General features: G+C 65.6%; 72 protein-coding genes, 3 tRNA genes and 1 pseudogene. 39 read left to right on the top strand and 37 right to left on the bottom strand.

The window, feature by feature from the left end:
* Positions 1-501 precede the first annotated feature (501 nt).
* A tRNA-Leu gene (locus G6035_RS11040) sits at positions 502-584 on the bottom strand.
* Positions 585-994: 410 nt separating this feature from the next.
* On the opposite strand from G6035_RS11040, the gene G6035_RS11035 reads away from it, so the two are divergent.
* Genes G6035_RS11035 through pknB form a run of 7 tightly spaced genes read left to right on the top strand, consistent with a single transcriptional unit; the run spans position 995 to position 10,587 of the window.
* Positions 995-1,813, top strand: coding sequence for a DUF3662 and FHA domain-containing protein (locus G6035_RS11035; protein ID WP_176617138.1), 819 nt, complete (start codon positions 995-997; stop codon positions 1,811-1,813).
* Between the two features lie 50 nt (positions 1,814-1,863).
* Positions 1,864-2,295, top strand: coding sequence for an FHA domain-containing protein (locus G6035_RS11030; RefSeq protein WP_176617145.1), 432 nt, complete (start codon positions 1,864-1,866; stop codon positions 2,293-2,295).
* 2 nt (positions 2,296-2,297) lie between these two features.
* A complete protein-coding gene (locus G6035_RS11025; RefSeq protein WP_176617137.1) occupies positions 2,298-3,980 on the top strand; it encodes a PP2C family serine/threonine-protein phosphatase in 1,683 nt (560 codons plus the stop codon).
* Positions 3,977-5,347, top strand: coding sequence for an FtsW/RodA/SpoVE family cell cycle protein (locus G6035_RS11020; protein ID WP_176617136.1), 1,371 nt, complete (start codon positions 3,977-3,979; stop codon positions 5,345-5,347). Before G6035_RS11025 ends, G6035_RS11020 begins: the two co-directional genes overlap by 4 nt.
* On the top strand, positions 5,344-6,801 hold the full coding sequence (locus tag G6035_RS11015) for a penicillin-binding protein 2 (RefSeq protein ID WP_176617135.1): 1,458 nt from the start codon (positions 5,344-5,346) through the stop codon (positions 6,799-6,801). The genes G6035_RS11020 and G6035_RS11015 overlap by 4 nt, the downstream gene beginning before the upstream one ends.
* Positions 6,798-8,603, top strand: coding sequence for a protein kinase (locus G6035_RS11010; RefSeq protein WP_176617134.1), 1,806 nt, complete (start codon positions 6,798-6,800; stop codon positions 8,601-8,603). The genes G6035_RS11015 and G6035_RS11010 overlap by 4 nt, the downstream gene beginning before the upstream one ends.
* 55 nt (positions 8,604-8,658) lie before the next feature.
* Positions 8,659-10,587 (top strand): Stk1 family PASTA domain-containing Ser/Thr kinase, encoded by a 1,929-nt coding sequence (gene pknB, locus G6035_RS11005; protein ID WP_176617133.1) that lies wholly within the window; start codon positions 8,659-8,661, stop codon positions 10,585-10,587.
* A gap of 40 nt (positions 10,588-10,627) precedes the next feature.
* On the opposite strand, the gene G6035_RS11000 is transcribed toward pknB, so the two are convergent.
* Genes G6035_RS11000 through G6035_RS10990 form a run of 3 tightly spaced genes read right to left on the bottom strand, consistent with a single transcriptional unit; the run spans position 10,628 to position 12,221 of the window.
* A complete protein-coding gene (locus G6035_RS11000; protein WP_176617132.1) occupies positions 10,628-11,266 on the bottom strand; it encodes an aminodeoxychorismate/anthranilate synthase component II in 639 nt (212 codons plus the stop codon).
* A complete protein-coding gene (locus tag G6035_RS10995; RefSeq protein ID WP_176617131.1) occupies positions 11,263-11,433 on the bottom strand; it encodes a hypothetical protein in 171 nt (56 codons plus the stop codon). Before G6035_RS10995 ends, G6035_RS11000 begins: the two co-directional genes overlap by 4 nt.
* 2 nt (positions 11,434-11,435) lie before the next feature.
* Positions 11,436-12,221, bottom strand: coding sequence for a class E sortase (locus G6035_RS10990; RefSeq protein WP_176617130.1), 786 nt, complete (start codon positions 12,219-12,221; stop codon positions 11,436-11,438).
* Between the two features lie 186 nt (positions 12,222-12,407).
* Between G6035_RS10990 and G6035_RS10985 the strand changes: the two genes are divergently transcribed.
* A complete protein-coding gene (locus G6035_RS10985; protein ID WP_176617129.1) occupies positions 12,408-12,662 on the top strand; it encodes a cell division protein CrgA in 255 nt (84 codons plus the stop codon).
* A gap of 3 nt (positions 12,663-12,665) precedes the next feature.
* On the opposite strand, the gene G6035_RS10980 is transcribed toward G6035_RS10985, so the two are convergent.
* On the bottom strand, positions 12,666-12,986 hold the full coding sequence (locus tag G6035_RS10980; protein ID WP_176617128.1) for a hypothetical protein: 321 nt from the start codon (positions 12,984-12,986) through the stop codon (positions 12,666-12,668).
* A gap of 423 nt (positions 12,987-13,409) precedes the next feature.
* Entirely contained in the window at positions 13,410-16,019 is a 2,610-nt protein-coding gene (locus tag G6035_RS10975; RefSeq protein ID WP_176617127.1) for a helix-turn-helix transcriptional regulator, read from the bottom strand.
* Between the two features lie 592 nt (positions 16,020-16,611).
* On the opposite strand from G6035_RS10975, the gene G6035_RS10970 reads away from it, so the two are divergent.
* Entirely contained in the window at positions 16,612-17,166 is a 555-nt protein-coding gene (locus tag G6035_RS10970) for a flavin reductase family protein (RefSeq protein WP_176617126.1), read from the top strand.
* 34 nt (positions 17,167-17,200) lie between these two features.
* On the opposite strand, the gene G6035_RS10965 is transcribed toward G6035_RS10970, so the two are convergent.
* Both G6035_RS10965 and G6035_RS10960 read right to left on the bottom strand, forming a co-directional pair.
* Complete coding sequence (locus tag G6035_RS10965) at positions 17,201-18,055, bottom strand: rhomboid family intramembrane serine protease (protein ID WP_176617125.1); 855 nt, start codon at positions 18,053-18,055, stop codon at positions 17,201-17,203.
* 111 nt (positions 18,056-18,166) lie between these two features.
* Positions 18,167-18,709: a peptidylprolyl isomerase gene (locus G6035_RS10960; RefSeq protein ID WP_176617124.1), complete on the bottom strand. Its 543-nt coding sequence runs from the start codon at positions 18,707-18,709 to the stop codon at positions 18,167-18,169.
* A 111-nt stretch (positions 18,710-18,820) separates the two neighbouring features.
* Here G6035_RS10960 and G6035_RS10955 point away from each other — a divergent pair, with 111 nt between their 5' ends.
* Positions 18,821-19,777, top strand: a complete 957-nt coding sequence (locus G6035_RS10955; RefSeq protein ID WP_176617123.1) for a hypothetical protein — start codon at positions 18,821-18,823, stop codon at positions 19,775-19,777.
* A gap of 72 nt (positions 19,778-19,849) precedes the next feature.
* Here G6035_RS10955 and G6035_RS10950 read toward each other — a convergent pair whose 3' ends face one another.
* The 12 genes from G6035_RS10950 to dnaA all read right to left on the bottom strand — a co-directional run bounded on the left by G6035_RS10950 (position 19,850) and on the right by dnaA (position 32,846).
* On the bottom strand, positions 19,850-20,734 hold the full coding sequence (locus tag G6035_RS10950) for a DMT family transporter (protein WP_176617122.1): 885 nt from the start codon (positions 20,732-20,734) through the stop codon (positions 19,850-19,852).
* 101 nt (positions 20,735-20,835) lie between these two features.
* Positions 20,836-20,911: transfer RNA gene (locus G6035_RS10945), tRNA-Ala, on the bottom strand.
* A gap of 25 nt (positions 20,912-20,936) precedes the next feature.
* The gene (locus G6035_RS19755; RefSeq protein ID WP_256882964.1) at positions 20,937-21,056 is read right to left on the bottom strand and encodes a DLW-39 family protein; all 120 of its coding nucleotides are present in this window, start codon (positions 21,054-21,056) and stop codon (positions 20,937-20,939) included.
* Between the two features lie 37 nt (positions 21,057-21,093).
* Positions 21,094-21,167: transfer RNA gene (locus G6035_RS10940), tRNA-Ile, on the bottom strand.
* A gap of 123 nt (positions 21,168-21,290) precedes the next feature.
* Positions 21,291-21,848, bottom strand: coding sequence for a DUF3566 domain-containing protein (locus G6035_RS10935; RefSeq protein ID WP_176617121.1), 558 nt, complete (start codon positions 21,846-21,848; stop codon positions 21,291-21,293).
* Positions 21,845-24,523 (bottom strand): DNA gyrase subunit A, encoded by a 2,679-nt coding sequence (gyrA, locus tag G6035_RS10930; RefSeq protein WP_176617120.1) that lies wholly within the window; start codon positions 24,521-24,523, stop codon positions 21,845-21,847. The genes G6035_RS10935 and gyrA overlap by 4 nt, the downstream gene beginning before the upstream one ends.
* A gap of 76 nt (positions 24,524-24,599) precedes the next feature.
* Positions 24,600-26,633 (bottom strand): DNA topoisomerase (ATP-hydrolyzing) subunit B, encoded by a 2,034-nt coding sequence (gene gyrB / locus G6035_RS10925; RefSeq protein ID WP_256883055.1) that lies wholly within the window; start codon positions 26,631-26,633, stop codon positions 24,600-24,602.
* A gap of 407 nt (positions 26,634-27,040) precedes the next feature.
* A complete protein-coding gene (locus tag G6035_RS10920; protein ID WP_176617119.1) occupies positions 27,041-27,634 on the bottom strand; it encodes a DUF721 domain-containing protein in 594 nt (197 codons plus the stop codon).
* Positions 27,624-28,835: a DNA replication/repair protein RecF gene (recF, locus tag G6035_RS10915; RefSeq protein WP_176617118.1), complete on the bottom strand. Its 1,212-nt coding sequence runs from the start codon at positions 28,833-28,835 to the stop codon at positions 27,624-27,626. Before recF ends, G6035_RS10920 begins: the two co-directional genes overlap by 11 nt.
* Before the next feature lie 18 nt (positions 28,836-28,853).
* Complete coding sequence (gene gnd, locus G6035_RS10910; protein ID WP_176617143.1) at positions 28,854-29,741, bottom strand: phosphogluconate dehydrogenase (NAD(+)-dependent, decarboxylating); 888 nt, start codon at positions 29,739-29,741, stop codon at positions 28,854-28,856.
* Between the two features lie 64 nt (positions 29,742-29,805).
* Positions 29,806-30,930 (bottom strand): DNA polymerase III subunit beta, encoded by a 1,125-nt coding sequence (gene dnaN, locus G6035_RS10905; protein WP_176617117.1) that lies wholly within the window; start codon positions 30,928-30,930, stop codon positions 29,806-29,808.
* 437 nt (positions 30,931-31,367) lie between these two features.
* Positions 31,368-32,846, bottom strand: a complete 1,479-nt coding sequence (gene dnaA / locus G6035_RS10900; protein ID WP_176617116.1) for a chromosomal replication initiator protein DnaA — start codon at positions 32,844-32,846, stop codon at positions 31,368-31,370.
* 567 nt (positions 32,847-33,413) lie between these two features.
* Between dnaA and rpmH the strand changes: the two genes are divergently transcribed.
* The 9 genes from rpmH to G6035_RS10855 all read left to right on the top strand — a co-directional run bounded on the left by rpmH (position 33,414) and on the right by G6035_RS10855 (position 42,095).
* A complete protein-coding gene (gene rpmH / locus G6035_RS10895) occupies positions 33,414-33,551 on the top strand; it encodes a 50S ribosomal protein L34 (RefSeq protein WP_113716382.1) in 138 nt (45 codons plus the stop codon).
* 77 nt (positions 33,552-33,628) lie between these two features.
* Entirely contained in the window at positions 33,629-34,015 is a 387-nt protein-coding gene (gene rnpA, locus G6035_RS10890; protein WP_218063123.1) for a ribonuclease P protein component, read from the top strand.
* 14 nt (positions 34,016-34,029) lie between these two features.
* Positions 34,030-34,434 (top strand): membrane protein insertion efficiency factor YidD, encoded by a 405-nt coding sequence (gene yidD / locus G6035_RS10885; RefSeq protein WP_371130973.1) that lies wholly within the window; start codon positions 34,030-34,032, stop codon positions 34,432-34,434.
* A 9-nt stretch (positions 34,435-34,443) separates the two neighbouring features.
* On the top strand, positions 34,444-35,406 hold the full coding sequence (yidC, locus tag G6035_RS10880) for a membrane protein insertase YidC (protein WP_176617113.1): 963 nt from the start codon (positions 34,444-34,446) through the stop codon (positions 35,404-35,406).
* On the top strand, positions 35,406-35,936 hold the full coding sequence (locus G6035_RS10875) for a R3H domain-containing nucleic acid-binding protein (RefSeq protein ID WP_176617112.1): 531 nt from the start codon (positions 35,406-35,408) through the stop codon (positions 35,934-35,936). Before yidC ends, G6035_RS10875 begins: the two co-directional genes overlap by 1 nt.
* Positions 35,937-36,019: 83 nt before the next feature.
* Positions 36,020-36,658 (top strand): 16S rRNA (guanine(527)-N(7))-methyltransferase RsmG, encoded by a 639-nt coding sequence (gene rsmG, locus G6035_RS10870; RefSeq protein ID WP_176617111.1) that lies wholly within the window; start codon positions 36,020-36,022, stop codon positions 36,656-36,658.
* A gap of 74 nt (positions 36,659-36,732) precedes the next feature.
* A complete protein-coding gene (locus G6035_RS10865; protein ID WP_371130972.1) occupies positions 36,733-37,806 on the top strand; it encodes a ParA family protein in 1,074 nt (357 codons plus the stop codon).
* A 102-nt stretch (positions 37,807-37,908) separates the two neighbouring features.
* Positions 37,909-38,922, top strand: coding sequence for a ParB/RepB/Spo0J family partition protein (locus G6035_RS10860; RefSeq protein WP_176617110.1), 1,014 nt, complete (start codon positions 37,909-37,911; stop codon positions 38,920-38,922).
* Positions 38,923-41,789: 2,867 nt separating this feature from the next.
* A complete protein-coding gene (locus tag G6035_RS10855) occupies positions 41,790-42,095 on the top strand; it encodes a hypothetical protein (RefSeq protein WP_176617109.1) in 306 nt (101 codons plus the stop codon).
* Positions 42,096-45,324: 3,229 nt separating this feature from the next.
* Here the strand turns inward: G6035_RS10855 and trxA are convergent.
* The 5 genes from trxA to G6035_RS10830 form a co-directional block, all read right to left on the bottom strand.
* Complete coding sequence (trxA, locus tag G6035_RS10850; protein WP_176617108.1) at positions 45,325-45,651, bottom strand: thioredoxin; 327 nt, start codon at positions 45,649-45,651, stop codon at positions 45,325-45,327.
* A 16-nt stretch (positions 45,652-45,667) separates the two neighbouring features.
* A complete protein-coding gene (gene trxB, locus G6035_RS10845; protein ID WP_176617107.1) occupies positions 45,668-46,624 on the bottom strand; it encodes a thioredoxin-disulfide reductase in 957 nt (318 codons plus the stop codon).
* A 119-nt stretch (positions 46,625-46,743) separates the two neighbouring features.
* Positions 46,744-48,258 (bottom strand): ABC transporter substrate-binding protein, encoded by a 1,515-nt coding sequence (locus G6035_RS10840; protein WP_176617106.1) that lies wholly within the window; start codon positions 48,256-48,258, stop codon positions 46,744-46,746.
* 71 nt (positions 48,259-48,329) lie between these two features.
* Positions 48,330-50,129, bottom strand: a complete 1,800-nt coding sequence (murJ, locus tag G6035_RS10835; RefSeq protein WP_176617105.1) for a murein biosynthesis integral membrane protein MurJ — start codon at positions 50,127-50,129, stop codon at positions 48,330-48,332.
* A gap of 69 nt (positions 50,130-50,198) precedes the next feature.
* Complete coding sequence (locus G6035_RS10830; protein WP_176617104.1) at positions 50,199-50,738, bottom strand: NUDIX hydrolase; 540 nt, start codon at positions 50,736-50,738, stop codon at positions 50,199-50,201.
* A 144-nt stretch (positions 50,739-50,882) separates the two neighbouring features.
* On the opposite strand from G6035_RS10830, the gene G6035_RS10825 reads away from it, so the two are divergent.
* Genes G6035_RS10825 through G6035_RS10815 form a run of 3 tightly spaced genes read left to right on the top strand, consistent with a single transcriptional unit; the run spans position 50,883 to position 53,598 of the window.
* Entirely contained in the window at positions 50,883-52,382 is a 1,500-nt protein-coding gene (locus G6035_RS10825) for a CCA tRNA nucleotidyltransferase (protein WP_176617103.1), read from the top strand.
* A 38-nt stretch (positions 52,383-52,420) separates the two neighbouring features.
* Positions 52,421-53,020: a histidine phosphatase family protein gene (locus G6035_RS10820; protein ID WP_371130974.1), complete on the top strand. Its 600-nt coding sequence runs from the start codon at positions 52,421-52,423 to the stop codon at positions 53,018-53,020.
* Positions 53,008-53,598, top strand: coding sequence for a PH domain-containing protein (locus G6035_RS10815; RefSeq protein WP_176617101.1), 591 nt, complete (start codon positions 53,008-53,010; stop codon positions 53,596-53,598). Before G6035_RS10820 ends, G6035_RS10815 begins: the two co-directional genes overlap by 13 nt.
* A gap of 9 nt (positions 53,599-53,607) precedes the next feature.
* On the opposite strand, the gene G6035_RS10810 is transcribed toward G6035_RS10815, so the two are convergent.
* The 4 genes from G6035_RS10810 to G6035_RS10795 all read right to left on the bottom strand — a co-directional run bounded on the left by G6035_RS10810 (position 53,608) and on the right by G6035_RS10795 (position 59,401).
* The gene (locus G6035_RS10810) at positions 53,608-55,332 is read right to left on the bottom strand and encodes an ABC transporter family substrate-binding protein (protein WP_176617100.1); all 1,725 of its coding nucleotides are present in this window, start codon (positions 55,330-55,332) and stop codon (positions 53,608-53,610) included.
* A gap of 73 nt (positions 55,333-55,405) precedes the next feature.
* Positions 55,406-57,538: an ABC transporter ATP-binding protein gene (locus G6035_RS10805; protein WP_176617099.1), complete on the bottom strand. Its 2,133-nt coding sequence runs from the start codon at positions 57,536-57,538 to the stop codon at positions 55,406-55,408.
* Positions 57,489-58,409 (bottom strand): ABC transporter permease, encoded by a 921-nt coding sequence (locus tag G6035_RS10800; RefSeq protein ID WP_176617098.1) that lies wholly within the window; start codon positions 58,407-58,409, stop codon positions 57,489-57,491. Before G6035_RS10800 ends, G6035_RS10805 begins: the two co-directional genes overlap by 50 nt.
* Positions 58,410-58,417: 8 nt before the next feature.
* Complete coding sequence (locus G6035_RS10795; protein ID WP_176617097.1) at positions 58,418-59,401, bottom strand: ABC transporter permease; 984 nt, start codon at positions 59,399-59,401, stop codon at positions 58,418-58,420.
* A gap of 937 nt (positions 59,402-60,338) precedes the next feature.
* Between G6035_RS10795 and G6035_RS20135 the strand changes: the two genes are divergently transcribed.
* From G6035_RS20135 to G6035_RS10785, 3 genes are all read left to right on the top strand, one after another.
* The gene (locus tag G6035_RS20135) at positions 60,339-60,470 is read left to right on the top strand and encodes a hypothetical protein (protein WP_256127904.1); all 132 of its coding nucleotides are present in this window, start codon (positions 60,339-60,341) and stop codon (positions 60,468-60,470) included.
* Between the two features lie 67 nt (positions 60,471-60,537).
* Complete coding sequence (locus G6035_RS10790; protein ID WP_176617096.1) at positions 60,538-61,965, top strand: glycosyltransferase 87 family protein; 1,428 nt, start codon at positions 60,538-60,540, stop codon at positions 61,963-61,965.
* On the top strand, positions 61,958-63,409 hold the full coding sequence (locus G6035_RS10785; protein WP_371130971.1) for a phytoene desaturase family protein: 1,452 nt from the start codon (positions 61,958-61,960) through the stop codon (positions 63,407-63,409). Before G6035_RS10790 ends, G6035_RS10785 begins: the two co-directional genes overlap by 8 nt.
* Before the next feature lie 9 nt (positions 63,410-63,418).
* On the opposite strand, the gene G6035_RS10780 is transcribed toward G6035_RS10785, so the two are convergent.
* Complete coding sequence (locus tag G6035_RS10780; RefSeq protein ID WP_176617095.1) at positions 63,419-64,033, bottom strand: NAD(P)-dependent oxidoreductase; 615 nt, start codon at positions 64,031-64,033, stop codon at positions 63,419-63,421.
* Positions 64,034-64,132: 99 nt separating this feature from the next.
* On the opposite strand from G6035_RS10780, the gene G6035_RS10775 reads away from it, so the two are divergent.
* Both G6035_RS10775 and G6035_RS10770 read left to right on the top strand, forming a co-directional pair.
* Entirely contained in the window at positions 64,133-64,558 is a 426-nt protein-coding gene (locus tag G6035_RS10775; RefSeq protein WP_256882982.1) for a helix-turn-helix domain-containing protein, read from the top strand.
* A 4-nt stretch (positions 64,559-64,562) separates the two neighbouring features.
* On the top strand, positions 64,563-65,606 hold the full coding sequence (locus G6035_RS10770; RefSeq protein WP_256127903.1) for a LacI family DNA-binding transcriptional regulator: 1,044 nt from the start codon (positions 64,563-64,565) through the stop codon (positions 65,604-65,606).
* Between the two features lie 65 nt (positions 65,607-65,671).
* On the opposite strand, the gene mmsB is transcribed toward G6035_RS10770, so the two are convergent.
* From mmsB to chvE, 3 genes are read right to left on the bottom strand one after another with little or no spacing between them, the layout of a single operon-like run.
* The gene (gene mmsB / locus G6035_RS10765; RefSeq protein WP_176617094.1) at positions 65,672-66,859 is read right to left on the bottom strand and encodes a multiple monosaccharide ABC transporter permease; all 1,188 of its coding nucleotides are present in this window, start codon (positions 66,857-66,859) and stop codon (positions 65,672-65,674) included.
* Positions 66,856-68,376: a multiple monosaccharide ABC transporter ATP-binding protein gene (gene mmsA, locus G6035_RS10760; RefSeq protein ID WP_218063120.1), complete on the bottom strand. Its 1,521-nt coding sequence runs from the start codon at positions 68,374-68,376 to the stop codon at positions 66,856-66,858. The genes mmsB and mmsA overlap by 4 nt, the downstream gene beginning before the upstream one ends.
* Positions 68,377-68,406: 30 nt before the next feature.
* Positions 68,407-69,528: a multiple monosaccharide ABC transporter substrate-binding protein gene (gene chvE, locus G6035_RS10755; RefSeq protein WP_176617092.1), complete on the bottom strand. Its 1,122-nt coding sequence runs from the start codon at positions 69,526-69,528 to the stop codon at positions 68,407-68,409.
* Positions 69,529-69,797: 269 nt separating this feature from the next.
* On the opposite strand from chvE, the gene araB reads away from it, so the two are divergent.
* The 9 genes from araB (at position 69,798) to G6035_RS10710 (ending at position 80,804) form a co-directional block, all read left to right on the top strand.
* Entirely contained in the window at positions 69,798-71,519 is a 1,722-nt protein-coding gene (gene araB, locus G6035_RS10750; protein ID WP_176617091.1) for a ribulokinase, read from the top strand.
* On the top strand, positions 71,516-72,196 hold the full coding sequence (locus G6035_RS10745; RefSeq protein WP_176617090.1) for an L-ribulose-5-phosphate 4-epimerase: 681 nt from the start codon (positions 71,516-71,518) through the stop codon (positions 72,194-72,196). The genes araB and G6035_RS10745 overlap by 4 nt, the downstream gene beginning before the upstream one ends.
* A 22-nt stretch (positions 72,197-72,218) precedes the next feature.
* A complete protein-coding gene (gene araA / locus G6035_RS10740) occupies positions 72,219-73,742 on the top strand; it encodes an L-arabinose isomerase (protein ID WP_176617089.1) in 1,524 nt (507 codons plus the stop codon).
* Positions 73,739-74,641, top strand: coding sequence for an aldose 1-epimerase family protein (locus G6035_RS10735; RefSeq protein WP_256882988.1), 903 nt, complete (start codon positions 73,739-73,741; stop codon positions 74,639-74,641). Before araA ends, G6035_RS10735 begins: the two co-directional genes overlap by 4 nt.
* Before the next feature lie 75 nt (positions 74,642-74,716).
* Complete coding sequence (locus tag G6035_RS10730) at positions 74,717-75,736, top strand: LacI family DNA-binding transcriptional regulator (protein ID WP_176617087.1); 1,020 nt, start codon at positions 74,717-74,719, stop codon at positions 75,734-75,736.
* A gap of 239 nt (positions 75,737-75,975) precedes the next feature.
* The gene (locus G6035_RS10725; RefSeq protein ID WP_176617086.1) at positions 75,976-77,313 is read left to right on the top strand and encodes an extracellular solute-binding protein; all 1,338 of its coding nucleotides are present in this window, start codon (positions 75,976-75,978) and stop codon (positions 77,311-77,313) included.
* A gap of 65 nt (positions 77,314-77,378) precedes the next feature.
* Positions 77,379-78,311 carry a carbohydrate ABC transporter permease gene (locus tag G6035_RS10720; protein WP_176617085.1) on the top strand — a complete coding sequence of 311 codons (933 nt, stop codon included), beginning with the start codon at positions 77,379-77,381 and terminating at the stop codon, positions 78,309-78,311.
* Positions 78,312-78,314: 3 nt separating this feature from the next.
* Positions 78,315-79,214 (top strand): carbohydrate ABC transporter permease, encoded by a 900-nt coding sequence (locus G6035_RS10715; protein ID WP_176617084.1) that lies wholly within the window; start codon positions 78,315-78,317, stop codon positions 79,212-79,214.
* Between the two features lie 51 nt (positions 79,215-79,265).
* On the top strand, positions 79,266-80,804 hold the full coding sequence (locus tag G6035_RS10710; RefSeq protein ID WP_176617083.1) for an alpha-N-arabinofuranosidase: 1,539 nt from the start codon (positions 79,266-79,268) through the stop codon (positions 80,802-80,804).
* A gap of 22 nt (positions 80,805-80,826) precedes the next feature.
* Here the strand turns inward: G6035_RS10710 and G6035_RS10705 are convergent, their stop codons facing one another.
* From G6035_RS10705 to G6035_RS10695, 3 genes are all read right to left on the bottom strand, one after another.
* A complete protein-coding gene (locus G6035_RS10705) occupies positions 80,827-81,210 on the bottom strand; it encodes an META domain-containing protein (protein WP_176617082.1) in 384 nt (127 codons plus the stop codon).
* 103 nt (positions 81,211-81,313) lie between these two features.
* A complete protein-coding gene (locus G6035_RS10700; RefSeq protein WP_176617081.1) occupies positions 81,314-82,033 on the bottom strand; it encodes an ABC transporter ATP-binding protein in 720 nt (239 codons plus the stop codon).
* 97 nt (positions 82,034-82,130) lie between these two features.
* Positions 82,131-83,246 carry an ABC transporter permease gene (locus G6035_RS10695; RefSeq protein ID WP_176617080.1) on the bottom strand — a complete coding sequence of 372 codons (1,116 nt, stop codon included), beginning with the start codon at positions 83,244-83,246 and terminating at the stop codon, positions 82,131-82,133.
* 184 nt (positions 83,247-83,430) lie between these two features.
* Here G6035_RS10695 and G6035_RS10690 point away from each other — a divergent pair, with 184 nt between their 5' ends.
* The 3 genes and pseudogenes from G6035_RS10690 to G6035_RS20615 all read left to right on the top strand — a co-directional run.
* Positions 83,431-84,726 (top strand): sensor histidine kinase, encoded by a 1,296-nt coding sequence (locus G6035_RS10690; protein WP_176617079.1) that lies wholly within the window; start codon positions 83,431-83,433, stop codon positions 84,724-84,726.
* On the top strand, positions 84,723-85,373 hold the full coding sequence (locus G6035_RS10685) for a response regulator transcription factor (RefSeq protein WP_176617078.1): 651 nt from the start codon (positions 84,723-84,725) through the stop codon (positions 85,371-85,373). Before G6035_RS10690 ends, G6035_RS10685 begins: the two co-directional genes overlap by 4 nt.
* Positions 85,374-85,563: 190 nt before the next feature.
* Positions 85,564-86,223: pseudogene (locus tag G6035_RS20615) on the top strand (C40 family peptidase); the annotation flags it as partial.
* A gap of 65 nt (positions 86,224-86,288) precedes the next feature.
* Here the strand turns inward: G6035_RS20615 and G6035_RS20610 are convergent.
* Positions 86,289-86,873 (bottom strand): hypothetical protein, encoded by a 585-nt coding sequence (locus G6035_RS20610; protein ID WP_176617077.1) that lies wholly within the window; start codon positions 86,871-86,873, stop codon positions 86,289-86,291.
* Between the last annotated feature and the right edge of the window lie 243 nt (positions 86,874-87,116).

Here is an 87,116-nt window from a genome sequence, read left to right as displayed (position 1 = left end):
GGTCCTGCCGGCCCCCACACACAAAAGGGTGGAAAACCACCCGCAGACATGCAAAACACACCGGTAAAACCGGCCACATGAACACGGGATTTCGTTCCCCCGATCACCGGGGCAACTCGAAAAACAATACACGCTGTTTCAGCCCTGCGCAAATCCGGTGGAGCCCTGAGCGCTCACCGGCCGGACCGACCACGTGCCCACCGCCTTTGCCTTGGCCGTTGGCACGGGGCGCCGCAGCTTTCAGGCCCCGGTCCCCCCTATACAAGTGTCCCTATATAAGGGGATGGATATAAGGGTCTGGCAGCCACATCCATGGAGAAGGCCCCATTCACACAGTGAGTGCCAGGGTGGACTGTCCGCCATGCGTTGGGGTGCACACGCGGTCCAGGCGGTCGGACCGGACCGGCCCGGGCAAGGCTAGGGGACAGGTCGGACGGGCCGGTTAAACGAAGAAGTCCCCGGCTGGGATCTTTCGATCCTGCCGGGGACTTTCCCTTGACGTGCGCGAGGGGGGATTTGAACCCCCACGCCCTTTCGGACACTGGCACCTGAAGCCAGCGCGTCTGCCGTTCCGCCACTCGCGCGTCTCTTGCCTTCCCACCGTTTCCCTTTCGGGTTTCAGTGGAACAGCGAGATCAAGCATATAGGACACTTTGCCAAATTCCTAAACGGGCCACACCATGGGCCCGTTTCAGCTCCTGTCCCTCCCCGTCAGTCCAGTCATTTTTCCCTAAAACACGAGGATTTCGCCATCAAGTTCCTGGATCGCGAAGGCTCCCCCCGGGGTATGAATTCCACCCCAAAGGTGGCCGCCAATAGGGTTTTTCCTAGCCGCGCCCAGTAGTATCGACGTTGTGGATCGTTGCCCGAGACGCGGGCTAGCGCGCCTTGGGGCGTACTTCACGCCGTAATTGCGGCACGCCGGGACGGCCACGGACCGAATAAGACCCGGTGGCCGCCAAACGCCACATTCACAAGGAGAGGGGGAGACAGTATGGGATTGTTTGACAATGTTGAAAAGGGCATTGAGAAGGCAGTTCGAGGCGCCTTCTCCCGCGGTTCGAAGTCGCTGCAGCCCGTGGAGGTGGCCAGTGCACTTCGCCGTGAACTTGACGACAAGGCCATGACGCTTGATGCGGGCCGTACCTTGGCCCCTAACGTCTTCAACATCCAGCTGGGCGATTCCGACTTTGAACGTGCACGGTCGTGGGGTGTGTCCCTCGCCGAAGAACTCTGCGATGTAATCATCAACCATTCCCGCAGCCAGGACTATGTATTGCAGGGCCCGGTACGTGTGACCTTTAACCATGCGGCTCAGTTGCGGCCCGGACACTTCGAGGTGGCCTCCGCCACCGAAAGGGACGACCACCAGTCACGTTCTTCCGTGCAGCGCCCGGTCGTTCCTTCGGCTCCCGCACATGCACCCGCCCAGCCCCGCCAGGCGCCCACACCCATGTACAAGCGCCAGGGAGCTGCCGTGGCGAACCCGCCGCAGGATGCTGCGCCCTCGGGCCAGCCGGTCCTGGACATCGACGGCCAGCGGTACTCGCTCAACGCCAGCTCCATCACCCTGGGACGGTCCTCGGAGGCCGACATTCTCATTGACGACACCGGGGTCTCCCGCAAGCACCTGGAGATCCGCACCCGGGGCGGCGTCAGCACCGCCGTCGACCTGGGGTCAACCAACGGCAGCTTCGTCAATGGCCACCGGGTCCACGGCAGCGCCGACCTGACCGACGGGACAGTCATCACCATGGGCCGGACCCAGATCACCTTCCGCATCCTCCCGGCGCGGAGCGGGGGCCGCCCGTGAATGACTTGAGCCTGACAGTCACCGTTTTGCGCTTCGGTTTCCTGATCCTGATGTGGATCATGGTTTTCAGTGTTGTCGCCGCCATGCGGCGCGACCTGGTGATCGGGCGCAAGGCCAAGGTCGGCGCCCCCACGGCACGCCAGGCACGCAAGCATCCGGAACTGGTTGACGAGGCCGCCCCTGCCAAGGCGCAGGCGCGCGAGCTGGTGGTGACCGAGGGGCCGCTGACCGGCACCACACTGCAGCTTTCCGGCACGCCGATCCTGCTGGGCCGCGCCCAGGAGGCAACGCTGGTCCTGGAGGATGACTATGCCTCGGGCCGCCATGCCCGGCTTTTCCCGCAGGGCACGCGCTGGTTCATCGAAGACCTGGGCTCCACCAATGGCACCTACCTCGGCGGCACGCAGTTGACCCGGGCACTGCCCGTGGAACCCGGCGTTCCGGTTCGCATCGGCAAAACGGTCATCGAATTGAGGCCGTAGGCATGGCCGAACACCCCCTGATCCTGCGCTATGCGGCACGGTCGCACATGGGGCTGGTCCGGGCAAAGAACGACGATTCCGCCTATGCCGGCAAACACCTGGCCGTGGTGGCCGACGGCATGGGCGGGCACGCCGGCGGTGACGTTGCCAGCGCCTCGACCGTCCTGGACCTGATCCACCTGGACCGCGACGGCTACGAAGGGGACGACGCCGGAACCCACCTGGCCGATGAGATCCAGACCGCCAACTCCCTGCTGTCGGAACTGGTCCACGTCAATCCAAAACTGGCCGGCATGGGCACCACCGTCACCGCCCTGCTGCTCTCCGGGCAGCGCCTGGCCTATGCGCACATCGGCGATTCGCGCGCGTACCGGTTCAAGAACGGCGTTTTTGAACAAATGAGCACGGACCACACGTTTGTGCAGCGCATGATCGACGAGGGCCGCATGACCGAAGCCGAAGCCGAGGTCCACCCCCACAAGAACGTGCTGATGCGCGTGCTGGGGGACGTCGATGCCTCCCCCGAACTGGATTTGAAGTTCTACGACGTCGAACCCGGGGAACGTTGGCTGCTCTGTTCCGATGGGCTGAACTTTGTCCGCCACGAAATGGTGGAGGAGGTGGTCCGGCACACCAGCAGCCTCGCCCACTGCGCGGAAACCCTCATCGACCTGACCCTGGCCGCCGGATCCCCGGACAACGTCACGGTTGTGGTCTTTGACGTGGCCGAGGCGACCCCGGAAGACACGGCCACCGCCGCGCTGGACACCGTTGCCGGGGCCTGGGACGACGACGGCGAAACAGACGCGGCGCCCGATGACGCCGCGCCGGCCAACGGCTCCGGTGACGACGCTGTCGACGGTGACGGTTCAGGGACAGTGGCAGGGGAGCCCTCCGGCCAGGAGGATGACGGGGAACCCACGGCCGGGCTCGATGCCCACATACGCGCCGCCGTCGTACGCCGTGAACTCGAACAACGCCCGCACGAATTGGTCGGTGCGGCGCTGACAGCGAATGCCGAGGGGAAGATTCCCCTCCTGGCCCACCATCCTGCCGTCCAGCGGGCCGCGACCGTCCTCACCCACAAGCCGGTCGACGCCGCGCTTCAGGAGGATGACACCGAGCAGTCCCTGCCCCGCGTCCGCTACCGCCGGTGGTTGTTTTCCCTGCTGGGCGTCGTGGCAACCATTGTGGTCGTGGCCGGCGCCTGGACCGCCGTTGCCTGGACGCAGACCCAGTATTTTGTTGGCTCCTCCCACGGAAACGTGGCCATTTTCCAGGGCGTATCCCAAAACCTTGGCCCCTTTGCCCTGTCGCATTTGGAACGCGAGACGAGCGTTTCGGTCCAATCGCTGCCCGAGTATTCGCAGCAGCTGGTGGCCCAGACCGTCCCCGCGGCCTCACTCAGCGCCGCCGAACAAATCATCGTCGACCTGAGGCTGGGCACGGGCACGGGCACCCCGCCGTGCGCCCGGGCTACAGCCACGCCGTCGCCCGGCGCGACGGCGGGCGCCACGGCACCGCACGCTTCGGCGAAGCCCACCGCGAAGGCAACGGCCAAGGCAACGGCCCGCCCCACCGCCACGCACGCTCCGGCGAAGGCCACCGCCCGTGGCACCGCCAAGCCGTCCGGAACAGCGTCGCCGTCGGCCACCCCAACCTGCACCCCCGGAGGCGGACAATGAGCCAATTGATGACGGTGTCCAAGCCACGCCGCAACATAGAGCTGCTTTTGCTGCTCCTGGCCCTCGCCATGGGCATCATGGCCAACGCCCTGGTGAACCTGAACCTGGGCCGGACCTTTGACAGGGACTTCTATATCCAGGCGGCGGTGCTGGCCGGGCTTTCGCTGGCGGTGCACATCTCCCTGCGCTTCCGGGCAAAATATGCCGACCCGGTTATATTGCCCGTTGTGGTGGCACTCAACGGCCTGGGTCTGGCCATGATCCACCGGCTTGACATTGTCTCCGGGGACAACGCCGGAGAACGCCAATGGCTTTGGACGGGCCTCGCCGTGGCGGCGGCCATCGCCGTGCTCTGGACCCTCAAGGACCACCGCATCCTGCGCCGCTACACCTATATTTCGCTGGTCCTCTCGGTGGTCCTGCTCCTGCTGCCCCTCGTGCCGGGCATTTCCGCCGGCGACGTCAACGGCGCCACCGTGTGGATCAAGCTGGGCCCGTTCACCTTCCAGCCCGGGGAAATTGCGAAGATCACCCTGGCCATATTCTTCGCCGGGTATCTTTCCTCCAACCGCGACCTGATCCTGCTGGCAGGGAAGAAGATCGGCCGCCTGCAGCTGCCGCGGCTCCGCGACCTGGGCCCCATGCTCGTGGCCTGGATTGCCAGTGTGGGCGTCCTGGTCTTCCAACACGACCTGGGCACCTCGGTGCTGTTCTTCGGTCTTTTCATGGTCTTGATCTACGTGGCCACCAGCCGTATTGGCTGGGTAGTGATCGGCATTGTCCTCATGGCCGTCGGTGGATTTGCCGCATACAAGATCTTCAGCCATGTCACCCGGCGGATCGACACGTGGATCAATGCCCTCGATCCCCAATACATCGGTGCCAGCGGCGGCAGCTTCCAGGTGGTTGAAGGCCTGTTCGGCATGGCCAACGGGGGGCTGCTGGGCACGGGCCTGGGCGAAGGCTCCCCGGACACCGTGCCGCTGGCCAACAGCGACATGATCATAGCCAGCATCGGTGAGGAACTGGGCCTGGTGGGCCTGTTCGCCGTTGTCTGCCTGTATGCACTGATCATTGCCCGCGGCTTCCGTGCCGCCTTGGGCACGCGGGATTCCTTCGGCAAGCTTCTTGCCGTGGGCCTGGCGTTTTCCTTCGCGTTGCAGTGCTTCGTGATCATCGGCGGCGTGACCCGGCTCATCCCGCTGACCGGGCTGACCACCCCGTTCCTGGCGGCCGGGGGGTCCTCCCTGCTCGCCAACTGGATCATCGTTGCCTTGATCCTGCGGATCTCCGACGCCGCCCGCCGGCCGGCCGAATCATCCGCCACCCCCGATGACCAGCGCCGGAAGGAGGTGCCTGCATCATGAACCAGGCCATTCGCAACTCCTGGATTGTCGCCATTGCACTGTTCATCCTTCTCTTTGGCTCCATCTCCTATGTCCAGTTCTTTGACGCCGATTCGCTCAATGCCAACCCCAGCAACAACCGCCAGCTGCTCAAGACCTTTTGCAGCGACCGGGGGCCGATCCTGGTGGGCGGGCACCCGATTGCCGAGTCCGTCGCCACCGATTCTGACTGCAAGTACCAGCGCCAATACAACGATCCCCAGCTCTATGCCGGCCTGACGGGCTTCTACAGCAAATATGCCGGCCAGTACGGGCTGGAATCGGCCATGCGCGACGAACTCGCCGGCACCACGAATGCAGCGCTGTTCGACCGCATTTCGCAGGCTTTCACCGGTGCCCGCCCGCAGGGCCAGTCGGTGGCGCTGACCATTGACCCGGCCATCCAAAAAATGGCGTATGACATGATCCCCAACGGCATTGCCGGGTCCATCGTGGTCATGAACCCCAAGACCGGGGCCATTGTCGCCATGGTCTCCAAACCGTCCTATGACACCAATGTCATGGCCAGCCACGACCAAAAGTCGGTGGATGCGGCCTATGCGAAACTGGTCAACGTGCCGGGAATCGACTTGTTCGGTTCCGCGGCCTACAAGCAGACGTACGCACCCGGTTCAGTGTTCAAGCTCGTGGATACGGCCGCCGCACTGTCTTCCGGAAAATACAACAAGGACACCGTGCTGCCCAACCCGGCCGCCATGAAGTTCCCCGGCATCTCCTATACGCTGCCCAATTACCTCTATGGCCAGTGCGACACCCGGGACAAGGCGAGTTTTGCCTTTGCCCTCGAAAACTCGTGCAATACGCCGTTCGCCAGCATTGCCCTGGATCTGGGGCAGGACGCCATCACGGCACAGGCGGACAAGTTCGGCTTCAATGACAATTCCCTGACGTTCCCCGACGCCGTCACGGCCAGCCGGTTCCCCGGTTCAACGGCCGCCCTGGACAAGCCCGCGCTGGCCCGCAGCGCCATCGGCCAGCAGGACGTGACGGCCACGCCGCTGCAGATCGCCATGATGACGGCGGCCATCGCCAACGGCGGCACGCAGATGAAGCCCAACCTGGTCCAGGCAGTCCGGACGCCGGACCTGCGGACGGTGGAAAGCCTCAAGCCGGAGGTCCTGCGCCAGTCCACCACCCCCGAAATCGCGTCGCAGATCACCCAATGGATGGTTGACGTGGTGGACCAGGGGATCGCAGGGGCGGCCGCCGTTCCGGGCGTGGAGGTCGCCGGCAAAACCGGCACCGCGGAGGTCGGAAACACTGGATTGAACAACGCCTGGTTTACCGGTTTCGCGCCGGCGAATGATCCGCAATATGTCGTGACCATTATGATGCCCAATGTTGACGTCGCCACCGGCGCAGCACTAACAAGTCCCAACGCAAGCAAACTCTTCAAGGCGGTGTTGAAAAAGTGAGGCCTACTTCAGGAATCACCTTAGGCGGCAGATTCCAACTCACCTCACGCATTGCCATCGGCGGCATGGGCGAAGTTTGGAAGGCCCAGGACCTGGTCCTGGGCCGGCTCGTAGCCATCAAAATCCTCAAGGATGAATACACCGGCGACCCCGGCTTCCGTGCCCGTTTCCGGGCCGAGGCCAAGCACACGGCGCTGCTGAACCATGTGGGGATTGCGAACGTCTTTGACTACGGTGAAGAGGACGGCTCCGCCTACCTGGTCATGGAACTGGTGCCGGGGGAGCCGCTGTCCGCCCTGATTGAGCGCGAACACGTGCTGTCCGCGGACTGGACGCTGTCCATGATCGCCCAGACGGCGCGCGCGCTTTCCGTGGCACACGCCCAGGGCCTGGTCCACCGCGACGTCAAGCCGGGCAACCTGCTCATCACGCCCGAGGGACGGGTAAAGATCACCGACTTCGGCATTGCCCGCCTGGCCGACCAGGTGCCCCTGACCCAGACCGGCCAGGTCATGGGCACCGCCCAGTACCTGGCCCCCGAACAGGCCACCGGCCAGGTGGCCACCGGCTCCAGCGACATCTACTCGCTGGGCGTCATCGGCTACGAGTGCATCACCGGGCACCGCCCGTTTTCCGGGGAGTCGCAGATTGCCATCGCCCTGGCCCAGGTCAACGACGCTCCGCCGCCGCTGCCGGACACGCTGCCCACCCCGGTGCGCGCTCTGCTGATGTCCATGCTGGCCAAGGATCCAGCGAACCGGCCCGCGAATGCCCTGAAGCTGGCCGAAGCTGCCGAAGCCATCCGGGCCGGCAACATCCAGGCTGCCCACGCGGCCGTTCCCGGCATGCTGTTGTTTGAGTCGGCCACGGGACCCATCACGGCGCCGGTGGACATCAACGCCACGGCACCCACCTCCGTGGTGGGCAACGTTTCGGCGCCAAGCACGACGGCGCTGCCAACCGTGGCGGCGACCACCGTCCCCGCCGGTCCGCCGACCCGGGCGGAGGCCTTGGGGGCCCAGCGCGCCTGGGACGCCGAGCCGGAAGACAGTTCACTGATGGGCGACTTCGACTCCGAGGAGGCACCTGCGGAACCCGCCCGGCGCGGCCGGAGCCCCTGGACCTGGCCCGCCGTTGCGTTGATCGCCCTGCTGCTGTTTGCTGTGGCGGCCCTGCTGTTGCAAAGCCTGGGGGTGTTCGACGGAAAGCCCGCCGCCACGCAGTCCGGCTTGCCGACGGTGACGTCGGCGCCCGTGCAGACAACGCCGTCGGAAACGCCTTCCCCGACGCCCACACCCGAGCCCACCACCCAGGCACCCCAAACCGTGGACATTCAGCCGGACGCGTTCCTGGGCAAGCCGTTTGCCGAGGTGAGGGATGTCCTGATCAACGACGGCCTGCAAGTCACGCGCGTTGACGCCTACGACCCGGCGACCGCCGCGGGCATGGTGAGCGACATCAGCCCCAGTGGATCCGCCGTGCCGGCAGGGAGCACAGTCACTGTCACGGTTTCCAAGGGACCGAACCCGGCGGACTTTGCCACCGTGCCGTCCTTCCAGGGCCAGAGCGGGGACGCGTATGACAAGGCGCTGACGGACGCCGGGTTCAAGCCCGCGCGGGCCTCGGAGGAATCCGCCACCGTGCCCGCGGGCAACGTGGTGCGGGTTGTCCCCACGGCCGGCTCAACGGAGCCCAAGGGCACCATCGTGACCTACTACGTCTCTACGGGCCCCGGTACAACGGCTCCGGCCAATCCGCCGGCCGCCGACGCCACCGTGCCCGCACCCACGCCGACACCGTAGCCCCCGCCCAGCCCTGACCGCCAGCACGCCGACCCACTGAAAGGACACTGACACCATGAATGTTCCCCGCGTCGTCAGTGGGCGGTACGAGATTGGCGAGCTCCTGGGCAGGGGCGGCATGGCCGACGTCTACATGGCCCGCGACATCCGCCTGGGACGCACGGTGGCCATCAAGCTGCTGCGCGGGGACGTGGCCCGTGATGCGCAGCTCAAGGCCCGCTTCCGGCGCGAGGCGCAGGCGGTGGCGGGGCTGAACCACCCCTCGATCGTTGCCGTCTATGACACCGGGGAGCACTCCAGCGCCGATGCCCTGGGCGACGCCGCCAAACTGCCCTACATTGTCATGGAATACGTCAGCCGCAAGACGCTGCGGGACCTGGTGCGGGCGGACGACATCACCGTCGACCAGGCCATCGACTTCACGCTGGGAGTGCTGTCCGCGCTGGAATACAGCCACCGGGCCGGCATTGTGCACCGTGACATCAAGCCCGCCAACGTCATGGTCGTGGAGGATTCCGAGGGGCGTCCCGGCGGCGTGAAGGTCATGGACTTTGGCATTGCCCGGACCATCTCCGACTCGGCCGCCACCATGACCCAGACGCAGACCGTCATGGGCACCGCCCAGTACCTGTCCCCCGAACAGGCCCGCGGCGAGTCCGTGGACGCCCGCAGCGACCTGTATTCGGCGGCGTGCCTTTTTTACGAGATGCTCGCCGGCCGGCCTCCTTTTCAGGGGGATTCGCCCGTGTCCGTGGCCTACCAGCACGTCCGTGAGGTCCCGTCCGCGCCGAGCACCTTCAACCCGGAGGTGTCCCCGGCCCTGGACAGCGTGCTGCTGAAGGCGCTGCAAAAGGACCGTGAGGACCGCTTCCAGGACGCCGCGTCGTTCCGGCGCGCCCTGCGAGCGGCCCGCACCGGTGTGGTGCTGGCTGCCCCGGCGGCGCCCGCCGCCACCGACCCGCTGGCCACCGTCCCCGAACCCGAACCCGTCGCCGTGCCGGTGGCGGCGGTCGCCGTCGCGGCTCCGCTGGAAATGCCCATGGGGTTGGACGACGACGGCGGACCGGCCACGCGTGCCATGGCGAAGGTGCTCGCCGGGGGTCCCTTGACAACGGACGGTGGCAGCGAAATGCCCACCGAACCCGAGCGCGCCGTCAGGCACCGCCGTAGGGCCTGGGTGGTGACCTTGTTTGTGTTCCTGGTGATCATCCTGGGCGGGGGCGCGTTCCTGGGCTACAACCTGATGCACGCCAAGCCGCCGGCCGTCGCGCAGGTGACCATCCCGGACGTGACCAAGATGAACCAGATCGACGCCACCACCAAGCTGCTGGAAGTCGGGCTGGACCCGCAGCCGGCCACCGAATTTTCAAAGACCGTGGAGGCCGGCGACGTGATTGGCACGGACCCACCCGCCGGCGGCCTGCTGGACCCGCACTCCGCCATCGTGCTGCTGGTTTCCAAAGGTCCGTCGGAAGTGAAGATCCCGACGGACCTGGCGGGACGGACCGAGTCCGAGGTGCGCGACGAATTGTCCGCACTGGGCCTCCAATTCGGCCCCAACGAATTTGTGGACGATCCCCAAATCCAGGCGAACCTGGTGGTGACCACCGACCCCAAACCGGGCGAAGTTGTCCCCGTGGGACAAAGGATCACGCTGAAGATTTCCAGCGGTGACGTCTCCATGCCGTCCCTGTTCGGCCTCACACAGGATCCCGCCAAGGTCAGGCAGGCCGTCAAGGACGCCCTCGCCAAGGTTTCGCCGCTGCTCCAAGTCGAGTTTCAGGAGCAGGTCAACACGGCCGTCGCCCCGGGGATGGTCACGGGCCAGTCGGAAAACGCCGGCACCGAGATTCCGCAGCGGAGCCTCATCGTGGTGACCCTCTCAAAGGCGCCGCCGAAGCCCGCCGCAACACCAACGCCCACGCCCACGGCGCCGCAGCCCACCGCGACCCCGGCCCCCACGACTACGCCACAGCCCAATTAAGATCCGGGGACCCGCCGCGTGGCCGGCAGGCGGCAGTGCGTCAGTTGTTGATCAGGGGGCTCAGGGTGGCGGCCAGCGCCGCGGCACCGTTCAGGCCCACGGATTCGAGCCAGTTTCCCACCATCTGGTAGCCGCCCTCGGTGAGGACGGATTCCGGGTGGAACTGGACGCCGCACAGGGGCGCCGTGGTATGCGCCAGGCCCATGACCACGCCGTCTTCCGTTTCGGCCGTGACTTCCAGGACGTCCGGGATGCTGTCCCGGACGGCAGCCAGGGAGTGGTAGCGGGTGGCCGTGACCGGGCTGGGGAGGCCGGCGAACACATTCCTGCCCTGGTGGAATACGGCGCTGGTCTTGCCGTGCATGAGCTGTTCGGCGTGCGTGACCGCCCCGCCGTAGGCCTCGGCAAGGGCCTGGTGGCCCAGGCAGACACCGAACATCGGCTTGGCGTTTTCACCGCACCAGCGGATCAACCCGATGCAGATGCCGGCCTCGGCCGGCGTGCCGGGGCCGGGGGAGACCAGCACGCCGTCGCGCACGGAGGCGAGCTCCACCGCCTCGGCCAGCGTGACGTCGTCGTTCCTCACCACCGTGGTTTCGGCACCCAGCTGCTGCAGGTAACCGACGAGCGTGTATACGAAGCTGTCGTAGTTGTCGATCACCAAAATGCGCGTGGTCATGGCCGGGAGGTACCACCAATCGTTGAATCGTTGAGCGGGTTGAACTGGTTCAGCCACGGGAAGACAAACTGCATCAGAAGCAGCACGGCCGCGGCGATGAGCACTGCCGATGTGAGAATGCGGAGCCAGAGGGGCCCGGGCAGGTGGCGGAAGATCCATCCGTACATGGTTACTGCCCCCTGGCCTTGTTCGCGGCAACCACGGCGGCGATGGCTTCCGGCGGGCCCGCACTGGCCGGCTGCCAGGATTCCATGACCGCGTAGGCAATGATGCGCTCGGCGGAGCCGAATCGGGGGTTGCAACTGGTCATGGTCATGAAACGCTCGGTGGGCTTGGCACCGGGCCGGGTGGGCACGGGTGCAAGGACGTCGATACGGTCGGGCAACACAATTTCATTATTGCGGAACACATAGGTGTAGTACCCGTCCTTGGTCTGCACATAGATTTTGTCGCCGGGAACCAGGGTGTGAATGGCGTCGAGTACGGCGCCGTGCGTCTGCCGGTGGCCGGCGACGGAAAAATTGCCGACGGCGCCGGGCATCGCCGAGTCCACATAGCGGCCCAGGCCCAGGGTGTTCAGTTGTTCAGGGGCGGTGCCGTCCACCAGCGGCCGGCTGTAGTCACTGCCGAATCGGGGGATGTAGACCACCCCAAAGACGGTCCCGGGGACGTTGACGTCCGCCATCACCACGGGTTTCCCGTAGTCCTTGGGTGCAGTGCCCGGCGCAGGCGCGGGTGCGGGCGCCACAGGACCCTGCATATCGTGGACAAACCTGGTGACAGCCTGCTGCTGGGTGTTGTCCGCCTGGAGGTTGGTCCACCACAGTTCCCACACCACGAAGAGCAACAGGACCACCCCGACGGTAACGAGCAGCTCGCCCACCACCAGGACCACTGTCCGCCCAACACCGCGGCGGGGACGGACGTGCCCTGTCGATCGAACCACGGGCGGCATTCTCCTTGGAAGGTGGTGGCCGGCCCCTTCGCAATCGGGGGCGCGGCAATAGCGGCTAGAATTACGTCAAGAATAGCGGCAGTTCAGCGCCTTGGAACAATCCATCCATCCACACCGCGCGCAATGGACGGCCGACCAGCCACGCAGCAAGGCAGCTGCCAGTTCACCAAGCCGAGGAGTGCCACCGTGCCCGAGTCCAAACCGCGCCGCCGCCCCACCAAGGGTCCTGCCCAAACGCCGTCGTCGAAGGCGCAGCAGCCGAACGCGGCATGGTTCCTGCCGGTCATGGTCACCTTGATGCTGGTGGGCCTGTTCTGGATCATCGTCTACTACATTTCAGACGGCAAATACCCCATCCCGGACATCAACAACTGGAACATCGGCATTGGGTTTGCCATTGCCCTGGCCGGCTTCATGATGACCACCCGGTGGCGCAGCTAGGGTCTATTCCGCAACGTCGCCGGCGTCGCCGTAGTCCCCGGTGACATATTCACCCTTCGCATCCGCGGCGCCATGCCCCGGCACACCCCCGGCGGTGCCGTAGTCGGCTTCCACAAACCGTCCTGACGCGTCGTCCGGTCCGGCGTCCTCAATGCCGGAGCGCCCGTAGTCCCCCTCGACGTAGCGGCCCTGGCCGTCGGCGGCGTGGTGGCCTGGCTCCCGGCCGGCCTTGCCGTAGGCACCTTCCACGTAGCGCCCGCGGTCCTCCGTCGGATCGGTGCCGTTATTTTGCTGTCCCTGGCTGCCTGCGTTTTCCCCGAACATTGCTCAACCCAACTTCCCACAGTGTGCTCTCGGCTGCCGCACCGGCGGCCTGGATCCTTCCCTGTGCACTTTCAGTCTAGGCTTGACGCCCCGCGGGGAACAGGGCCGTTGCGGGCAGGGACCTGGAACGGCAAGGGCCCCCGCGGGGGAGGCGGGGGCCCTTGCTTCCTTCAACGCGGCAACCGCTGGGGGCATGGCTGCCACATTGTCTCCACCGCACCGGGGCGTTGGAGCATTCCTTTCCCGCCGGGTGCCCGGTGCAAGGCCGGGCAGCTGGCAGGCAGCACGTCCTGCATCCGCCGGACCATGGGGGACATGTGCCGGATGGGGCGTGCTTCTTCAGGGTAATGGGGACCACACCGGTGATTCTCGAGTGGTGACCACTCTATTTTTGCCGGGTTTCGCCTGTTATCCCCCGCGTCCCTAGCGCCTGGCGTCCTGCCTGGTGCCCCGGCCTTCCCGGACCAGCTCCGCCAGCTGTTCCCGGGACTGCAGGTCCAGCTTGATGAACGTGCGGTACAGGTGTCCCTCGACGGTGCGCAGCGAGACGCCCAGGTGCTCGGCTATGAAATTGTTGGATTTGCCCTCGGCCACGAGTTGGGCGATCTCATGTTCCCGCCGGGTCATTTGGGGCAGGCCGTTGCTTTTGAAGACCGGGGTCACAAGTCCGGGCAGGTTGTCCCGCAGCGACGCAGCACGGGTGCCGGTCTTCCGCCCGCGTTGGACCTTGCCTTCCTCGTCAAAGCCACGCTGGGCCCGGGTTGCCAGTTCTGCGGCCACCAGCTCAAAGCCGTGCCCCAAGGCGGTGGTGCTGGCCTGGTCCAGAAGGGCCGGGTCCCCGGACAGCAGGGCCTGCGCCCACTCCCGGAAGAAGTCCCGGCAGCCGGATTCCATGGCTTCGGCCACTTCCACCATCCTGTGCGGCGCCGAAGTTTCCCCGATCCGGACCAGCAGGGTCAGCACGGTCATTTCCGTTCCCGCGTAACCCTGCTCCTGGCACTCTTTCCGCAGCTCCATCAACCGGCGGGTTCCCTCCTCCGCATTGCCCGCCAGGGCTTGCGCCGCGGCCGCGTAGGCGGCGCCCTCCACGTGGTAGAACCTGCTCCCCCTCCGGTCCAACGACTCGAGTTGTTTCAGCCGGTCCCTGGCGCCGGCTGCGTCGCCCCGCAAGGCCAGGCAGTAGGAAAGCAGCCCGAGTGCGGTGTGCAGGACCAACCACGGGTCATAGTCGTCCAGGGCGGCCACTGCGGGGCGCAGGGCCGCCAGGGCCTCATCCACGCGGCCAACCCTGCAGTGCGCCATGGCCGCGCCCAGGTCCCGCAGCCCGCCGGCGAAGAGCATGAGGTCCGGATTGGTAAAAACAGACGGTTCCAGTGCCTGCCGCACCACGTTCCAATTGCCGTCGTAGATGTACGTCGCCACCGCGCGGGCATAGGCCAGGAGGGCAATGTCGGGCCGCGGGAAGCCGTCGGGGCTTTCCAGCTCCTCGATGACTTCGCCGGCGAGGCTGGTGGCCGAGGTCAGCCGCCCGGTGGTGGTGAGGACTTCACACAGCATGGACTTCAGCAGCGTCTGGTCAATCCTGTTGCTGCACAGGGGGTGGGACAGCAGGGCACGGATGCGCCGGGACGCCTCGTCCGCACGGCCCAGGGTCAGTTCCTTCATGGCCTCCAGGATCAGGACGTCAATGGTGGCGCGGGTGGCTGATCCCGACAGGAGCACCGGCCCATATTTTTGTTCGTAGGCGGCGACCCCGGCATCAAACCGGGATTCATAGTCGTCATCGGCAAAGTAGGCGAGATGGACGGCCCGGAGGGCGGCAGCGCCGACGTCGGGCGTCAGGGACAGCTCCAGGCTCTTGGCGGCCAGCGTACGGGCCTGGTCAGGCCAGTTACGGTTCAAGTGGGCAATGGACCGCTGGGCCAGCAGGGCGGCAGTGTGCTTGGCAGAGACGTGCAGGCTGCTGAAGTGCATGGCGTCGTTGATGCGCAACAGGTGGTTGGACATGACGGCGGCCGAGACAATCTGCGCATCGTCAACCGGCAGCCCGCAGTCAAGGGACCACCGGGTGAAATTGATGACCATGTCCGGTCCGGAGTCCGGTCCCGGGACAATGACCTTGGACACCTCCTCCAGGATCCGCCGGCTGCGGCCCACCGGAATCATGTGCCGGATGGGGCTGGCCGTGGCGGGGCGGGACAGCCCCATGGTCAGGGTGCCTCCGGGGGAGATCTCCACCATGCCGCGCTGCTGGATGTCATCGATGGTTTCCGTCTCCGCCAGGTCCAGCAGGACGTCCAGCGGCAGCGGGCCGGCCAGCGCCAGGATTTCGACCAGGCGCCGCGACGCGGCGTCCAGCTGGTCGAGGTCCATCTGCAGGAAATCGCTTGATTCGGCGCCAAGCCTGTCGGCAGGATGGTCCAGGACCCAGATCCCGTCCACCTGCTGCAGGGAGCCTTCTTCCAGGGCGCCCGCCACCAGGCCCTTGAGCACCAGCGGGTTCCCTGCCGAGCGGCTGGAGAGGTAGTCCGCAGCAGCGCTGGACACGACGCCGCCCAGCACGTCAGCGATAAAGTTTTGTACGTCCGCCGATTTCAGCGGGGCCAGTTCAAAGCGGGCCAGGTGGCCGTCCCGCCACAGTTCACGAAGGTGGGTGTGGTGGCCGCCGGTATGGTCCACAAGAATAAGCTTCACGTCTGTGGACATGACCACCTGCGTGATGACCGCAGCGCTTTGCGCGTCGAGGTATTCACCGTTGTCCACCAGGAGGAACACCTTGTTCCCGGTGGCAAGGTCCGCCTGGACCTGGTCCGTCAGGCCCTGCAGCACCGGGTAAAAGTCGCTGCTGCGAACCAGGTTCTGGCCGACACGAGCATTGACGGCACCGAAGGGAACGGTTGAAAGGGCGTGGCTGGGAGACAGCCTGATGGTGGTGCACCCGGCACCCAGGGCATCCATGACACGTCCGAGCATCCAGGTCTTTCCCGCACCGTGCGGCCCGACGATCAGGACGCCCCTGGACGAATTATCCATAAGTTGCACAACAATGTCATCGACGTCAGCACGGCGCGCCATGCTCCCCCTCCCCGTGCCGCTTCCGCGTCAAACCACGGAAACGGCAAGACCCATATGCCGCCGGCTCAATCCCCGGCCGCATGCCCCGCCCCCATTCTAGGTACGCCCCAGCTGTTAGTCGATAGCCCGGCCACGCCCCGTGGAACCTCCCGTCGGGGGCCGGGATGCGTTCCTCACAAGTTTTCCCCAAAGTTCTCCACAATGTGGGTATCTTTCCACAGGGCGTAGAAAACTTATCCACTGGCCTTGACAACTTCATCGAACTGTCCACAGCCCGTCTTCTAAAACAGTGTTATCTCCAGTTGTTCACAAAGTTATCCACAGACGTGGATAACTTTGCCCGGACTTCCGCTTGAATCCCACAAAATTCCCGCAGGAAAGTAATCCACAGCTGTGGAATTACATGTGTGTAACTTGTACCCAGTGTGAACAACACTGTGGAAAAGAGTCTGTTCGACGAATTTTCAACTACTAGAACTACAGCTCTGTAAGTTATGCCCATGTGTGGACAGAACTGTGGACAAGTAGGGAGGCGTGGGACGATGGCAGCATGGAAATCACCGGCCCGCTCGAATCCCAACAGTTTTCCCCACAGGAACCGAGCCAGGACGACATCGACGAATACCGCCGTCTCAGTGCCGAGCAGGCAGCGGGCGTGGCGGTGGTGAGCACTGTATGGAAGGGCCGCGACTATGCCGCAACCGTAAGCGCCTACCTGTCAGTGTCCTACGACCCACCGACAATGTTGGTCAGCCTCTACGAGGGCTCAAGGATTGCGCAGGCCGTGGCAGCGTCGGGCCAATGGGCGCTGACGATTCTCACCACGGACCAGCGCCGGCAGGCCAATTGGCTGGCCAGTCCGGGAACGCCCGTTGAAGGCCTGCTGGCACAGGTGCCCTTCCGGCGCGGCCCGGCCACGGGCTGTGCCGTCCTGGACGGCGGACTGGCGTATTTTGAGGCCGCCACCACGGCCGTGCATGAGGCGGCAACGCACCTGTTGGTGGTGGGGGAGGTGGTGTCCATGGGCAGCGACGCCCAATGGCATCCGGGCATCTCGCCCCTGCTTCACTATGCCGGCGACTACCGAAGCCTCAAGGCACAGTAGGCGGGCCAAGGGCCCTGCCGGCGTGGCCGGAGGGCTAGGAAATGATAAAGGAGGGGAACGTCGACACCTTGTACACGGTCAGCACCGCCATGAGCAGCACAACGGCGGCCATGCCGCCCCATTGGATGAGCGAACGGTTCCTGGCCGGTGCGTAGGAAACGACGGCGGCGCACAGGGCCCCGGCGATGAGGCCGCCCAGATGGGCCTGCCAGGCGATGCCGGGGATGAAAAACCCCAGGGCCGCGTTGATGACAAGCAGGACAACGATGGACCGCAGGTCCCCGCCCCGCTTCCGCTGCACCACAAACAAGGCACCAAACAGGCCAAAAATGGCACCGGAGGCACCCACCACGGTGGTGTCCACGGGAGTCATCAACAACACGCCGACGGAACCTGCCAGCGCGCTGATGACGTAGATGGCCAGGAAACGTGCCCGCCCAAACGCCGGCTCCAGCGCCTGGCCCAAAATCCACAGCGCATACATGTTGAAGGCGATGTGCATGATGTTGGTGGAGTGCAGGAACGCCGACGTGAGCATGCGCCAGGGCTCGCTCTCCGTCAGGAACGGTGCGTAGGCGAAGGTCTGGAACACGAAGCTGTTGGGCAGGACCAGGTCCAGCACATAGGCCACAACGCAGATGGCCATCATGGTCAGCGTCACCACGGGGCGTCCGGTCCGCACGGCCCCGCCAAAGATCGTCCGGCGGACCGGCATGGCCTTGGCCGTTTCCCGTACGCAGTCCACGCACTGGATGCCGACGGCGGCACTGCGCTGGCAGTCGGGGCAGGTGGGCCGCCCGCACCGTTGGCAGCTCACATAGGAGACCCGCTCGGGGTGCCGGGGGCACACTGGTGCACCGGCAGGGGCGCCCGGGTGCTGCTGGCTCATGGCTGGATCCTTATACGCGGGAAGAAAAATCTGTGGCCGCCGGCGCAGCGGCCGGGAGGGGCCCAACGGGTCCTCCCAGCCCAACCGCCGGCGGCCGGATGATGCGGGTGCCTAGACGTTTTCCACCGTGATGGAGTTGATGACAACGTCTTCGCGCGGCTTGTCGCCGGGGCCCGTTGCCACGCCTTCGATGGCGTCGACCACTGCCTTGGACTCGGCGTCGACCACTTCACCGAAGATGGTGTGCTTGCCCTGGAGCCAGCCGGTGGGAATGGTGGTGATGAAGAATTGTGAACCGTTGGTTCCGCGCCCGCCCTGGATGCCCGCGTTGGCCATGGCCAGCTTGTAGGGCTCGTTGAAGTTCAGCTCGGGGTGGATTTCGTCGTCGAACTGGTAGCCGGGTCCGCCCACGCCACGGCCCAGGGGATCGCCGCCCTGGATCATGAAGTCCTTGATGATGCGGTGGAAGATGGTCCCGTTGTACAAGGGGGCGTTCGACTTTTCGTTGGTGGCGGGGTGCGTCCACTCGATTTCCCCCGTGGCCAGGCCAACGAAGTTCTTGACAGTCTTGGGGGCGTGGTTTCCGAAGAGGTTCACCACGATGTCGCCCAGGCTGGTGCTGATAGTTGCTTTTGCGGTTGGGGTAGCAGTCATGGCGTCATTCTGCCATGCGAAACTGTCAATTATCCCCATGCACCGGTGCATTCCGCGCCGGGCGAACTGTCCGGGGATAGCACGCGGGGTCTCTCCGACGTAGGCTAACAAATGAAGACGGACGACACCTGGAGGAAAAACGTGAAGACAGTGGACCGCTTGACCCAGGGCCTGGAAGGCTCGCTGAACGCCGGAGTGGACAGTGCCCGTGACTGGGCCGGCCCGCGGGTGGAAAGTGCCAAGGAGTGGACCGCCCCCCGTGTTGAGGCCGCGTGGGGATGGGCGGCACCCCGCATCGAAAAAGGCTTTGAGAACGCCTCTCCGAAGGTGCAGGGCGGCATCCGCAAGGCAGCCCGTTACACGGCCGACGGCGTGGCCACCGTGACGCCCAGGATCCAGGAAGGCCTGGAGAAGCTGGCCCCGAAGATCTCGGACGTCGTTGACGAAGCCGCCCCGCGCATGCACGAAGCCCTTGACAACGCCGCCCCCGCCATCTCTGCAGCCCGGGACAAGGTGGTGGGCGAATTCATTCCGAAGTTCTCCGAGAAACTCGGGGAAGCGGCGGAGTCCCTGTCCGCGGCGCTGGAAAATGCCAGGACCCCGGAGCAGGTCGGCGTCGTGGTGGCGAAGCTGGGCGGCAGCAAGAAAGCCATCAAGAACGCTGAAAAGGCCGCGGCAAAGGCCGCCAAGGTTGCCGCGGCGGAACTGAAGAAGAACCGGAAAAAGGGCGGCAAGGGCTGGATTGTGCTCGGCATCGTCGCTGCGGCCACCGCTGCCGGCGTAGCCGCATGGAAAGCGTCCAAGCCGGTGCCGGACCCGTGGAAGACCCCCGTCACCGTGGCGCCCACGGCCCCGGTGGCGCCCGCCGTCGTGCCTGCACAGGAGGCCGAAGTGCCGGCTCCCGTGCCCGCGGACGACGCCGTTGCCAAGGACGCGTCGACGCCCGCCACTGCCGAAGGGGCACAGGCCGGGGAGGCGCAGGGCGACTCGGCCCCCGCAACCGGCAAGCACCAGGCCGCGGACGAGGCCAAGGACACCACTCCCAAGCCCAAGGCACCCAACAAGTAACGCACCGCGTCCGGCCGTCCCCTGGCCGGGGCCCGGACAAAGGGGTCCGCTGCCGTTTCGGCGCGGGCCCCTTTACTTGTTGGCGCCCTTGGTGGTTCTAAACCCGCCCCGGCCCTGCTGCAGGACCACCACGGCCAGACCGGCAATGATCAGCGCCAGCCCGGCATAGGTCCCGCCCGGAAGCGTTTCACCCAGGAACCAGCCCGCCAACAGTGCGGCACCGGGAATCTCCAAGAGGATCATCATCGAAACCACCAAGGGCGAAATGGTGGCCAGCAGGTGGTTGAAAATCGTGTGGCCGATGATCTGGGCCGCAACGGTCACCCCGAGGATCCCCCACCAGGCTTCCGGCGGCAGGCTCACCAGGGGCTGCCCGGCCACCAGGCACAGGGCAAGCAGCAAGAGCGACGCGATGGAATAGCACAGCCCCGCATACAGGGTGGTCGACATGCTTTTCCGCGCCTTCGAGCCGGCAAGGGTGTAGATGGCGGCCAATGCTCCCCCTGCCAGGGCCAGAAGGTCACCGGCCAGTGCCGTTCCGGACACCCCGATGTCAAAGCCGGTAATCGCCACCACCCCGAGCAGGGAGATGCCCAGGCCAAGGATGATGCCCCGTGCCGGGCGGCGCCCCCGAACCCATTGAAACAGGGCAATCCACGCCGCCTGCAGGCACACGAGCGCCGTGGCCCCGGCAACGCTGGTGAGCTTGACCGAGGTGACGAAGCAGGCGAAGTGCAGGGCCAGGGCAATGGCCGCGGTGCCGGTCCATTTCAATTCCTGGCCCGTGAGGTTCCGCACGGCACTGCGGTTGCGCAGGAGAACCGGGGCGGCCATGGTGGCTGCACCCAGGGCATTGCGCCAAAAGGCGATGGTGAGGGCCGGCGCGTCCGTGGCGGCCATGATGGGACCTGACGCTGAAACGCCGAGGATGCCGAGAACGGCCAGGAGCAAAATCACTTCTCAACAGTAGGGCACGCACGGGGGCCGGGGCACGCACCAGGCCACGCCGGGGACAGGGACAAAAACACCCCGGCCGCCAGGGCCGGGGTGTTTTTTCATGGTGGAGGCACGGGGACTCGAACCCCGAACCCCCTGCTTGCAAAGCAGGTGCGCTACCAATTGCGCCATGCCCCCATGGGGTGGTCCAACACTTTGAAGCTTAGTTGACGGTGTCCGTCGCCTTGCTCCAGGTTGCCTTGGCAACCTTGGTTTCATGCCATTTCTTGTTCAGGAGGGCGGCAGCGCCGAGAGCTGCGGCAATGACCAACAACTTCTTCACAACACACCTGCCTTTTGCAAGAACCGGAATGGTTCCGTGGGCGCACCAGGACTTGAACCTGGGACCTCTTCGTTATCAGCGAAGCGCTCTAACCGCCTGAGCTATGCGCCCTCATCGGCCCTCACCGGGCCGAGACAAAACTTTACCCCACACCTTCCCAAAGTCCCAAATCGGCGGGTCCGGCCTGCTGCCAGGCCCGCCAATTCAAGGAATTCCAGGGGTTTTAGACGCTTCCTAGTCGTCCGTCAGCGTGACGCCGATGCCGCCAACCAGGGTTGCCGAGATGTTGTAGAGCACGGCCGAAAGCATGGACAGTGCTGTCAAAAGCACCACATTGACGACGGCGATGATGGTCGCGTAGGAGGCGACCTGCCCCAGTGACGCAAACTTCATCAAGTCGAAGGCGGAACCGCCCTCAGAGCCCTGGATGTCCGTCATGAGGGAATTGACCTTGTCGAACAGGCCAATCACGTCCAGGACGGACCAAAGCACGATGGACGCAACCACGGTGATGATGCCCAGCGCCACCGACAGCAGGAATGCCATCTTCAGCACGGACCACGGCTCGACCTTGCTGACCAGCAGGCGTGCGCGGCGGGCCTTGGCCTTGGGTGCGGGCTTGACGAGTGGCGGCCGTGCCGGTGCCGGCCGCTTGGCAACGGGCGGCGCGGCCTTGGTTGCCGTTGACGCAGACTTGGTGGCCCCGACACTTCCGGGACGCTGCGTTGGGCGGGCCGGTGCACTTACCCTGGGGGCGGTACCTGGCCGCTGATTCGGGTTATTCGTGCTCAATCGGTACCTCCATTTGATGCGTCATGGTCGCTTAACGGTACTTCATCAGTCTGGACGTTTGCTTCAAAAGCTCCGCCGGCAGCCGCATCCACGGCCTTTTCGACGTCCGCGCCGCCTTCTTCGACATCATCCTCAAGATCGTCTTCGTGGTCCAGTCCGCGTTCGCTGTTGCGCGCCACCTCGATGATCCGGTCGTTCTTGTCCGGCTTGGCAAAAATGACGCCCATGGTGTCGCGGCCCTTGGCCGGCACCTCGGAGACATTGGAGCGCACCACCTTGCCGCCGCCCATGACCACCAGGACTTCATCATCTTCCTGGACAATCAGGGCCCCCACGAGGTCGCCGCGGTCCTCAACCAGCTTGGCGACCTTGATGCCGAGCCCGCCACGGCCCTGAAGGCGGTATTCATCCACGGCGGTGCGCTTGGCGTAGCCGCCCTCGGTGACGATGAACACGAATGAATCGTCCGTGACCACATTGGCGGCCAGCAGTTCGTCCCGGTCGCGGAACTTCATGCCGGTGACACCGGAGGTGGCCCGGCCCATGGGGCGCAGGGCCTCGTCGGTGGCCGTGAAACGGATGGACTGGCCCTTTCGGGACACCAGGAGCAGGTCATCGGTGTCGGAGACCAGCTGGGCGGAGACCAGTTCGTCGTCGTCGCGCAGGTTGATGGCGATGACGCCGGCGGAACGGTTCGTGTCGTAGTCTTCCAGCCGCGTCTTCTTGACCAGGCCGTTGCGGGTTGCCAGCACAAGGTACGGCGACTGCTGGTAGTCCTTGAGTTCCATGACCTGGGCGATCTTCTCGTCCGGCTGGAACGCCAGCAGGTTCGCCACATGCTGGCCCTTGGCGTCGCGTCCGGCCTCGGCCAGCTCGTATGCCTTCGCGCGGTAGACGCGGCCCAGGTTGGTGAAGAACAGCAGCCAGTGGTGGGTGGTGGTCACAAAGAAGTGCTCGACGACGTCGTCGCCGCGGAGCTGTGCACCCTTGATTCCCTTGCCGCCGCGGTGCTGTGTGCGGTAGTTGTCGCTGCGGGTGCGCTTGACGTAGCCGCCGCGCGTGATGGTGACCACCATTTCCTCTTCGGGAATGAGGTCCTCCATGCTCATGTTGGGGTCATAGCCCATCATGATCTCGGTGCGGCGGTCGTCGCCGTACCGGGCGGTGATGTCGGCGAGTTCATCGCTGACGATGCCGCGCTGAACCTCGGGGTCGGCCAGGATCCGGTTGAATTCGGTGATCATGGTTTCTAGCACGTCGGCTCGGTCCTGGATCTTTTGGTGCTCCAGGGCTGCCAGCTTGCGCAGCTGCATGTCCAGAATGGCCTTGGCCTGGATCTCGTCGATCTCCAGTAGTGCCATCAGGCCGTCGCGGGCTTCCTCCGAGGTGGAGGAACGGCGGATCAAGGCGATGACCTCGTCGAGGGCGTTGAGTGCCTTGAGCAGCGCACGTTGGATGTGGGCCTCTTCTTCGGCCTTGCGCAGGCGGAAGCGGGTGCGGCGGACAATGACGTCCATCTGGTGGGTGACCCAGTGGCGGATGAACGCGTCCAGGGGAAGGGTGCGCGGCACCCCGTCGACAATGGCCAGCATGTTGGCGCCGAAATTTTCCTGCAGTTGCGTGTGCTTGTAGAGGTTGTTCAGCACCACCTTGGCGACGGCGTCGCGCTTGAGGACAATGACCAGGCGCTGGCCCGTGCGTCCGGACGTTTCGTCGCGAAGGTCGGCGATGCCGGAGATCTTCCCGTCCTTGACGAGTTCGGCGATCTTGATGGCCAGGTTGTCCGGGTTGGCCTGGTACGGCAGTTCGGTGACGACCAGGCAGGTGCGTCCCTGGATTTCCTCGACGTTGACCACGGCACGCATCGTGATGGACCCGCGTCCGGTCCGGTAGGCATCCTCGATGCCCTTGCGTCCCAGGATCTGGGCACCGGTGGGAAAGTCGGGGCCCTTGATGCGGGCGATCAGCGCTTCCAGAAGTTCCTCGCGGCCCACCGTGGGGTTGGCCAGGTACCACTGGACGCCGTCCGCGACTTCGCGCAGGTTGTGCGGCGGGATGTTGGTTGCCATGCCCACGGCGATGCCGGAGGAGCCGTTGACCAGCAGGTTCGGGAACCGGGACGGCAGGATGGTCGGTTCCTGGTTCTTGCCGTCGTAGTTGTCCATGAAATCAACGGTTTCCTCGTCGATGTCACGGACCATCTCCATGGCCAGCGGGGCCATCTTGGTTTCCGTGTAACGGGGCGCGGCCGCGCCGTCGTTGCCCGGCGAGCCGAAGTTTCCCTGGCCCAGTGCCAGCGGGTAGCGCATGGTCCAGTCCTGGATCAGTCGCACCAGGGCGTCGTAGATGGCCGAGTCGCCGTGCGGGTGGTACTGGCCCATGACCTCGCCCACCACGCGGGCGCACTTGTTGAAGGAGCGCTCGGGACGGTAGCCGCCGTCGAACATGGCATAGAGCACGCGGCGGTGGACGGGCTTGAGCCCGTCGCGGACGTCGGGGAGCGCCCGGCCCACGATGACCGCCATGGCGTAGTCCAGGTAGGACCGCTTCATCTCTTCCTGCAGGTCGATCTGCTCGACCTTGTCGTGGCTGTCCAGGACTTCGCCCGTCAGGACGGCCTCGGAGGAGTTGTCGTTGTTCCCTGCACCCGGATTTTCGGGGGTTTCGTCACTCATAGTCTGTTATATTCCATTCGCAATATATGTCTGATTCGTAATATTCAAGTGCGGGAACATGTTGGTTCCCGAAGGCTCAAATATCGAGGAACCGGACGTCCTTGGCGTTTTGCTGAATAAAGTTTCGCCGCGACTCAACGTCTTCGCCCATAAGGATGGAGAAGATCTGGTCCGCCTCGGCCGCGTCGTCCATGGTGACCTGAAGCAGGGTGCGGTGGGCCGGGTCCATGGTGGTGTCCCACAGCTCCGTGTAGTCCATCTCGCCCAGGCCCTTGTAACGCTGGATGCCGTTGTCCTTGGGAATGCGGCGCCCGGCAGCGGCACCGGCAGCCAGTGCCGCGTCCCGCTCCTTGTCGCTGTAGACATAGTCGTGGGGGGCGTTGGACCACTTGATGCGGTACAGGGGCGGCTGCGCCAGGTACACATAGCCGCTCTCGATCAGGGGCCGCATGTAGCGGAACAGCAGGGTCAGCAGCAGCGTGGTGATGTGCTGGCCGTCCACGTCGGCATCGGCCATGAGCACAATCTTGTGGTACCGGGCCTTGTCGATGTCAAAGTCCTCACCGATCCCGGCGCCAAACGCCGTGATCATGGCCTGGACCTCGGCATTGCCCAACGCGCGGTCAAGGCGTGCCCGCTCCACGTTCAGGATCTTGCCGCGGAGGGGAAGGATGGCCTGCGTTGTTGGGTTCCGTCCGCGTACGGCCGAGCCGCCGGCGGAGTCACCCTCGACGATGTAGATCTCGGACAGGGCGGGGTCCTTCGACTGGCAGTCCTTGAGCTTGCCGGGCATTCCGCCGGATTCCAGCAGCCCTTTGCGGCGGGTGTTTTCGCGCGCCTTGCGGGCCGCCATGCGGGCCTGCGAAGCCTGGATGGCCTTGCGGATGATGTCACGGGCAGGGCCGGGGTTGCGTTCGAGCCAGTCGCCCAGGCCGTCGGTGACCACGCGCTGGACGAATCCCTTGACCTCGGAGTTGCCGAGCTTGGTCTTGGTCTGCCCTTCAAACTGCGGCTCCGAAAGCTTGACGGAGATGACCGCAGTCAGGCCCTCACGGATGTCGTCGCCGGTCAGGTTGTCATCCTTTTCCTTGATGATGCTTTTTTCCCGCGCGTAGCGGTTCATCAGGGACGTCATGGCGGCGCGGAAACCTTCTTCATGGGTTCCGCCCTCGTGGGTGTTGATGGTGTTGGCGTAGGTATGGACGCTTTCGGAGAAGGAGGTGGTCCACTGCAGAGCCAGTTCCACCGCCATGTGCCGGGCGATGTCCTCGGTTTCAAAGGCGATGACGTCCTCATGCACGGGTTCGTACTTTTTGGAGGAGTTGAGGTACTTCACGTAGTCCAGCAGACCGTCAACGTATCGGTACACCACCTCGCGCTTGCCGGTGGCAACGTCCTTCCCTTCGGGAATCGCGTCCAGGTCCGGGTCCTCGTCGACAACATCCGCCACCCGCTCATCGGTGAGCGTGATCTTCAAGCCCTTGTTGAGGAAGGCCATCTGCTGGAAGCGGGCACGCAGGGTTTCAAAGTCAAACTCGACGGATTCGAAGATTTCCGGATCCGGGTAGAACGTCTGGGTGGTGCCGGTCTCGGTGGTGGCCTCGCCCATCACCAAAGTGCCCTGCGGCTTGCCGCCGTCGGCAAAGCTCATGCGCCACACATGTCCCTGGCGGCGGATTTCCGTCTCCACCCGGCGGGAGAGCGCGTTGACCACGGAGATGCCCACACCGTGCAGGCCGCCGGAAACGGCATAGCCGCCGCCGCCAAACTTGCCCCCGGCGTGCAGGATCGTCATGACCACCTCAACAGTGGGCTTGTGTTCGGTCGGGTGCATGTCCACCGGAATGCCGCGGCCGTTGTCCACCACCCGGACGCCGCCGTCGGCGGTCAACGTGATTTCAATGTGGTCGCAGTAGCCGGCCAGGGCCTCGTCCACCGAGTTGTCCACCACCTCGTACACCAGGTGGTGGAGGCCGCGCAGCCCCGTGGACCCGATGTACATGCCAGGACGCTTCCGGACTGCTTCAAGGCCTTCGAGCACCGTGATGTCGCTGGCATCGTAATGGGGCTTGTTGTTGTCCGGGGATGCCTGGACTTCGACGGGTGCCACGGTTGCGGGCGCCTCCACGGCAACAGTCTCCACGGTGCCCGGGTTCTCCGGATTGTTCTCAGTCACAGGCGCGTTCGACCCCTTTAGATAGTTCGCTGGATTGCCGCCGAGGGATGTGGCACGGAAGACGGATGGCCCGTGCACCCTATTGCCCTCGGAAAGCTGGTCTTTACCGCTCCAACGGGTGCCACAAAACGTACCGTGGCGCCGCGGAGAGGCGGTCCTTGTTCCAATTCTACCTTGTGGGAGCGCCCAACCCGGCACAAACCTACCCTGGGACGCACGAAATACGCCCTGGAATCGAATGATTCCTCCGTGGATGAGGGGATATACGCCCGAAGGGGTTTCAATCGCCCTGCAGGGCCACTGGCAATTCCGGGACAATCCCGGAACCGGAGTGCCTGCGGCTATCCGTACGTGTCCCGCGGGCCCCGGCCCTTGACGTTGCGGTACCCCTTGCGCCAGCTGGGCGCCGCCGGGCCCAGGACAAGCAGCTTCGTAACGACGCCGGTGCCGAGTTCGGCATCAAACTTGGCCAGGAGTGAGGAGGAAAGCAGCCGCAGCTGCGTCGCCCAGCTGGTCGAGTCGCAGCGCACGTGCAGTGTCGTGACCTCAAAGCTTTCCGGCTGGCAGTGCGCGGCAATGTCAGGCCCGACCAGCGTGTCCCACTGCGCCATGACGGATCCCACCGCCAGCGGCGAGCTCCACCCGCGGTCTGAGACCAGCCGCCTGACCACCCGCCCCAGTCCCTGCGGGTCGCGGCCGCCGTCGAGCGAGTCCAGGAACGGTGCACGCTTGGACCGGGGCACGGATTTGGCTCCCAGGCGGCTGCGCGGGATCCTCAGTTCGCCGCGGCCCTTGGCGATGGCGCGCATCCTGTTCAGGGCCGCCTGCGCAGCATCCACCTCGGTGACATGGTCATTGGCCTGCTCCTCCAAGCGGCTTTTGCGTCCCGTTGCGTCGTCGCTGCCGCGGCTTTTTCCGGAACCCTCATTCACCATGGGGCACGGCGTCCCGGTTCGGGATGACTCCGCCGGGGATGACCTGGACCTGGGCCCCGGCCAGCTCCGCCGGAATGTCACCGGCGACGGCAGCGGTGACCAACACCTGTTCCGCACCGCCCACCATGGATGCCAGCTTGCGCCGGCGTTGGGCGTCAAGTTCGGCAAAGACGTCGTCAAGGATCAGGATGGGCTGGTTTCCGGGGATGGGCGAGTCTGCGTCCAGGACGTAAAAGGAGGCCAGCCGCAGGGAAAGCGCCACGGACCACGATTCCCCGTGCGACGCATAGCCGCGGGCCGGTGCCTGCCCCAGCAGCAATTCCAGCTCATCGCGGTGCGGACCCACGAGGGACATTCCCCGTTCCAGTTCCCGGGTGCGCGAGGCCGCCAGGGCCTGGATGTACCGGGCCGTGAGTTCCTCCACCGTACACAGGGAAAGGTCCTCCTCCCCGCCGGCATCGTACGGCGCTTCATCGTCGCCGGACGGATCCAGGCTGCTGCGGTAAACGGCGCGCAGCAGCTTCGAGCCGTCGGTCAGCCGGGCGTAGGACTCGGCCAGGTGCGGGCGCAGCAGGTCGACCAGTTCAAGCCGTGCCGCGAGCAGCTTCGCGGCAGCGGAGGCCAGGTGCGCATCCCACACGTCGAGGGTGGCCAGGTGTCCTTCGGTGACGCCGCTGCGGGAAAAATGCGCCGCCCGGGCGGACTTCAGGAGTGCATTGCGCTGCTTGAGGACCTTGTCGTAGTCCTGCCGGGTGGCGGCGTGCCGTGGCCTGAGGACCACCAGGAGTTCATCCAAAAAACGACGCCGGTTGGCCGGGTCCCCCTTGACCAGGGCCAGGTCCTCGGGGGCGAAAAGGACACTGCGGCAAATGCCTAACACGTCCCGGGCCCTGATGGGGTTGGCCCGGTTGATGCGTGCGCGGTTGGCCCGGGCGGCATTGATTTCCACCTCGATAACGACCTTTTGGGCACCCCGGACCAGCTGGGCGCGGACCAATGCCTGCTCGGCGCCGAAGCGCAGGAGCGGTCCGTCCGAGCTGACCCGGTGCGATGACAGGGTCGAGAGGTAGCCGATGGCCTCCACGAGATTGGTTTTGCCCAATCCGTTGGAACCGACCAGGACCGTCACCCCGGGCGCAAGCGCGAGGTCCACCTGGGCATAGCTGCGGAAATCGGTCAGTGAAAGTTGTTCAAGAAACACGCGTGCGGCTTGGGTGGTTCAGGAACCCGCCGGCTTGGTGGCGTGGCCGCCAAACTGGTGTCGCAGGGCCGAGACCATCTTCATGGCAGGGGAATTGTCTTCGCGGGAGGAGAACCGTGCAAACAGTGCGGCGGTGATGGCAGGCGCGGGCACTGCGTTGGCGATGGCTTCCTCCACAGTCCACCGGCCTTCGCCGGAATCCTCAACGTAGTCACCGATTGATTCCAGGCCGGGATCCTCATCCAGCGCCTTGACCATCAGGTCCAGCAGCCACGACCGGACCACTGTGCCTTTTTGCCAAGCGCGGAACGTGCCGGGAAGGTCGGTGATGATTTCCTTCTTGGCCAGCAGCTCATACCCTTCGGCATAGGCCTGCATGAGGCCGTATTCAATGCCGTTGTGCACCATTTTCGCGTAGTGTCCCGCACCCACGGCGCCCACGTGGACAAAGCTGTCCGCCCGGTCGCCTTCCGGCCGGAGGGCATCGAGCAGGGGCATCGCCCATTCCACGTGTTCAGCGGAACCGCCGGCCATCAGGCCGTAGCCATTTTTCAGTCCCCAGACGCCGCCGGACACGCCCACGTCCATGAAGCCGATGTTTTTTTCGTCCAGTTGGGTGTGGTGGCGTTGGTCCTCGGTGAACCGGGAGTTGCCGCCGTCGACGATCAGGTCGCCGGCCTCCATGTGCGAGGCGAGCTCGCGAATGACCGAATCCGTGATGTCGCCGGAGGGGACCATGACCCAGATCAGTCGCGGTGCCGGTACGGCCGCCACCAGGGCGGCCAGGTCCGCCACGTCCGTGACGTCGGCGTTGCGGTCGTATCCGGTGACCTCGATCCCCGCCCCACGCAGGCGTTCCCGCATGTTGAAGCCCATTTTTCCAAGTCCGACAAGTCCGACGTGCACGGCATTTCTCATTTCTGCTTGGGTGGCGTCCCGGTGTGGGTGGCGCGGGCGGGAGGGGAACTGGTTACTGGTTGGGCAGCCTCACGGGCATGACCAGGTACCGGTAGTCGTCGCGGTTTTCGCCGTCGATGTCGTCCTGGGCGGTGAGCATGGCAGGTTTGGGTGCCGAGGTGAAGGAAAAACGCACGTACTTGCTGTCAAAGGCGTTCAGGCCTTCGCTGAGGTAATGCGGGTTGAAGGCGACCGTGATTTCGTCCCCGACCAGGGAGGCTTCCAGGTTTTCGGAAGCCTGGGCATCCTCGCCTGTGCCTGCATCGAGTGTCAGTTGGCCGTCGGTGAAGATCAGCCGGACAGGCGTGTTGCGTTCAGCGACGAGGGAAACACGGCGGACTGCCTCAGCCAGCGCCGTGGTTTCCACGGTGGCGTGGATGGGCGTGTTTTCCGGGAAGAGGGAACGGATCTTGGGGTAGTCGCCGTCAACCAGCAGGGAGGTGGTGCGGCGTCCGCCGCTCTCAAAGCCGATCAATTCGCTGTTGTCTGACAAGGCGATGTTGAGCGTGCCCGAACCACCGAGGGTTTTGGCGACCTCGTTGAGTGTCTTTGCCTTCACCAGCGCACCGGTGGAGATTCCCGGGTTTGTCGGGCTCCAGTGGACTTCGCGCAGGGCGAGCCTGTAGCGGTCGGTGGCGAGCAAGGTGATCAGATCACCTTCAATTTCCATCTTCACGCCGGTGAGGATGGGGAGGGTGTCGTCCTTGCTGGAGGCAATGATCACCTGGGAAACGGCCTGGGCGAAGGCTTCTCCGTCCACGGTTCCGCTTAATTCCGGCAGGGCCGGCAGTTCCGGGTAGTCGTTGACCGGCATGGTGGCCAGGTGGAAACGGCTGCTGCGGCAGGTCAGGGTGACCTTGGAACCGTCGGTTTCGACATCGACAGGAGCGGACGGGAGGCTGCGGCAAATGTCGGCGAGGAGCCGGCCTGACACCAGGATCGTGCCTTCTTCGGCGATGTCGGCGGCGATTTCCAGGCGGGCTGAAATTTCGTAGTCGAAACTGGCCAGGCTCAAGGTGCCGGCTTCGGCCTTGAGGAGGAGCCCCGAGAGCACCGGAACCGGAGGCCTTGGCGACAGGGAACGTGCGGCCCAGCTGACTGCTTCGGTCAGAACATCGCGTTCGACTCGGAACTTCACGGAAGGGTGCCGCCTTTCATGGTGCGAAAAGTGTTGGGTGCCGGGTTGGCCGCTGTGGAATTACATGCTTGCAGACAGCTTAGCGCTTCGGACAGGCGATTCCGGCATTGCCCTGGCCCCGGTGCATCCCGGGTTGGGCAGAATCGGAAAATGTTGTTTGAAACGAAGAATTCTTGGGATTCGTAGTGTTAATAAGTCCTGTGGATACTGTGGATAACCCTGTCTTGCTGCGCGATTGCGGCGATCTGCCCTGTGCACAATGTGTGAGGATTTTCCGCTTTCGCTTGTGGGCGTCGGTGGAGAACTTTCCGCGCCAAATATGGGATCCACAGGGGACCCTGTAGTTATCCGCAAGGGACGGGCGGTTGTGCACTTAACTATCCACAGACTTATGTACAGCTGTTAATTACTGAAAATTTTCTCCCGCTGCGCGGGTTTCAGCCTTCGCGCTGTTGCTGCTTGATCTTGTTGGTCAGCTCGGTCACCTGGTTGTAGATGGCCCGCCGCTCTGCCATGAGTTCGCGAATTTTCCGGTCGGCGTGGATCACCGTGGTATGGTCGCGGCCGCCGAACTCCTGGCCAATCTTCGGCAGGGACATGTCCGTCAATTCCCGGCACAGGTACATGGCAATCTGCCGGGCGGTGACCAGGGTGCGGGTGCGGGACTTGCTGCACAGTTCTTCCATGGAAATGTTGAAGTAGGCGGCTGTCTGCCCCAGGATGGCCGTCGAGGTGATCTCCTGCGCGCCGTCGTCAGTGATCAGGTCCTTCAGGACCATCTCGGCCAGGCCCACGTCCACCGGCTGGCGGTTCAGGCTGGCGAAGGCAGTGACCCGAATCAATGCCCCCTCCAACTCGCGGATGTTGGTGGAGATCTTCGACGCGATGTACTCGAGGGCGTCGTCGGGGGCGGACAGGCCTTCTCCGATGGCCTTTTTTCGCAGGATCGCAATGCGGGTCTCCAGTTCCGGCGGCTGGACGTCGGTGAGCAGGCCCCACTCAAACCGTGAACGCATGCGCTCTTCAAACCCCTGCAACCGCTTGGGCGGAAGGTCAGAGGTGATGACCACCTGCTTGTTGTGGTTGTGCAGGGCGTTGAAGGTGTGGAAGAACTCTTCCTGCGTGGCGTCCTTGTTGGCAAGGAACTGGATGTCATCGATCAGCAGGATGTCCACGTTGCGGTACAGCTGCTTGAAGCTGGCACCCTCGTCGTCGCGGATGGAGTTGATGAAGTCGTTGGTGAATTCCTCGGAATTGACGTACCGGACACGGATGCCCGTGTAAAGGCGGCGGGCGTAGTGGCCAATGGCGTGGAGGAGGTGGGTCTTGCCCAGTCCCGAATCACCATAGATGAACAGCGGGTTGTAGGCCTTGGCCGGCGCTTCGGCCACCGCCACGGCCGCGGCGTGGGCGAAGCGGTTGGATGAGCCAATCACGAAGGAGTCAAAGATGTACTTGGGATTGAGGCGGCCAAATTCCTGTGAGGTGCTGGGGAGCATTGGGGAGGGCTTGGAAGCGTTTTCCCCGGGTTCATTACGTTCAATCCGGTTGCTGCGCTCAACATGTTCGTTGCGTTCGGGGCGGACGGGGGCAGGTGCTGCGGGGGTTTCCTCCACCTTGTCCAGCGGCACCAGGTCGGCATTGACACTGAAAGCGCAGCTGATCTCCTCCGGGAATACCTGCCGCAGTGCATCAACCAACGCCTTGCTCAGCTGGTTTTGGAGCACTTCGCGGGTCAACTCGTTGGGGACCGCCACCAGCAGCGTGTTTCCGATGAGACCCTGGGGCTGGGTGTGGACCACAAAGCCCCTCTGCCGGGGAGACACCCGTTCATCCTGTTCCAGGATTCGGATGACGCGCCGCCAGGAACTGCCGACGTCGTTGATCTCCTCAGTGTTGGTTCCCTCAGTGCTCATTGGTTGCCTTAGTGCTCATTGCTGGTTCCACCTCACTGCCGGCAGGATGCCCCGCCGGATTGTTATCTGTTCACACCCGCGTCTGAGTGACTTCGCTTACATTGCCGGGCCATGGCCGCCCGGTGCGGGGGAACGCCGTGCCCCGTCATCCACAGAGTTATTCACAGCCGTGGATAACTTGCCACGGGCCTAGCCTAAGGGATGAAAAGCCTTGAAGATAGCTGGGGGAACCGCCTGTGGATAAATATCACACGGCGGGGGCTGCGGGGCAGCGGTGTGCACAGTTTTTCCACGGGTTATCCACGGCTGGGTGCACAGGACCCCGCAGCCCGTGGGCAATGTCGGGCCATCACCGTGGAAAACGCGGCGGACTGCAGGCCGGCGCAGTTTGACTAGCGGGACGGCAATGACCTAACGTTGTGAAGTCCCATGTGTCTGCTTTGCGCATCTGCGCAGCTCCTTGAAGAAGGGGGTCAAGCGGGCATCCATATACTTAGCGTCGGCCTGTTCTTCCCCTTACTTAGCTTCGGGCAAGGCGCATCTTTAGATTGTCTTGGAGTAACTACCGTGAGCAAGCGGACTTTTCAGCCGAACAACCGCCGTCGTGCCAAGAAGCACGGCTTCCGCCTTCGCATGCGTACCCGTGCCGGCCGTGCCATCCTGGCTGCGCGCCGTGGCAAGGGCCGCGCCGAGCTGTCGGCATAAACCAATAACTGCTTGACGATCCGTCGAGCCTTAACGAAGCAGCGGTTGATCGCAGGGTGCTGGCCACCAGAAACAGAATGCGGACTTCCGCTGCCTTCTCACATACTGTACGTTCCGGCGTCCGCAACGGACGCCGGAACGTAGTGTTGTATGTGGTGTCCACCGCGTCCGGTGAGCCCAGCCAGGTTGGGTTCATCGTTTCGAAGGCCGTTGGGAACGCTGTGACCCGGAACCTCGTTAAGAGGAGACTAAGGGAAATAGCCGCTGAGACTGTTCGCCGCCATCCATGTGGGCTCAACGTTGTGGTGAGGGCCTTGCCGCCCGCCGCAGCTGCCACGTGGGGCGAACTCGTCAACGACTACCACAAGGCATTTTCCAAGGTGGCGCCCCGGCTTGCCGGGCAGCCAATGGAACAGCCGGCGGCCGGACAACGATGCCGCAGTGGACAAGGCCTGAAGGATTGAAGGAGAAGATGTCCGTGACCCAAGCCAGTCTTGACCGTCGCACATTGGACCTGCCCGCCGTCGTCGGACGGTTTCTTTGGCATCTTCCCCGCAACATCCTGATTGTTGTGCTGAAAACCTACCGGCGTTTCATCTCACCCGCTTATGGGCAGGTGTGCCGGTTTTTTCCATCCTGTTCGGCTTACGCCCTCGAGGCAGTGACCGTCCATGGCGCAGTCAAGGGCAGTTGGTATGCAGCCCGGCGCGTAGCCCGGTGCCATCCCTGGAACGCCGGCGGCCTTGATCCGGTCCCTTCCCCGGTCCATGTCCATTGGGATGAGCCGTCTTCGGTCCCCCTCATTGTCCAACTGAACCATCCGGATTATTTCCTGGCGGCTCAAGCGGAGACACAAAGCCGCACGTCGGCTTCAGGAGAATAGAAAAGAAATATGGATTTCCTCCAGACGATTCTGACGCCCTTTGAGTGGCTAGTGTCCATGATCATGGTGCTCTTCCATGATGGGCTGACGTTCCTCGGGCTGCCTGCCGCGTCCGGTATCACCTGGACCCTTTCCATCATCGGCCTGGTGCTGGTGATCCGTGCCGCGCTGATTCCTGTCTTCGTCAAGCAGATCAAGGCGCAGCGCGGAATGCAGGCGTTGCAGCCGGACATGAAAAAGCTGCAGGCCAAGTACAAGGGCAAGACGGACCAGCTCTCCCGCCAGGCCATGGCGCAGGAGCAGATGGCGCTGTACAAGGAGCACGGCACCAACCCGTTCTCTGCCTGCCTGCCCATGCTGATCCAGATGCCGTTCTTCTTCTCGCTGTTCCGCGTCCTCTCCGGAGTGTCCAAGGCCAACGCCAACGGCACCGGCATTGGGGCCATGAGCCCGCACCAGGTTGCCCAGTTCGACCACGCCACCATCTTTGGCGCCCCGCTCTCGGCGGCATTCCTGCCCCAGCTCCAGGGTGGCGACCTGAGGGTCTCCGTGGTGGTGCTGTCGCTGATCATGATCATTGCCATGATTGCCTCGCAGTTCATCACGCAGAAGCAGATCATGACCAAGAACATGTCTGAAGAAGCCATGCAGGGCCCGTTCATGAAGCAGCAGAAGATGATGCTGTACGTGCTGCCCCTGGTCTTTGGCATCGGCGGCGTGAACTTCCCCATCGGTGTCCTGATCTACTGGACGACCACGAACATTTGGACCATGGGCCAGCAGTTCTTCGTGATCCGCCGGATGCCCACGCCGGGATCGCCCGCCTACAAGGAGTACCAGAAGCGCAGGGAGGCCAAGGGCCTGCCGCTGCTGGGCGCCTCCAAGAAGGCCGTGGTTCCCGAAGTTGAAGAACTCCCCGATCCCAAGGGACAGCGCAACCAGCCACAACGGAAGAACAGGAAGAAGAAATAATGCCTGCTGAAACTGAGATTGCCGCCGAAGAAGTTCCCGTCCAGGACGGCACCGCCGGAGCAACCCGCCTCGAAGAAGAGGGCGACATTGCCGCGGACTATCTGGAGGAACTGCTGGACATCGCCGACATAGACGGTGACATTGACATTGAGGTCCGCAACGGACGCACCTACATTTCCATCATCTCCGATGAGGAATCCGATGCCCTGAACAGCCTCGTGGGCCGCGACGGGGAGGTGCTGGATGCGCTCCAGGAACTCACCCGGCTGAGTGTCCTTTCTGCTACGGACAGCCGTTCGCGCCTGATCCTGGACATCGCCGGGTACCGTGAACAGCGCAACGCCGAGCTGTTGGACATTGCCAAGGACGCGGCGGAAAAGATCAAGGATGGCAGCCCTTCCGTTGCCCTCGCACCCATGGGCGCCTACGAACGGAAGATTGTCCACGACGCCGTCGCCGGGCTGGGCCTAGAGTCCGAGTCGGAGGGCGAAGGCGCTGACCGCCACATCGTCGTCACGACCGCGCAGTAATTCACACGTCATCGAAACCAATATGGTCCCGTTCACCTGCCCCAGGGCAAGTGGACGGGACCGCTTGCGAGGGGACACCCGTTGTGGAAGATCTGACTGCTGAAGAAGCCGTTGCCGCCGAACAGATTTTTGGTCGCCGGCTTGGGCTGGCGAAGCGCTATGTGGAGCACCTGGCCACTTCCGGCATTGAACGCGGACTGATCGGCCCGAGGGAGGTTCCCCGGCTGTGGAGCCGGCATGTGCTCAACTGTGCCGTCGTGGCCGAGTTGATTGACGACGGCGCCAAGGTCGCCGATGTGGGGAGCGGCGCCGGCCTGCCGGGCCTTTGCCTGGCCATCGCCCGTCCTGACCTGTACCTGACGCTGATCGAGCCCCTGGAGCGCCGGGTGGTGTGGCTGGAGGAAGTTGTCACCGACCTCGGGCTGGACAACGTGGAGATCATTCGTGCCAGGGCTGAGCAGGCCGTGGACAAGGTGGAGTGCGAGGTGGTCACGGCCCGGGCGGTTTCGGCCCTGAACACCCTGGCGCCGCTGACCATTCCGCTGCTTGGCGGGCAGGGTGAACTGTTGGCCATCAAGGGGCGCAGCGCGGGGGAAGAGATCGCCAAGGCCGCCAAGGTGATCAAGAAGCTGGGCGGAGTGCAGACCGACGTGCTGGTTGCCGGCGCGGCGATACTTGCCGAACCAACAACGGTGGTCCGCGTGAAGGTGGAGCGACGCTGATCCGCCGTGGTCACTGGCGGAACCGATAGTCTAGTGAGTGGCAAGCCCAGCCAGAGGAAAGTGAGAGTGTCAGCGTGACGAGCAGCGAAGCAGCTTCGCAACGGATACCACCCTTTATGTCATTGGGGTCGGCGCGATCTGATGCGTCCGCCGGCATTGGTGCACGGAACGGCACGGCAACGAAAAATCAACTTAAATCAGTTGATAAGACCAATGATCTTCATGTTTCACGTGAAACGGCCGGCAAGGCATCGTCATCCCTCGACAACGACTTTGATGACAGCAGCCCCATTGCGAGCCAGCTGGCCAGTGAGACCAAGCGGCGTGAACGGCTGTTCGGACGAAAACTGCCGCGGCCGGCCAGGACGCGCATCATGACGGTCGCCAACCAAAAGGGCGGGGTTGGCAAGACCACTACAACCGTCAACATTGCTGCGGCCCTTGCTTCGGCAGGATTGCACGTCCTCGTGATTGACATTGATCCCCAAGGAAACGCGTCCACGGCATTGGGCGTGCCACACCACGCGGACATTGACAGCATTTATGATGTGTTGATCAATGATTTCAGCATGGCGGATGTGGTTGCGTCATGCCCTGACATCGACAATTTGTACTGTGCACCGGCCACGATTCATCTGGCCGGGGCCGAAATTGAGCTTGTTTCGCTGGTGGCGCGCGAACAGCGTTTGCGGAGGGCCATTGACGAATACGTCAAGCACCGCGAACAGGCCGGCGAGCCGCGACTGGACTTCATCTTCATTGATTGTCCGCCGAGCCTGGGCCTGCTGACAGTCAATGCCTTCTGCGCCGCCAATGAAGTCATGATCCCCATTCAGTGCGAATATTATGCACTGGAGGGTTTGAGTCAGTTGTTGAAGAACATCGAAATGATCCAAAAGCACCTCAATTCGGATCTGGTGGTTTCAACAATTCTGTTGACCATGTACGATGGCCGCACGAATTTGGCTGCCCACGTGGCAGCTGACGTGCGTCAGCACTTCCCGAACCAGGTCCTGCAGGCACTGATCCCCCGTTCCGTGCGAATTTCTGAGGCGCCGAGCTACCAGCAGACAGTCATGACCTACGATCCGTCGTCAACCGGCGCGTTGTCCTACCTTGAAGCCGCAGCCGAGATTGCCGAACGCTAGACTTCTCCTAGAAGGACACCGAAACGGGGCGTTCTTCCCAAGTAATTATGCAATTCAAGTGGTCCGCAGCATCCAGGGGCTCATTATATGGAGGAAAATTCGATGACCGACAAGCGTAGGGGCCTTGGTCGCGGCTTAGGGGCCTTGATTCCCAACTCGAACCCGGACGATCCTGGTTCCTCCCCCCTGCCGAGCCGTCCAGTCGACCTGTTTTTTCCGGAACCCAAGGGGCGCAGAACGCCGGCGTCACGTTCCGTCAAGGCGACGCCTGAGACAGCCGTGAAGGCGGAATTGGTCGAGGTTCCGGGTGCACGGTTCATGGAACTTGCCGTGGGGGACATCCATCCCAACCGAAAGCAGCCCCGGACGGTCTTCGATGAAGACGACATGGCCGAGTTGGTCCATTCCGTCAAGGAAATTGGCATCCTGCAGCCCATCGTGGTTCGCAAGTCGCCTGAAAAGGGCGACCAGTCCTATGAATTGGTCATGGGTGAGCGCCGGTGGCGCGCTTCGCAGACTGCCGGCCTCGAAACCATTCCGGTTATCGTCAGGGAAACGACTGACGACAACCTTTTGCGGGATGCACTCCTCGAGAACCTGCACCGGAGCCAGCTCAATCCCCTGGAAGAGGCAGCCGCATACCAACAGCTTCTGGAAGACTTCGGCACGACGCATGAGCAGCTGGCTGACAGGATCGGCCGCTCCCGGCCCCAGGTATCCAATACACTGCGCCTGTTGAAACTTCCACCGATTGTGCAACGTCGTGTGGCTGCAGGAGTCCTTTCGGCCGGACACGCCCGGGCCCTGCTCTCCTTGCCAAGTAGCGAGGCAATGGAGTCGCTGGCGCAAAAGATCGTTGCCGAAGGAATGTCCGTACGCGCCACTGAAGAAGCCGTTCAGCTGTTTCAGGCGCCCGTCCAGGACAATAAGGCACGCTTGACGAAGCCTAGCCCGCGTCACGAACGTCTCGATTTCCTGGCGAGTTCCCTGTCCGACCGCCTGGATACGAACGTAAAAATTTCCCTTGGCGCTCGGAAGGGTAAAGTCAGCATTGAATTTGCCTCCGTGGAGGATCTGAACAGGATCATGGATGTCCTGACGCCTGGATCGAATTAGGGCCGGAACCGTAGGGGAGCGGTGGTGTTTCACGTGAAACATCACCGCTTCGTTGGTTCCATTGGTTCTCCTGGATTGATCCTTAGAAATTTTTGCCATTACCCGTATTTGTGGAAGTGGGCAGAAGTGGCGGCCTTGTGGCCCGGTCGTTCGTGTTTCACGTGAAACACCGGCGCTGCGCCGGGTTCCGCGGCGTCCACGCCATAGCTGACAGGACGCCTTGGACAAGATGCAGATGACCTTATTGGTGTCGTGAACGTGTTTGTATCACCGAACGGGATCTTGAATAGATGGACCGTGACGGTGTACCAAGGTTGGCCATGGCGTGGCATGGGGTGTCCATCTTGTAGCTCCGGCCTGTTGCGAGTGGCACGGGGCGCCTGGGGCTCCGTCTTCTTCAAGTCGTTGTACACCACGATGGAGTTGTCGTTGGGCCAACGAGCGAGGTCTTCGGCGACCGGCAGCTTGAAGCCGTATCTAGCTGACAGCGGGCCGCCGTGACTTGCTACGTCCAACGGACAGGGAAGACGTCCCTCGGTGTACCGGCGATCCGCGGAGTCCTAGTGGGTGGCCTGCACACCAACGGGACCGGGACCAGGCTGCCGGCGCCCCACTTTGCAGGATGCCGCAGCCGGCCTTCCCGCAAGGCCGACGCCGGCGGTGGCTTTCATCCTGCACCGTCTCCTGCGCCCGGATACTCGGACTCACGGTCCCGGCCCCGACACAGTACGGTCCCCTGGCATGCAGCAAAATCCTCCATATGAACCGCCCAAATGCCGGAGGCATCTTGATTCGGGGTTTACTTCATGCCGATTCCGCCGCCTGCTGGAGGCGCTGTATGGGTCAGGGAGGCCCTGTCGGGGGTTGTGCCCGCCTCGGGGTCCAGGATGGGTGTGGCGGGGCCCTGGAGGGCGTCACAAGCCCGCTGGTGGATGGTGTCCTTGGAGCCGCAGGGGGAGGCATGTACAACGGACGGGGACAAGGGCTTCTTAATGCCTCGTACGATCATGTACGGGCGCTTGCCAGGTAGTGGAGGACGGCATGTAGGCATACGGACAGTGGCAGCAGGGCATTGGGATGACCTTGGACAGAATGGGGCGGCCTAACGGTTGCCTCCAAAGCATTCGTCTAGCGGCGTCCGCGGCCGACGGAAAAATTAAGCTACTGGAGTTCCCGTCCATGGACGATCCAGCAAACCGAAGCCATACCGGACCGGCAAAGCCAACTCGAATGGTTGCAATCAGGAGACCGCGGACTGACTTAGGGAAGGACATGGCCATGAGCCAATCACCAGCTCGAGTCCAATGACAGCCGGGGACCGCGATCAGCCCGATCGTACGGAAGGGTTGGAGATTGTCCACTGCCAATTGGCGTTGTCCGAGGCGTGTGGGAATGAGTAGCGCCTGACAAGGAACGCCGTTCAGCTGGCCAGGGTTGCGTACAGGGCGGGCGGGAACCTGGCCGGTATGTCGCGTTTAGCTACTCGGTGTGCGCCGTGGGCATGCTCTTTTGGCTGCTGTTCCGGCGTTGTCCTCGGTGCCGGGAATGTGCCGCCGTGCCAATGCCGTCACCGGATTCTCCGGACATCATTCACCTAACCCGGATGAGAACCCAGGGGCAGCCGTACGTCTGTCGATGCACGCCGCACCATGGGCGTCCCTCGGGGGTTAGCTGCCGGCTGTATAGCGGCGGGCGCTGGGCGTTCAGCCGCGATGCGTGCGGGGCCTGGATGTGGACTGCTGGTTGTGTCGACCGTTTGGGAAAGGTGGGTCGTGGACGGCGAGGTCGGATTATCGGATTGCGCGCCTAGGGACAGGGTGGTTGCGGCGTAGTGCACAGCGTGTGAATCCATTGCTTGCGTTTCACGTGAAACGGGGGCGGAACCTTGGAAAAGGAACTCAGGCTGCGGATGAGCTACTGCCTAGCACAAGGACTGCACGGTCCACCTTCTTCGGGTGGACGATGCGATATCCCGGCTGTGGACGATGGGCACAATGCTGCAGCTGACCAACGTCTCGGGCGAGGTCATCTCGACGCCAACCGGCCATAGGGCCGGCCCCGCCAAGTAATAGTGGTAGGGCGGATCGGATTCACTGAAGGTGATCCATGGAGGGGCCTAAGTTATTTACCGCTATCGCTATTCCCCCGGAAGGTGTCCAAGCGGGGGTTGGCGATGCCGCTCGGTGGATTGTCCGCTAGGACAGTTGGGAAATTGCTGATTTGGACGCACGGTGTCAGGCGCATCGCCTGGAATGGTGGGGCTGGTGGCTAGCAGTGGTTTTACGCAGGGGCGGGAGGGTGTGCAGCGTGGATGTTTGGATGACTAGACACCGGCCGGAGTGGTTGATCCCGGGCAGGGTTTTTCCTTTCTGGACGGAAACAGTGGGCGGTTGTTTCCGGATTCGGTGATGGAGAACTGGTTCCCGTCATGGTGGCGTCGTCCTTCGGCTCCGGCACCTGTCGTTGGTTCGGTGTTGGCGCTGTAGGTTTTGCAGGGCTGCCGGACCGGGGAACCGCCGAAGCGCTTCCCTACGATCTGCGCTGGACGGCCGCGTGCGGGTAGGGGCCGACACGGTGTTCCACCCTGGCACACTGAGGCACTGGCGCACGCGGCCGTCCGCTTCGAAGGACCCGCATCAGATCATGGACGCGATCGCCGAAGTCATTGCCTGGAGCGTACTGTTGAAGGGCAGGCGCCGGCGCGCGGTGGACTCAACCGTCATGAATCATGCGTGCTCGCCCGGCAGGACACGATCACCCAACTGTCCGCCCGGATCCGAAGTTCCGGCCGCGATGTCCCCGGCAGGCGGGACTTCAATGCCGCCAAGGCGCGGAGGTAGGGCTGCACCCGCACCGGCGCTCCCTATATGGCCTGGTGGGATCGCCAGGACACCAAAGACTGGCTGGTCTCGGCGTTGGTCACCGAAGCCCTGGCCCCGCTGGCCGCTGTCGTACCGGAAGCACTGCGGGGAAAGCAGCTGGTGACGACGCCCTGCTGGCCCTGGTTGCCGGGCAGGCCGAGGATTCGAAGGGACCGACGGGTGCTGGCGGACGCCCGCAAGGTCGGCGCGGATCGGATGATCGCCACTGTGGACCCCGATACGCAGCACGCGCATAAGACCCGGTCCCGGCAGCAGGACGGATACAAGCCCCACCTCGCGAACGAGCCCTAGAACGGACTGTCGCTTGCAGCAGCGTGGGCGTCATGGCCGATTCGTCGTACTGTGCCGGGGAAATGCTCGCCGTCCTCGCCCGCACAATGTCAGCCGGGCCATCACGGCCAAACGGCCGGTCGCCTTCGGTGTCGACTGCACGGGCTGTCCTTCCAGGGCCTGCTACACGACCTGGCCACGCGGACGCAAGCTGGTCCTCCCCGAAGACGAAGCACTCCAGCGCGACCACCGCCGACGTGCCGGTGACCCGGCCATCAAGAACGATTAGCGTACACGCCGGCCCATGGTCGAACCGCCCGTCGACTGGCTCACCCCTGGCAACCGCCGTGTTCAACACCGCGGCATATCAGCCCCAACAACGGCCGGTTCCAACTACGGAGACCCGACCCGAATCTGCGACGCCTGCCCACACTCGGGCTGACTCCGATGAAGGACCATGGGCGATCGGATGAACCCTCCATCCGGGCCCGGCCCTCCCGACACCTGACCACGCCCCACAGCCGTGGGCACAATGAACCAAATGACAGGAACAGCCCTGTACCGATACCGTCAGCCGGCCCAAACACTCTGCCTGACTGGCAGCGAGGGAGTTCCTGCCACGCCACAACCACGTTGTTCAGCAGTCTCCCAGAGCTGGCGCGGCGAAGACGTTTGATGAGCGGCTGATCCGGAACGGGCCTGCACGATGCCATCGGCGGCACGGCAGACGGCGGTACGGCGGCACGGGGGACCGGGTCGGCAGGACGTGGGGCTGCCCCAGCGGGCCGAGATGGTGCCGGTCCGCATCGTGGGGGATGACGGGGCCGGCATGCGCTGAGGGGAGGCCACAGGGGTCGTCGGCGCTTTTGTGAGGGTGGTGGGCACCGGTTCAAGCGCCTGCGGTCCCTGCACCTGTGCGTCCAAGGCCAAGGCGGAGCGGACGAACGGATGGATTCTTCTGGCGCGGGCTCATGATCGGGAGGGACGTTGTCGGCCAGGCGACTCGAACGACCTGTCCGGTGGGTGGGTTGCGCTGGGTCGACTCCCGATACACACGTGTCCGCCACTGCTCCGCAGCTGGGCCGGTATTCGTGGACTGGGCGGTGCTACGCCTGAAGTGGGCGGTGGTCCCGGGCCGGGCCGCGATAGGTCCGCTGCGGCTGGCCGCCCGGACCCCGTAAAGCGCCAGGGGGGCGTGCCGGCCGAGGTGCGGCTTCGTATGCGCCCATTTCAATAAGTCCTGGCACGGTTACCCCCGCGTTCTACTGGCAGCTGCGGGTTGCCGCTGACCCAGCTCGGGACTACCGCACCGCCGAGGACAGTAAAACACCACGGTGCGCTGTTGAAAGGCAACGCGCCCTTTCGGTTTACCATCGAGCGTCGGGGTCACGCCCAGCACCGGTACCAACGGGCCAGCCGAGGCAACACTGTAATGGCCACCGCCGCCAAGCTGGCCAGGACAGTGAGTACCTGGCTTGTATGCTTTGGACACGTGGATCGGGGACGGCTACTGCACGGCGACTGCCATCCGGCTGGCACCACTGCACACCTGCACCGCCGTGTGCAGCAATGAGTAATACCGCGCGGCCACACCCACCCCTGGGAAGCCGCCGGGCGGGTGGGCCTCCGGTGCTGTCTTGCAGACAAAGGGTGTGTGGCACTCCGGCCGCAAAAAGCCTGTCGCGGTAGAACTTCAACCACTAAAATTGACGACGAAACTGCCGCTGACTGCCCCCTGATCCGCCACCAGGGCATGGGACGTTCCTGGAAGAGGCTCAGAACGTGGCCTTGACCGGCCGCTTGCATGGGCCCAGTTCGTTCCGCCGCTGGGATGACCCAGGCCTCCCAGGCCGGGCACCGGCGGGTTCCTTTTTGGCTTCGCCACCAGCTGGGCAGCGCGCCTGGCCCGCGCCCTCAACCGGGGTGAACTCGCGGCGGAGCCGGCAAAACAACGCAGCCAGGGTCCCTGATGGAATAGGCACTGGGCCTGGTCCGGTTTCGCAAGGAATCAGTGGACCTCATCTTTGCGCCTGTCTTCTCCCACTGGTGGCCGGCGAAACTGGTCTCGGACAGCAACCACGTGTTCAGCGGCTGCAAGGCCGGCTCGAGGCACGAACACGACAGCAGCCAAGCGCCCTGAAGACGTGTGCACATCGCAAGGTGGCCCTCTTTTGAGCTGGCGGGGAGAGCCGTGGTGGTCAGGCGCCACAACTATTGGTTTCACGTGAAACGGCCGCCCCGGCCACCGATGGAGTTCACGCGGCCGAAAGACTATGGAGACGGGGGCACCCCGCCATATCCGGCCAGCCCGGACGATGACGAAGTGCCTTGGCGACGTCAAGTCAGCGCACCGTTTACTCACACCAGAGCGGCTTCGACGTACTGACACCGGCGTGGAGGCCGCGAATTTCCCATGACCAACGTCTACGGACGGACCCTGCAGAGCTGGGCCGCACCAGGTGGCACCCTCCCACAACTTGGGACTTGGCCGAAATTCAAGGGCCAGCCGGCAATGGTCGGAACCGGCCGCGAAACCTCATGTCCAAGGTGCGGCGTGTGGCCGTGACGCCCATTCGCCTCAACTGTTCCTGTGCCGAGTGGGACCGCTCGGTCTGACCGGCCATCGAAGGCCTGGTGCTCGGCACCGAGTGGAGCTGTCCATAGTCGAATACCTCGGGCGGGTATGGCGGGCAAAAGCAGACGACGTCGTGGGCTTCTGGGACGCCGTGGATTGGTGCCCCGAATTAGTTCCGGCGTAACTTCAAGCAGCAGGGCCGGCATTTCAGTGCGAGATTGTCAGCGTCTTCAGCGCCATTTGGCAGCTGTTGCGTTTTTGGCTTAATACTTGGGGACAAGCCCACGGCGTTGAATATCCCGAGTTGAGTACCCGAAAGGCGAAGTGCCATGATGCCGTTGACCGTGAAAGGGATCCGGTCTTAATCCGCGGCGGCCCGGCATGGCGACGAAATGCTGACACGTGGGCGAAATGGCGGCTGTGAGGATTTTACAGCCGGTGCCGCGGCTGTCATGCGTGACCAGGCCGCTGGTCCGGCCACCGGATCCGGTGAATCCCTCGGGCGGACGTTTCACGTGAAACCCCGGCCCAGCAGCCCTGTCTTCACCTCTTGGGACACTTCCAAGGCGAAACCGTTGCACGATTTTTGACGCTAACGATTGATCTGGCAGAAGCCGTTAAATGGCTGTGGACCGGACAAGAGTCCGGTCCACAACCGCCCAGCGTAGTTGCGAGTTACTGCAGGTAGTCGCTGAATTCCTTTTCGAAGTACTGGCGGGGCCGGGCGCCGATGACGGTGCTCTTCACCTCGCCGCCCTGGAAGAGATACACGGCAGGGATGGAGGTGATGCCATACTTGGCGGAGATCGCCGGGTTGGCGTCCACATCCACCTTGATGACCTCAACCTTGTCCGCGTAATCGACTGACATCTCGTCAAGGATGGGTCCGAGTTTCCGGCAGGGTCCGCACCACTCGGCCCAGAAATCGACGATTACGGGCTTTTCCGACTTGAGGACATCCGCATCAAAACTTGCGTCCGTCGTGCTCTTTGCATTGCTCATGACGATCTACTTTCTCTTAGGAATCCTGCTCGGCAAGGTAATGTTCCACGTCCAGGGCGGCCACACAGCCGGAACCTGAGGCGGTGATTGCCTGGCGGTAGGTGGGGTCCACGACGTCGCCGGCGGCGAACACCCCGGGGATGGAGGTTTTTGACGAACGGCCAGCCACGGCGATGGTGCCGGCAGGAGTCAGTTCCAGGACATCCTTCACGAGGTCCACACGCGGATCGTTGCCTATGGCAACGAAAACGCCGGTGACGGCCAGGTTGCTCTCCTCGCCCGTGACCAGGTTGCGCAAGGTGGCACCCGTCACCTTGTCACCACCCTCAATGCTGGCGACCTCAGAGTTCCAGACGAACTTGATCTTGGGGTGGTTCAGGGCACGGTCCTGCATGATCTTGGAAGCGCGCAGCGTGTCGCGGCGGTGCACCACCGTCACGGAATCGGCGAACTTTGTCAGGAAGATGGCTTCCTCCATGGCGGAGTCGCCGCCGCCGATGACCGCAATGTCCTGGCCCTTGAAGAAGAATCCGTCGCAGGTGGCGCAGGAACTGACGCCGTGGCCCACCAGGCGCTTCTCGCCCTCCACGCCCAGCTCGCGGTAGGCGGAGCCGGTGGAGAGGATCACGGTGCGTGCCTTGAACTCCTGGCCGTCGGCCAGGACCACGGACTTGACCGCGCCCTCCAGTGAAACGGAGGCAACGTCGTCGTACATGACCTCGGTGCCGAAGCGCTCGGCCTGCTTGCCGAAGTTCTCCATCAGGTCCGGGCCCATGATGCCGTCGGGGAAACCGGGGAAGTTTTCCACGTCGGTGGTGTTCATCAGTTCACCGCCGGCGGTGACCGAACCGGCGATCATCAGCGGCTTGAGGTCGGCGCGGGCCGTGTAGATGGCAGCCGTGTAGCCGGCCGGGCCGGAGCCGACGATGATGACGTCGCGGACATCGCTGGCGGGGGTAGCTTGCGTGGTCACGGGTACGTGTTCCTCTTCCTGAATGGGCCAGCCACTGGAGGCTGTTGGTGGTTCGTCTTGCACAACTTGAACGGGCACTGGAATATTCCGTCCGGGCCGCCGTTGCGGGCCCGTGCGGGTTACTTGACGCTGATCTCGGCGATCTTCAGCCCGTACGGGTACACCTTGAACGGCTGCAGCCGGGGCAGCTGCGTGAAGTCGATGATGACGTATTTGGCCTTCACGCCGGCGGCTGCCTTGAGGGTGAAATCAGGGGCGCTGAAGGAGCCGCTGCCAATTTTGGTGGCACCGGCCAGGGATGGCTGACTGTTCGTCAAGACGTTGAACTGGCCGCCGGAACCACCAATCTGGTTGATGGTCACCTCGCTGATGGTCGATTCCTGCTTCAGCTCAATGGCGAGGTCAATGGTGTCAGCGGCGCCGGCAAAGGTGTCGTTGGAGAACTCAACTGTGGGCCAATAGGTGCCCCTGTTGCCGTCGATGGCGTCCGGCAGGCGCGGGATGAACATGTCGTTGTAGTGCGTCTGTCCCGGCAGGTAGGCCGTGATGTCCGTCAGGCCCGTGACGGCCGGGGGCACGGCGGCGGGTGCCGGTGCCTTGGACGTGGCAGGTTTCTGTGCAGCGGTGGTGCCCTGGCCGGCGGTGGTCTTGCCACCTTCCGCCACGGGAGCCCCGTTGAACAGGCTGCCGATGTGGGAAATGGCGAAGATCAGGCCCACCACAATCAGCACCGAAACGATGATGCCCGTCAGCCAGCGGCCGCCTGAACGCGGCGCATTGGCGTCGTCTTCCTCGTCTTCGTCGTCTTCCTCGTCCGTCTCGTAGCCCTGCGACTCGTAGCTGTCGCTGGCTGCAAGGGCGGCCGCCGGGAACGTGCCGGCCTTCTTGGGCAGGCTGGCGTTCCCGGTGGCGTCGGCGTTCTCCACGTCGTAGTCGTCATCGTTCCACAGGGTGACCTTGGGCGTAGCCGTGGTGGCGGCCGGCGCCGGCGGGGCCGGCGGGGCCGCGGCCGGATGGGCGGCGGTGGGCTGCTCCGACGTTGCCGGTTCAGGGGCTGGCCGGGCCGGGGGCGCGTTCCGCACGGCCGGCGGCGTATTCCGCACCGCGGGGGACGGGTGGGCGGGTGTGACGGGCGTGTTGTCCTCATAGACGTACGCGCCGGCCGCGGGTGCGGTGTCCCGGGCGGAGCCGAAGATTTCGGTGCCCAGGGTGTCGGTGAAGAAGGGCTCCCGGTAGACGCCGTCGTTGTCCCCGCCGGTGGACGGTTCGGTGGGAACCACCAGGTCAAGGAGGTCGGCCGGGGCGGTCCTGGCGGCGATGAGGTAGGTGGAGTTGTCCTGGCTGCCGAGGTCGAGGATTGACACCTTGGACACGCGTTCCCCCGTGGCCACCTCGCGCGCGCTCTGCGTCAGGTTTTGTGAATTGGACTCGGCGGAAACCAGGATGCTCACCGGCCGGTTCAAAACCTGGTCCAGACCGTCCAGGATGACGTCTTCCTCGGCCGAGGCCAGGATGCGGCCGGTGATCTTGTAGCGGCCACCAAGGATGGAGCCCACATCAATGGGTTGTGGCACCGAGTACTCCTCGTAAGTCTTCAGGGCGTCCCGGACAATCTGCCCGGGCCGTAATTGCACTGATTCTATCGGACGGGACTGGGATTTTACGCGTATCGGGCGGCTTTGCAAGCACCCGGTGTCCGCACGGCCTACCCCTGCGGGGAAATCCGGGAACGCACCTTGGCAAGAATCGGGCCCACCACGTCGTCGATTTCATGCACGCGCAGCACCTTGAGCATGAGGAAGTAGACCACCGCCATGACGGGCCCAACCACTGCCAGTGTCACGAACGACGCGGTGATGGAGGTCCACATGAAGCCGTCCGGGGACGAGCTGCCAAACACCCGCAGGGCCAGCTCGCCGGCCACCCCGGCCACGAGGGCAGCGGCCAGGAAGCGCATGTACGCCTGCAAGATCCGGCCTCCGCCGTAGTTGCCCAGCCGCCGCTTGAGGTAATGGTGGCTCAGGAAAGGGCCAATGAAGTTGTTCAGGGTGTAGCTGACGGCCAGGCCGTAAATGATCAGCCGCGGCGGCAGGGCCGCGGCGCCGAGGACCATTGCCACGCTGGTGGCCACCACGATGCACTGGATGATGAACGGGGTCCGGGCATCCTCGAGCGCGTACAGCACGCGGTTGAGGATGAAGTAGACGCTGAAGAACGGCGCGCCGATGGCCAGGATGGCCAGGGTGATCGCTATCTGGCGTCCGGAAATTTGGCTGTTGCCGCCAAAGAGCATGCCCAGCGGCCCGGACAGCACGATCAGGGCGATGCTGGCAAAGACGGTGGCCACCCCGGTGGTCCGCAGCGCCGCGGAAAGCGAGCTGCGGAGTCCGGAGAAGTCGTGGGCGGCCGCGGCCCGGGCCATCGCGGTGAACATGACCGTGGCAATGGACAGGGCAATGATGGAGTGCGGCATGATATACAGCTCGGTGGCCCGGTTGAACTCGTAAATGCCGGGGATGCCGCCCGCGCCGGAAGCGGCGCCGTCGGGCTTGCTGCCGGCGGATATGGTGGCCACACGCAGGACCACCAGATAGCTCAGCTGGCCAATGACCATGGTCCCCATGGTCCAGCCCGCAATCTTGGCCGTCAGTCCAAGCCCGGTGCCGCGCAGGCCGAACCTGGGCCGCAGCTCCAGGCCGAGCCGCTTGACCGGGATGAGCAGCACTGCTGACTGGACCACGATCCCCAACGTCGCGGTGCCCGCCAGCAGCAGCGTCTCGGTGGTGGTCCAGTTGTCCACGGTGTGCTGGTGGGTCCGGGAACTGCCGGCCACCAGGATGAACGCCAGCAGTCCCGCAATGGCCACCACGTTGTTCACCACGGGTGCCCAGGCATAGACCCTGAAGGCGTTGTGGGCGTTGAGGATCTGGCCCAGCAGCGAGTACAGCCCGTAGAAGAAGATCTGCGGCAGCAGGAACAGCCCGAAGGTGATGGCAAGCCGCAGCTGCCCGCCGGAGAATGAGGTGAACGCCTCCATGATCGGGGCCACCAGGGCCGTGACAATCACGGTCAGCGCCAGCAGGCCGGTGACCCCCAGTGTCAGCAGCCGCGAAATGAATTCGCTGCCCCGGTCCGGCTGCCTGCTTGCCTTGGCGATCTGCGGAATCAACACGGCGTTGAACACACCGCCGGCCACCAGCAGGAAGATGATGTTGGGCAGGTAGTTGGATCCTTCAAAGACGTCGGCCACGGTGGTGTCGGCGATCGCGATGCCCAGCACCACGCCCTTGACCAGGCCCAGGATGCGGGAAATGAGCGTGCCCACGGCCATCGAGGCGCTGGACCGTGCCGTTGTCGAACGCTGCGGCGCCCCGCCTGCCGGCGGTCGGCCGGACGGGACCCCGGTAATCCGCCGGACCGTTGCCTGGGCGGTGCCGCGGACGGGAGCGTTCGACGGCGGAAATGCGGGTTTGGCGGGGATTCTCACCCGTGGTTCGTTAGACATCGTTCCCCATCATCTCACCCGAGCCCGCATGGACCCTGGCAGGGCCGGCGGCGGCACCGCCGGAGCGGGCTAAAAGTGTGCGGGCAGCAGCTCACGGGCCAGGTCCGTGATCCGGCGCTCGTTGGGAAAGGACAGCTTGCGGCCCAGCTCGGCAACGGGCACCCAGGCGACGTCCACGGCCTCGTGGTCTGGATCGTTTTCAATGGTCAGCGAGCCGCCCGTGGCACGCAGCAGGAAGTGGTGGACGGTCTTGTGGACGCGGTGGCCGCTGACAGTGAACCAGTAGTCAATGCTGCCCAGCGGGGCCAGGACGTCCCCGGCGATCCCGGTTTCCTCCTCGATTTCACGCACCGCCGCCTCGGCATAGTTTTCCCTGCCCTCCGGGTGGCCCTTCGGCAGGCACCACTCAAGACGGCCGCCACGGTTGATGCGGGCAATGATCGCCACGCGCAGGCCGCCGTCATGGCTGTCCACCACCACGCCGCCGGCGGAAATCTCCTCCACCGTCGGCAGCTGGCTGGCCGGTGCCGGTGCCGCGGGCGTTGCCGACGGACCCAGTGCCGATGGCAGTGGGCTCCTCTTTGGCGCGCGCGGTACGGGGTGGACCATGGAGTCCACTCTAGCTATCTTTGTGTGGCGATGATGACAGGCAAGGAGCCCGCATTTGGCGATGGTGCGCCGGCGCCGGCGCCCGTGACGTCCCTGGTGGGCCCGCCGCGGGAGAAGCAAAAAGTCTGGCATCCTTAAGTAACTATGCAGATGGCGCCAAATACCTCTAATTTAGACCCGGTGGTCCTTGAACTGGGACACCTCTTTGCCGACGCCGGTTATGAGCTTTCGCTGGTGGGCGGCCCCGTCCGCGACCTGTTCCTTGGCAGGGCTTCGCCCGACCTGGACTTCACCACCAACGCCACGCCGGAGGAAATTCTGGCGGTGGCGCAAAAGTGGGCTGATTCGCACTGGGAAATGGGCCGGGAATTCGGCACCATCGGCTTCCGCAAGCGCAAGCGCGGCGGCGGGGTGCTGCTCATCGAGGTGACCACTTACCGGGCCGAGGCCTACGACCCGGAGTCGCGCAAGCCCGCCGTCGCCTTTGGCACGTCCCTGCTGGAGGACCTGTCCCGCCGTGATTTCACCACCAACGCGATGGCCCTGCGCCTGCCGTCCCTGGAGCTCGTGGACCCGCACGGCGGCGCCGCCGACCTGGCCGCCGGGATCCTGCGCACGCCCGGCACTCCCGAACAGTCGTTTTCCGACGACCCGCTGCGCATGATGCGCGCCGCGCGCTTCGCCTCCCAGCTGGGCCTGTCCATCCATCCCGAAGTGCACCGGGCCATGACGGAGATGGCGGGGCGCATCGGCATCATTTCCGCTGAACGCGTCCGTGACGAGCTGGTGAAGCTGGTGTGCGGGGCCCACCCGCGGGCCGGCGTGGACATCCTGGTGGAGACGGGCCTGGCCGCATTGGTGCTGCCCGAGGTGCCTGCCCTGCAGCTGGAAACCGACGAGCACCACCGGCACAAGGACGTCTACCAGCACTCGCTGCAGGTGCTGGAGCAGGCCGCGGCGCTGGAGACCGGCCCCGACGGCCCCGTGCCCGGCCCGGACTTTGTGCTGCGCTTTGCCGCGCTGATGCACGACGTCGGCAAACCCAAGACCCGCCGTTTTGAGCCCGGCGGTGCCGTCAGCTTCCGCCACCACGACCTCGCCGGTGCCAAGCTGACAGCCAAACGCATGCGGGCCCTGCGCTTTGACAACGACTCCATCAAGGCTGTCTCGCGGCTCGTGGAGCTGCACATGCGCTTCTACGGCTACGGTGACGCCGGCTGGACCGATTCCGCCGTGCGCCGCTACGTGACCGACGCCGGGCCCCTCCTGGAACGCCTGCACCGGCTGACGCGCTCCGACGTCACCACCCGCAACCAGCGCAAGGCGGACCGGCTGTCCTTCGCCTACGACGACCTGGAGCAGCGCATCGCCGTCCTGGCCGAAAAGGAGGAACTGGACGCGATCCGCCCGGACCTCGACGGCGGCGCCATCATGGCACTGCTGGGCCTCAAGCCCGGCCCCGTGGTGGGACGGGCCTACAAATTCCTGCTGGACCAACGCATGGAGCACGGCCCGCGGACCGCACAGGAGTCCGAGGCCGCCCTGCGCGACTGGTGGGCCGCCCAGCCCGAATCCCAGGCACTGGAACCCGAAACACAGGGGAACCGGAGCCACGAGCCCGAACAGAACAGGACCCACCCATGAACAACGCCACCGCAGTTGAGCCGGCCGGCTCCACCCCGCTGACCCACATCCCGGTCCCCGGCGGCCCCAAGCTGTGGCTCCTGCGGCACGGGGAAACCGAATGGTCCCGCAGCGGGCAATACACAGGGCTGACCGACCTTCCGCTCACGCCCGACGGCGAGGACCAGGCCCGTTCCGCGCGGCCCGCCCTGGCCGCAACCGAATTTGACCTGGTGCTGACCTCGCCGCTGCAACGGGCGCGTCGCACCGCCGAGCTGGCCGGCTTCCCGGACGCCGAGGTGGAACCGAACGCCGTCGAATGGGACTACGGCGATTACGAAGGCATCAACAGCGCCGTGGTCCGCGCCGAAAACCCGGGCTACCTGATCTGGGACAGCGGCGTGCCCAACGGTGAAACCCTGGCGCAGGTTGCCGCCCGCGCCGACGCCATCGTCGACCGGGTCCGGGCCCCGCTGCCCGACGGCACCCTGGCCGCCAACGTGCTGCTCGTGGCACACGGCCATTTCCTGCGCGTCCTGTCCGCCCGCTGGCTCGGCCTGGCCCCGGGCGAGGGCCGCCACTTTGTGCTGGGCACCGCCAAGGTCTGCACGCTGGGCTGGGACAAGCGGACCCCCGCCGTGGAGCAGTGGGGGCTGTAGCGCGGCCCGTCGCCCTGTATTCGACGGGCACCCGGGTGCTGGCAGCCGCCGCATGGGCCTTTTGTGCCTTCTTTGCGCTGAACCTGGTGCTGACCGGCACGGGGGCGTCCATCTGGCACTTCCTGCCGGCCCTGGTGCTGGTTGCCTGGGCCGTCCACGTGCTGCTGTGGCGGCCCCGGCTGCTGGTGCACCCGGACGGGCTCACCGTGGTCAACGTCCTGCGCAGCCACCGGGTCCCCTTTAGCGCCCTCAAGGCCGTCCGCGTGGGCCAAGGCGTAGTCCTGGACACCACGGCCGGCCGGATTGCCAGTTGGGGCGCGCCGGGTGCGGGCCGGCTGGGACCGCGCCTGGGCGGGCGCCCCGGCAGCAGCGCGCGCGTCCACATGCCCGCGCGCACGCAGGCAGCCGTCGACGCCGCCTGGACCGCCTGGGAACACTCTGCCGACGACCGGAAGCACGACGCCGGCGCCCCGTCCGCGGCGAACGCCACCGGGTTGGTGGCGGCACGCTGGGACGTGGGGGCCGGCGTCGTGGGCCTGGTTCTGTTGGCAGTATTTGTGGTGGCCGTGGCCACCTGAGCGGTGTTGCTAGGCCTTCCAGCCCACCTTGGTCCAGTCGATCGATTGGAACTGTGCGGCACCGTAGTTGACCAGCCCGTTCGTGACGGCGTAGGTGTTCGGCGTCGGGGTCAGCGGGATGACGGGTGTGTAGGCAAAAATGGCCTTGTCGATCTCGTTGGCCAGCTCGATCCGCTTGGCCGGGTCAAGCTCCGCGTTGGCCTTCTGCCACATCGCGCCGAGCTTTTCGTCGGTGATGCCCGTGAAGTTCTGGCCCGAATCCACGGGGTAGAAGATCGATTCCGTCGAGGAGATCGGGAAGGGCGTGCCGGACCAGGCGAATCCGGTCATCTCAAAGTTGGACTTGAGCACGTAGTCGGAGAAGAACTTCGCCGAGGGGACGGTGTTGTTCTTCAGCGTGATGCCCACGACCCTGAGGTTGGCCTGCAGCTGCTTGAAGATCTGTTCGGAGACGGGGTTGTTGGCATCGAGGGTGTACGTCAGTTCCAGTTTCCTGCCGTCCTTCGCCTGGACGCCGTCGGAACCCTTCACATAGCCGGCCTCCTTGAGCAGCTCCTCGGACTTGGCGGTGTCAAAGCCGATGGCCGCGGTGGCATCGTCTTCGTAGCCCTTCTGGCCCGGCATGTAGATGTAGCTGTTCTGGCTCGTCACCGGCGCACCGATGGGGCTCAGGCGGCTGGCGGAGATCGTCTTCCGGTCAATGGCACGGGCCACGGCCTGGCGGACCTTGACGTCGGCCAGGGGGCCGGTGGAGCCGTTCATCGTGACGTGGTTCCAGGTCAGGCCGCCCGTCTGCTGGATGGCGCCGTCGGTGCGCTTCTTGGCGGTGTCGTAGTTGTTCTTGTTCGTGCCGATGCTGAAGGCGTCCAGTTCCTTGTTGGCGTAGGCCTGGGCCAGCCCGTCGCGGGTGACGACCTTCATGATGATCTTGTCCAGCTTGGGCTTTTCCCCCCACCACTTCGGGTTGGGCGTCAAGGTGACAACCTGGCCGTTGGTGTCAACGTTGGAGACCTTGAACGGGCCGTCGGAGGGCAGCGGCTTGGTCTTGTAGCCGGCATTGAAGGCCTTGGGGTCCGAGGCAATGGCGGCGGGCAGGATGCTGGCGGTGGCCATCCCGGCCGTGCTGCCGCCGAGAATGGAGGGCCAGTCGGCGTTCTTGTTCTTGAAGGTGATCTTGAAGTTTTGGTCGGTGTCTTCCCGGGTGACCGATGCAATGTCCTTGTAGACGTTGTCGGAGACTGTCTGGTACGCCTTGTTGGCGCCGCTGGAAGCCTTCACCGTGGCGGCGAAGTCCTTGTATGTGATGGGGGTGCCGTCCTCCCAAACGGCCTTCGGGTTCAGCTTCACCTCCACCACCTGCGGGTCCTGGCTAAGCAGTTTCACCTCCGTGGCGTAGTCGGGATTGACCTCCCACCCGCCGTCGGCCGTGACGCGCACCGGTCCGCCCGTGGTGGGATCCATGATTTGGCCGGTGGAGACGTTGTTGCCATCCGCCTGGAGTGTGTTCCAGTTGTCGGGCAGCTGGTCGATGGCCAGCGTCAGGGTGCCGCCGTCCTTGACCGCCGCGTAGTCCGCCTTGGTCCAGTCGACGGTGGGCAGCATTGCGGTTTCGGCCGCGCCCTTGCTGTTGTTGATGGGGGGTTTCGCCCCGCCCCCGCCGCCTGCGCTGCAGCCGGTGACGGCCAGGGCCAGGCTCAGGACGCCGGCTCCCACCATCTTTTTGATGTGTTTCATTTCTTTCCTCCATAAGGTGGCCGGGGGCGGCGGTTGGTTTATCGCCGGACCGTGATGGCCGTGGTGCGTGATGTCAGGACATGAGGTCGATGCGTTCTGCGTGGTGGCAGGCAACGGAGCTGCCCTCTACCTGGCGCCGCGGGGGATCCAGCGTGCGGCACGTCTCCTGCGCCGGGGGGTCCATGACCTGGTACAACGGGCAGCGGGTGCGGAAGTTGCAGCCGCTGATGTCCGCGGTGGGGCTGGGGAGGTCGCCTTCGAGGATGATGCGGCGGCGGCTGCGCTCCAGTGCGGGGTCGGGCACGGGAACGGCGGAGAGCAGCGCCCGAGTATATGGGTGCTGGGGATGTTCAAAGAGGTCTTCCGACGCCCCGCTTTCCACGATGCGGCCCAGGTACATGACCGCCACGGTGTCGGCGATTTGGCGGACCACGGCCAGGTCGTGGGCCACAAAGAGATAGGACAGGCCCAGCTTTTCCTGCAGGTCCTCCAGCAGGTTGATGACGCCGGCCTGGATCGAGACATCCAGGGCCGAGACGGGCTCGTCCAGGACCATGATCTTCGGATCCGTCACGAGGGCCCGGGCTATGCCGATGCGCTGGCGCTGGCCGCCGGAGAACTCGTGCGGATAGCGGGATGCCATGGAGGGCTCCAGCCCCACCAGGTCCAGGACTTCCCGGACCCTCTTCAGCCGTTCCCTGGCCGGGACCCCGTGGACCGTGAGCGGCTCGGCCACGATGTCCTGGATGGGAAGGCGCGGGTCCAGGGACGCCATGGGGTCCTGGAAGACCACCTGGATGTCACTGCGCAGCGCCCGGCGCTCCCTCCCACCCATGGTGGCGACGTCCCGGCCGTTGACGGTGATCCGGCCGGCCTGCGGCTTGGCCAGTTCCAGGATTTCCATGATGGTGGTGGACTTGCCACAGCCGGATTCGCCGACCAGGCCCAGGGTCTGGCCGGAACGGAGGTCGAAGCTGACACCGTCCACGGCCCGCACGGTGCCGATGACCTGCTTGAAAACCGAACCCCTGGTCAACGGGAAGTGACGGACCAGCCCGTCCACGCCCAGCACTCTTTCCGGGGTGACGGCGGCGCGTACCGCCGGCGCGACGGCCTCCGGAACCGGATACAGCCCGTCGCGCTTGAGTGTGCCGGAGGCAATTTCACCCACGCGCAGGCAGGCCGAGGCGTTGAGCGGATTGCCGCTGACGGCGGCCAGCGGCGGTTCCGTGGTGCGGCAGGCGTCGATCGCCGCGGGGCAGCGGGGGGCGAACGGACAGCCCGGGGCAAGGTTGGCCAGCTGCGGCGGGCGGCCCTCCAGCGGCACCAGCCGCGTGTGGCCGGCCGTGGCAAGGTTCGGCATGGAGCGCAACAGCCCGATTGTGTAGGGCATGGACGGCCGGTGGAACACCTGGTCCACGGTTCCTGTCTCCACGATCCGCCCGGCATACATGACGGCAATCCGGTCCGCGTTGCCGGCCACGACGCCCAGGTCGTGGGTGATCAGGACCACGGCGGCGCCGGTGAGGTCCTTTGCCTTTTGGAGCACCTCCAGGATCTGTGCCTGGATGGTGACGTCCAGCGCCGTCGTCGGTTCGTCGGCGATGATCAGGCGCGGGTTGTTGGCGATGGCGATAGCGATCATGGCACGCTGGCGCATGCCGCCGGAAAACTCGTGCGGGAATGCCTGGGCGCGGCGCTCCGGGTTCGGGATGCCCACCACTTTCAGCAGTTCCACGGCGCGGGCCTTCGCCGCCTGCCCGGACAGCTTCCTGTCGTGGAGCTGCAGGGCCTCGGCGATCTGTGCGCCGATCGTGTAGACGGGGGTCAGTGCGGACAGCGGGTCCTGGAAGATGATGGAGATGCCTTCGCCGCGCAATCTGGACAGTTCCCTGTCGCTGCGGCCGAGCAGGGACCGGCCCTCAAACAGGATGTCGCCGCTGACCTGGGCGGAGGACGGCAGCAGGCCCATCACCGCCAGCGACGAGACGGACTTGCCCGAACCGGATTCACCTACGATGCCCAGAAACTCGCCCTTGTCCACGTGGTAGTTGACGCCGCGGACAGCGGTGACGGCGCCGCCGGGCTGCGGGAAGGTGACGCTGAGATCGCGCACCTCCAGCAGGTGGCCGGCCGTGCCAGGGAAGGGGGTGCGCTCAGCCACGGTTGACTCCGGAGGTTGGGTCCACGGCGTCGCGCAAGGCATCGCCCACCAGGCTGGCGGAAAGCACCGTGAAGACGAGGATGGCCGCAGGGAAGACGAACAGCCAGGGGCGGGTGGCCGCGGCGCCCTGCCCCGCGGCCAGCAGGGTGCCCAGGGAGACGTCGGGAGCCTGGATGCCGAAGCCGAAGAAGCTCAGGGTTGTTTCACTCAGGATGGCACCGCCCACGCCCAGGGTGGCGTCGATGATCAGCAGCGAGGAAACGTTGGGCAGCACGTGGCGGCGGATGATGGTCCAGGTGTCCACGCCCATGAAGCGGGCCGCCTTGATGAAGTCGCGTTCGCGCAGGGACAGCGTCTGGGCACGGATCACCCGCGCCATGATCATCCAGCCGAAGCCGGCCAGCAGGAAGATCAGCGCCACCCAGGACAGGGACTTGAAGATGGGGCTGAGCAGGATGAACAGGAACAGGCTGGGCAGCACCAGCAGCAGGTCGATGAACCAGACGATGGCCCGGTCCCACCAGCCGCCAAGATATCCGGCCACGGCGCCGACAATGCCGGCAACCAGGGCGGCCAGCGGGCCCACCAGCAGGCCGATCACAAGGGACTTGCGCAGGCCCGTGATGGTTTGGGCGTAGATGTCCTCGCCGATGTCGCTGGTGCCAAACCAGTGCAGCGCGGTTGGGGGGGACCCCATGTTGTAGATGTCAAGGTCGGTGGCGTTCCACGCGTTGGGCACGAGGCCGAAAATCGCCCACAGGATGATGGCGCCCAGGCCTACGATCCCCACCCAGAAACGGGGCGTGCTGCGCAGGCGGGACAGGACCAGGCGGAAACGCGAGACCGGCTTCTTCGAGCGGACGACGACGGACGACTCGGCGGCGGGGTTGGCAACGGGAACTTCTTCAAGCATGGACATGTTTATACCCGCACCCTCGGGTCAAGGGCGGCGTACACCACATCGGAGAGGGTTCCGGCGATCAGCACCAGGATGGCATTGAACAAGATGGCGCCGGTAAAGGCGTTGATGTCACTTTCGCTGATTGCCTGGACCAGCATCTCGCCCATGCCGTGCCAGCTGAACACGAGTTCGGTCACGGCCGCTCCGGCCAGGACGGTGGCAAAGGAGTAGGCAAAGTAGGTGGACATGGGAATCAGGGCCACGCGCACGCCGTGCCGGATCAGTGCGGAACCGCGGGTGCGGCCCTTGGAGCGGGCCGTACGGATGTAGTCAGCGGACAGGACGTCCAGCATGGCGCTGCGCTGGTACCGCGAGTAGCCGGCCGCGCCCATGAGGGCCAGGGAGATGGTGGGCAGCAGCAGGTGCGCCGCCCGGTCCCAGACGTGGGCCCACCAGCCGCCGTCCAGCCCGGGTGTATATTCGCCGGTGAAACTGACCAGCTGCATGCCGGTGGCGGTGTTGAGCATCGTGGCCAGGATCATCAGCAGGATGCCCAGCACGAACGACGGCGTCGCCAGGATGGTGAACGACACGTAGGAGATGGCCTGGTCGCTGAACTTGTACTGGCGCACTGCGCCCCACACACCGACCACGACACCCACGAGCGCCGCGATGATGGTGCCCAGGATCAGCAGCCGCAGGCTGGTGCCGGCGCGTGCGGCCATTTCACTGACCACCGAGGTGTTGTGGACGGTGTCACCGAGGGAACCGTGTGTGACCAGGTTGACCAGCCAGGTCCACAACCGCTCAATGACGGGCGTGTGGGGGTTGACGCCCAGGCCGTCAAGGATCGAGTTGATGGTTGCATCCGACGGGCGGGGGTTGCGCCCCAGGTAGCGTCCCGCCGGGTTGAGGATGATGCTTGCCAGGACGTAGGCGCTCATGGTGGCGATTGCGGAAAGAATCGCATAGTTGATGAAGCGCTTGACAATGAAGCCGGTCATGCGGCGGCTTCACTACGTGTGGCCAGGGCCGTCGCGCCAAGACGACGGGCCATCTGCGGCGTGGGTGGATGCAGTCGCAAAGAATCATCCTTAGTACTTGTCGGCTGCATTGGCCAGGGTTGGCGGCCGGAGTGCCCCGAATGGATTGCAGTTCCAGTGAGGACAACTCCAGGACGTTTCCCTGACGCCTTCACGCTGCCAATGTACCGTGGATCACAGGCGGGTGCTTGGCCGGCAGGCGGCACCGGCCCCCAACGCGTACCGGCCGGTAACATCCAAGGGATGCCGGACGGGGCAAAATCCGCCGAACCACGGGCCTCGCCGCCGGCCCGCGCGGCTGGAACGTAACAAAAATGTTATGGAACACATCGCGCGTGTCGCGGGCCGCCGGGGACCCCCGCGGCGCCTGTGGCGCCGCATAAACGGTCTTCCCCTGCAGTTGTTGCGGGCCGGATATGCAGCCGCCAATAAATTTATTCAAATAATACTTGCGGCGGACTGGTCAATTCCCCGCAGCATGAGGTAAGTTATAAACTAGTTCCGATGAGTTCCCTCGGAATGTCCGCGTGCACGAGGAAAGGAGTCCATCATGTTTACAACGATCAAGTCTGAAATTTTAGGCGGTCATCTGGCCTCCACCGGGCACGCCGGCAAGGCGTCGTAACCTTTCACGAGGTTTCGCACGCATCCGGGTCGGCCTGCGGGGGCCACCCGAGACCGGTCACCCCACCCGGGAAAGCGGCCCATGGCCGCGTGTTTTCCTGGCTCGGGCCGTGGCCACCGCCGGACATTGTCCGGTATTGACGCACAAAACCATTCGCGCCTTTTTGTGCTCTCATATTGCCGTTTTTCGCGAAGGAAAATAATGGCTTTATTTGTCGCGCCACAAATAGTTTTATCCGTTCTACGACCGTATTTGGGAAGGAGGTGACCAAAGGTGAATCCAAGGCCGCAGTTCTCAGCCCTCAAACGGGTCTTTTTTACGCCCGTGGACCAGCAGAAGTTCAACGCCATGCGGGACCGGCAGCAACGTGAAATCCTGCGCATGGACCTCTTCAACATCCGGTAGCCCGGCCAGCCGGCGCGGGCTGTTTCATTGTCACCGCTCGGCTCCCGCCAGCCGGTAGGCTCATGCCATGGCGGATTCCCAGGCGCCGGGGCGCCAGCGCCGGCACGGCACAGTTGTTCCCTCCCGCAGCGACCCGCTCCTGCGCTCCATGACCGAAGTGGTCGGCGGGCCGCTGGGCCGGCGCACCGCGCCGGGGCGCACCAACCCGGGATTCTTTACGGTCGAACGCGTCCTGGTCCTGATGGCCGCCGTTTCAGCCCTGCTTGCGGTCGTGTCCAAGGGGCACTGCCGCCAGGCCGGCTGGACCACGCCGGACCAATATTCCACCGTGTGCTGGTCCGAGTTCCCGAATTCCCTGGGGTCCCACGGCCTGGCGCACCTCTTTCCCTTTTTCACGCCCGGCACCACCTTCGACCAGCCGCCGCTGACGGCCTTCATCGCCGGCGCCACCGCCTGGCTGACCGGCGGCGTGGCCGGGGCGGCCCGGCCACTTGCCTTCTTTGACATCAACGCTGCGCTCATTGCCGCCGTCTGGATTTTTACGGTGGTGGTGGCCGCCCGCACGGCCGGGCGGCGCCCCTGGGACGCCGCGGTCATCGCTGCCAGCCCGCTGCTGTGGCTGGCGGCGTACGTGAGCTGGGACTTTTGGGCTGCCGCCCTCGTGGGACTGGGCCTCTACCTGTTTGCACGGCGGCGGTCCGTCTGGGCCGGCTTTGTCGTGGGCCTGGCCGCCATGGCAGCGCCCTACGCCATCCTGGTCCTGCTCGCCCTGGTGGTGCTGGGGGTGCGCAACCGCCAGGCCACCGCGCTGCTGGAGACCCTCGCCGCGGGCGCCGTGGGCTGGCTGCTGGTCCTGGCCCCCGTCATGGTGTCCGACCCGTCCGGGTGGGGCGCCTACACGGCCTCGGCGCTGACCGGCCCCGCCTCGCCGTCGTCACTTTATGGCGGCTGGAACCTGATCGCCGCCCGCATGGGGCTGCCGCCCCTGGGGGACGACGCCGTCAACGTGCTGGCGGCCGTCCTCGTGGCGCTGCTGGTCCTGGCGGTCGCGGCGGTGGGACTCTACGCCCCGCGGCGCCCCAGGGTGTCCCAGCTGGCCGCCGCCGCCGTTGCGGGGTTCCTGGTGGTGGACAAGTTCACCGAGCCGTGGCACGCGGTGTGGCTGCTGCCGCTGCTGGCGCTCGCGCTGCCCCGCTGGCGGCCGGTGCTTCTGTGGCAGGCCGCAGCCGTCTGCCACTTCATTGCCCTGCTGCTCTTCCAAGGCAAGGTCCTGGGCGGGATCAGCGACCAGCATGCCATCGACATGCCGTACTTTGTGCTTGCCGCGGCGCTGGCCGGGGCGGCGAACTGCGTGGTGGCGGGGCTGCTGGTCCGGGACATGTGGCACCCGCGGCATGATGTGGTCCGCCGCGGCGGCGTCGACGACCCGCAAGGCGGGATCCTCCTGGACGCGGCCCTCCCCGACCCGCCGCCGAAGGAGCCTGCCCGTGGTTGACGTAGCTGTGGTGGGTTCGGGCCCCAACGGCCTGGCCGCCGCCGTCACGATGGCGCGCGCGGGGCTCTCCGTGACGGTCTTCGAGGCCGCCCACACCTGGGGCGGGGGGGCGCGCACGGCCGAACTGACGCTGCCCGGCTTCAGCCATGACGTCTGCTCCGCAGTCCACCCCATGGCACTGGCCTCCCCGTTCTTCCGGGCCTTTGGGCTGGAGCGCCGCATAGAACTGCTGGTGCCGGAGATCTCCTACGGCCACCCGCTCGACGGCGGACGCGCGGGGCTGGCCTACCGGGACCTGGAGCGCACCGTGGCCTCCCTGGGTGCGGACGGACCTGCCTGGCGCCGGCTCATGGAACCCCTGGTGCAAAGGCTCGACGGCGTCATTGACGTCAGCCTGCACGGGCTGGTCAGGGTTCCCCGGGACCCTCCGGCCGCCATGCGCCTGGCACTCGCCACCCTGGAACAGGGGACGCGGGCCTGGCGGATGCGGTTTCGTGAAGAGGTGGCACCGGCCCTGCTGACAGGGGCTGCCGCCCACGCGATCGGCCGGCTTCCCAGCCTGGCCGGTGCCGGTGCCGGGCTGGTGCTTGCCGCGCTGGGGCACGCCGGCGGCTGGCCCGTGCCCCGGGGCGGTTCGCAGGCCATTGCCGACGCACTCGTTGCCGATCTCAGGGCGCACGGCGGGCACGTGGCGGTGGACAGGCCGGTGGCGGACCTTGCGGCCCTTCGCGCCGAAACAGGGGCCAGGGCGGTCATCTGCAACCTCACGCCCCGGTCCCTGGCATCGTTGGCGGCCGATGAATTGCCCATCCGATATATACGTAAACTGGAATCCTTCCGCTACGGGCCAGGCGTGTGCAAGGTGGACTTTGCCTTGTCCGGACCCGTCCCGTGGAGCAATGCCGCCTTGGCCGGTGCACCGACGGTCCACCTGGGCGGCACGCGCGCGGAGATGGCCCGGGCGGAAAACCAGGTCCTCGCCGGCGGCCATCCGGACCGCCCCTACGTGCTGGTGGCCCAGCCCGGAACGGTGGACCCCACCAGGGCGCCGGCGGGAGCGCGCACGCTGTGGGCCTACACGCACGTGCCCGCCGGTTCCACGCTGGGGCGTGCCGAGGCCGTCACGGCCCAGCTGGAGCGGTTTGCCCCCGGCTTCCGCGACCTGGTGCTGGCTGTCCACACAACCACGGCCGCGGACCTTGAGGCATACAACCCCAATTGCATTGGCGGGGACATCAGCTCCGGTGCCGTCACGATGGCCCAGCTGCTGCGCAGGCCGGTTGTGGCGCCCGAGCCCTGGAGGACCCCGGCACCGGGTGTGTATCTGGCGTCCGCGTCCACGGCCCCCGGGCCCGCCGTGCATGGCATGGCGGGCTGGCTGGCCGCGCGCTCAGCACTCCGGCACAGTTTTTCGCTGCCCGCCCCGGACTTGTCGCCGCGGTGAGCCGCCGGGTCAGTTGGCGGCGGTGAAACGCTGGCGGACGTGTTTGGGCGTCTCAAGCTCGTCCAGCATGGCAAGGGCGAAGTCCTGCGTGGAGATGGTCCCGCCCGCCGGCGAGTCGGCGCCCACGACATAGCTGCCGGTCCGCTCGCCCGGTGCGATCTCCGGTGCCGGGGCCATGACGGTCCAGTTGACGTCTTCCGGCAGGGCCTTGATTGCCTCCAGTGCCGTGGCGGCCGTCAGGGCCTCGGCCCGGTAGGCCTCGGGGAAATCAGGCAGGTCCAGCAGGCGCTTGCCGTCCATCAGCAGGGTCCCGGCCCCGCCCACCACCATGGTGCGCGTGCTGCCCACATTGGCCATGGCCGTGGCCGTTGCGTCGAGCCACAGCTGGTGGTCGGCGCCCGTGCGGCTCGGGCCGGTGGCGAGGACCACGGCGTCGTTCGTCTTCGCGACGGCGGCGACAGCCCCGGCGTCGGCCTGGTCTGCGGCGAGGGGGGTGGCGGAGGGGACCCCGGGCACGGGGCCGCCCGAGCGGGAGATGGCCGTGACTTCGTGGCCGCGCCGCACTGCCTCCGCGGCGATCTGCGAGCCAACCATTCCGGTGGCGCCAAATATTGCAATCTTCATGGAGTGCTCCTTCGGGAAACGCTGTTGGTGTCCGGCGTGGACTGATGAAACAATAGTATTCAAAAGAAACTGCTGTCTTCAACGAAACTGGGTTACCCCGTGGATACCAAACAGGACGCCTTCGTCGGCAATGTCTTGGACCCGGCCTGTCCGTCGCGCATGGTTTTTGCACGGATTGGCGACAAATGGGCCTCGCTGGTCATCCAGGTGCTCGCCGACGGCCCGTTGCGGTTCTCGGAACTGCGCCAGCGCGTGCAGGTGGTGACGCCGAAGGTGCTCACGCAGGTGCTCCGTTCGCTGGAACGGGACGGACTGCTCACGCGCACCGTCTTCGCCCAGGTGCCGCCGCGCGTGGACTATGAACTGACGGCGCTGGGCCGAACCCTGCTCGGCCCGCTCGCCGTCCTGCGGGAGTGGGCCGAGCACAATGTGTCCGCCATGCTGGCGGCCAGGGACGACTATGACGAGCGGGAAGACGCCGCTGCCCTCGTGCAGCCCGGCCGCCCGGCCGGACGGGTAGGCTAAAAACATGCAGCCCACGTCCAGCGGCCGGCGGCGCGCGCCCGTCATGGAGGACGTGGCCGAGCGTGCCGGCGTCTCCCACCAGACTGTCTCCCGCGTTCTCAACCAAAGCCCGAATGTCAGCGAAAAAACCCGTGAGAAGGTCAACCGGGCCATCGCAGAACTTGGCTACCGACGGAACACGGCGGCACGGTCGCTGGTGACCCGCCGGTCCCAGACCATTGGCCTGCTGGCCAGCGAAATGAGCGAATACGGCCCCTCCAACACCCTTCTGGCCGTCCAGCAGGCGGCGCGGGATGCCGGCTATTATGTCAGCATCGCCGGCATCCGTGAAGTCACCCCGGCCACCATTGCGGATGCCCTGGCCCGCTTCCTTGACCAGGGCGTGGACGGGCTCGTGGTTCAGGTCCCGCACGCCGGCATCCTCGAAACGCTCCACGAACTGGATCTCGGCGTCCCGGTGGTGGCCATCGGCGCGGCCGGCATGAACGGCTGCAGCGGCGCCATGGTGGACCAGGAGGCGGGCGCCCGAAGCGCTGTGCAGCACCTCGTGGACCTCGGGCACAGCAGGATCGCTCATCTGGCGGGGCCGGACGGCTGGATCGACTCCATCGCCCGCGTGGCGGGCTGGCACGGTGTGCTCAGCGCCGCCGGACTGCCCGACGGGCCCCTCATGGCCGGCGACTGGACGGCCGCATCCGGGTACAGCGCCGGCCTCGAACTGGCCAAGGACCGCACCGTCACGGCCGTGTTTGCGGGGAACGACCAAATGGCCCTGGGCCTGCTGAGGGCCCTGGCTGAAGCCGGGGTCCGCGTTCCGGGGGACGTGTCCGTGGTGGGTTTCGACGACCTGCCCGAGGGCGCCTACCTGGTTCCGCCCCTGACCACGGTCCGCCAGGGGTTCGAAGAACTTGGCAGGCGCTGCATCGACGCCTTGCTGGCGCGAATTGTCGACGGTGAAGGCGCCCGCACCGAGGTGGTGGCGCCCGTCCTTGTGGTGCGCGACTCCACTGCCCCCCGCGCTTATGGCGGGGCCGCCCACCCTGGGTGAGGGCCCGGCGTCGACCTTAAACGCCAATGCGGCCCCGCCTCAAGGGCGGGGCCGCATCCGTGTGCCTACTTGGTGGCGGCCTTGGCCCGCCGCTTGTTGAATACGTCAAAGGCCACTGCAGCCAGCAGCACCAGGCCCTTGATCAGCTGCTGGTATTCGGTCCCGACGCCCAGGATGGACATGCCATTGTTCAGGATGCCGATGATCAGGCCGCCGATGATGGCGCCGACCACGGTGCCGATGCCGCCGGTGACTGCCGCGCCGCCGATGAAGACGGCCGCGATGGCGTCCAGTTCAAAGCCGTCGCCCGCCTTGGGGTTGGCCAGGTTCAGCTGGGCCGTGAACACCAGCCCGGCCAGGGCGGAGAGCACGCCCATGTTGATGAACAAGGTGAAGGAAACGCGCCTGGTGTTCACGCCGGAGAGCTCGGCGGCGTGGGCGTTGCCGCCGATCGCATAGATATGCCGGCCCCAGACAGAGTTGGCCATGACGGCGGAATAGCCCACCATCAGCACACCCATGACAATGAGGACAATGGGCGTGCCGCGGTAGCTGGCCAGCAAGTAGGTGATGAGCAGGACCAGGGCCGAGGTGAAGACCAGCTTGAGCAGGAACCATGGGAACGGCTCGTCCTCCAGGAAGTGCTTCCTGCGGCTGGCACGGCCCCTGATGTCCGCGTAGACCATGGCGGCCGTCGCCAGGACGCCGATGATGACTGTCAGGGGCTCCAGGAGTGACGCGCCGCCGCCCAGGTCGGGAAGAAAGCCGCTGCCCAGCGCACGGAATTCGTCCGGGAAAGGCGAAATTTGCTGGTTCTGCAGGGCTATCTGGGTCAGGCCGCGGAACGTGAGCATGCCGGCCAGGGTGACAATGAAGGACGGGATGCCGAAGTAGGCAATCCAAAAGCCCTGCCACATGCCCACCACGGCGCCAAGGATCAGGCAGGCGATGATGGCCAGCCACCAGGGCATGTGCCATTGGGTGATCATCACCCCGGCCATGGCACCGACAAACGCGACGACGGATCCGACGGAAAGGTCGATGTGCCCGGCAATGATGACCATGACCATGCCGACGGCCAGGATCAGGATGTAGCTGTTTTGCACGATCAGGTTTGAGACGTTGATGGGCGCGAGCGTGATGCCGTTGGTGGTGATCTGGAAGAAGATGATGATCACAATCAGGGCGATGAAGAGCCCGATCTGGCGGAGCTGGCCCGTCAGGTACTGCAGGGCGGAGCTAAGTGCAGTCATTCTGCGTCCTGGTCCTTTGCTTGGGTCATGAACTGCATGAGATGCTCGGCGGTGGCGGACTCTCGCGGGACGTCGGCCGTGATGCGGCCCTCCGCCAGCGTGTAGATCCGGTCGCAGATGCCCAGCAGTTCGGGCAGTTCTGAGGAAATGACGACGATGCCTTTGCCTTCGTCGGCGAGCTTGTTGATGATGGTGTAAATCTCGTACTTGGCGCCGACGTCGATGCCGCGCGTGGGCTCATCGAGGATCAGGACGTCCGGGTCGGCGAACATCCACTTCGAAAGCACCACCTTTTGCTGGTTTCCGCCGGAAAGCTTGCCCGTGACGGCAGCCACGTTGGGGGCCTTGATGTTCATGCTCTTGCGGAAACCGTCCGCCACCAGGCGCTCCCGGTTGCCGTCCACCCAGCCCCAGCGCGAGAGTTTTTGCAGGGCGGCGCCGGAAACGTTGCGCATGATGTTGTCCAGCAGGTTCAGCCCGTAGCGCTTGCGGTCCTCCGTGGCGTAGGCGATGCCGTGCCTGATGGCGGCGGCCACGGAGTTGGTCTGGATTTCAACGCCCTCCTTGTAGACGCGGCCGCTGATCTTGGCGCCGTAGCTGTGCCCGAAGATGCTCATGGCCAGCTCCGTCCGGCCGGCGCCCATCAAGCCGGCGATGCCCACGATTTCCCCGGCATGGACGGCGAGGCTGACGCCCTTGACCACCTGCCGCGACTGGTCCACGGGGTGGTGAACGGTCCAGTCCTCAACCCGCAGCAGTTCGGCGCCGATCCTGGGCGTGTGCTCCGGATACCGGTTGTCCAGGTCGCGGCCCACCATGCCCTTGATGATGCGCTCCTCGGAAATGTCGTCGGCGTGCATGTCCAGGGTCTCGATGGTCCGGCCGTCCCGGATGATGGTCACCTTGTCCGCCACGGCCTTGATCTCGTTGAGCTTGTGGCTGATCATGATGGAGGTGATGCCCTGCTGCTGGAAGTGCTTGATGAGGTTGAGCAGGTTGGCGGAATCACCGTCGTTCAAGGCGGCGGTGGGTTCGTCCAGGATCAGCAGCTTGACCTGCTTGGAGAGCGCCTTGGCGATCTCCACGAGCTGTTGTTTGCCGACCCCCAGATCCGCGACCTTGGTGGTGGGATGGTCGTTGAGCCCCACCCTGGCCAGCAGTTTGGACGCCTCCAGGTTGGTCTTGTTCCAGTCCACGAACCCCCTGGTGGAGATCTCATTGCCCAGAAAGATGTTCTCGGCGATGGACAGGTAGGGGCTGAGGGCCAGCTCCTGGTGGATGATGACAATGCCGGCGGCCTCGGAGGACTTGATGTCCTTGAACTCGCACAGCTTGTCCTCAAAGTAGATGTCGCCGTCAAAGCTGCCGGAGGGGTAGACGCCGGAGAGCACCTTCATGAGGGTTGACTTTCCTGCGCCGTTCTCACCGCAGATGGCGTGGACCTGGCCGCGCTGGACCTCCAGGGAAACGTCCTGCAGGGCCTTGACCCCAGGGAACGTCTTGGTGATGGTGCGCATGTCAAGGATCGTCGATGTCACGCCGGCCGCCTACTTGAGGTCTGCGGCCGTGTAGTAGCCGCTGTCAACAAGCTCCTTGCTGTAGTTGTCCTTGGTGACGACCACGGGCTGGAGCAGGAAGGTCGGGACAACCTTGACCTTGTTGTTGTAGCTGGTGGTGTCGTTGACCTCCGGGGTCTTGCCCTTGAGCAGGTCGTCCGCCATGGCCACGGCCTGGTCGCCGAGCTTGCGGGTGTCCTTGTAGATCGTGGAGTACTGCTGGCCGGCAATGATGGACTTCACCGACGCGGCCTCGGCGTCCTGGCCGGTGATGATGGGCAGGGCGTTGCTCGCATAGCCGGCGGACTGCAGTGCGGAGATGATGCCGATGGACAGGCCGTCATACGGGGAGAGGATGCCGTCAACCTTGGCCCCGGAAGAATACGTGCTCGCGATCAGGTTCTGCATGCGCTTCTGGGCCGTGGCCGGGTCCCAGCGCAGGGTCGCGATCTGCGTGAAGCCGGTCTGGCCGCTCTTGACCACCAGGGTGCCGTTGTCGATGTACTTCTTCAGCGTCTTCATGGCGCCGTTGTAGAAGAAGGTGGCATTGTTGTCATCCGGGCTCCCGGCGAAGAGTTCAATGTTGAACGGGCCCTTCCTGCCGGTTTCCTTCCCTGCCTTGTCCAGGATGCCCAGGCCCGTCAGCAGCGAGGTGGCCTGCTCGACGCCGACCTTCTCGTTGTCGAAGGTGGTGTAGTAGTCAACGTTCTTGTTGCCGTTGATCAGCCGGTCGTACGCAATGACCTTGATGCCGGCCTTGGCGGCGTTGTCGAGCTGGTCGCTCAGGGCCGTGCCGTCGATCGAGGCAATGATGAGGACCTTCGCGCCCTTGGTGATCATGTTGCTCACCTGCTGGACCTGCTGGGGGATCTTGTCGTCGCCGTACTCAAGGTCGGTCTTGTAGCCAAGCTTCTCCAGCGATGCCTTGATGGCGTCGCCGTCCTTGATCCAGCGTTCGGAGGTCTTGGTGGGCATCGCGATGCCGATCAGGGCCCCGCTGTTGTCCGCCGTTCCGGCGCCCGCCGCGGCATCGCCGCCGCGTGTTCCACAGCCGGTGGCACCGAGTGCCAGGCCCAGGGCCACGGCCCCCACAATCAAGCTCTTGAATTTCATGGGTGGTTCCTTCTTGTCGTATGGGGTCGGGGTCCCGGGCCCCGTGGTCGCCGGGGAGTCCGGGGAAGAATCCCAAAATGGGCCGTGGCAGCCAACCGTTCCGATTGTGAGCGCTAACACGTGGGCTAAAGTGTAATCCCTCACATGCCGTGGATGTCAAGTGGCGGACGAAGCGGCACGCGGCGGTGGAGCGGCGGTTGACACGATCAATTGTTAGCGCTCACAATGAAGACCGTCCCAAACCCCTGCAATCGTTCCGAGAGGCAGCCATGACCAACGTTCCACTCCCGCCCGCACACTACGTGGTGGGCGTCGATTTCGGAACCCTGTCCGGCCGTGTCGTGGTGGTCCGCGTCCACGACGGCGCCGAGGTCGGCAGCGGGACCTTTGACTACCCGCATGCCGTGCTGGCGGACGCGCTCCCCGGCTCCCGTGTCCCGCTGGGCATCGACTGGGCACTGCAGGTTCCGGACGACTACCGGCAGGTGCTCCGGCATGCAGTACCCGCCGCACTCCGCGACGCCGGGATCGACCCGGCCGACGTCGTCGGGATCGGCACGGACTTCACGGCCTGCACCATGGTCCCCACGCTGGCCGACGGCACGCCGTTGAATGAAGTCCCCGCCTATGCGGACCGCCCTCACGCCTATGTGAAGCTGTGGCGCCACCACGCCGCCCAGCCGCAGGCGGACCGGATCAACCGGCTGGCCGCAGGGCGCGGCGAAGGCTGGCTGGCGCGTTACGGGGGGCTGGTTTCCTCCGAGTGGGAGTTCGCCAAGGGCCTGCAGCTGCTCGAGGAGGACCCCGAGCTCTATGCGGCCATGGACCACTGGGTGGAAGCGGCGGACTGGATCGTCTGGCAGCTGACCGGCCGCTATGTCCGCAATGCCTGCACCGCCGGGTACAAGGGCATGTACCAGGACGGGCAGTACCCGTCCGCGGACTTCCTGGCCGCCCTCAACCCCGCCTTTGCCGGCTTTGTGGCCGAGAAGGTGGAGCACCGGATCGGCCGCCTCGGCGAGGCCGCGGGCACACTCAGTGCCGAAGCCGCTGCCTGGACCGGGCTGCCCGAAGGCATCGCCGTGGCCGTGGGCAACGTGGACGCCCACGTGACCGCCCCGGCGGCCCGCGCAGTGGCCCCCGGTGTGATGACGGCCATCATGGGCACCTCCACGTGCCACGTCATGAACGGCGCCGGCCTGCGTGAGGTCCCGGGCATGTGCGGCGCCGTCGACGGCGGCATCCTCGACGGACTGTGGGGCTATGAGGCCGGCCAGTCCGGCGTCGGCGACATCTTCGGCTGGTTTGTGAACAACGGCGTGCCGCCACGGTACCACGACGACGCCGCGGCGCGCGGCCTGGGCCTGCACGAGCACCTCACGGAATTGGCCGCAGAACAGGCAATCGGCCAGCACGGGCTGATCGCCCTGGACTGGCACAGCGGCAACCGCTCCGTGCTGGTGGACCACGAACTGTCGGGGCTGGTCGTGGGCCAGACGCTGGCCACCAAGCCGGAGGACACGTACCGTGCCCTGCTGGAGGCCACGGCCTTCGGCACCCGCACCATCATCGAGGCGTTCAACGCCTCGGGCGTGCCCGTGACCGGGTTTGTTGCCGCGGGCGGACTGCCCAAAAACCGGCTTTTGATGCAGATCTACGCGGACGTGACCGGCCTGCCGGTGCAGACCATCGGATCAACCCAGGCGCCGGCGCTGGGATCGGCCATCCACGCCGCCGTCGCGGCGGGGGCCTACCCCGATGTCCAGTCGGCAGCCGACGCCATGGGTGCCACGCCGGCCGACGTTTACCAGCCGATCGCCGAAAACGTGGCTGCCTATGACGGGCTGTTTACCGAATACACCGCCTTGCACGACTACTTTGGCCGCGGCACCAACCGTGTCATGCACCGCCTCAAGGCCATCCAGCGCCGGGTTTCCGGCCCGGGTGCCGCGGCCCCGGCGGCAGCCACTGGAGCGGCGGTGCCGGCATGAGCCCACGCAGTCAAACAGTGGCCGCCGTCCGGGCCGAAGTCTGCGCCATGCATGCCGAGCTGGTGCGCTACGGCCTGGTGGTGTGGACGGCCGGGAACGTCTCCGCCCGGGTTCCGGGGGAGGAGCTGATGGTCATCAAGCCTTCGGGCCTGGCCTATACGGAGCTGACCCCGGAATCCATGGTCGTCACCGACCTTTTCGGGACCCCCGTGGCAGGGGACTGGGGCAACCCCACGCTCGCCCCGTCGTCGGACACGGCGGCGCACGCCTACGTCTACCGGCACATGCCGGAGGTGGGCGGGGTGGTGCACACACACTCCACCTATGCCACGGCGTGGGCGGCCCGTGGGGAGGCGGTTCCGTGCGTGCTGACCATGATGGGCGATGAATTTGGCGGCGACATCCCCGTGGGTCCGTTTGCGCTGATCGGGGACGATTCCATCGGCCGGGGGATTGTCGAGACGCTGCGGGGGTCGAAATCGCCCGCCGTGCTGATGAAAAACCACGGCCCGTTCACCATCGGCGTCGATGCCCGCGCCGCGGTCAAGGCCGCTGCCATGTGCGAGGAGGTCGCCAAGACCGTGCACGTCTCGCGCCAGCTCGGCGAGCCCCTGCCCATTGACGCGGGGCTCATCGCGGCCCTGCACCACCGCTACCAGAATGTCTACGGCCAATAGCCCCTTCAGCCTTAAGGAAATCATGACGAAGAATCCCGCAGCGTCGCTCTCCCTGGAACAGTACGAAGTCTGGTTCCTGACCGGCAGCCAGCACCTTTACGGCGAGGTGGTGCTGGCACAGGTGGCCTCGCAGTCCCGGGAAATCGCGGACGCGCTCACTGCCTCCGGCGTCCCCGTGAAGCTGGTTTGGAAGCCGGTCCTGACTGATTCGGACGCGATCCGCCGCACCGCCCTGGAAGCGAATTCCGCTGACAACGTGATCGGCGTGACCGCCTGGATGCACACCTTCTCCCCGGCCAAGATGTGGATCCAGGGCCTGGACGCGCTCCGCAAGCCGTTGCTGCACCTGCACACGCAGGCCAATGTGGAGCTGCCCTGGGCGGACATTGACTTTGACTTCATGAACCTGAACCAGGCCGCACACGGCGACCGGGAATTCGGGTACATCCAGGCCCGGCTGGGCATCCCGCGCAAAACCGTGGTGGGGCATGTTTCCAGTCCCGCGGTGCAGCGGCAGGTCGCCGTCTGGCAGCGCGCCGCTGCCGGCTGGGCCGCCGTCCGCGGGCTGAAGCTGACCCGCTTTGGCGACAACATGCGCAACGTGGCGGTCACGGAAGGCGACAAGACCGAGGCCGAGCTGCGCCTGGGGGTCTCCGTGAACACGTGGAGTGTCAACGAGCTGGCCGACGCCGTCCATGCGGCCCCGGAGGCCGGTGTCGACGCGCTGGTGGCCGAGTACCAAGAGCTCTACGACGTGGCCGAAGAGCTGCGGCCCGGCGCGCGCCGGCACGACTCGCTGCGCTACGGTGCCCGGATTGAACTGGGCCTGCGCTCCTTCCTGGAGGCGAACGGCTCGGCCGCGTTTACGACGTCGTTCGAGGACCTGGGTGCGCTGCGCCAGCTTCCCGGGCTGGCCGTGCAGCGGCTCATGGCCGACGGCTACGGCTTTGGCGCCGAAGGCGACTGGAAGACGGCCATCCTGGTCCGCGCCGCGAAGGTCATGGGCGCGGGCCTGCCGGGCGGGGCCTCCCTGATGGAGGACTACACCTATCATTTGGTGCCGGGGGCCGAGCGGATCCTGGGGGCGCACATGCTGGAGGTCTGCCCCTCGCTGACCACCTCCAAGGCCCGCCTGGAGATCCACCCGCTGGGCATCGGCGGCAAGGAGGACCCCGTCCGCCTGGTTTTTGACACGGATCCGGGCGACGGCGTGGTGGTGGCCCTCTCCGACATGCGCGACCGTTTCCGCCTGGTCGCCAATGCCGTCGAGGTGGTGCCGTTGGAGCAGCCGCTGCCGAACCTCCCCGTGGCCCGTGCCCTGTGGTCCCCGAAGCCGGACTTCGCCACCTCGGCCGCCGCCTGGCTGACGGCCGGCGCGGCCCACCACACGGTGCTGTCCACGCAGCTTGGCGTCGAGGCGTTTGAGGACTTTGCCGAGATGGCCCGGACGGAACTGCTGGCCATTGACGACGCCACCACGCTGCGCGGTTTCAAGAAGGAAATCCAATGGAACCAGGCGTACTACAAGCTGGCTGGCGGACTGTGAATGGATCCGGCTACCTGATCACGTCCGGCGGCTACACGGCCCGGATCGTGCCGCGGGGCGCCGCACTGTGCGAGCTCCGGCACCGGGGCCGGGACCTGGTGGTCCCGTTCGCCCCCGGCGCCCCCGTCCCTGACTTCCGCGGCATCATCGCCGCCCCGTGGCCAAACCGGGTGGCGGACGGCACCTACCGTTGGGACGGCGCCGGCTACCGCCTGCCCCTCAACGAGCCCGGGCGCGGAACGGCCCTGCACGGGCTGGTCCACGACGTTGAGTGGGCCCTGGAGACGCACGACGACGACCGGCTTGCCCTCCGCTGTTCCGTGGCGCCCTCGGAGGGGTACCCCTCCGCGCTGGAGGTCCGGGCCGGGTACGTGCTGGATGCCGACGGACTGCACTGCACGGTCACGGCCATTAACGTTGGCGCGGCGGCCGCACCTTACGGAGTGTGCCCGCACCCGTACCTGGTGGCGGGAGACGCGCCGCTGGACGAATGGACGCTCTCCCTGCCGGCGTCGTCCTTCCTGGCCGTGACGGCCGACCGGCTGCTGCCGCTCGGGCTGGAATCCGTGGCAGGGCACGAATTCGATTTCCGCGAGCCGCGTGCCATCGGCGCCACGCAGATTGACCACGCCTTCACCAACATGGCCGCCGACGTTTCCGGTGCGTCCCGGCTGCTGCTCAGCGACCCCTCCGGCACGTACGTGGGGGTGCAGTGGGATGGGGCCTGCCCGTGGCTGCAAATCCACACGGCGGACAAGCCGGCCGGGCAGCCCGGCCGCCGGGGCCTGGCCGTGGAGCCCATGACCTGCCCGCCGGATGCCTTCAATTCGGGCACGGACCTCATCCGGTTGGAACCGGGCGGGATGCATACGGCAGGCTGGAGCATTTTCGGCGGGTGAGCCGGCGTACCTTTCATCTTGTAGCATCGGAAGCCAAAGTCATTGGTGTGCTGCCATGGATGAAGTGAGGGACGTATGCGGGCCACCGTAAAGGACGTTGCCGCCCGCGCGGGGGTGTCGCCCAAGACCGTCTCCAACGTGGTCAACGGGCTGGTCCCTGTCAGTGAAGGCACCCGCGCCAGGGTGGAAGCGGCGCTCGCGGAGCTGGACTACGTGCCGAACCTGTCCGCCCGGGGCCTGCGCAACGGCCGCACCGGCGTCATTGCGCTGGCCCTGCCGGACCTCGCCACCCCCTATTCGGCCGAGCTGGCCCACCATGTGGTGGAGGTGGCCCACGGGCAGGGCTGGAACGTCCAGATCGAGGAAACCGGAAAGGACCCGCACCGGGAATTTGAACTGGTCTCCAGGGCCCGCGCCAACCTGGTCGACGGGCTGATCCTCAACCCGGTGGCACTGGATGAAAGCGCCATCCGGGTGGGTGGGAACCTGCCGCCCATGGTGCTGCTGGGTGAAGTGTCCCAGCAGCGCGTGGACCAGGTGGTGGTGGACAACATCGCCGCCGCCCGTGACATGACCCTTGCCCTGGCCGGGGGAGGACGACGCCGGATAGCCGTGTTGGGTGCCAACGGCACCAGCCGCTCGGCAACAGCCGAGGTGCGCACCCGGGGGTACCGGGACGCCCTGGCCCGGCTGGGCATCCCCGCCGACCCGGCGCTGGAAATCGCCTGCGACGAATGGACCCCCGGCGGCAGTGCCGCCGCCCTGAGGGCTTTTTTGGCCGGGCATGAATTGCCTGAGGCGCTCTTTTGTTTCACCGACTCCCTGGCCATCGGCGCGCTCAGCGTGCTGGCCAAGGCCGGCCACCGCGTGCCGGGAGACATCCTCGTGGCAGGCTTTGACGACGTGGCGGACGGGCAGTATGCCGTCCCGGCCCTGACCACGATCGGCGTGGACAAGCGGGCCATGGCCCAGAACGCAGTGCGCCTGCTCACCGAACGCATGGCCGAGCGGCGCAAGGGGCCGGTCCAGGTCGAGCTGCCGTACCGCCTGGTCATCCGGGCCAGCACGGGCCAGCTCCACGGCCCGGTGGCCTGACTTCCCTGGCCGGCCCCTTCGGGGCGGGCCGCGCTGCCTCTTGCGGCACACGCGCATTCGGAGGGGAAGAAATTTTTGTGCGCGCTCACAAATATCCCTTGCACCGCGTTTTACAACGATGTAATCTGTGTTGTGGATCACCAAATGCGGTTTCCCTTACCAACTTTCCCGGTCCGGCCACCCAAGGCCCGGCCGGTCCCCGCAAGACCACGTTTTTTGCGCGAACAAAGGAGTGAGCGATGCACCAGGCGCGTGAACAATCCAGTTCCCTTCCCTCCAGGCGGCAACTGCTGCGAGGCGGAGCCATGGCCCTGTCCGGCGTGGCCGCGGCCGGCCTGCTGTCCGGCTGCGGCGGCACGGCCTCGGCGGCCGGCGTTGAGCAGCTGCGGTTCTGGCACCTGCTTTCGGGCGGGGACGGCATCAAGATGCAGGCCATGATCGACGCCGCAAACGCCGCACAGTCCGCCTACAAGGTGACGCCCACCGTGCTGGCCTGGGGTGCTCCGTACTACACGAAGCTCGCCATGGCCTCCGCCGGTGGACGGCCCCCCGAAGTGGCCATCATGCATGCGGCCCGCATGCCCGGATATGCCCCGGGCGGCCTCCTGGACGCCTGGGACCTGGACCTGTTGGCCGGGCACGGTGTCACGAAGGACGACTTTGCCCCGCGCATTTGGGAGGGCAGCCAGCTGGATGGCAAGGTCTTTTCCATTCCCCTGGACTCCCACCCCTTCATCCTGATGTACAACACCAAGGTGGCCGGCACGGCCGGACTGCTCGGTGCGGACGGCCAGCTCGAGACAATCACCAGCGGCGACCGCTTCAAGGAAGCGGCGCTGGAAATGGGGAAGGTGACCGGCAGGCACGGCCTGTCCTACGGCTACCTCAGCGACGGCGCCCAAATGTGGCGCATGTTCTACACGTTTTACCGCCAGCACGGCGCCACCATGGAGCTGCCCCAGGGCCAAAAGGCCAAGGTGGACCGCGACGTGGCCGTGGACGTGCTCGAATACATCCACTCCCTCCTGGACGGCAGGATTGCCACGGCCAGCGGCGACGGCGGCACGGCCATCGCCGAGTTTGCCAGCCAGGGCTCCGGCATGCTGGCCAGCGGCGTATGGGAGCTGCCCACCATGCAGACGGCCAAGGTCCCCTTTGACGCCATGCCGATCCCCACACTCTTCGGCACGCCGGCCGCCTACGCGGACTCCCACGCCTTTGTCCTGCCGCACCAGAACAACCTGGATGCGAGGAAGCGGGCGGACGTGTATGCGTTTGTGGCCCAAATCCTCAAGGGTTCGCTGAACTGGGCCAAGGCCGGCCACATCCCGGCCTTCCAGCCCGTGGTGCGCTCCGGGGCATACAAGGCGCTGCTGCCCCAGGCCCACTACGCCGGCGCCGCGGACATCATCAACTACGACCCCCGGGCCTGGTTCACCGGCTCCGGTTCGGATTTCCAGAACTATTTTGCCGAGAACATCCAAAACGTGTTCCTCGGGCGCACCCGGGCCAAGGACGGCTGGGATTCCTTCGTGCGCCGCCTGGACACCCTGCTGTCCATGCCGAACCCGGTATAGGCGGCGGCAATGAAAATGCAGGTCATGTTTGGGAGAGTAATTCTTGCGGCAAGGGAGCCACGGCAATGAGCACAAGCATCGAATCCTGGCAGGGCGCTTCCGCGGCGCCTGCTGAAAACCGGCACGAGTCGCGGAAACGGCGCGACAGGATCCACGGCTGGGCCTTCATGGCACCGTTTCTGGCGTTCTTCGGCCTGTTCCTCATCTGGCCCCTGATCCACGGCGCCGTCATGAGCTTCACCGGAAAGTCCCTGACCGGTGCCAACAGCTCCTTCCTGGGGCTGGCCAACTATGCCGAGGCACTCGGGGATGCCGACATGTGGCACGCACTCGGCAACACCGTGTACTTCACCGTGATCAGCACCGTTCCGCTGGTGGTGGTGGCCCTGGCCATGGCGGCGCTGGTCAACATGGGCCTGCCGGCCCAGTGGCTGTGGCGGCTGTCCTTCTTCGCCCCGTTCCTGCTGGCCTCCACCGTGGTCTCGCTGTTCTTCGTATGGATGTTCAACCCCCAGCTGGGCCTCATCAACGATGTGCTCGGCAAGGTTGGCATTGCCCCCGTCGACTGGCTGAACAACCCGGACGTGGCCATGTGGTCAATCGTTGCCGCCACCTTGTGGTGGACGGTGGGCTTCAATTTCCTGCTGTACCTGGCGGCCATGCAAAACATCCCCGCGGCCCACTATGAGGCGGCGCAGCTCGACGGTGCCGGCGGGTGGCGGCAGTTCTTTTCCATCACCCTCCCGCAGCTCAACCAGACCACGGCCATGATCGTGATCCTTCAGGTGTTGGCCTCGCTGAAAATCTTTGACCAGGTGTACCAGATGACCGGGGGAGGCCCCGGCGGTGCCACCCGTTCGATCGTCGAGTACATCTTTGAGGCCGGGTTCACCGGCTACAGGCTGGGCTATTCGGCAGCCATCTCCTACATCTTCTTTGGCCTGATCGTGGTTGTTTCGATCGCCCAGTTCGCCATCACCCGCAAGAGGAGCGCATAAGACATGGCCACCACCCTCACAGCACCGGTCCGCCCAGGCCGCCTGTCCGCCGTCGCACCCGTCGGGAAGCGCAGGCGGCACCTTTCCCCCGGCCGCATCGTGGCCACTGTCATCGTCGCCGTCCTGGCCGTCACGTGGCTGGTGCCCTTTGCCTGGGCCACTGTCACGGCCCTCAAGAGCGAGACGGAGGCCGCGGCGACACCCGTCACCCTGGTGCCGAAATCAGGGTTCACGCCCGACGCCTTCACCAAGGTGCTCCAGCAGGGCAACATTCCGGCCTGGACCTGGAATTCGCTGTTTACCTCTGCCGCCATCACTGCCGTCACGCTGGTGATTTCGGCGCTGGCCGCTTATGCACTGTCGCGGATCGACTTCAAGGGCCGCAAGGTGCTCATGACCATCATCGTGGCCTCGCTCATTGTGCCGCCGCCGGTGCTGATCATCCCGCTGTTTTACCAGATGGTTTCCTTCCACATGATCGACAGCTACTGGGGCATCATCCTGCCCCAGGTCATTGCACCCGCCATGGTGTTTGTGCTCAAGAAGTTCTTCGACCAAATCCCGCGCGAACTCGAGGACGCCGCCCTGGTGGACGGTGCGGGGCGGATCCGGATCTTCCTGCAGGTGGTCCTGCCGCTGTCACGTCCCATCCTGGCCGCCGTGGCCATCTTCGTCTTCATCGGGGCCTGGAACAACTTCCTTTGGCCGTTCATCGTCACCAACGACAGCGCCATGCTGACCCTTCCCGTGGGACTGCAGACCATCAAGAGCGCCTACGGCATCCAATACGCGCAGAACATGGCCTCCGCCCTGCTCGCCGCGCTGCCCCTGATCCTGGTGTTCCTGTTTTTCCAGCGCCAGATCATCAAGGGCATTTCCACCACCGGCCTCGCCGGAACCTGACCCCTGACCCCATTTTTCGCACCAACAACAAGTACCAGGAGAACAAGCCACATGTCCCGTGCACGGATCAGCATTGACCGCGACTTCACCATTTCCGAGGTGCCCCACCGCCTCTTCGGATCGTTCGTGGAGCATATGGGCCGGTGCGTCTACAGCGGCATTTACGAACCCGGCCACGCCCAGGCGGACAGCCAGGGCTTCCGCCAGGACGTCCTGGCCCTGACCCGCGAACTCGGTGCCACCGTGATCCGCTACCCCGGCGGCAACTTTGTCTCCGGCTACAACTGGGAAGACGGGATCGGCCCGGTGGCGGGGCGCCCCCGCCGTCTCGACGGCGCCTGGCACACCCTCGAGACCAACGCCTTCGGCCTCCACGAATTTGTTGACTGGTCCAAAAAAGCCGGCACCGAAATCATGGAGGCCATCAACCTTGGCACCCGCGGCGTGGAAGCGGCCCGGGAGATCGTCGAATACGCCAACCACCCGGGCGGCACCTACTGGTCTGACCTGCGCGCGAAGAACGGGCACAAGGACCCCTTCGACATCAAGCTCTGGTGCCTGGGCAACGAAATGGACGGGCCCTGGCAGATCGGGCACAAGACCGCCGGGGAGTACGGGCGACTGGCCCAGGAGGCCGGCAAGGCCATGCGCCTGGTCGACCCCGGCATCGAGCTCGTGGCCTGCGGCAGCTCGTCGTCGGCCATGCCCACCTTCGGCGCGTGGGAGCAGACGGTGCTCACCCACGCCTACAACGAGGTGGACTATGTTTCACTCCATGCCTACTACCAGGAGCACGATGGCGACGCCGCCAGTTTCCTGGCCAGCGCCGTTGACATGGACTACTTCATCGAGTCCGTCGTGGCCACGGCCGACTCGGTCCGGGCCAAGGGCAAGCACAAGAAACACATCAACCTGTCCTTTGACGAATGGAACGTCTGGTACCAGCGCGGTCTGGACTCCGAGGACCAGCCGGAACGTGTCAACGCCGCCGGCTGGCGCGAGCACCCACGCGTCATTGAGGACAAGTACAACGTCACCGATGCGGTGGTGGTGGGCACCTTGCTGAATTCACTGTTGCGGCACGGCGACCGGGTCAAGATCGCCAACCAGGCCCAGCTGGTCAACGTGATCGCCCCGATCCTGGCCGAGCCCAACGGCCCGGCCTGGCGCCAGACCATTTTCCATCCCTTTGCCCGGATGGCGGAGCTCGCCAAGGGTCAGGTCCTGCGCACGCACGTGGTTTCAGACAAGGTGGAGACCGCCCAATTTGGCGGCGCGGACCTCGTCGACGTCAGTGCCACCTGGAACGAGGAGATGGGGCGGATCGCCCTGTTTTTCGCCAACCGCGGGCTCGAGGAGGCTGCGGACGTTGACGTGGCCCTGCGCGGCTTCGACGCCAGGCGGGCCACCCGCGCCGAGGTGCTGCGGGTCCCCGAGGGCGGGGACCGCTTCACAAGGAACACGTTGGAGGCCCCGGACCAGGTTGGCCTGGTCCCGCTGGAGGGGGTCCAGGCGGCCGGGGACGGGCTGAAGTTAACGCTGCCCGCGCTCTCCTGGGCCGTCGTCGAACTTGAGGTGCGAAAGAACTAGCCCGCCGTCAGGGAGGAAAGCCCTAGCCGCGGCGGTCCAGGGTGCCGATGGTCTTGCCTTGGGCATCCTTGACGGTCAGGACGTTGCCGTCGATGCTGCCGGAGGCGGCCTTGGACAGCCAGCCGTCAATGCCGTCGCAGGTGATCTGGGTCTTGCCCAGCTGGGGGAACGTCAGCTCGCCGGAGGCCAGCATCCACTGCCCGGACAGGCGGTTGCAGCCGTCGCTGCCCTGCAGGTAACCGGCGGTGTCACCGTTCTGCTCGGCCCCCAGGGACAGCTCCAGGTAGGGCTGCTTGTCCACGTGGTAACCGTTGCCCCACGTGCCCACCGGGCCGGTTGCGGCGCCGCAGGAGGAGAGGACAAAGGCAAGGGCCAGGCCGCCGGCCAGGGCGAGGACGCGTTTCATGAAGGGGTGTCTCCGTTTCACATGCTGAAGAATCGTAGTTTCCCCCATGCTATTGCATGGGCGGGCGTCCCCGCGCGCGGCGGTGGCACCGTGACGGGGGCCGCTACCGTGCGCCGGCCGCGGCCAGGGCGGGCACTGCGGCGGCCAGCACGCCGTCGCGCATGGTGGCCACGGCGTCGGTCAGGGGGACGAATTCGGTGTCGTGGGTGACCATGACGGTGGCCACCTGGAACTCGTCCGTCACCTGGCGCAGCAGGCGCACAATCGATTCGCTGCGCTCGTGGTCCAGGGCCGCCGTCGGCTCATCCACGAGCAGCACCGACGGTGACGCCATCAGCGCGCGCGCAATGTTGACGCGCTGGCGCTGCCCGCCGGAGAGCTGGTGGGGGCGTTTCTTGGCGGAGCCCTCCAGCCCCGTGATCTCGAGAAGTTCCGCGGCCCGGGCCGCGGCTGCACGCGGGGATTTCCCGCGCAGGTGGTCGCCGATGACCAGCTGTTCGGCCGCCGTGAGCGAGGCGAGCAGGTTGGGCTGCTGGAAGATGATGCCCACCTTGTCCCGGCGCAGCGTGGCCAGGGCCTTGTCGGACAGGACGGTGGCGTCCTCGCCGGCAATCCTGACCAGACCCGAGGTGGGCCTGACCAGCGTGGCGGCCACCGCCAGCAGGCTCGACTTGCCGGAACCGGACGGGCCCACCAGCGAGACAAACTCGCCGGCCTCCACGTCCATGGTGACGCGGTCCAGGGCGGTCACGGTGCCGTCGCCGTCCGGGTACTCCAGGGTCACGTTGGTCAGGGACAGGGCGGGGGCGTTCAGGGCAGACATGGGGATTCCTTCGGTTTTTGGGGGAGGGTAGGGGTATGGTCCGGCCGCCGGGGCCGGACAGCTGGCGCCGGGGCCGGACAGCTGGCGTCGGTGACGGTCAGCTGCCGCCGAGGGCAATGAGGGCGTCGATCTTCGTCACCTTGCGGACGGCCAGGGCCGCGCCGGCCAGGCCCAGGGCGACGATGCCGAGCATCGGCAGCACGGTGGTGGCCGGGGTGAGGAGGAACGGGGCGGCCTGGGCGGCGAAGAAGCCGCCGGCCACGCTCACGAGGCCGCCGAGCAGGGCGCCGGCCAGCAGCACCAGCGCCGCCTGCGTCAGCGCGTCCCTCAGCAGGTAGGTACCGGAGGCGCCCATGGCCTTCAGGACGGCGATGTCGCGGGTGCGCTGCACGGTCCAGACGGTCAGGAAGGCCACGATCACCAGCGCGGAGATGCCGTACAGGAACGCCTGCATCATCAGCAGCGAGCCGTTCTCGCTCTTGTAGCCGCCCAGGCCCTGGAAGGCGCCGCTGCGGGTGGTGCTGACGGTCCCGGCTGCCGCGTTGGCGGCGCCGGCGTCAACGGAAGTGCCGCCGTCGTACGTCACGGCAACCACCGTGGCAAGCTGCGCCGGGTCGCTGAGGTGGGCCAGCCTGGTCCAGGTGGGCAGGGAGGTCCACACCACCGAGGTGTGCGAGTACCACTGGTCGGGCACCACGGCGGAGACCTTCAGGGTGCTCCCGCCCAGGGACACGGCGTCGCCCACGGCCAGATGGAGGTCCTTCGCCACCTTCCCGCCAATGATGGCGGTGGAGTCGCTGAGGCCCGACGGCGCGATCCCGGCCTTGGCGCCTCCCCCGCCGACACCGAAGACGGCCACGTTGGTGGTCCCCTTCGCGTCCCCGGCGCCCTGCAGGCGGGTCTGCCTGATGCCCAGCGGCACGGCCGAGGCAACGCCGGGCTGCCGGGCCCAGGCGTTGACCTGCCCTTGCGTGACCTGGCTTTCGGTGAAGGACACCGTGGGATCGTTGGCGCCGGGCGCGCCGAACACCAGCTGGTCCACGGGGGCGTGGGTTGGCTTGCCGAGGTCGGCGATCGAGGAGGTGGACTGGTTGCCCAGCCCGGCGGTGAGGCCGGAGAGCAGCACCAGCAGCAGGGTGATCAAGGCAACCACCCCGCCCATCAGGGCAAAGCGGCCCTTGGCAAAGCGGATGTCTCGGATGGCGAGGAACATGTGTGGATCTTCTTTCCTGGGTGGGCCCTCGGTGCGGGCCATGTTTTTGCGTTAGTTCCACTGTCCTTTCATTCGGCGCGGCTTCCATCGCAGGCTTGGATGGTCTGCGCGGGCCCGAAGGTTGAACGGGCACTCAACCATTTGGTTGATCCGGGCCCGCGGCGCCACGGCCTAAGCTGGTGGCATGCCTGCCCCGGATGATGCACCCGCGACGAGTGCCGCGATCCTGCGCTTCCTGCGCGTGGCCCTGCACGTGGGCTTTGCCGTCCTGCTGGCCGTGGCCGCCGGCCGGCTTTTTGCCGTGCCACTGGAGGGGTCCGTGCGCTCCCTCCTGCTCGGCCTGGCGGCCCTCCTTGCCGCCGTCTACCTGCTGGGGACGGCGGCGGAAAAACGCTTCTCCGCCGGCCGTGCCGCCGCCAACCCGCGCCGCTGGGCCTCCCTGTGGCTGGCCATCGTGACGGTGCTGTGGGCGGCGTTGCTGGTGGGTTCGGCGGAATTTTCCTGGCTGGCCTTCCCGCTGTTCTTCCTCCACCTGCACCTGCTGCCGCGCTGGGCCGGAATCACGGTGGTCATTGTCATGACGGCCGGTGTCATCACGGCCCAGTGGCTGGCCACCGGCGCCGCCTACCCGCCGCTGGCCGCCGTCTTGGGGCCGCTGTTTGGCGCGGGCTTTGCCGTGGTGACCTCCAAGGCCTACCGGATGCTCTACCAGGAAGGCGAAAGCCAGCGCCGCGCGGCTGATGAACTCCGCCGCACCCGCGCCGAACTGGCCGCGAGCCAGCATGAGGCTGGCGTCCTGGCCGAGCGCGCGCGGCTGGCCCGGGAAATCCATGACACCCTGGCCCAGGGCTTCTCCTCGATCGTGCTGGTGGCCCGCGCAGCAGGCCGTTCGCTGGGCTCCGGAGACCTGGAATCCGCACGGGAAAGCATCGGCATGATGGAGGCCACGGCGTCGGAAAACCTGGCCGAGGCCCGCAGTTTTGTCCGCGGCCTCGCCTCCCCGGCACTCGAGGGCACGTCCCTCGGGGAGACGTTGGCCCGACTGTGCGAAAAGACGCAGTTGGAGGCGGCCGCGCGCGGCGTGAACCTCACATGCACCTTCCGCGTCGACGGCGAGCCCGTGGACCTCCCGCAGCCGTACCGGGTCACGCTGCTGCGTGCCACCCAGGCGAGCCTCGCCAATGTCTGGCTGCACGCCCGGGCGGGCACCGCCGTCGTCAGCCTGGCCTACCTGGACACCGAGGTGGCCCTGGACGTGTACGACGACGGACGGGGCTTTGGCCCCTCATCGGCGGCCGGCGCCGTGGGTGGGCGCGCGGACGGGAGCGGGTTCGGGCTGGAGTCGCTGCGGCAGCGGGTGGCGGCACAAAACGGCTCCCTCGAGATAGAGTCGGCACCGGGTGAAGGCACCGTGGTGGCCGTCCGGCTGCCGCTGGCCGGGACGGCGGCCCGGTCGACGGGAAATGAGGGTGTGGCGTGAGTGAAATTCGGATCCTGCTGGTGGACGACCATCCCGTGGTGCGGGCCGGGCTGCGCGCCATGCTGACTGGTTTCGAGGGCTTCACGGTCGTGGCCGAGGCGCCGGAAGGTGGCGCCGCGATCAAGGAAATCCAGCGGCTGCAGACCCTCGGGGAGACGCTTGACGTGGTGCTCATGGACCTGCAGATGGGTGCCGGCATGGACGGGGTCACCGCCACGAAGGCCATCAAGGAACTGCCCGACGCGCCGCCCGTGCTGATCCTGACCACCTACGACACCGACGCGGACATCCTGGCGGCGGTGGAGGCCGGGGCCAGCGGCTACATGCTCAAGGACGCCCCGCCGGAACAGATCCGCGCCGCCGTCCAGCAGGCGGCGGCCGGCCAGACGGCGCTCGCGCCGGCGGTGGCGGCCCGGCTGATGGGGCGCATCCGGAACCCGGAGCCGGTGCTGTCCGCCCGGGAGGTCCAGCTGCTGGAACTGCTGGCCACGGGCATGGGCAACAAGGCCATGGCCAGGCAGTTGTTCATCTCCGAGGCCACCGTCAAGACCCACCTGGTGCACATCTACGACAAGCTGGGCGTGGACAACCGCACGGCCGCGATCTCCGTGGCGGCCCAGCGCCGGATCATCCGCGCCGGCGGGTAGCGCACTTCCGGGGGCCCGGGGCCTCGGTGGGCTTGCGGGCTGTGGGTGGCGCTGGACGAATCTGTGCGACACGCCGACGTGCCATGTGCGCTTATGGTGCGGTGTGTGACTTTGCGATTATACTGTCCCGTTTTGCCGATTCGGCGTAAGCTCGGGCCTAACGATTGCGATGAAGCAGGGGGACCTGTAAGTGGCGTTTCCTGAAGGCCGGTCACGGCCGATCCGATTAAGCCTGGCGGTTGCGTGCACGCTGCTGGCCTCGGGCGGCTTCGTGGGTGCCGGCTACGCGGAGAATTCCGTGGCTGACGCCCCCGCCTGGTCTTCCTTGCAATCAGCCCCCCGGCTTTCGACCGGCCCGCCGGAAACAGTCCCGGAACCTGCAGCTTTTCCCGGCCTTGCCGCCTATGCTGCCAAGAGTGCGGGCCTGAGGATTTCCTTTGCAGACACTTTGATCGCGTCGCGCGCGGCCGCGGCCGTGCCGGTCTTTGATTTGACGAGCCCCGGTGAAAGCGGCGCCTGGCCGGCCGAGGTGGCCGCGGCCCTGCGCGGCGGCCATGAATTGCCGCCCGGCCTCATTTCGCAGGTCCGCCGCGGGATCGTGCGGGCCGCCTTTGAGGGCCTGGGCCACAGCTATGTCTGGGGCGGGACGAGCTTTTCGTCCGGCTGGGACTGTTCGGGCTTCGTACAGTGGGCCTACGCCCAGGCCGGCATTGCCCTTCCGCGCACCGAGCAGTGGGTGCCCATGGTCCAGACCAACAACCCCCAGCCCGGGGACGTCGTGGTGCAGAACCCGGACGGGCCACGCCACTGGTCGCATATCGGCATTTACATTGGCGGCGGCCTGATGATCAGCGCACTCAATCCGTCCGTGGGAACCATCATGCACACGCCGGCGTCGACGAGCAATTCCTCGAGCTACTTCACCATGCCCGGCTTTGCTTCCCTGGATGAAAAGGCTGCCATGGCCATTACAGCTGAGTTTGCCGGTGCTGGCTGGAGGGCGGCCCCGGCGTCCAACACCGCCGGGACGCCAAGCCCCGCCGCAAGCCCGAAGCCGGCTCCCAGCGCGGCAGCAACGTCTCCACGGACAGCGGCCAAGCCAATGGCACAAACGCCCGCGGCACGGCCGAGCGCCACAACGACACCGAGCGCCACCCAGTCGCCGACGCCGGGCGCGACAGCGTCGCCAACGCCTACCCCTACGCCTACCCAGACCCCGTTGCCCGAGCCGACGTCGAGCCCGACGGCGTCGCCAATCCCGATGCCGACGCCCACGCCGTCGCCAACCCCCACGCCGTCGCCAACCCCCACGCCGTCGCCAACGCCTGCCCCGTCGCCATCGCCGAGCCCCACGCCGACGTCGCCAACACCAAGCACCACCCCGTCGCCGTCCCCGACTCTCTCCCCAACGCCGACGCCAACTCCCACCCCGTCACCGACACCCACCCCGACGCTGTCGGTGACGTCCACGCCGTCGACCGAGCCGACGTCGGGCACCACCCTGTCGCCATCGGCCGACGTGTCCACCACCCCGGTGGATTGAGCTGGTTTCCGTAACTTAATGTGTCGCACGGTTTCGCGCCTGGCCCCTGACCGGTCGCGTCCGCACTGCGCCGCCACGGTACTGTGGGCAAAGCATGTCCCATCCACCTGACCCCTGAAAGACGGTCCGTGAGCGCCGCAAACCCCGATAACAACTTCCACTCCCGACTGCATCTCGCAGGGGCCAAGGACCGGGTTTTG

Source organism: Arthrobacter sp. SDTb3-6 (assembly GCF_013376095.1).
In the GTDB taxonomy this organism is placed as follows: Bacteria; Actinomycetota; Actinomycetes; order Actinomycetales; family Micrococcaceae; genus Specibacter.
This window is presented reverse-complemented; position numbering and strand designations above follow the sequence as displayed.

What these genes read in the sequence shown, in the direction of transcription:
- G6035_RS10725 (WP_176617086.1), top strand. Translation starts at nt 75,976, where the DNA reads ATGCACCAGGCGCGTGAACAATCCAGTTCCCTTCCCTCCAGGCGGCAA.
- G6035_RS10705 (WP_176617082.1), bottom strand. Translation starts at nt 81,210, where the DNA reads ATGAAACGCGTCCTCGCCCTGGCCGGCGGCCTGGCCCTTGCCTTTGTC.
- G6035_RS10800 (WP_176617098.1), bottom strand. Translation starts at nt 58,409, where the DNA reads ATGCTTGAAGAAGTTCCCGTTGCCAACCCCGCCGCCGAGTCGTCCGTC.
- araA (WP_176617089.1), top strand. Translation starts at nt 72,219, where the DNA reads ATGACGAAGAATCCCGCAGCGTCGCTCTCCCTGGAACAGTACGAAGTC.
- G6035_RS10795 (WP_176617097.1), bottom strand. Translation starts at nt 59,401, where the DNA reads ATGACCGGCTTCATTGTCAAGCGCTTCATCAACTATGCGATTCTTTCC.
- G6035_RS10955 (WP_176617123.1), top strand. Translation starts at nt 18,821, where the DNA reads ATGAAGACGGACGACACCTGGAGGAAAAACGTGAAGACAGTGGACCGC.
- G6035_RS10700 (WP_176617081.1), bottom strand. Translation starts at nt 82,033, where the DNA reads ATGTCTGCCCTGAACGCCCCCGCCCTGTCCCTGACCAACGTGACCCTG.
- G6035_RS10830 (WP_176617104.1), bottom strand. Translation starts at nt 50,738, where the DNA reads ATGGTCCACCCCGTACCGCGCGCGCCAAAGAGGAGCCCACTGCCATCG.
- G6035_RS10730 (WP_176617087.1), top strand. Translation starts at nt 74,717, where the DNA reads ATGCGGGCCACCGTAAAGGACGTTGCCGCCCGCGCGGGGGTGTCGCCC.
- yidC (WP_176617113.1), top strand. Translation starts at nt 34,444, where the DNA reads ATGGATTTCCTCCAGACGATTCTGACGCCCTTTGAGTGGCTAGTGTCC.
- G6035_RS10715 (WP_176617084.1), top strand. Translation starts at nt 78,315, where the DNA reads ATGGCCACCACCCTCACAGCACCGGTCCGCCCAGGCCGCCTGTCCGCC.
- G6035_RS10780 (WP_176617095.1), bottom strand. Translation starts at nt 64,033, where the DNA reads ATGAAGATTGCAATATTTGGCGCCACCGGAATGGTTGGCTCGCAGATC.
- G6035_RS10960 (WP_176617124.1), bottom strand. Translation starts at nt 18,709, where the DNA reads ATGACTGCTACCCCAACCGCAAAAGCAACTATCAGCACCAGCCTGGGC.
- G6035_RS11030 (WP_176617145.1), top strand. Translation starts at nt 1,864, where the DNA reads ATGTGGATCATGGTTTTCAGTGTTGTCGCCGCCATGCGGCGCGACCTG.
- chvE (WP_176617092.1), bottom strand. Translation starts at nt 69,528, where the DNA reads ATGAAATTCAAGAGCTTGATTGTGGGGGCCGTGGCCCTGGGCCTGGCA.
- G6035_RS11025 (WP_176617137.1), top strand. Translation starts at nt 2,298, where the DNA reads ATGGCCGAACACCCCCTGATCCTGCGCTATGCGGCACGGTCGCACATG.
- G6035_RS10710 (WP_176617083.1), top strand. Translation starts at nt 79,266, where the DNA reads ATGTCCCGTGCACGGATCAGCATTGACCGCGACTTCACCATTTCCGAG.
- G6035_RS10690 (WP_176617079.1), top strand. Translation starts at nt 83,431, where the DNA reads ATGCCTGCCCCGGATGATGCACCCGCGACGAGTGCCGCGATCCTGCGC.
- G6035_RS10810 (WP_176617100.1), bottom strand. Translation starts at nt 55,332, where the DNA reads ATGAAACACATCAAAAAGATGGTGGGAGCCGGCGTCCTGAGCCTGGCC.
- G6035_RS10990 (WP_176617130.1), bottom strand. Translation starts at nt 12,221, where the DNA reads ATGCCGCCCGTGGTTCGATCGACAGGGCACGTCCGTCCCCGCCGCGGT.
- G6035_RS10770 (WP_256127903.1), top strand. Translation starts at nt 64,563, where the DNA reads ATGCAGCCCACGTCCAGCGGCCGGCGGCGCGCGCCCGTCATGGAGGAC.
- G6035_RS10975 (WP_176617127.1), bottom strand. Translation starts at nt 16,019, where the DNA reads ATGGATAATTCGTCCAGGGGCGTCCTGATCGTCGGGCCGCACGGTGCG.
- G6035_RS10745 (WP_176617090.1), top strand. Translation starts at nt 71,516, where the DNA reads ATGAGCCCACGCAGTCAAACAGTGGCCGCCGTCCGGGCCGAAGTCTGC.
- G6035_RS10980 (WP_176617128.1), bottom strand. Translation starts at nt 12,986, where the DNA reads ATGTTCGGGGAAAACGCAGGCAGCCAGGGACAGCAAAATAACGGCACC.
- gyrA (WP_176617120.1), bottom strand. Translation starts at nt 24,523, where the DNA reads ATGAGTGACGAAACCCCCGAAAATCCGGGTGCAGGGAACAACGACAAC.
- G6035_RS10920 (WP_176617119.1), bottom strand. Translation starts at nt 27,634, where the DNA reads ATGGTGAATGAGGGTTCCGGAAAAAGCCGCGGCAGCGACGACGCAACG.
- araB (WP_176617091.1), top strand. Translation starts at nt 69,798, where the DNA reads ATGACCAACGTTCCACTCCCGCCCGCACACTACGTGGTGGGCGTCGAT.
- G6035_RS10805 (WP_176617099.1), bottom strand. Translation starts at nt 57,538, where the DNA reads ATGCCTTGCGCGACGCCGTGGACCCAACCTCCGGAGTCAACCGTGGCT.
- rnpA (WP_218063123.1), top strand. Translation starts at nt 33,629, where the DNA reads ATGCGGACTTCCGCTGCCTTCTCACATACTGTACGTTCCGGCGTCCGC.
- G6035_RS10965 (WP_176617125.1), bottom strand. Translation starts at nt 18,055, where the DNA reads ATGAGCCAGCAGCACCCGGGCGCCCCTGCCGGTGCACCAGTGTGCCCC.
- mmsB (WP_176617094.1), bottom strand. Translation starts at nt 66,859, where the DNA reads ATGACTGCACTTAGCTCCGCCCTGCAGTACCTGACGGGCCAGCTCCGC.
- mmsA (WP_218063120.1), bottom strand. Translation starts at nt 68,376, where the DNA reads ATGCGCACCATCACCAAGACGTTCCCTGGGGTCAAGGCCCTGCAGGAC.
- G6035_RS11015 (WP_176617135.1), top strand. Translation starts at nt 5,344, where the DNA reads ATGAACCAGGCCATTCGCAACTCCTGGATTGTCGCCATTGCACTGTTC.
- G6035_RS10995 (WP_176617131.1), bottom strand. Translation starts at nt 11,433, where the DNA reads ATGTACGGATGGATCTTCCGCCACCTGCCCGGGCCCCTCTGGCTCCGC.
- G6035_RS10825 (WP_176617103.1), top strand. Translation starts at nt 50,883, where the DNA reads ATGCAGATGGCGCCAAATACCTCTAATTTAGACCCGGTGGTCCTTGAA.
- G6035_RS10720 (WP_176617085.1), top strand. Translation starts at nt 77,379, where the DNA reads ATGAGCACAAGCATCGAATCCTGGCAGGGCGCTTCCGCGGCGCCTGCT.
- G6035_RS11000 (WP_176617132.1), bottom strand. Translation starts at nt 11,266, where the DNA reads ATGACCACGCGCATTTTGGTGATCGACAACTACGACAGCTTCGTATAC.
- G6035_RS11020 (WP_176617136.1), top strand. Translation starts at nt 3,977, where the DNA reads ATGAGCCAATTGATGACGGTGTCCAAGCCACGCCGCAACATAGAGCTG.
- dnaA (WP_176617116.1), bottom strand. Translation starts at nt 32,846, where the DNA reads ATGAGCACTGAGGGAACCAACACTGAGGAGATCAACGACGTCGGCAGT.
- G6035_RS11035 (WP_176617138.1), top strand. Translation starts at nt 995, where the DNA reads ATGGGATTGTTTGACAATGTTGAAAAGGGCATTGAGAAGGCAGTTCGA.
- pknB (WP_176617133.1), top strand. Translation starts at nt 8,659, where the DNA reads ATGAATGTTCCCCGCGTCGTCAGTGGGCGGTACGAGATTGGCGAGCTC.
- G6035_RS10790 (WP_176617096.1), top strand. Translation starts at nt 60,538, where the DNA reads ATGGCGGATTCCCAGGCGCCGGGGCGCCAGCGCCGGCACGGCACAGTT.
- G6035_RS10970 (WP_176617126.1), top strand. Translation starts at nt 16,612, where the DNA reads ATGGAAATCACCGGCCCGCTCGAATCCCAACAGTTTTCCCCACAGGAA.
- trxA (WP_176617108.1), bottom strand. Translation starts at nt 45,651, where the DNA reads ATGAGCAATGCAAAGAGCACGACGGACGCAAGTTTTGATGCGGATGTC.
- G6035_RS10860 (WP_176617110.1), top strand. Translation starts at nt 37,909, where the DNA reads ATGACCGACAAGCGTAGGGGCCTTGGTCGCGGCTTAGGGGCCTTGATT.
- murJ (WP_176617105.1), bottom strand. Translation starts at nt 50,129, where the DNA reads ATGTCTAACGAACCACGGGTGAGAATCCCCGCCAAACCCGCATTTCCG.
- G6035_RS10875 (WP_176617112.1), top strand. Translation starts at nt 35,406, where the DNA reads ATGCCTGCTGAAACTGAGATTGCCGCCGAAGAAGTTCCCGTCCAGGAC.
- G6035_RS10695 (WP_176617080.1), bottom strand. Translation starts at nt 83,246, where the DNA reads ATGTTCCTCGCCATCCGAGACATCCGCTTTGCCAAGGGCCGCTTTGCC.
- G6035_RS10855 (WP_176617109.1), top strand. Translation starts at nt 41,790, where the DNA reads ATGGCCTGGTGGGATCGCCAGGACACCAAAGACTGGCTGGTCTCGGCG.